Raw genomic sequence first — 113,885 nt, 5'->3', positions numbered from 1 at the left:
AACCAGAAAATCGCGGCCACCTGGAGCCCGTTGGGTACCGACATGAACTTCGGCGAAATCACCCGCCAGTTCGCCGGTTACCTGCAGACCAAGCCTAACTTCAACTTGAAACTGTCCAGCGAAGTGCAGGACATCACCAAGAACGAAGACGGCACCTGGCGCGTCAGCTACAAAAACCTGAAAGACGGCACCAAGACCGAAACCGACGCCAAGTTCGTGTTCATCGGCGCGGGCGGCGGTGCACTGCACCTGCTGCAAAAGTCGGGCATTCCTGAAGCCAAGGAATACGCTGGCTTCCCGGTAGGCGGCTCGTTCCTGGTGACCGATAACCCGGCCATCGCCGAGCAGCACCTGGCCAAGGCCTACGGTAAAGCCTCGGTTGGCGCACCTCCGATGTCGGTTCCGCACCTGGACACCCGTGTTCTGGACGGCAAGCGCGTTATCCTGTTTGGCCCATTCGCGACCTTCAGCACCAAGTTCCTCAAAGAAGGCTCGTACCTGGACCTGCTGACCAGCACCACCACCCACAACATCTGGCCTATGACCAAGGTCGGCATCAAGGAATACCCGCTGGTCGAGTACCTTGCTGGCCAACTGATGCTGTCGGATGAAGACCGTCTTAACGCGCTGAAGGAATACTTCCCGAACGCCAAAGCCGAAGACTGGCGCCTGTGGCAAGCCGGCCAACGCGTGCAAATCATCAAGCGTGATGAAGCCGCCGGCGGCGTGCTGAAACTGGGTACCGAAATCGTTGCTGCACAAGACGGCTCCATCGCCGGCCTGCTAGGCGCATCGCCAGGCGCGTCGACCGCTGCTCCGATCATGCTGAGCGTGCTGCAGAAAGTCTTCAAAGACAAAGTCGCGACCCCAGAATGGCAAGCCAAGCTGCACCAGATCGTTCCAAGCTACGGCACCCAGCTGAACAGCGATCCAGCCAAAGTGGCTGCAGAGTGGGCTTACACCGCCAAGATCCTCGAACTGCCGACACCTCCAGTGATCGGTCAGGCTGCTGCTCCGGCTGCACCTGCGGCTGAAAAAGCTGAAGCTCCGAAGGAAAACGCTGCACGTGACATGGCTCTGTAACCAGACGCCTGACACACAAAGCCCACTGAACCGGCGACGGTCAGTGGGCTTTTTTGTGGCGAAAATCCTGTAGGTGCGGAGTCAGGATCTGGTTTTTGCCAAGTAGGCACCGAGGCGCTGGCCCATTTGTTCACCCAAGGCTTGCAGGCCGCTGAGGGGACGCACCATCACCTCGAATTCGACGATCTTGCCTCGCTCATCAAAGCGAATCATGTCGATGCCTTTGAGCTCCTTCGAACCTATCTTGGCACTGAACTCCAGAATCACATTCAGCCCATCAGCGGTCGAAAGCTCACGGTGATATCTGAAATCCTCAAACACTTCGAACACCGTGTTGAGAATCATCGAAACCACCGGGGCGCCCGGATAAGGCGTGTGTGCCATGGGCGAGCGGAACACGGCGTTGGCATCAAGCAGCGCGGGCAGGGCGCTCAAGTCGCCGGTACGGATCATTTCGTGCCAGCGGTTCAGGGATTCGGCGACATTGGGCCGCAGGTTCAGGTCAGTCATTTGCACCTCTGGATTTTTGTTGTTCTTCGACTCTAGATCAAAGCGCTGTCAGGGCAAACTTAATGTCGCTACTGAATATCACCCTACAGATCAGATTTCATCTGATACGCTTTTTTCGTTTCAATCTGCCTCTGTCATCGGTTCAGATGCAGGATCAAAATGCCGCGGCAGTTCGGTCACTCACGACAAACCTTCATTCCGAAGTGTCCAGTGCACCGCAAGCTCAGCATTGAGGAGAGCAACATGAACAAAATGGCGATTTTCCTGGGTGGCTTCCTGACACTGACCATTCTGATTGGACTGCTCGCGACGATTTCTCCGGTCTGAGATACGGCCACAAGATGATGTCCGGGGTGTGCCGCGCGAATCGTGTTTAAATGCCGCGCCTTCACACCTCGAAATGGACGTCACCCATGGCCGAACAACGGATCCGCGCCCTCGCGCTTTGCGTTTTTCATCACAATGGCAAAATTCTGGTCAACGAGTTTCGTGACCCGGTCAGCCAGCAGACCTGCTTTCGTCCCATCGGCGGCGGTATCGAATTCGGCGAAACCAGCGCCGAAACCATCGTGCGCGAAGTGCAAGAGGAGTTGGGTCTGTCCATGACGGACGTGCGCCTGCTCGGCACACTGGAAAGCCTGTTCATCTACAACGGCAAACCCGGACACGAGATTGTCCAGGTCTACGACGCCAGGTTTGCCGACTCCGGCGTGTACGCGCAGGCACAGATCATTGGCCATGAAAGCGACGGCGCACCCTTTACCGCGCGCTGGCATGACCACTCAAGCTTCAGCGAGCAGGCGCCTCTGGTGCCGAAGGGTCTGGGTGATTTGCTCAAGCGCGCCGGATTGCTCGATTGACTTAGCAGCGACCTCCTTTAAGAACAACGACGCATGGTCTCAACGATTTCGTGCGTACTCGACAAGATCCCTGGGATAAACCATGTGATCGACCCTGCTGTCATCAATGCCGTACAAAAACGCGATGGCCGCGGCTTCAAACGCCCAGTAACCGACATAACTTCCTTCGTCGCCGTCCAGGTGAGAGTCGTACCAGGGCGCGTGGGTGAAGGCGCCATACCATTGCTCGCAATAGGTCGCCAACAAGTCGGCAGCCTCTTGCCTGTCATCCGCGTAAATCGCCTGTATCAACGGGGTGTAGACGTCGTGAAACCACTCATCGATGTCTTCTCTGTCCTCGACTACCTTGCACAGCAAGTCTTCGTAAAGCGCGTCCTGCCCCTTGTAGCCGGAATTGTCGATAAGACGGATAAAGCGCTTTAAGAGGTCGGTTCGATGCAGTAGTACGCACAGGCTGACTACCTGAATGCACTCCTCATATTGATCAAGCCAGGTATCGATGGCCAGAGGCGAGATATCGACTATCTGTTCACTGATTGCCAGTTTTTGCTGGCGCACTTCGTATAGCGAGATCAACTCTTCGAGAAGGGGTTGCAGCGCAACGAATTCGACACCCGCGGTGTAGGAGATCAACAGCTTTTTAAAGGCCACGCTTCTGAAATGGCTCGCTCGCAGAGAGGCTTCCTGTTCGGCAGAGTCTGACTCAAAGGTGTGGTGCTCCCAGAACTCTCTGGTCTCTACGCTGTAGGCCAGAAAGTCCTTGTATCGGAAGTCGCTGAGAAACTGTTTGTTCTTGTTCATCAGTGTTCACATGTTGCTGAGCGCCGCGCGTATTGGACCAGATCCCTGGGATAAACCATGTGATCGATCCTGCTGTCATCAATGCCGTACAAAAACGCGATGGCAGCGGCTTCAAACGCCCAATAACCGACATAACAGCCTTCTTCACCCTGCAAGTGCGTGTCGTGCCACGGGGCGTGTTCAAAGGCGCCGTACCATCCTTCGCAGTACTGTTGCAGCCGGGACGACGCCTCTTCGGGCGTATCGACGTAAACCGCTTGAATAAGGGGCGTATAGACGTCGTGGTACCACTCATCAATATCGTGACGGTCAGGCAGCACCTTCTTCAGCAGATCTTCATAGAGCGTGTCGTCACCGGCGTAACCCGCCTGGTCGATCAGTTTGACGAAACGCGCGAGCAAATCATGGCGGTGCAGGAGAACGCACAGTCCCATCACTTGAACCGCTTCTTCGTATTGATCGGGCCAGTCATCGATGGCCAGCGGAGAGATCGTTGGTGATTGCTCGTAGTCAGCGAGCGTTTGCTGGCGCACTTCGTACTTGTCGAGCAGGTCTTCAAGCAGGGGAATCAGACACTCGACGGGCGCACCAGCGGTGTAGGTTACGATCAACCTGTCAAGTGCGAGGGTCTGAAAGTAGCTGGCACGCAGCGACGCTTCCTCAGCATCTGTGTCGGATTTGAATCGGTGGATCTTGAAGAACTCGATGACTTCATCATGTTCTTTGAGAAAGTGCTCGTACTGGTTTTTACCGAGGAATTCCTGGCGTCGTTTCATTGTTGTCGCGTCCCTTGCGTCCCGTGGAAAAGCGGCGGGATGGTGCAGCAATCCAGACGCTGGATCAAGGATTCAAACGCGGGATCAGTGCCCCTAGTCGTTTTGCGTGGCCGGGCCTTTGCGGCGCTCAGCACCGTCCGGATTGCCAACGTCCAGCAACCTTCTTTCCACCAATACGTTTTCCAGCGCCTGACGCTCGACCGGCGCCATTTGGTGCTCGCGTTTTTTCAGCTCCAGCAGGATAGGGCTGGACCAGGTGCGATAGGTCTGTTCGATGTTGCGGCGGGACGTCATCAGTCTCTCCTTGATGAAGAGCCCGGTGTTGCGGGCAGGGGCTCAATCCGATGAGGTATTAACCTTAGTCGACAAACCGGGAAGCCGCTAATGCCCAGGACTTTGTGGGAGCTGGCAAGCCAGCTCCCACAGGGTTACTCATCGAATGGGGATCAGTCGTCGACCTTCATCATTTCCTGCACACCTTCCCACGCTTCGGCACGCATGCGCTCGATGTCCAGGCCGGGTATCACGCCGTTATCCACGACGACCCGACCGCCGACCAGACTGTATTTCACCGTGATCGGTTCGCCCGCCACCACCGGGGCGACGGCGCTGTCGTGGAATCCGTAGAACCGTGGATGGTCGAGGCTGTAGATCACCAGATCGGCCGCCTGGCCTACTTCCAGCGTGCCGACGGCGCCGAGTCCCAATACCTGCGCGCCACCCGCCGAACCCCAATGGATCACATCTTCCGCGGTAGTCGCCGAGGCGCCTTGTTCGGCGCGGTGGATCAGCCACGCGGTGTTGGCTTCGCCGACCATGCTCCCGGATTCGTTGGAGGCCACGCCGTCGACGCCGAGGGAAATCGGCACGCCGGCCTCGTACATTTGCGGCACAGGCGCGACGCCGCTGCCCAAGCGTGCATTGCTCACCGGGCAGTGGGCGATGCCGGTGCCGGTCTGGGCGAGCATGCGGATTTCACTCGGTTGCAAATGCACGGCGTGGGCGAACCAGACGTCAGGGCCGAGCCATTCGTGTTCGGCGACGAACTCCACCGGCAGGCAGTTGTACTTTTCCCGGCAGAAATTCACGTAGTTTTGCGTTTCGGACAAGTGCGTGTGCAGGCGCAAGCCGAGGCCGCGCGCGGTATGAGCGAGTTCGCGCAGCAGGGTGGGCGGCAGCGAGAAGGTTGGCGTGGTCGGCGCGACCACGACGCGGCGCAGCGCATCCGGGGTGTCCTGGTGATACCGCGATTTCAGCCGCTCGATATCGCCGACCATCTGCTCGAGGCTTTCCGGTTGTAGTGCGGTTTTCGAGAAGCCCGGATGCGCGCTCGCCGACTCCAGCGCACCACCCCGGCAGAGTACGAAGCGCAGGCCGAACTCGTCGGCCAGATCGAACAGCAAATCGCCGGTCTCGGTGCTGCCGTGGGCGTGGTAGAGGTAGTGGTGATCGGCGCAAGTCGTCACGCCGGACAGCAACAACTCGACCATGCCCAGCCGTGCGGCGATCCGCGCCAATTGTGGCGTGAAGCGATTAAGACGTGGGTAAGGCACGCTCGCCAGCCAGCCTTGCAGGTCCTGATTCAGACCTTCGGGCACGGCTTTGAGCAGGTTTTGGAACAGGTGATGGTGGGTGTTGATCCAGCCCGGGTAGACCACGCTGTTGCGCGCATCGAGCACCCGCTCACCGGGTTGCGGTTCCAGGTGGGCGGCCATTGCGGCGATGCGCCCGTTGACCACGCGGATGTCTACGGCACCCGCTCGGGCACGCGGGCCGCGCAGGCCGGTCATCACCGCGACCGGGTTTTTGATCAGGATGTTTTGCAGTTGCGTCATGGCAGGCTCCAGTTCAGAGAATGTGCGAGGCGGATTTGCTGGCGGTGGTTTCCGGCACGCTGACGCCATTCAGCGCGGCGTTGAGCAGTACCGACACCAGGCAGGCGATGACCACGCTGCTGTGCAGAAACGGCTGCGACCACTCGGGTAATTGTTTGAACAGGGTCGGCGCGAGCACCGGCACCAGTGCGGCGGCGATGGTGAAACCGACGATCAGCACGTTGTAGCGATTGCGCTCGTAATCGACCTTGGCGAGGGTCTGAATTCCCGCCGCCGCGACCACGCCGAACATGGCGATCCCGGCGCCGCCCAGTGCGGCAGTCGGCATCGAGGCGATGATCGCCCCGGCCTTCGGCACCAGGGCAATCGAGCACATCAGCAAGCCGCTGACCGCGACCACCCAGCGGCTGCGCACGCCGGTCAGGATCACCAGGCCGACGTTTTCCATGAAGGCAATAAACGGGAACGCGGCGAACATTCCGGCGATGGTGCTGGCCAGACCATTGGCGCGCAGGCCGTTGATCACCTGTTTGTCTTCCACCGGTTTTTCGACGATGTCGCCGATGGCCACGAACAAGCCCATCGATTCGACCATCTGCACGATCATCACCACCACCATGGTCGCGATGGGGATCAGGCTGAAGGTCGGCAATCCGAAATAGAACGGGTAGGGCACGGTCAGCCACGGCGCTTCTTCGACGCTGTGAAAACTGCCCATACCCAAGCCGTACGCCAGACCGGCGCCGATCAGCATGCCGATCAGCACCGCCATATTGCGCAACAAAGGACTGCCATAACGGTTGACCAGCAGAATGGTCAGCAACACCACCACCGCCACGCCGAGAAACGCCGGGGCGCCGAAGTTGCTGGCGTTGCGACCGCCTCCGACCCATTCATAAGCAATCGGGAACAGTTGCAAGCCGATCACGGTGACGATGCAACCGGTGACCACGGGCGGGAAGAATCGCCGCAATCGGCCCACGAACGGCGCCATCAGCATGGTGAAAATCCCGGCACCGATCACCGCCCCGCAGACCCCGGCAAATCCCACCTCCGGGTTGCTGCCGATGGCGATCACAGGTCCCACGCTGCTGAAGGCCACGCCTTGCAGAATCGGCAGGCGTACGCCGAATTTCCAGAAGCCGACGGTTTGCAGGATGGTGGCAATGCCGGAACAGAACAGTGTTGTGCTGATCAGCACCACCGTGTCGGCGTGGGACATTTTCAAGGCACTGGCGACAATCAACGGCACGGCGATGGCGCCGATGTATGAGACGGCCATGTGTTGCAGGCCGAGGGTGAGCATTTGTCGCACCGGCAAAATCCGGTCGACGGGGTGCACGGCGGAGGAAGGAGTGGCTGACGACATGGGGAAACACCTCTGGCTGTTTTTATGCGGTTGAGAGGGGTATTCGTCTGATGCCTTTGGATCCGGGAACACTGCAGATCTTTTGCTGGAATGAGGTCATCTGTTCAGAGGAGAACCTGTGGCGAGGGGATTTATCCCCGATCGGCTGCGCAGCAGTCGCAAATCCAGCGAATGCGGTTTGTCTGATAAACCGCGAGTTCAGGTTTTGGGGGCGCTTCGCACCCCATCGGGGATAAATCCCCTCGCCACAAATTAACTGCCTCCCCACAGATAAGTTGCCTCAGCACAGGACCTCAACACAGGGTTTACTCCACAGATTTCAGTGTCATTGGGCATCAGTCATTCGTGCCCGGAACCGCCATCCACCGGCTCCGATGCCTTGTTCAGCCTGCCAGGCAGGCGGCAAAGCCCTGGTTCAGGGCCGCGCGATCCAGGTCGCGGCCGATGAATACGATCTTGCTTGAGCGCGGCTCACTGCCCCACGCGGTCGAGGCGCGGAACTCAACCAGGCTGTGCACGCCTTGCAGCACGTAGCGCTGGTCTTCGTTGGCCACCGCCAACACGCCTTTCATGCGGTAGAGGTTGTCGGCCTGGGATGAACGCAGTTCGCTGATCCAGCGGTGGAACGCCATCAGGTTGACCGCGCCGTCCACGGCGATGCCCACCGATGACACGCTTGGGTCGTGTTGGTGATCCTGCTCTTCAATAGAGTGCTCTGCGTGATGGTCATGGCCATGCTGATCGTGATCGTGCTGGTCCGCGCCGATTTCCATCAGTTTTTGCGTGCACTCGAAGGCGCCGATTCCGAGGATCTTGCTCAGGTCGATTTGCGCATGGGTCGAGGTCACCAGATCCGCTGTGGCGTTCAAGCCCCGGATCTTGCCGCGCAGGGCTTCCACCTCGTCGCTGCTGACCAGATCGACCTTGTTGATGACGATGCGGTCGGCGCAAACAATCTGATCCACCGCCTGATTGTCGACGCCGTCCAGTTGCAGGTCCTCCAGATGCTGGGCGATATGTTTGGCGTCGACCATGGTCACGATGGCGTCGAGTTCGACTTCCTCGGCAATCGGGTCATTGATGAAAAAGCTCTGTGCCACCGGGTACGGGTCTGCCAGGCCGCTGGTTTCGATGAGGATGTGATCAAGGCGTACCGGGCGCGCCACCAGTTCGCGGACAATGCGCACCAGGTCCTCGCGAACCTCGGCGGTGCAGCACACGCAGCCATTGACCATCTCGTAGATTTCTTCTGTTTCGGAGCTGAGCACCAGATCACCGTCGATGCCGACCTCGCCGAATTCATTCTCGATCACGGCGATCTTGCGCCCGTGGTTTTCCTTGAGGATGTAGTTGAGCAGGGTAGTTTTACCGGCACCGAGGAAACCGGTGAGGATGGTCACGGGGATTCTGGTGTTCGGGGTTGGGGCGTTGAAGGGAGTATTCATTTGAGGCTCCTTGATGATTTACCGGTGCACGATGAAATGAGTGATGACGCTTTCTGTGGGAGCTGGCTTGCCAGCGATGGCGGTGTGTCATTCACCAGTGATGCCGACTGACCTATTGCTATCGCTGGCAAGCCAGCTCCCACAGGGGCCGGGGTTTTCTCTCCAGCGTGTGGCGACGCCCGCATCCAGGCCGAACAGGTCGAGCACGCGGCCGAGGCTGTGGTCGACCATCTGCGCAAGGCTTTCCGGGCGGGCGTAGAAGGCCGGCACCGGCGGTGCGATGATTCCGCCCATTTCGGTGACGGCGGTCATGTTGCGCAGGTGGGCGAGGGTCAACGGGGTTTCGCGGGCCATCAACACCAGGGTGCGGCGCTCCTTGAGGGTGACGTCGGCGGCGCGGCCGATCAGTCCCGATGAGGTGCCCGTGGCAATCTCCGCCAGCGTCCGCATCGAGCACGGCGCCACGACCATGCCCAGACAGCGGAACGAACCGCTGGCTATCCCGGCGGCGACGTCGTCGGCGCGGTGGTAGTGGCTGGCCAGCGCGGTGACGTCGGCGAGTTTGTAGTCGGTTTCGTGAGCCATGGTCAGCAGCGCGGCGCGGCTGATGATCAGGTGGCTTTCGATGTTCAGCTCATTGAGCAATTGCAGCAGGCGCACGCCGTAGATGAAGCCGGACGCGCCGCTGATGCCGACCACCATCCGTTGGCGGTTCACGATTCAAGACCCCTGAGCAACACCCGGGCGCGTTCGAGGACATCCTGATCGAGCTGCGCCTTGATCCCGTCAAAAGCCGAACCGCGTGTGGCGTCCAGGCCCATGCGTGAGGTGGTGCCGTTGACCGAGGACGACGGATCCAGCGGGCTGCCGGGCAAACCGTCGATGGTGAAAATATCAAGGTGCGGCTGGAAGTGCGTGGCCAGTGCCCACAACACCTGGCTGTCATCGCTGATGTCGATATCGCTGTCCACCGCGATCACGGTTTTCAGGTACGGGTCCCAGCCGAGCAGCGCCAGCATGATCTGCCGCGCCTCGCCGTCGCGGCTCTGATCCAGCGCCACGTAGCAATGAAAATGCGTGCCGGAGTTCGGGTAATGCACGGCGGTGACGGCGGGGAAGCGGGCCTTGAGCTTCTCGCTCATTTCCGCTTCACGGGGCAGACGGGCGAGAGTCAGGTGTTCGGCGTAACGGCCACCCATCACGTCCACCAGCCACGCATCTTTGCGCCGCAGCAGAGTGTCGACACGCAGCACGTTGTTGGTCGAACGATCCGAGGAGTAACCGCTGAACTCACCGAACGGACCTTCCTCGGCATACGCCGCCGGGTCAATTGCACCTTCGAGCACAAACTCGGCGTAAGCCGGGACACCGATGCCGTAGCGTGGAGTTTTCACCAGCTCCAGCGGCGCGCCGAACAGTCCGCCCGCCACTGCCCGTTCATCACTGCCGTAGGGCAAACGCGCTGCAGCGGCAAGCATGAACAGTGGGTGCGCACCCACCACCATCGCCACGCGCAATTCTTCGCCGCGTTCGCGGGCGGTCTGCAGCATCCGCCACAGGTGGCCGCGCGAGTGCAGGCTGGTGGCGAGGGCCTGACGGGCATGGCGCATTGAGCGGTGGTAGCTCATGTTGGCGATGCCGGTGAGCGGGTCTTCGGCAATGATGATCGCGTTGGTGATGTAAGGCCCCCGGTCACTGTCGAAATGCTTGAGCATCGGCAGCAGCGCCAGGTCCAGCGCCTCGCCTTCGAACACTTCATCGAGGATCGGGCCGGTGTCCACATAACGTGGCGGGATCGGCTGGTTGGCGCGGCTCTGGAAGGTTTCGTGCAGTTGCGCCGGGGTGACGCCGAACAGTCGGGCGATGCGAGTGCGGGAGGCGAACAGGTTGGTCGCCACCGGCACTTTCAGGTCGCCGACGTTTTCGCAGATCAGCAGCGGATCGCGGCCCTGAGCGGCGAGGGCATCGACCAGGGCGGTGACGTCCTGATCGGCGGAAATCGGTTGGGTGATGGTCAGCACATCGTCCGGAAACTCACGACGATAGGCGTCGATGAAAGCGTGAAAGTCTTGGGAATCGCCGAGCGTCGAACGGGTCATGGTTTCACCTCGTAAAAAGCAGGCACGCAGGGGTGAGAGGGCGTTCGATCGAGCAGCCGTTGGCCTGCCGGTCGAGGGAGCGCCGGGTCATCTTCGTGCCTGTAAAGTCGCTGTGTTGCCCACATGAAACACTGGAGATCCCCTGTGGCGAGGGCCTTTGTGGCGAGGGGATTTATCCCCGATGGGCTGCGAAGCAGTCCTAAAACCCTTACACGTGGTCTGTCTGATACAACGCGGTTGCAGGTTTTGGGGCCGCTTCGCAGCCCATCGGGGATGAATCCCCTCACCACAGGGTTACCTCGTGTCCTAGGGATCTGCGTTAACTAGAGGTACGTAGTGGTCAGGCGAATATCCGCCTCGACCAGATCCTTCGGCGGTGGTGTCGGTTCGATCCCGCACAACCGGGCGATGTTGTTGCCCAGGTAGTCCTCGAGATGATCCTCATCAATCCCCAATCCCTGCGGTGCCGGCGAGCACAACACCTCCAGTTCGCGCAGCCACATGCCCGGTTCGTTCGGTGGTGAGTCGGTGCCGAAGACGATCTTGTTGCGCGGCAGTTCCTTGGCAAACTCGACGATCCGCGACTGGAAGCACCAGCCCGATTCGCAGTACACGTTGGGCGTGTCCATGGCCATCCAGAACGCTTCGAACGAGTAGTTGCCGCCGGTCTGGATACCGAAGTGGCCGATGATGAAATTGACCATCGGGAATTCGCGGATGATCGGGTAGAACATCGTTGGAATCGTATACGGGCCGTCGCCGGTGTGGATCAGCACGACGATGTTGTATTTGGCGCAAACCTTCATCGCCGGACGCAGCCAGTCGAGTGCGCGATCCGGCCGGTAGCCGTGCATGTTGGCGTGCAGCTTGAGCATCTTGAAGCCGTATTCCTTGATGTGGAATTCCAGCTCCGCCGCACCGTTTTCCGGTCCCCAGCGCGGGTTGAAGTTGAAGTTGCCGATGAAGCGGTCCGGGTATTTCACGCAGAGTTCGGCGATGTACGACATGTAGTCGCGCACGCCCTCGCGGCCGCGGCGGTTGCCGTCGCGATAACCGGTGTTGCCCGGCGGTGGCTGGATGAAGCCCATGTCGATGCGGCGCGGTTTGCCGTTGATCATGTACGGGCCGTCCATCAGCTTGAGCATGCGCTCGCCGGTGAACGGTTCGCCGGTGTGGCGCCAGGCCTCGTCGACCAGGTTGGTGGGGTGCAGATGGGTGTCGATGATCATCGGTTCAGCTCCTGGCCAGTTGGGTGGTGACGGGGCGCTTGAGTTGCGCCTCTGCTTCGGAAACGGAACGCGGCGGCGGGGTCGGTTCGAGGCCGATCATCCGCGCGGTGTTGTTGCCCAGATAGTCTTCAAGGGTGTCCTCGTCGAGGTTCAGGCCTTGTGGCGGCTCGTGGCAGAGCACTTCGAGCAGGCGCAGCCACATGCCTGGCTCGTTCGGCGGGGTGTCGGTGCCAAAGAGGATCTTGTGCGTCGGCAAGACCTTGGCGAATTCGACGATGCGCGATTGCAGGCACCAGCCGGACTCGCAGTAGACGTTGGGCAACTCCATCGCCCATTGCATCGGTTCGAACACGTAGACACCGCCGGTCTGCACGCCGAAGTGGGCCATGATGAAATTGACGTTGGGGAATTCCTTGATCATCGGCACCCATTCCGACGGGATGCTGTACGGCCCGTCGCCGGTGTGCAGCTTGACCGGGATGCCCAGTTCGGCGCATTTCTCAAAGCATGGACGCACCCAGTCGAGCGCACGATCAGGCCGGTAGGCGTGCATGTTGGCCTGCATCTGGACCATACCGAAGCCGTGCTCCTTGACGTAGCGCTCGATCGCCTCGACGCCGTTCTGCACACCGCAGCGCGGGTTGTAGACGAAGCAGCCGATGAAACGGTCCGGGTAGGTCTGGACCATTTTCAGGGTGTAGGCCATGTAGGCGTCGATGGATTCGCGGCCCGAGAGTTCGCCGTCGGTCCAGGTGTAAATCGTGTTGCCTTGCGGCGGCTGGATGAAGGCTTTGTCGATGCGGCGAGGCTTGCCGTTGACCATGTACGGGCCATCCATCATCTCCAGCAGACGCTCGCCGGTGAACGGATCACCGTCATGCCTCCAGGCGAGGTCCACCAGATCGGTGGGATAGCAGCTGATATCGATGATCATTGAAGTCGATCTCCTGATAGCGGGGAAGGGAGCTTTGCGGCTCTCGGCATCCACGTCCCGGGCAATCGGCCATTTCTATGCGCTGGACACGCGCATTCCCTCGCCTGTTTGCATCCGGCCCGGGTGGGTGGCTGCTGGGGGCGAGTATTGGAAAGGGGGGAGCGGTTCGTACAATATTAATTGGGCGTGGTGGTGATATGCGTTCGATATGGTTTTGCGGTGATGGGGCTGACCTCATCGCTGGCAAGCCAGCTCCCACAATGATCGAGGTGTTAATCCGATCTGCGGCGCAACACAGCAACTGTGGGAGCTGGCTTGCCAGCGATGGCGTCAGGATTGTGTACGCTGGGCCAATTGTTTGATCACTTCAACCACCGGCGCCACCCGCTCAGCCTGCCCATGCGGCCACACCGCATACAGGTTGTAATGCGCCGCAATCTGCGCCTCGTTCAACGCTACCAGCCGCCCATTGCGCAACGCATCGGCGGCCAGTAATCCCCGCACCAGTCCAGCGCCGACACCCGCCTCGGCAGCCGCAATCAAATTCGCCGCATTATCAAAAACCACCCGCGCCGGCGGCTCCACGGGCGGCATGCCCGCCGCATCCAGCCACGGAATCCACGACCGCCGCGTATACCCCAACAACGGCAATTGGAGGATCTGCGCCGGGCTCAACGGCACCTGCAACCCATGCCGTTCCAGCAAAGCAGGCGAAGCCACTGCCAACACCCGATCCCCGCAAATCTGCGTCATCTCGCAGTCGTCCCAATCGCCATAGCCATAACGCAACGCCAGATCGACCCGCTCGAATGTGCTGCGATCACTGCGCGGCATCGACAGCAGCGTCACCTCGTAATCCGGCAACCCATCGAGCAACTGCGGCAAACGCGGATTGAGCCAGCTCTGCGCCAGTTCGCTATCGACATCCAGCGTCAGGCGTTGCGCCACGCTGCGGTTTTTCACCGAGGACAAGGCCCGATCAATCTGCGCCAGACCATCCGACAACACGCTGGCAAACAACTGCCCGGCATCCGTGAGATTGCTGCCGCCGCCTTCACGCACGAACAGCGGCTGACCAATGAAGTCTTCCAGTGCGCGGATCTGCTGGCTGATCGCGCTGTGGGTCAGATCGAGCTTGCGGGCGGCACTGGAAAAACTGCCGCTGCGCGCAGCGTGAATGAACGCACTCATGGACTGCACCGACGGGTATCGCTTGTACATGTTGTTAGTCCTGCTTACACCGGTTGGCAGAAATCGTCGCTGGCCGCGTGTTGCCAAGGCTCCCACTATTCGGTCACCAGGCCCGCACAAAGACGGGCCGCTCTTTTGGAGCCTGACAATGATTGCATTCACGGTTAACGGCGAACGACGCGAGCTGGATGAGGCGTCCCCCTCCATGCCCTTGTTATGGGTCCTGCGTGATCAACTGAAACTTACCGGCACCAAATTCGGCTGCGGCATGGGCCTGTGCGGTGCCTGCACCGTGCATCTGGACGGTGTCGCGGTACGTTCCTGCCAATTGCCGCTGGCCGCCGTCGCGGGCCACAGCATTACCACCATCGAAGGCCTGTCACTGACAGAAACTCATCCGCTGCAACTGGCCTGGGTCGCCGAAGATGTGCCGCAATGCGGCTACTGTCAATCCGGTCAGATCATGTCCGCGGCTGCGTTGCTCAACACTGGGGCGGCGGTGACTGACGATTCGATCCGCAACGCGATGTCCGGCAATATCTGCCGCTGCGGCACTTACGGGCGGATCAACAAGGCGATCAAACGCGCGGCGAATACGCCGAAGGAGGCGTGATGCGCCTGCTCGACGACACTTTGATCGAACCGTCACGCCGAGTGTTTCTCAAACAGGCGGCGACGGTGGCTTCGGGGCTGGCGATTGCCCTGTATTTACCGTCCGGCGCAGCCGCCACTGACTCGAAGGCACCCGCGCCGGCCAGCGAATTCGAGCCCAACGCCTGGGTGCGGATCTTCCCCGACGGCACGGTGAAACTGGTGGTGCACAAGCACGATTCCGGCACGGGCACGCAAACGGCGCTGGCCGCTTGCGTGGCTGAAGAACTGGACGTCAACCCGATGACCGTGCAGGTGATCACCCCGGAAGATCCGTTCTTCGACACCTACATTCACCCGATCTGGAAAGTCTTCTCCACCGGCGGCAGCACCAGCGTCTCGCTGGAATACGACCGTTTGCGCATGGCTGGGGCCACGGCGCGAGCGCTGTTGATCACGGCGGCTGCCCAGCAGTGGAAAGTCAGCCCTGACAGCTGCACCACCGAAGAAGGCCGAGTCGTCCATCCATCGAGCAGACGCAGCCTCGGCTACGGCGAACTGGTCGGCGTGGCGGCGCATTTGCCGGCGCCGGAGCAGGTCACGTTGAAGGATCCGGCGCACTTCAAGTACATCGGCAAGCTGCGTCACAAGCGCGATGCAGCAGCCAAGGTCTGTGGGCGTTTCAAGTACAGCATTGACGTGCAATTGCCGGGGATGCTGGTGGCGGTGATTCAGCGTGCGCCGGTGGTTGGTGCGAAGGTGATCAGCGTGGATTCGGCGGCAGCGTTGCAGGTGCCGGGTGTGCGCAAGGTGATCGCGATACCGGGGCGGCCGGATGTGCTTGGCGGCAATCTGGAAGGCGTCGCGGTGCTGGCGGACACGTTCTGGGCCGCGCAACAGGGGCGCAACGTGCTGGCGATTCAGTGGAGCGATTCAGCGCTGGCCGGGTTCGACAGCGAACAGTTGGCCAGCGCTCAAGCCAAAGCCATCGGCGATCCGAAAATACAAACCGTCAAAGCCATGACCCACGGCGATGTCTCCGGGCAATGGCCGAGTGCTGCAAAGCTGATCGAAGCCGATTACACCATGCCTTACAAGGTGCAAAACCCGCTGGAGCCGATCTGTATCACCGCGCAGGTCAAGGATCAGGCGATCACTTACTGGGGCGGCGTGCAGGTGCCGTCGTCAGCACTGGAAGCGGCGCAAACCGTGTGCGGCATCGACAAGGCCGGGGTCACCATCAACGAGTTGGTGTCCGGCGGCAGTTTCGGTGCGCGAGAGGCCAAGTACTGGTTGTTCGAAGTCGCGTATCTGGCGCAACAGACCGGTGTGCCGGTGAAACTGCTCAACAGCCGCGAAGACGAAATGCATGCGTTATTCAATCACCCGGCCACCCTGCATCGGGTCAAAGGCGCGCTGGATGCGCAGGGCAAACTGACCGCGCTGCAATTGCATGCCGTGTCGCCGGCTTCGCCGGAGCAGTGGGAGCCGGGTTATTTCGAACGCCCGGATCGCATGGATTACAGCACCACCGAAGCGATCACCGCGTGGGACTTTGCCTATCGCCCGCCACACCTGGACCTGAACTGGGTCAAGCACGAAAGCAACGTGCCCAGTGGCTGGTATCGCTCGGTGAGCTTTATTCCCAACGTGTTTGCTGTGGAAAGTTTCATGGATGAACTGGCCCATGCGGCGGGCACCGATCCGTTGGCGTTCCGGCTGGCCAACATGCAGGAACGGCCACGGCATGTGGCGGTGCTCAAGCAGGCTGCCGAGCGTGCCGGATGGGGCCAGCCGTTGCCGCCGGGCACGGCGCTGGGCATCGCCACGAATCAGGGTTACACCAGTTTTATCGCAGTGGTGGCGCGGGTTGCGACCGTCGATGGCAAGGCGAAAGTCGAAAAGCTCACCTGCGTGGTCGATTGCGGGTTGGCGGTGTCGCCGGGCGGGGTCGAAGAGCAGATCTATGGCGGCCTGATGTGGGGCCTCGGCCACGCGTTGTTCGATCGGCTCGACATCAAGCAGGGGCGGGTGGTGCAGAGCAACTTTCACGACTATCGCGTCACGCGCATGTCCGATATGCCCGCCACCGACATCGTCGTATTGGACGGTGAGCCGAGCAAACCCGGCGGTGTCGGCGAACTGGGCAGCCCTTCGGTGGCGCCGGCCATTGCCAACGCGTTGTTTGCGCTGACCGGCGTGCGGCAGCGCTCGACCCCGCTGAGTCTGGGGTAAGCCGCCATGGACCTGCGCTTGTTGCGTTACTTCATGGCGCTGGCCGATGAGCTGCACTTCGGCCGCGCCGCCGAACGCCTGCACATCTGCCAGCCGCCGTTGAGTCAGCAGATCCGTTTGCTCGAAGAGGAACTTGGCACGCCGCTGTTCGAACGCAGTCATCATCGGGTCGAGCTGACAGCGGCGGGGCAGATGCTCAAGGAGCAGGCGCCGCTGGTCTTCGAGCAGCTAGAGCGGGCGCTGGACCTGACCCGGCAGACCGGGCGCGGGCAGCTCGGTGAGCTGGAAATCGGCATGATCAGCTCGGTGATGGTCGGCGTGCTGCCCAAGGCTCTGCACCTGTTTCGCCAGCGCTATCCGCAGGTCAACTGGCGCCTGCACGAAATGACCCCGGCGGCGCAGGTCAAGGCGTTGAAGGAAAAACGCATTGATGCCTGCGTGTTCCGCGTCGGCTATGACGATCCGCAGTTGCGCAATGAATTGCTGATCTACGAGCCGATCCATGTGGTGATGCCGGCGGATCATCCGTTGGCCTGTCGCGCGGTGCTGGCCCCGGCGGATCTGGCGCAGGAGCCGTTCGTGGCGCTGGAGTTGAAGCAGTCGCGGTTTGCCAATTTTCTATATCAGTGCTGCATTCAGGCCGGGTTCACTCCGCAAATCCGTCAGCAGGTGATCGAGGTGCAGACCTTGCTCAGTCTGGTACGCGCCGGGTTTGGCGTGGCGCTGTTGCCGGCCTCCATCGAGCAATTGGCGCCGGCGGGGCTGGTGTTCAAGTCGCTGACCCCGGCGCTGCCGGAAGTGCCGCTGTATGCCACTTATCGCGCGGACGATGCTTCCCCAGTCCTCAAACTCTTCCTCGACACGTTGCGTGAGCTGAAGCGGGCGGAGTGACAGTCATACTTCTTTTGGAGGTGCCGGCCTCATCGCGGGCAAGCCCGCTCCCACAGGTTCCGTGGTGTTCTGAAGATTGGTGTCACACCAAAATCCCTGTGGGAGCGGGCTTGCCCGCGATGAGGCCGATAAAGTCAGCATCCATGCTACTGGCGCACCATTTCAGTCACTTCGCACGATCAGCGGCAGCTGCGGTCGTAACCTTCACATGTGCGTATCACTTGTGGAGATCCAATGAGCCAGGAAGTCCTGACCCGCGAAACCAATCGTCGCCAGTTGCAGCAAATCATTGCCGGGCTGTCCGACGGAGTGATCCTGCTCGAGCTGGATCAAAGCATTCTCTGGGCCAACGAAGCCGCGCTGGCCATGCACGGTGTCAGCCGGATCGGCGAGCTGGGCGCGAACGCCGAGGAGTATGCCAAGCGTTTCAGCCTGCGCTATCGCAACAACCACATGGTGCCCGCCGAGAATTACCCGATCAGTCGCGTGGCGCGCTGTGAAGTTTTCAGCGACGTGCTGATCGAGCTGTTCGCTGCGGATGACCCGGAGCGTGTCTGGGTGCACAGCGTGCGCAGCATGGTGCTGACTGACCGTGAAGGCCAGCCGGAGTCGCTGGTGCTGATCATGAGCGACGTCACCGACTGGGCCAACGCCGAGCAGCGCTTCGAGAAAACCTTCAACGCCAACCCGGCGCCGGCGGTGATCTGCCGGCTCAGCGATTTGCGTTACATCAAGGTCAATCCGGGGTTTCTCGAGATGACCGGCTATACCCGCGACCAGGTCATCGGCACCTCGGCCTATGAAATCGACATCCTCGAACAGGCTGAGCACAAGGATCTGGCCATTCAACGCCTGAAAGATGTCGCGACCATTCCGCAGATGCAGGCCGAGCTGCGCTTGTCTGATGGCAGTACCAAGCAGGTGATCGTCGCCGGGCAGCCGCTGCTGCTCAACGATGAGCAGTGCATGCTGTTTTCCTTCGTCGACATGGAGCTGCGGCGCAGGGCTGAAGTGGCGCTGCGCCAGAGCGAAGAGCGCTTCGCCAAGGCCTTCCGTCTGACGCCGGTACCGATCCTGATTTGCAGCGCTGACGAGCAGCAGGTGATTGATGTCAATCAGGCATTCCTCGATACCCTGGCCTATGCCAGCGATGACGTGGTCGGCAAAACCGTGACGCAACTGGACTTTATCGACGACGAGGGCGCCCGCACCCGGTTGCTGACGGCCCTGGCGAAGAACGGACGGATCGACCGGGTCGATGTGCGGCTGCGCAAGAAAGATACGGATCTGCTGGAGTGCGCGGTGTCCGCCGACACGGTCAATATTCAGGACATGTCTTGTTATCTGCTGGTGTTGATGGACATCACCGAGCGCAAGCGTACCGAGCTTGAGCTGGTGGCGGCGATCGAAGAGGTGATGAAGGACGCCTCGTGGTTCAGTCGTACGCTGATCGAAAAACTGGCCAATGTGAAGAAGGTCAATTCGCCGCAGCTGCCGAGTGTGTCGTTCACTGATCTGACGGCGCGTGAACGCGATGTACTTGGGCTGATCTGCGAAGGGCTGGCGGACAAGGAGATTGCGGCGCGGTTGAAACTGGCGCCGAATACCGTGCGTAATCATGTGGCGACGGTGTATTCGAAGCTGGATGTGCATAGCCGCAGCGAGGCGATTGTCTGGGCGCGGGAGCGTGGGTTGTTTTCTGGTGAGTGGCGGGCCAAGGGTCAGCGTTAGGGTGCAAATGCACTAGTTCAGCCGGTGCAAATTCGGGTGTCGGCGGGCGGGGGCTGTTCTTAGTCTGTTGGGGTGCGATACGAGCCTTTTATGGCTTGGGATCGTGTCCCTTCGAGTAGTTAAAGGAACGGCCTCAATGATGAATCTTGCGCAGTTGCGCGCCCGGCTTGAGCACAGTTTTTCGCCGTTGGCTTGCGAGTGTTCGGTAGATGGGGATCATTCGCTGACGGTGAAGCTTTATCACGCGGTGTCCGGGCAGGTGGATCTGGTGATCAGTGGGTTGAAGCTGGATGCGTTGCGTACGCCGGAGTCGGTGGACGCGTTGATTGATGAGTTGCGGTATGAGTTGCAGAGTAATTCTTTGCGTTCGTTCAGTGATATTGACTTGGCTTAGGTCCCCTGTGGGAGCTGGCTTGCCAGCGATAACGGCGGGGTGGGCGTCGATGGTTTTGCTGATGAGTGCATATCCGATGCTGCGGTAACGGCTGCTTAGGGTTCCGCCCTTACGGCGGGTCACTTTTTCCAGACGCCGAAAAAGTAACCAAAAAGGCTTTACCCTGACGTACGGCCCTCGCTGTGGCTCGGGTTCCTTCGCTCCGGGGTTCATCCGGGGCATCGCCTCCGGTTTGCTTCGCTGCACCTCCTCTCGATGTCCTCCCCGGATGAACCCCTCCACTCAGCCTTCCGACGGGCGCTTTAGATCAAGAGCGGTACTCGAGCTAACGCTCATTGTGTTGAGTGGGGCGGCATGCGCCGCGTTTTGGGTGTATTCATTTCTTTGTGGGAGCTGGCTTGCCAGCGATGGCGGCCTTTAGGCCGACCTGTTTCTGGTGGGTGAATCGGGTTTCAAACTGTGGGAGGGGGCTTGCTCGCGAAGGCTGCCTGAGAGCCGACCTGTTTCTGCCGGTTGTACTCAACCCTTGTGGGAGCTGGCTTGCCAGCGATGGCGGTCTGACAGCCGACCAATCTCTGGCTGGTGAACTTGGTTCAAATTGTGGGAGGGGGTTGCTCCCGAAGGCTGCCTGAGAGCCAATCTGTTTTTGTCGGTTGTACTCCATCCCCGGTAGGAGCTGGCTTGCCAGCGATGGCGGTCGGTATGGCGAAGCTGGCGTGAATCATTTTTCCTTCAAATCCGGCGCAAAATCGACAGCCCTGGCTTCTTGATGTGGCCGGTTTACTGGCGCTTGCGGGGCTGTCGGCTATAAAGAATGAGTGGTCAGGTCTTCCGTGGTCGGTTCGGTCGCGGGAGTTTGTCTCTCATTTTCGCGGGTCATCCTATGAACAATCTTGGGAAACGCGTGTGTTCGCCATTGTCGTTGGCTTTTTCCGTGGCGCTGTTGGCCGGTTGTGCCAGTCCTCCGCCTCCGCCCCCTGTAACGCCGCCTCCACCGCCGGAACGTACTTGCCAGGTCATCGAAAACACTGAGGTGTCGGGTGACATGTACGTCGACGAACAAGTCACTCGTCACACCACGACTACCCGTTGCGTCACTCAATAACGCCGGCGGGGCGCAGGTCTCGGGTTGAGCGGATTGTGCTGGTGGCCGATCTGCTCGGCACGGCGGTGTTTGCTGTGGAAGGGGCCATTGCGGCGATGCGCAGTCAGCTCGACTTGCTCGGGGTGATGGTGATTGCGTTTATCGTCGCGCTCGGTGGTGGGGTGACGCGTGATTTGCTGATTGGCGCCACGCCGCCGAACGCGGTGGCCGATTGGCGTTATCCGGCGTTGGCATTTTTCATGGGTGGACTGGCATTCGTGTTCCATGAACAGGTGCTGGGCTGGTCCGGGTCCACGCTGATCGTGCTCGATGCGGCGGGGCTGGCGCTGTTTGCCGTGGCGGGGGCGCAGAAGGCGTTGAATTTCGGCATTACGCCGTTTGTAGCCATGCTGATGGGTACGATTACCGGCGTCGGCGGTGGGGTGTTTCGCGACATTGTGCTGGCGCGGATACCGGTGGTGTTGCAGGCGGATTTGTATGCCAGTTCGGCGTTTACCGGTGCGGCGGTGTTGATCATCTCGCGGCGCTGCGGTGTGCCGCCGGTCGCAGCGGCGTTGCTGGCAGGCGCAGCGTGTTTGCTGCTGCGCCTGTTGTCCGTGCATTTCGGCTGGCAGTTGCCGAAGGTCATTGACGCCTGAGTGTCAGACTTCCTCGATGCGCACCCAACGCTGCTCGCGCGCGGCGAGGCGAATCGCCGTGGCCAGACGCTCGACGGCCCAGGCCTGTTCGAAATCGGTGCCGCCCTGGTGGCTGCCGGCCAACGCCATCAGCACGTCATGCACCTCTAGCGTCTTCAGTTCGTTGTAGCCCAATTGATGACCCGGGGCAGGACTGAACGCGGCATAACCCGGCAGGTCGGGGCCGGCGAGCAGGCGCTGGAAGCCGTCCTGTCCGGCGCGGAACAGGCGCAGTTCGTTCAAACGCTCTTGATCGAAAGTCAGGGTGCCGCGCGTGCCGCTGATTTCAAAGCTCAGGTGATTTTTGTAGCCGTGTTTGAGCCAACTGCTGCTGAACGTACCTCGGGCGCCATTGGCGAAACGCAGCAGCGCGTGGACTTGATCGTCGACGTTGATCGGTTTTTGCGTGGTGCCGGCGCGGCGTTGGGTGTGGACGGTGTGAGTGTCGGCGCAAACCGCTGTGACTTCGCCGACCAGATAGCGCGCCATTGATAGCAAGTGACTGCCGAGGTCCGCCAATGCACCGCCGGCATGCGCCGGGTCGCAGCGCCATGACCACGGCGAGTCGGGATCGGCCATGAAGTCTTCACTGAACTCACCCTGAAAGCTGATGATCTCGCCGAGTTCGCCGTCGCGAATCAAGTCATGCGCCAGCGTGATCATCGGGTTGTGTTGATAGTTGTAGCCGACACGCGTGACCACTCCGGCGTCTCTGGCCGCCTGACGCATGGCGCTGGCTTGTTCGAGGTTCACCGCGAGGGGTTTTTCGCAGTACACCGCTTTGCCGGCAGCCAAGGCGGCCATGGCCATCGGGTAGTGCAGGTGATTGGGGGTGGTGATGGCGACCAGATTGACCTTGGGGTCATCGATCAATTGTTGCCAGTCGCTGTGATGGGCGGCAAAGCCCCAGGCATCGGCACAGTGGCGGGCGCGCTGTGGAACGGCGTCGGCGAGGGCGGCGAGGGAGAGTTTGAACGGCAGTTCGAACACTGCATTGACATTGCGAAACGCCAATGCATGGGCACGGCCCATGAAACCTGTGCCGATGAGACCGATACCGAGTTCGCGCATAGCCGTATTCCTTGGATTTTTATTTTCAGGAAGGCTATTTATGGAATAAAAATTCTCTATATGCAAATTCTAGAATAAATATTCAACCCGTGTAGGCGCTGCCGAGGCTGCTCCTACATGGGTTGGATGCGATCAGGACAGGAAGCCGCCGTCCACATTCAGCGCAACGCCAGTGGTGTAGCTCGACGCGTCACTGGCCAGATACAACACCGCTCCGGCCATTTCGCTCGGATCGGCCACGCGCTTGAGCGGGATCTGCGTCAGTGCCTGCTTGAGAATTGCATCGTTTTTCACCAGCGCCGAAGCGAATTTGGTGTCGGTCAGGCCCGGCAGCAGGGCGTTGCAGCGGATGCCGAACTGCGCGCATTCCTTGGCGAAGACTTTGGTCATGTTGATCACCGCAGCCTTGGTCACCGAGTAGATGCCCTGGAAGATCCCCGGCGAAATACCGTTGATCGACGCGACGTTGATGATGCTGCCACCGCCGTTCTCGCGCATCAGCTTGCCGGCTTCCACGGACATGAAGAAGTAGCCGCGAATGTTCACATCGACAGTCTTCTGGAACGCGCCGAGGTCAGTGTCGAGCACATTGCAGAACTGCGGGTTGGTCGCGGCGTTGTTGACCAGAATGTCGAGGCGGCCGAACTGTTCCTTGATCCCGGCGAACACCTGGCTGATCTGTTCCATTTCGCCGATGTGGCAGGCTACGGCGGTGGCCTTGCCGCCAGCGGCGATGATTGCATCGGCGACGTGCTGGCAGCCTTCGAGTTTGCGGCTCGAAACAATCACATGGGCACCTTGCTGGGCCAGCAGTTTGGCGATGGCTTCACCGATGCCACGGCTGGCGCCGGAGACGAAAGCGATCTTGCCGTCGAGGTCGAACAACTGAGTCTTGGACATGGGGGTTCCTTGGTGTGGGCCGTCAGAGGCTCGATTTTGCAATGACCTGCAAGCTCATCTGCTCCAGCAGTTTGTTCATGTGAATGAACTGCGCGAAGCGTTTATCCTGGGTCTGGCCGTGATAGAAGCGGTAGTAGATCTGCTGCACGATGCCGGCCAGACGGAACAGGCCGTAGGTGTAGTAGAAGTCGAAATTGTCGATCTGGATGCCGGAGCGCTCGGCGTAGTAATCGACGAACTCGCGGCGGGTCAGCATGCCCGGCGCGTGGCTCGGCTGGCGGCGCATCAGTTGCACGGGCGCCGGGTCGCCGGCCTCGATCCAGTAGGCGAGGGTGTTGCCCAGGTCCATCAGCGGATCGCCGAGGGTGGTCAGTTCCCAGTCGAGCACGCCGATGATCTGCATCGGGTTGTGCGGGTCGAGGATGACGTTGTCGAAGCGGTAGTCGTTGTGGACGATGCTGGAGGTCGGGTGGTCGGCCGGCATCTTGTCGTTGAGCCACGCCTTGACCGCTTCCCAGTGCGGCGCATCCGGGGTCAGGGCTTTTTCGTAGCGCTCGCTCCAGCCTTTGATCTGGCGGGCGACGTAGCCTTCAGGCTTGCCCAGATCACCGAGGCCACAGGCCTTGTAGTCGACCCGGTGCAGTTCGACGAAACGGTCGATGAAGCTTTTGCACAGCGCTTCGGTTTTTGCCGAATCCAGGCCCAATTCCGGCGGCAGTTCCGAGCGCAGGATGATGCCGTTGACCCGCTCCATCACATAGAACTCGGCGCCGATCACCGATTCGTCGGTGCAATGCAAGTAGGCTTTCGGGCAATACGGAAAGCCATCGCGCAGTTGATTGAGAATGCGGAATTCGCGGCCCATGTCGTGGGCGGATTTGGCTTTGTGGCCGAACGGCGGGCGGCGCAGGACGAATTCCTGCTCCGGGTATTCCAGCAGGTAAGTCAGGTTCGACGCACCGCCGGGAAACTGGCTGATCACAGGTAAGCCGCTCAGGCCCGGAATGTGCGCTTTGAGGTACGGATCGATCAGGCTGGCATCGAGTTCTTCGCCAGAGCGGATACGGGTGGACTGGTCAGTAAGCGCCATGCTTATCCCTTCTGCTTATTTTGGAGGCCAGACATCATTGGCTAATCTAATGGCGCGCTCGGGCAGCCACAAGCGCGGGTCGGTCTTATAGGTTAGCGTGTTGCACGATAATCACCTTTGGGAATGTGCGCGGCGGGCCGTGGGCGACTAAGGTTTAGCGGGTATGCCGTGTCCACGCAGGAGTCGTGAAATGGGCTGTCCGCAAGTTTGTGCCACCGCCACATTGCAATGCAGCTTCGGCGCCGCCCCGGCGATGCTCAACGTGCTGCCGGTCAACCGCACGCTGACCGGCGGGATGCCGGCGGCGAACATCATGGATCACATTCCGCTGGTTAATATCCTGCCGTTCGGCGTGTGCATGAGCATGGCCAACCCGATGGTCGCCGCAGCCACTGCGGCAGCGCTGGGCGTGTTGACGCCGATGCCGTGCATTCCGGCGACGGCCACGCCGTGGATTCCCGGCGGCGCGCCGACGCTGCTGCTTGGCGGGATGCCGGCGATCGACGCCAACAGCACGTTGATGTGTAACTGGGCGGGGGTGATCAAGATTGTGGTGCCGGGGCAGATGCAGATGCTCATTCCCTGAGCCATGTATTTGGCACGACATCAGCCCCCTCACCCCAGCCCTCTCCCGGGGGAGAGGGAGCCGAACGAAGTGTCTTACGTTCTACATCGACCTGATCGACCGAGTCGATTATGGATTCACAGCAAATCTTTCACGTCGGTGTAATTCGTCAATATTCCCGGATCGGTTCCCTCTCCCTCCGGGAGAGGGCTAGGGTGAGGGGCTTTTTTCAAGCCTGCTGCGGATCCGCCCACCGGCGGAACCACCAACGCACCCGCGAAATCGGTTTGCCATCCGCGCCCAACGGCCGCCCATCCTCGGCAAAACCTTGCTCTGGCTCCAGCAACTGGCCATTCACATAGCGCGCCTCCACCGCCGTTTTCCCGTTCGGATGAAAGCGCTGATAGCGCCCCTCACGCACGCCATCGCGATAAAACTCCGCCTCCGCCACTTGCCCATCCGCGAAGTAATTGAACGCCTCGCCATGCAACAACCCGCGCCGGTACGTTGCCTTGCGCTGCAAAAAACCTTCAGGAGCAAAAAAACTCGCGACGCCTTGCATCTTGTCGCGCACAAACGGCATCTGCGCCGAGACTTTGCCGTTGGGGTGATAGAGCAGCGACATGCCCTGCAACTCCCCCTGGCTGTAATTCAGATCGGCCTGTTTGCGCCCGTCATCCTTGATCTGCAAGGCACCGTCGAGTTGACCATCCTGCAAACGGCCCTTCATCTGTTTGTCATCTTGCTGCAAATCCAGCGGTGTGATTGCCATGCCTGCTCCTTGTCAGTTGACCTGCACGAGGCCGCCCTTGATGGTCAGCATGCCGCCGCCATCGACGGTCTGCGAGGCCGCGCCCTTGTTGGTCAGGCTGATACCGGCGTCGTTGGTCAGCGTGGTGCCAGCCTTGTTGTCCAGTGAAGTCCCGGCCTGATTGGTCAAGGCAGTTCCGGCCTTGTGGGTGATCGAAGTGCTGGCCGAGGTCGCCAGATCGGCGCCGCTCTTGATCGTGAAACTGCCGCCGCTTTGCAGGGTGAGGGTGCCGCTGACCTTGATCGTCAGGTTGCCGTCCACCGTCAGGCTGTAATCGCCGGTGACCTTGTCGGTGTAATTGCCGCCGGTGCTGTGGTTCTGATCGGCGCCAACCTTCACCGTGCGGCTGTCCTTCACATCGAGGCTGTCGCTGCCGGTCTGGATGGTGACGCTGCGTTTGCCTTTCTCCAGGGTCACGGTCTCGTCGCCATCCTTGACCGTGCGAGTGCGGGCATTTTGCACGGTGAGGGTTTCGTCATGGCCGACCGTGGCGGTCGTGTCGTTGAGCACGTTGATCTTCAGGTCTTTCTGCGCCTGCAAGAACACCTCTTCAGCGTCCTTCTTGTCCTCGAAACGCAACTCGTTGAAACCACCGCCACCCTTTGACGACTGGGTCTTGATCCCCGACTGCGTCTGATTGGCCGGCAGCGCATAGGGCAGGGCGTTGTCACCGTTATAGACGCAACCGGTCACCAGCGGCCGATCTGGATCTCCGTCGATAAACGTCACGATGACTTCCTGACCGATGCGCGGAATGAACTGCATGCCGAACCCCTTGCCACTCCACGGCAGCACCACGCGCACCCAGCAGGAACTGGTTTCATCGTTCTTGCCGTCGCGATCCCACGGGAACTGCAACTTGATCCGCCCGTATTCGTCGGTCCAGATTTCCTCACCGGACTTGCCCACCACAATCGCGGTTTGCGGGTGCATGCGCGGTTTGGGGGTGGTGCGTGGCGGGCGGAACGGAGTGGCTTTGGGGATTGCTTCGAAGCGGTTGCGATAGCTTTCGTGGCTGGCGTCATGGGTCACCCGCGTCACCACCCAATCGATGTTCAGGCTCGCATCGTCATGGCCGGCGAGGGTGAACCAATGCCCGGGAATCAACCAGCGACAGTCACTCTCGCCGACAAAGCGTTTTTCCTCACTGCGCAAACCGTCGACGCGTCGCTTGGTCAACGTATCGCCGCGTGCCTTGGCGTTGTAACCGCCGGGATGCTCATAGATCGAACGCGGCCCGGCCACCGCTTCGGCCTGGCCATACAGCGATGTGGTCGGCGTAGTGAATTCGTAATCCGTCGCCCGATATACCCCGGCGACTGCCTGCAAACAGACTTGTCCGGAGCGGATTCCGTGCAGTTCACGTTCGCCCAATCCTTGCCCCAGATAACTGACTTTCGGCCCGTTGGGGATCGGCACGAAAGCGTCGTTGCTGTCGCCGAGCACTAGCGTGTGTTTGCCGTCCTCGTGGGTGAAGAACCAAAAGATTCCTTCCTCTTCCAGCAGTCGCGAGACGAAGGCGAAATCGCTTTCGCCATACTGCACACAGTATTCACGCGGGGTGTAGCTGCCGGTCAGCGAGAGTTTGAAATCGGTGAAGCCGTGGGCCTTGAAGATCGTCGTGACGATGTCCGAGGTGGCGAGGTTCTGGAATACGCGGTTGTTGCTGGCGAGGGTCAGCCACCAGAGCCAGGGTCTAAGCACAAGCTGATAGCGTTCGGCAGTTGAGTCGGCCGGGAGCTGGCGGATCTCGGCGACCAGCGCGTCGAACGGGCGCAACTGCGCGTCGTTGTGCAGGGTAGTGGTGACGTGAGTGGCGATGGCGCTGCTCAGGGTGAGAGTTGCACCGTCGTTGAGATTGTTAAGAATTTGCGTGCCCAGCATGTTCAGTGCTTCATCGCCGGACAGTGACTCAGGGAATAACGCTGACAGCGAAGTCGCGGTGAGGGAGAGACTGGTGTTGCTGTCGGTGGAACGTGGCATGGGGTGGTCTCAATGGCTAAAACATTGAACTGCCGTCAACGGGGGCGGGGCCGAGCGACGGTGATACCGAGGCACCAGTCGATACCGGAGCCAGTAATGGAGGGGAACCCGAGGATGTCGAGGGAGAAGACGGCACAACACCATAGGTAAAAAATACCGGGAAATGATCACTTCTTACGGACATGCCCAGGCAGATTTTCTGGATGACGGTTGTGCGGTGCCTGACTGACTCTCCCGATACAACGGTGTTAGCACTGCCTTCGCAAACGGCGCTCCATTTCTCCAGTTCATGTACATAGGCATAGTCCAACAAGCTTAACTGTGCTGTTGGATGCCGAGGTTTTGCATCGATGGCATGGTTCCATTTGTATTCTTCTTCAAAATATTTTTTTGGCGTGAGATTAAGGAAGTGGCCAAACTCCTGCATGTCTCTTAATTCTCTGCTGGAGGAACTCACGTCATCACTCAGGATGCTGACATGTGTATACCCCGCACCTGTTGGCGTGAGTTTCTGCATTTTCATTATTGCGTCAGGCTTGCCATCAGTGGGTACGTTCAAATCGCCACCAAAAAAAACCAGTTTGACCCTCATGCCCTGAATGTAATTTATTGCGTTGACGATATTTCCCAGTGCCACGCAGGACGCGTTTGCATGATAGAAGCCATAACATAAATCGGTAGTTTTATGGTGAATAAGTAATGCTCCACGTTGCTCTTTGTCATCCAGTGGAACATGTTCTGAAATGTCGGTAAATTCACTGGCAATCGCGTTCTTTACAAAAACGATTGAACCCAATGTCGTGATTTTGTTTTTTGCGCTCTCGGGCTGAAGGATGCTTACTGGACTGTAATGTGCAGTCAGGTCCCTCACTAATTGGGTGTTGGCTGCGCCCGATTTACCTGTTTCGAACAAGGCGAAGATATCGGGCTTTCTTTGCTCAAGGTAATAAACCAGAAAGGCAAGTTTTTCTCTGTAAGCCTCGGATAGCGTCGAATTCTGTTCGTCGAAGTGTTGCGCGTTCCAAGTCATTATCGTGAGCGGCATTTTGATTTCTCACTTCGTTTTGTCAACTCGACGCACAGGTTGTGTATGCCGGCCTGCTGCGATTCTGAATTCCAATTGGCTCATTTATGGTGTCTCATTTGTAATGGGCAGTGGGTTGGCCACTTCCTGCAGGTTGGCAGCGGCGTTATCGATCAAACTGATAAACTTGGAGTTTTCAGGGTCTGGAAAGTAATAGCGGTGTAAATTGGGCACCGGCTGAGGGGTTGTTATCAACCGTGCCAGAAAACCAAAGCTAGAAGTAGGTCTGGATGAGAAGCCGAACAAATAAGAAGAACAGAAAGCGAAGAACTGGGAGTTGTTTATTTTCAAGAAAAGAATAGTAGCAGCCACAACTGACGGCATCGAGATGTGCACCTCTGCGACGACGACCTCTTCAAATGCGTTTCTTTGGTGGCTGTTACCTTTTTCGCAGTATGAGTTAAAATCGATGCTGGCAATTCTGGTTGTGCCCGGTAAGGGGGCAACGAGGCATTTACCGTTATTGTCATGCGTAAACAGCAAGCCATTATTAGCCTTGTCTACGCGCGCGACACAACCGCAAAAACCTCCTGATATTACGACTGTACCTATCGGCGCATCATAGGGGACCAGGCAGGAACCCGTTCCAAGGGTGCCATTGGTGGACTCGCCATTTGCATAATGAAAAACATACCAAGGACGGGTGCTGACAGCTCCTTTCGCCTTAATCATTATTCCATTACCTTCGGGGACGCTGATTTCTATTCCTCTAGGGACACTGACTTGCCCGTTGAGGCAAGTAGTTGCGTTGGGTGAAACATCGTCGGTGTCTTGGGTCAGTAAAATGGCTTTGCTTTTCAACAGGCTGTGAATGTTGGGGATGTTGAAATTTGTCGACAGCAAGGCATTCAGATGATTGAGCGCATTTGCCAGTTCTGTTTCTTTAGTGTCGGTGTGCGTATTTAACATAGTTCATCCTTGATTTTATTTGCACAGAACTGGAGGTGTCGTTTCTGTTACTCCAGCACCCACTCCGCCAACTTCCCCGTCACCTGCGTCATCAACACATTCTCGACATCCCGAGCACCCGCCGCGCTGCACTTGGCGAGCACTGCTTTAACGATTCCTGAATCAAACTCGAACTGTTTGCCGGTTGCAGCCTTGTATCGGCCGCGCAGTTTTTCCAACTTGGCGAGCACAATCCCTTCCAGCGTCGCTTCATCCAGCGGTCGATACGCGACCACGGTCATGCGCGCCAGAAACGCTGGGCGGAAGGCTTGCAGGAGGACTTTGTGCAGGGCCTCGTTGAAGGCTTCCGAGCCGAGTTGCGCCACGGGCGTATCCAGTAAAAGCTCCGCGCCGACGTTACTGGTGGCGAGCATCACGGTGTTCTTGAAATCCACCACCAATCCGGTGCCGTCCTCCATCAAGCCTTTATCGAAGACGTTGTAGAACGCCTCCAGCACATCCGGATGCGCCTTCTCGATTTCGTCCAGTAGCACCACCGAGTAGGGCTTGCGGCGGACGGCTTCGGTCAGTACGCCACCGCTGCCGTAACCGACATAACCGGGCGGCGCGCCTTTGAGTTGGCTGACGGTGTGGGCTTCCTGATATTCCGAAAGGTTGATGCTGATCAGATTGCGTTCGCCGCCATACAAGGCGTCGGCCAGGGCATAGGCGGTTTCGGTTTTGCCGACGCCAGTGGGGCCGACCAAGAGAAATACACCGACTGGCTTCTGCGGGTCGGTCAGCCCGGCGCGGTAGGCCTGCAAGCGCTGAGCGATGGTGTTGAGCGCGGTGCTCTGGCCCATCACTCGCTGGCCCATGCGTGTGCCGAGGGTGCGCACGGCGTGGGCTTCGTCGGCGAGCATCTTGCCGACGGGGATGCCGGTCCAGCCTGCGATGACAGCGGCGACGGTTTTGCTGTCGACCTGTTCCGGCACCAGCGGATCGTCCTGGCGAATCGCATCCAGTCCAGCCTCAAGGCGCAGTAGTTCGGCGGCGAGATGATCGATGCGACTGTCGGTGGCTTCATCGGGTTTATCACTGTCGGCGCGCTCGCTCAACGCCAGTAACTCGCGACGGGTTTCGAGCAGCTCGCGCACGGCGACACGCTCTTCACCCCAACGGGTTTCCAATTCGCGAATCGCTTGCACGTTGCTGGTCGATTCGCTTTCCAGCAGGGTAATTCGCTCACGGTGATCAAGCCCTGTGGCCTGTTCACGGCGCAGGCGTTCGACTTCATCCTTGAGGCTGTTCTGCCGATGGCGCAGGCTTTCCAGCGGAGGCGGTACGTCGTGCTGGCCGAGGGCGACCCGGGCGCACGCGGTGTCGAGGACGCTGATGGCTTTGTCCGGCAACTGGCGGCCGGAAATGTAGCGGTGCGAAAGCTTCACCGCTTCATGGATCGCCGCGTCGAGCACTTGCACGCCGTGGTGCTGTTCGAGTTTGGCAGCCACCCCGCGCAGCATTTCCACGGCGGTGATTTCATCCGGTTCTTCGACCTGGACCAGTTGAAAACGACGGGCGAGGGCCGGATCTTTCTCGAAGTATTTTTTGTATTCCATCCAGGTGGTCGCGGCGAGGGTGCGCAGTTCGCCCCGGGCCAGCGCCGGTTTGAGCAGGTTGGCTGCATCGCTGCCACCTTCGGCGCCACCGGCGCCAATCAGGGTGTGGGCTTCGTCGATGAACAGGATGATCGGTTTGTCGGCGCTGCGTACTGCGTCGATTACGCCTTTCAAACGCTGTTCGAACTCGCCTTTGACCCCGGCACCGGCCTGCAGCAAGCCGAGGTCAAGCACGCGCAAGCTGACTTCCTGCAACGACGGCGGCACGTCGCCGGCGGCGATGCGCAGGGCCAGACCTTCGACCACGGCGGTTTTGCCGACGCCAGGGGCGCCAACCAGAATCGGGTTGTTCTGGCGGCGGCGAAGCAGGATATCGATGCACTGACGGATTTCGCCATCGCGGCCAACGATCGGATCAATGCGCCCGGCATGGGCGTCGGCAGTCAGATCCTGGGTGTATTGGTCGAGAACCGAATCCTGTCGCGGTGCCGGACCTTTAGACGTGGCGGTTCGCGCACCGACGTGTTCGCGAGAGTTTTCCGTCCACTCCAGCAGATTCGCGCGCAGGGCCTCTTTGGGAATTCGCAGCAACGACGAAGCGCTGTTGAGCAACAGACTGCGGCGCTCGTCACGGTCGATCAACGCCAGCAACAACAGCCCGGAACGGATACTGTCGAGCCCCAGCACACTGGCCTGCACCACCGCATCTTCGAGCAAGCCCAACGTGTGCGACGACAGCGCCGGCGTGCGCGTACTGCCTGCCTTGAACAGATCCAGAGCCTTGTTGATCTCCACCGTCAGCGCATCGCGTTCCAGGCCGAAACGCGGCAGCAAAAAGGCAAAATCGCCACCCTCGATGTCGAGCAGTTCCAGCAACAAGTGCTCGATCTCGACAAAGTGATGCCCGCGTTGCAAACAGCGTTGCGCGGCGCGTTCGAGGGCACGGCGGTTGTCCGGATTGAGGCGTCCGATCAGGCTGGCCAGTTCCATTTCAGGTGATCTCCAGCTGACGAAGACGGGTTTCGATGCGTTGCACAGCGAGGCTGGCCTGACGTTGCAGGCCGCCATTCCAGCTCAGCAGGGCGGGGGCCTGACGGCCGAGTTTCATTGGCCCGGCACCGCGCACCAGCAGCACCAGTTTGACGTCCAGATCCGGACCGAAATACAGCGCTGCAAGGCTCGCCAGTGCCGGGTGCGCTTCGCCGTCCGGCAGAAAACGTCCGGCCTGCGTCGAGGACAGTGGCCCGAGTGTCAGGCGAATACCTGCGTGTTCATCCCAGACGCGCTTGCCGGCAACGGCCGTGCGTCCGAGTTGCAGATTGCGCCCGCCAGCCTTCATCAGGCTGCGGCTGGCCAAGGGAATCTCGCGCCAGGCACCTTCGTAAGCACTGAGTTCGACCGGCACTTCAAACTGCTCACGCACGATCGCTGCGAACCCGGCCAGCGAGCGGCGGCCATCGGCAAACAGCGCCGTACACGCGAGCACCGCGCAGTCAGGAATCGCCTGGCGTTCCTGCAAGGATTTGGGCAACAACCCGGTTAGCGCGCGCAGTTGCGCCTGCACTGGCGAGGCGCCCGGCGTGACAAAACCCAAGGCGATACGGTGCTTGCGCATCACCTTGTAAAGCAGGCTGAGCAGTCGATGCTGGAACAGATCGAGGAACTCGGCCGGCGCATGATCCTTCGCTCGCGCGCGCTGTTGCAGCCATTCCTGATAGGCGTAGGGCAGCGGGCCGTCGGGACCGCCCAGACCGAAGATCGGCGTGTCGAGGGTCAGTGGTTCGCCCGGCGCTTCCTGCAGGTTCTCAATCTGGCTGGTCGGAAACACAGGCGTCAGCGGCCCGCGCAGTTTCAACGCTTCCGCTTGTGGCGAGGTGCCGCTGCCGAGGGATTCGGCTTGCGGTTGTTCGCGCTCCAGCAACAGCAACGCCTGCAACAACTCGAACGCCTGCGGATCGCGGCGCAGACGCTGGCTCAGGGTCAGAGCGACAGGGGCATGCCGGCTTGCGGTTGCCATGCCTTGACCTCCTTGTCGGCCTGCATCAATACCGTGCGCACAAAGCGATTGGCCGTGGCGTACACCGAAAAGAATTGCGCCAGCACCGCCGAAAACAGCACCGCGCTGCTGCCGACAAAGTGCTGCGGATCAAGCTGCAGTTGCACCTCCAGCCCATTGCGCCAACCGCGCCAGGCATCGACGCCGACATGGCCGATTACCCGTTCGCAACTGATGCTCAGCAAGCCGTCTATCTGGCGTAAAGCGCTGGCTTCATCGCGCAGGTTGTGCAGATGCAGAATCTCTTTCAGTGCATCGAGCGCCTGCGGGCCTTCGACCAGCGATAGATGATTGAGGGTCAGTTGCGACACCAGCCTCCAGCGCGAATCACCGTCCAGGCGCGGCAAACTTTGTGGGCTCGGTGGATTGCGCAGACGTGCCCAAGCCACCGGGCCGGGACGCTCAAACCCTAGCGGCGTACCGGCGGGCAGACTTTGCGCCAGGTGACGATTGGTGCACAGCAACTCAGCGGTCAGGCTGTAATCGGGCAGATCGGTCTGTGGCTCGAAACGGGTGTCGACCATGTTCACCAACAGATCGCTGCCGAGCCGGTTCGGGGTCATGCCGCTGACCCGTCGGGCATGCCAGTAACGCTGTTGATCACCGCCGCTGTGCTGGCTGCCGTAATAGGCCGGCAGCCGTTGCACGCCGGCGCCGGAACTGGCGCGCATGCCGCGAATGCTGTGAATCTCGACGCTGTTTTCGCGGTGGCTGTCAGCGATCAAACGGTACTCGCTGCGGGTGCCGTCAGGGCGCAGCGGTTCGGACGTACGCGGGAACAGATTGATGACGGGCGCGCAGCCGAGAACGATATCGCTCGCCTGCAAATGCAGGCGACTGCTCGGCGCGCGATCAAAAACGATGTACAGATACAACGTCTGACTGTCGCTGGCTGCACCGCCCAGCGGCAGATCGAAGAAGTGGAATTTCTCAGGGCATGCGAAGTACTCGGCGAGCAGGCGCATGCCGGGATGTACACCGTCTTCGTCGGGCAGCAGGACCTCGTCGTCGGCAAAACCGACGATGTCAGGCAGTCCCTTCAGTACCGTGGGAACGCTGCCCGGCGACCCGGCCAGCACCTGCACCGCATGCGCACCGAGCAAGTCATACAGGCTGGCGTTGATCACCGGCGAGGCCGCGAGATGAATGCGCAACCGGTCGATAGCCAGTTCCGACCATTGGCTCTCACCCAGGCAACGCAAACTCAGGCGCAACGCCGAACGCGCCTGCGCGACAGCGGTCAGTGCCTGTGCTTCATCGCTGCCAAGCAACAGGGCTTCGGTCACTTCGATCGGCCACAAACGTACGGCGGCACTGGTGCGAAAGTGGATGCTTTCGCCTTTGCTGGTGGTGACAAACAACGGAGTGTCGCGGGGCAGGGGATAGCCGCCGTCGAGCTTGCCTTTGCTCGGGTCCGGCTCGAAATGGACGATGGCGCACGACGGCAACGGGCGCATGGCCAAGGGATAAAGCTGTTCGAGCAGCGCATCGCTGAACTCGGCGTAGTCGTCATCCAGTCGCCGTTGCAGACGCGCGGCCAGCAGCGCAAAACCTTCCAGCAAACGTTCGACATGCGGGTCGGGACATTCGCCGGGTGACAGTTCCAGGCGTCGGGCGACTTTCGGATAACGCTCGGCGAACTGACTCCCGGCATGCCTGAGCCACGTCAGCTCACGTTGGTAGTAATCGAGCAGTTGCGGGTCAATCGAGTCGCTCATGACGTACCTCCAGCCCTTCGCCGCCGGGTTCGATGACGAACGCCACTGGCCAATGCTGCAAGCCGCTGCGCAGTTCGCCCAACAAGCGAATGCTCAACCGTTGCGGGTGGTCGGGCAGGGGATTGACCTCAACCTCGCCTAACAACAGGCGAGGTTCGAAATGGGTGATTGCTTCGCGGATGTCTCGCGCCAGTCGCCGGCGGTCATCGCTGCGCTGCTGTTGCAGGGCGCTCCAGTCGGCGATGCCGTAATCGATCACGCTGGGTGGTGTGGTGAAGGTGCGCGAGCCACGGCGGGTGTTGAACAGGCGCGCCAACTCGGCAAGCACCGAGTCGAGCAGATCCTGCTGGTCGAACGCCTGCACGGCATCGTCCTCGCTCCAGGCAAGGCGTTCGAACAGTGGCGGGAGAATCCCGGTGCCGGCCATGGCTTATGCGCCCGGTCAGCCGGCCTTGTTCGCCGCCAGGTCCCACACGGTGCCCGCCGTGCCTTCCTTGGTGCCGTCGTCCTTTTGCGCGGTGAGTTCCCATTTGATCTTGGTGAAGTTCAGCGACAGGGTTTCCACCGGTTTGCCGCCCGTACCACCGCTGACGCTGACGTTGGACAGCACCACGTTGTTGAGGGTGTAGATGATGAAGGGCATCAGTTGCCCGCTGCCTTCAGCGGCGTTGCGGCCAATGGTGATTTTGGCTTCAGGGATCGGTTTGCCCGCGCAGCAATAGCTGTTAAGCGTGGGGGTGGAGCTGTCGACAAATTTGGTCAGGGTGAATTCGCCGATATGCGGTTTGCCGGAAGTGCGCTCCGAGTTGCTGACGTCGTTGGTCACCTGCATCGCGACGTTGTGGCTGTAGGACATGACTTCGATCTTGTCCGTATAACCCTCGAGCAGGCTGTCGCCTTTGATGTCGCCGCCGAGGTCGAGAATGATTGCATCCATCGCTTGAAACTCCTGAAGAAAATCACGTTAGGCAAATTGGGCTGAGCACTGAACCTGTGGCGAGGGGATTTATCCCCGATGGGTTGCGAAGCAGCCCCAAAAAATCAAGGGCCGCTGCGCGCCCCATCGGGGATAAATCCCCTCACCACAGGTGTTTCAATGGTCTTGAGAGACTGGCTCCCCCACCACAGGGAGGCATTCACTCAAAAATTGCAGCGATCAGGCCGCAACCGGTGGCGGCAACGTCGCCACCAGACGAATCGACGCCGTCAACTCCTCAAGCTGAAAGTGCGGCCGCAGAAACACCGTCGCCCGATACGCACCGGGCTTGCCGGCCACTTCGGTGACATCCACCCGCGCTTCCCGCAACGGGTACTGCGCCTTGATTTCCTGCGGGGCGTTGTCGTTGATCAGCACGTAGTCGGCGATCCAGTTGTTGAGGTAGGTCTGCACGTTGTCGCGGGTCATGAAACTGCCGACCTTGTCGCGCATGATCACCTTCAGGTAATGGGCGAAACGCGAGGCCGCGAGCACGTACGGCAACATCGCCGAGATCCGTGCGTTGGCATTGGCCTCGTTGGTGTTGTAGACCTTGGCCTTGTTGGTGCTCTGGCCGCCGAAGAACACCGCCACGTCGCTGTTTTTCTTGTGGCACAGGGCGATGAAGCCGAGGTCGTTGAGTTCCTTCTCGCGACGGTCGGTGATCGCCACTTCGGTCGGGCATTTCAGCGACAGGTCGCCGGAGCTGGTGCGGAACGTGTGCGCCGGCAAACCTTCGACCGCGCCGCCGCCTTCAGCGCCACGAATCGCCGCGCACCAGCCATATTTGGCAAAGGCTTCGGTGATGCGTTGCGACAAGGCCCACGCGGCGTTGCCCCACAGGTATTTACTGTGGTCGGTGCCGTTGACGTCTTCGACATAGTTGATGCCTTCCACCGGCGCAGTGTCAGGGCCATAAGGCAGGCGCAGAAGGAAGTGCGGCAGCACCAAAGACACATAGCGCGAATCTTCGCTTTCGCGGAACGAGCGCCACTTGATCAGCTCCTGGCTCTCGAAGACTTTCGACAGATCACGCGGTACTGCCAGCTCGGTGAAGCTGGTCATGTCGAACAGGCGAGGGCTGGCGGCGGCAATGAACGGCGCGTGCGCTGCGGCGGCTACGTTCGACAGTTTTTCCAGCAGGCCGATGTCCTGCGGATGCCGGCCGAAGGTGTAGTCGCCGACCAGCAAGCTGAACGGGTGGCCACCGAAGGTGCCGTATTCCTCTTCGTAGATTTTCTTGAACAGTGCGCTCTGGTCGAATTCGACGGCTTTTTCCAGGTCGTTCTGCAGCTCTTTCTGGGTGACGTTGAGCAGGCGCAGTTTCAGCCGGGTACTGGTTTCGGTGTTCTGCACCAGCATGTGCAGGCCGCGCCACGAGGCTTCGAGTTTTTGCAGGTCGGGGTGATGCAACACCTCGTTGAGCTGGGCGCTGATCAGTTCGTCGATCTGGCTGATGCGGTCGTTGATCATCGCCACGGTGTCCTTGTCGATGGCCATGCCTTCGTCAAGAACCTGGGTGGCGAACTCAGCGAGCATGTCGCGGGCGTAATCCTGCTGACTGTCATCGTGGGCCATGCGGCCCTCGGCGATGATCCGGTCGAGCAGGGATAAAGTTTCGGCTGCAGCATTTTCGCTGGCTTGATTCTGGGCGGCGGCGGGCATGGTGAGTTCTCCCCTCGATTAAGTGGACGATCAGGCTTGCGGTTCGGCCGGCGCCTCGGCATCAGCTGCCGGGGTAGCGGTGTCCGGGCGGGCCGATTTGATTTCCTGCAGGCCTTCGGTGTTGGCGATGACATCGCGCAGCAGCTTGTCCAGGTCATCGTTGCCGTCGAGTTTGGTCAGCAGATCGCGCAGACGCTGGCGGGCCTCGAACAAACGGCGCAGCGGCGTGACTTGCTCCACTACCTTGACCGGGTCGAAGTCGTCGATGTGTTTGAAGTTGAGTTCGATATTGAGCTTGCTGTCGTCGCCGCTGAGGGTGTTGTTGACTTGCAGCGTGGCGCGCGGGCCGATCGAGGCGAGTACCTCGTTGAAGTTGTCGCGGTCGATTTCGGTGAAACGTCGTTCAGTCAGTTTTGCCAATGGCTCGAGCGGTTTACCGGAGAGGTCGGCGAGGATCCCGACCACCAGCGGCAATTCCTTTTTCTCGATGGCGTTGCCGATTTCGACGTCGTAGGTGATTTGCACTCGGGGCGGACGCACCCGGTCGAGCTTGTGTTGAGTACTTTCTGCCATGACGGCGGACTCCGATGCGATGAGCGGGCGCAATGCATCGGGGTGGCCCGTTCATCGCTTTCCCTTGCTGGACCGTAGGTTAGAAAGGGAGGCAGATGACCTGTCGTTCCTTTGACAAACCTTCCTCATTCGGCTGTAGGAACCGAACTACCCAAGACGCTAGAACAGGTCTATAAAAATGCAAGGAAAAACATTTTTGGACAGATTCGGGAAAAGGAAAATTCATTTTGTGTAGACGACTTTTTCTAACGTGGGTGTTGGCACTGCTGGCGGGCTGTTCTTTCTTCGGGCCGAAAGTCGACCTCGACAGCCTGACCCTCGACGTCGCGCCCAAGGCCAATGACGACACACCGATTGCCGTGGATTTCATTGCGGTCAACGACCCCGATCTGCTCAAGCAGTTGTCCGGCATCAGCGCCAGTCAGTGGTTTGCCGAGCGCGAGCAGTACCAGCGCGACTATCGTCAGTTGATGAGCGTATGGGGACTGGAGCTGGTGCCGGGGCAATTCATCGACCGCCAACCCTTCCCGCTGGGGGGCAAGAAGGCCTCTGGACTTTTAGTCTTCGCCAGCTATAACACTCCCGGAGCGCACCGATTGCGCCTCGATGATCAGAGTGAGGCCTGGCTCAAATTCGACAGTCGTGAAATGAGTCTGGTCAGCCAGAAAAACTGAAACACACCGCTCGCCGCCGGCTGGCGGCAGGGTCGAAAGGAGTCGTATGAGTCTGCTACCTGACGCGGTTTGCTGGCACGAAGGCATGCAATTGCTGCCGCAGCATTTTCAGTTGCAAGGGCTGCGAGCCGAAGCGCTCGGTGCGCATCTGGCGCAGGCGTGTAATCCATGGTTCTGGGGCGTCAGCCACATGGAGTTCGACCCGTCGGCGCTGAGCGCCGGCGTGGTGCGAATGTTGTCGCTGCAAGGGACGATGCCCGACGGTTTGCCGGTGGATTTGCAGGCGGGTGTCGGGCCGACGCTGGAACTGGATGTCAGTGCCGCAATCAACGCCACCGACGATGCCACTGTCACCGTGTATCTGGCGATCAGCCCGATGTGGCGTGCCGGGCAATTGCTGCCGCTCAAGGGCCGCTTGCAGTCGGTGGTCGGCGAGGCGTTGCCGGATCTCACCAGCGGTGAATTCCCCGAATCGATCACCGTGTGGCGACCCAATCCACGCCTGTGTACGCAACTGAACAAAGCCGATTCAATCTGCCTGCCGCTGCTGAAAATCCGCAAGGAGGGCGGCGGCTTTCTGCCGTTGGCATACACGCCGCCAGCGCCGGTCCTGTTGCCGGAATCTGTGCTCGGACGCCGCATCGCCGGGCTCTGTGCACGGGCGCGGGAAAAATGTCTGTTTCTCGGTGGCCGTTTGCGGCAGGCGCAACAGGCTGGCAACCAGGACGATGCCTTGGAAATCCGCCGCCAGTTGACCGCGTTGTGGGCGCGGCTGCCGGAAGTCGAAGGCACGCTGAACAGTCGCATCGCGCACCCGCAAACCTTGTATGTGCATTTGCTTGGCCTCGCCGGCGCATGGTCGGCGCTCGATCCGTTGGCCGGCGTCCCGGCGTTCGCACCACTGGATTTTCTTGAGCTGCAGCGCGGTTACGACGCCGTGCTGCAATGGCTGGAAACCACCCTCGAACTGATCCGCGCCGGCTATCGCAGCCTGCCGTTCGAGCGCGGTGAACAGAGCTTTTCCATTCAATTGCCGGACGAGCAACCGAGCCAGCGTCTGGTCGTTGGTCTGCGCATGCCCAATGGTGCCAGCGAGCAAGCGGCGATCGACTGGTTGCGCGGCGCGATCATCGCCTCGGCACCGCACATTGCGTTGCTCAGTCGCCAGCGCATGAGCGGCCTGGCCCATCAGGCCATGAGCCGCAGCGAGCAGGTGGCCTATAGCGTCGGCGAAGACACGCGACTGTTTGTGATCACGGCCGAGGGCGCCTGGTTCGACGCGCAACTGCCGCTGATGATCGCCGCCCCCGCTGCAAAGCTGACCAGCAGTCCGTGGCAAGTGGTGCTGTTTGTCGCGCAGAACAGTGAAAGTGCCTGATCACACAAGGAACGCCGTATGTCGCAAGGAAGTGCCGCAAGCCTGGGGTTGCAAGACGCACCGTTGAGCAGCGCGTTCCGCCAGACATGGCAGCAATGGCAACAGGACTGGGTGCAATTGCCCAAGGACAGCGAAGACGAAGCGGTGCTGGTCGAGACCGTGGTCGAGTTGTCCACTCAGGCTTCGCAACGCTTGTGGCGCACTGCGTATTCGCGGGTCGGCGACTCGGCGACCGAGCAGGTCAAGGCACTGGTATATGCCTTCGTCGCCCTGGTCGACGAAACCCTGTTGTTTGCGCCATGGCCGGGGCAGGCGGCATGGCAGGACAAACCACTGGAGTCGCGTCTGTATTCCAGCCGGCAGGCCGGCGAGCAAGTGCCGGCGGCGATTCAAACCCTGCTCGATGAACAGCAACCGACCGCCCGCGATCTCGCCAACGTGTATTTGCAGTGCCTGATTCTCGGTTTCCACGGGCGTCTGCGCGGCGAGCACAGTCAGGCGCAACTGGAGAAATGGCGGTTGGCGCTGTTCAACTTTGCCTGGCAGGACGAGGCCTCTTATGAAGGTGTCAGCCAGCGACTGGTGCAGCCCTCGCTGGTCACACCGTTGCAGTTGCCGGTACGTACAGCGCTGCCGGACGGTTTTCGTCTGGCGTTGGGGATTCTGGCGATGGTGCTGGTGTTGACCGGGCTCGGTCAGTTTCTCTGGCGTGACATTCGTTCTGAGTTGGAACCGGTATTGCAAATGACCGATTCGGTGACGCCCGCGGAGCAAGACTCATGAGCACCCTGACGATTGTCGCGTGGGTCTTCGCGTTACTGTTGTTGCTGGTCATCATCGCCGTGGCAGTGTGGTGGCTGCGCACCCAGAGCGGCGCGGCGATCCGCAGTTTTTATGCCTCGGTGCGGCACATGGAGCAGGAGCAGGGCAGTCGCGACCGCTATCAGATGCCGTGGCTATTGATGCTCGGCGACGAAACCCAGGGCACGCAACTGGTCAGCGAATGGCGTTTGCAGCCGACCGACAAACCGGCGTGGTTCGGCCGCTGGTGGTCGGACCCCGAAGGCGCGGTGCTGGTGGTGCCGCAGGCGTTGTTCCTGCCGGACGACGGCATGCATTTGCAGCGCGGCGGCTGGTGGCGGCTGCTCGGTCTGATCTTGCGTTTGCGCAGTAAACGGCCGCTGGACGGGGTGATCTGGACAGTGCCGGTGAGTCGCCTGAGCAATCTCGAACAAGCCGCCAGCCTCGGTCTGGCGGCGCGCCGGCGCTTTATCGATCTGCTGCAACGCTTCGGTTTGAGCGTGCCGGTGTACGTGATCATCACCGGCCTGGAAGAGTTGCCGGGATTTCAGGAACTGATCAGTGCCTTACCCGACGAGGCCCGCGAACGCACTTTGGGCTGGTCGTCGCCCTACGCGCGTGACGCCGTGTGGCAAGGGCAGTGGAGCGATCAGGCGCAGGATCGAATCCACCGCGCCGTGGCCGAAGCGGTGATCGAGGTCGGCACCTTGTCCGGCCATTTGAGCGCGGATCTGTATGCGCTGCCGGAGCGTCTGGAAACCCTGCGCCGTGGTTTGCAGAGCGTGCTGGAGCCGGTGTTTCAGGGTAATGCACAGGGCGAAGCGCCGTGTTTTCGCGGCGTGTATTTCACTGCCAGTCAGGCGTCGAAAGATGCCAGAGATGGTTTTTCCGCCGACGACAGCGGCTTGCAACAAAGCGTGTTCGTGCGCCAGTTGTGGCGCCAGCGGCTGGTCGGCGAGCGCGGTCTGGCCCAAGGTGTGCCGCGCCTGCTGCGTTTGCGTCAGCGCTGGCAGCGGATCACCGCTGGGGTCGCACTGGTAGTGGGCGTGGTCTGGGCGGTGGCGATGCTGTGGGTGTGGAATCAGTCGGTCAAGGATGCCCATGAACTGGCGCGGCTGATGCAGAGTGCGCAGAAGAGCTACGTGGCGGTCACCGATGACGCGCATCGGGTCGAGCCGACTCGGCGCAATGTGCAGAGTTTCTGGCGGGTGCTGGAGCGCGCCCCGCACTGGCACTACATTTCGCTGGCGTTTCCGACCTCATGGTTTTCCTCGGTGGATGTGAAAATCGAACGGGCACTCTTCAAGTCTGCTCAGCGCCAGATGGTCCAGCCGTTGCACCAATTGCTGGTCGCCGAGCTTACGAAAATCAAGGCGATCCGCAGTACCGATCGGCGCACCAGTGTGGAAAGTGAGGACCCGGCGCAGTGGCAGAATTATCAAAAGGCTACGGATCTGGTAGATCGGGCGTTGCGTCTGGAGCAGCAGAATCAATTGTTTGCCGAGGTGCAGAACAGTCAGCGGGCGCCGCTGGACGATCTCGTGCAACTGAGCAATAGCGCGCTGTCACTGAATCTCAATGCGGCGACCGTGCCGCATTCCGCGTACTACAACCGTTTGCTGGCGGCGGGGGATGGCGGTGATGTGCAAGCGCTGGATCTGAGCGTCGAGCGCCCGTTGGTCACCAGTAACTTCAACGGGCTGATGCAGCGCTGGCTTGATCAGTATTTTCTTGCCGAGAACTTCGTCAGCAAGGCCGGCTACCTCAAATTGCATCTGGAACGACTCGAGGCTGGCAGCGGCAACAGCCTCAATGAGCTGGAAGACTTGCGTGCGTTGATCGATGACCTGCAAGCGGCGGTTGCCCTGACCAACTCGACGTGGAGTCGCGGCAAGGGCCAGGAACTGGTGCCGGGTTATCGTGAGTTCCTCGACAAGGTGCGCAAAAGCACCTTGCTCGGTCCGGTCGTTGAGCAGCAACTCGATCAGCAGGCTGGCAAGTTGCAGCAGAGTTTCCGTGATCAGTGGATCGCCCAGGTTGGTTCACGCGGCAATCTGTTGATCCAGCAAGGCAGCGGGCAACTGGCGTTGCAGGAACACGTGGTCAAGCTCAACAACGCCGTGCAGGCGCTGTTCAAACGCGACTTTGTGTCGGTGGCCATGCGCGCCAATCAAAACAACGTCAACCTGCAAGGCCAGACCGTGGATGGCGATGATCTCAATACCTCGCTGAATTACTTCACCGGTTATAAAAGCTATGTCGCCGAAGAGTTGCCACGCATCCCGCCGGCCTATCGCGAGGCATTGCTGCAAACGGCTGAAGCCGCCGCCGCTCAGGCAATGTGGTTAAGCCTCAAGGATCACAACGATCAGACTCATCCGTACGCGGTGTTCAATGTTCAGGCCGAGCAGGCCATGGCCTTGCAAAAGGCCTTCGTCGAGGTGCATCGCAATGATCTGGCCGCGCGTCTGCAAGGTGCGTTGAACCGGCGGGCAATGGCGCAGGTTGTCAGTGGCCTCGATGAAATCACCGCGCAACCGCTGTTCGCGGGGCGTACTGAAATCAGCCAGTGGGACGGCTCGAAAAACCTCGGCCTGCAACTGTACGGTGCCACTGATGTGCAGGACTTGAAACTGAGCCTCAAGCAGCAGTTCAACACCATGCTCGGCATCACCGAGCGACGCCAGTCGGCGTTGCAGTGGCTGATGACCCAACAAGGCAATCTGTCGGCGCTGGATTACGAGCGCGTGACGCAGTTCAGCGCGCTCAATGACGAACTGCTCAAGTACAAGGATGCCAACCCAGCCAGTTCGCCGGCACAGATCGAGCAACTGGTCAGCCGCGATTTCATCGACATGGACACCGCGTCCTGCGTGCAGGTCTTGCAAACCGCCAATCTGGTGGGCGGGCGCGGAACGCTGGCGATGCGCGCGGTGGAACTGCAACAGGCGGCGATGCAGCGCTGCCAGTTCTTGCAACAGCAACAGGCGGCAGCGGCGTGGAATGAACTGGCCAACTATTTCAATCAATACCTGGCCGATCGTTTTCCGTTTGCCAACGGCGTGCAGGCGCAAGATGCCGACCCGGCGCGGGTTCAGCATTTCCTCGAAATCATCGATAAACGACTGCCTGTGGCGCAAGCCGGACTGGTGCTCAGCCAGACCCCGGAACGCCTAGCGGCGGAAGATTTTCTCAATCGCTTGAAACAGGCCAGCATTTGGCTGACGCCGCTGTTCGTGCGCGACAAGAGCGGCATCCTCGGCGTCGAACTGGACGTGCGCTGGCGCACTGATCGCGATGATGAGAAGGGCGCCGATCAGGTGATTGCCTGGGGCTTGCTCGCCGGCAGTCAACAGATCAACTATCCGGTCCCGGCCGAGCAACCGAATCTGCGCTGGATGGTCGGCCAGCCCATCCGCCTGACCCTGCGCTGGGCGCGTAACGGCAAGGAGCGGCCGGTCAACGACCCGTTGCAACCGAACCTGGTGGTGCGTGATCTGGAGGCCGGTTGGGAGTACGGCGGGCCGTGGTCGCTGTTGCGCCTGATGCGCGCGCATTTCTCGGTACAGCGCCAGCCGAGCATGGATTACACCGAGTTTCCGCTGACGTTGCGTTTGCCCGTGACGGCGTCCAGCGACAGTGTCACCAGTGACTTCACGCGGATGTTCGTGCGCCTCTCGCTGATGAGCCAGGGCTCGAAACTACCGTTGTCGATTGCACCATTGCCGACCCGTGCGCCGCGCTCGCCGTTTCAGGTGACCGGCACCACGGCTGCGCTTGAAGCCCAAAAGGAAAATCTGTGAGCCTGCCATCGACCACGTTGCCGGATCTGATTGATCAGTTGCTCGCGCCGATCAGCGCGGACGCGCCGTGCGGCGTCGACTTGCGCTATGAACGTGAGTTCGACCAGTTGCGCGACCTGCGCCGCGAGGACGACGCCAGCCTGCCGACCGGAGTCTGGCAGTCGACACTCAAGCGGGCGAACTGGCCGGACGTCGAGAAACTCGCCATCACGCTATTGCTGGAACGCAGCAAGGACCTGATGCTCAGCGCCTGGCTCGGCGAGGCGTGGCTGCATCTGCAAGCGCTGGACGGCTTGCCCGGCAGCCTGGCGCTGATCGCCGGTTTGTGTGAGCGTTTTCCCGAGCAACTGCATCCGCAGGCAGAAGACGGCGACCAATCGTGGCGGGTGATTCCGCTGGAATGGCTGGTGCGTCGCTACAGTGAAGTGCTGCTCACGCGGGTGCCGCTGTTCGGCAGCCGCAACAGCGATTTTGAGGCTTACACCCTGGAAGTCTGGCGGCGCTTGCAGGTTCACCAGGTGCAGACCAACGACAGCAAAAACGCCAAGACCCTGGCGGAAACCGCGCGCAACGAACAGAAGAAACTCAACGAGCAGATCCGCGCCACGCCGCTGGCGTTCTGGCTGCGTACTCAGGGCAATCTGCTGCTGAGCCTGCAACACCTGCAACGGCTCGATAGCTGGAGCGATGCCTATCTGGGCGATCAGGCCCCGGGGCTGCACCCTTTGCAGGACACCATTGAAGCGCTGCTGACCCTGGTTCAGGAGTTTATCGCCATGCACCCACAACAACCGGCGCCGCCACCGCCGTTGGTCGAAGCGCCCGTGGTGGTCGCGCAATCAGACGAATCCGCGCCGCTCGCGCAGGCCTTTCGTGAGCCGGCCAGTCGCGAAGAGGCATACCGGCAATTGCTGCTGATCGCCGAATACCTCGCGCGCACCGAACCTCACAGTCCGGTGCCCTATCTGATCCGGCGCGGAGTCGAGTGGGGCAACAAGCCGCTGAGCGAATTGCTCGGCGAGTTGATCAGCGCCGACGCTGAATCGCGGCGCCTGTGGACGTTGCTTGGGGTGCTTTAGTGTACGCGCTGGTTGTTGACCCTCGGCGGCAACTGAATCGGCGTGAGCACCGGTTGCCCGGAAAAGAACGCCACGAGATTTTTTCCCACCAGTTCCACGGTGCCTTGGGTGGCTTCCGGTGACAGGCCGGCGACGTGGGGCGTGAGCAGCACGTTGGCCAAGGTTTTCAGCGCGTCCGGCACTTGCGGCTCATGATCGAAGACATCCAGCGCCGCGCCGGCAATGCGCCGTTGTTCGAGTGCGGTGATCAAGTCCGCCGTGGCGATCACACTGGCCCGGGCGATATTGACGATGAACCCTTTCGGACCCAGCGCATCGAGCACTGCACGCGTCACCAGATGCTGCGTGCCGATCCCGCCCGGCGTGGCGACGATGAGAAAGTCCGACGCCCGCGCCAGTTCGGTCGGCGTCGAGCAGAACGCGTAAGACACCTCACTGCGCACCTGACGGCTGTGATAGCTGATGTCCATATCGAAACCGAGGTTGGCGCGCTTGGCAATCGCCAGGCCCACCGCACCGAGGCCGAGAATACCCAGGCGCTTGCCGGCGAGTGACGGACGCATGATTTTCGGCCATTCGCCACGGCGCACGGCGGCGTCACAGCGCGGAATATCACGCACCAGCGCCAGCAGCATGGCCATCGCATGGTCAGCCACCGACGAGGCGTTGACCCCGGCGCCGTTGGTCACGGTGATCCCGCGATCACTGGCGGCTTGCAGATCGACCTGCTCGTAACCGGCGCCGATCACCGTGATGATTTTCAGCGCGGGCAGGGCGGCGATTTCGTCGGAGGTCAGGCCCAGCGGGCCCCGGGTCAGCACCGCGTCGATGCGCGGGCCGTGGGTGGCGATGGCTTGCGCACGTTCGGCAGGGGTGGGGGCGAGGATCAGGTGAAAGCCCTGATGCTCGAGAATCGGCAAGTAATCATTGATGGTTTCAACCAGTACCAGAACGGTTGCGGGCATTGCGCGGCTCCTTTGATCGTCGGCGGTTCGGTCGCGAAAGTCGTTGCAGAGTGCTGATTCCAGAGCGGTTTGGCAATGGCCGAGCGCTGCCCCGTTCCAGCCAGTGTAGGAGCTGAAACGGGGAGCGCGCGGGCGCTTCGTCAGAAGGTCACGTCGGCGCTGTTGATCAACCGGGCGAACGCGCCGCCGAGGGTTGCGTTGTGGTGGTCAATGATGGCTTTGGCGGTCAACGCCAGAGTGTCCATGCAGGTGTGGGCGTCAGCCACCAGCAGCGGTTTGAAGCCCAGATCGGCAGCGGCGCGGCAGGTGCTGTCGATGCAGAACTGAGTCTTCATGCCAACGAGGTACAGATCTTTGATGTCTCCATGGCTGAGCTGCTGCGCAAGGTCCGTGTCGTGGAAGGCGTTGGGTCGGGACTTGTCGAACAGGTGATCGACTTCTGCGTCCAGTTCAAGCGTTGGCAACAATTGCCAGAAGGGGCTGCCCGCAGCAATCGGCGAGCCTTCTAGGCCGGTGTGTCGTACGGCGAAGACGGGCACGTGGTGTTGGCGCGCCTTTGCAATCAACTGCCGGATGTTGGCGAGAATGCGTTCGCCGTCGTGGGGTTTTTCCGGGCCGTGGAACAGACCGACCTGCATATCGATGATCAACAGTGCTGCAGACATGTGTTTCTCCTTGAGTGACAAAAGCAGCCGCACGGACGGGAGAAACAACAAGGCCCCGTCCATTGCTGGCGGGGCCCTGGGTTTGCTGCGCTGGTCTTACCCCAGGCACAAACACCACGACCCGCCGGTGGCGGTCGTGGTGGTGCGGGTGAGTTGCAGCGTGCGAAGGTTCATGGGGCTGATCATGCTGGCGGCGTCCACGGGCTGTCAACTGGCGTATTGGGCGATGCCGTTGCCAAACGACCAGTTCTCCTTTTTCACTTCCACCAGATTGATGAACACGTCTTCGAGGCGAACGCCCAGTTGCGTGTTCAGGCTTTGTGCGATGGTCTGGTACAGGGCTTTTTTCTGCTCCAGCGTTCGACCTTCGTTGAGGGTGATCTGGATGATCACCAGTTGGTCGCTGCGCTGGATGCCCAGATATTGCGGGTCGAAGATGAAATGTTCGCCGTCGTGTTCGTTGAGGATCTGGAAGTTATCGTGCTCCGGCACATTGATTGTGCTGCGCATGGCAGCGTAGATCTGCTCGCCGACGCGCTTGGCGAAGGTGGGATCGGTGCGTTTTTTGAGTTCGACGCGAACGAGCGGCATGAATGGAAACTCCGGGGAGGCAGGGGATTCATTCACGCTAGACCATTTGGGCCGGATTGGAAGACTCGGGTGTTCGATCGGACGCCTTCGCTGGCAAGCCAGCTCCCACAGGTCACGCGCTGCTCAAACTATCGTGACCAGATTCCAAATTCCTGTGGGAGCGGGCTTGCCCGCGATAGGGCAGGCAGCCTTCACACAGCACACTTGCTTGCCTGCAATCTGTCAGAAGACTCGTTGATTTTGTGACGGATAAAAGCGAAACGGCGCTGGTGATTGCACAGCACGTGGGGCTGGCGGAGCTGGCGGTGAATCAGTGCTCGACAAATGGGGGCCGACGGAATAAGCCTGGCTTGCGCCGGGGCGATTAGCCCTCCGCAATCTCTATGGCGATGTTGTATGAGTCGGCCTACCTGACTCCCGGATATTGCCTACAAAACCGCCGGATTCATCCGCTATCTGGCACGGGATGAATAGGAAATCATGAGGGTACAAAGTAGCCCCGGCAGCCACTGCCCACAGCCAAGGAAGGCGCATGCTTCAGAACGATCGGGAACAGCTGGAACTCGAAAGGCTAATGAATGAAACACGGAAACTTGTGGCAGAAAGGCAAAAGCTTCTGGCGGAGGCAAAAAAGCTAACGAGGGAGACAAGCTTATATCCGCTTGCAGTGTTAGGTGGAGTGGTGACCGCTGTCACGGCAGTAGCGGGTGTTTTTTTCAAATTTTGAGCAGGCGCCTCACAACAATCAGATCCATGACTCAAACAGGAATCAGCATGAACACATTTGACCGTAAGGCCATGATGGAGCGATCAGACCGAGAGCACGATGAATGGGCTGAAAAAGTGCGTCTCAAGAACAAGGGCGATATGTATCCAATCTGGGGCATGCTGGCTTTCGGAATCTTTTGCATGTCAATGGGATTCATCCTGGCTCGATCAATCTGATCAAAATTTTTTATCCCGCTCGGCATTGGAGCTTGCCGGAAAACGACATGAAGCGTATCTGATGCCGACAGCCATTTTCCCAAAAACGACACCCCACTGATCTGCTCCGCACAACCATTCCTCAGCTAAGTCTTTGCTTCTGCTCATTTATCGCGGAGAATCGCGCCCCTGTTTCGGCCGGAGCATGTCTGTCGGTTTTTTCCGACGCGTCCTGACCGAGTGGCAAGTGACCGGAATGCGGAGATCCGACCGGATGAATGATCAGGCCAAAAGCGTCGACCAACGCTTTGATGCAGCAGCACCCGCTGAACTTTCGAGCTGGAATCGCCAGGACACCACCTGGATGTTGGGACTGTTCGGGACGGCCATCGGCGCCGGTACCCTGTTTTTGCCGATCAACGCAGGGCTGGGTGGCTTTTGGCCGCTGGTGATCCTCGCGCTGCTGGCCTTCCCTATGACGTTCTTCGCACACCGTGGCCTGACCCGTTTTGTGCTGTCCGGTCGCGAAGGCGCTGACATCACCGACGTGGTCGAGGAGCATTTCGGCATCAAGGCCGGTGCGCTGATCACCTTGCTGTACTTCTTCGCGATCTTCCCGATCCTGCTGATCTACAGCGTCGGCCTGACCAACACGGTCGCCAGTTTCCTCGAACATCAATTGCATATCATGCCGCCACCGCGCATCTGGCTGTCGTTGGTGCTGATCCTCGGCCTGCTGGCCGTGGTGCGTTGCGGCGAGCAGGCGATCGTCAAGGCGATGAGCCTGATGGTGTACCCGTTCATCGTTGCGCTGTTGTTCCTCGCCGTGTACCTGATTCCGCACTGGAACGGCGGCATCCTCGCCACCGCTTCGCAAGTGCCGGCGCCATCGGCGTTGCTGCACACGATGTGGCTGGCGATTCCGGTGATGGTGTTCTCGTTCAACCACTCGCCAATCATCTCGGCGTTTGCGGTGGATCAGAAGCGTCGTTACGGCGTTAACGCCGACCAGCGCAGCTCGCAGATCCTCTGCCGTGCCCACCTGTTGATGGTGGTGATGGTGCTGTTCTTCGTCTTCAGTTGCGTGCTGACCCTGTCGCCGGAACAACTGGCTGAAGCCAAGGCGCAGAACCTGTCGATCCTGTCGTACCTGGCCAACCACTTCAACAATCCGACTATTGAGTTCGCGGCGCCGTTGATTGCGTTCGTGGCGATCTCCAAGTCGTTCCTCGGTCACTACATCGGTGCCAGCGAAGGCCTGAAGGGCTTGATCATCAAAAGCGGCAAGCGTCCGGGCGCAAAGGCTCTGGATCGCATTGTGGCGGCGTTCATGCTGGTGATCTGCTGGATCGTCGCAACCTGGAACCCGAGCATTCTGGGCATGATCGAGGCCGTTGGTGGTCCGGTGATCGCGGCGATCCTGTTCCTGATGCCGATGTACGCGATTCGTAAAGTGCCAGCGATGGCGCGCTATCGCGGCAAGGCGTCGAACGTGTTCGTGACCGCAGTAGGTCTGGTGGCAATTTCGGCGGTGATTTATTCGCTGACGGCGTAAGCCAAAGCCTCGAAGACTCAGCTACAGTGGCCGCTGTGCGTGATGCGCACAGCGGTTTTTTTTCGTCTGGAGACAGTGGATTGTCGAGCGCCCCACAACCTGTTGAATCACCCAATCGCTGGCGGGATGTACTCGCCGGTCTGTCGATTGCCGGGCTGTTGCTGCCCGAAGCCGTAGCCTACTCGACCATCGCCGCGCTGGCGCCGCAGGCCGGGGTGATCGCCCTGTTTGCCGGGTTGCTCTGTTACGGGCTGTTCGGTACCAGTCGTTTTGCCATTGTTTCGGCGACGTCATCCTCCGCGGCCGTACTGGCGGCGGCCACGGCAACGCTGGCCAATGGTGATCCGCAATTGCGCGCGACGCTGGCGGTCGGTCTGGTATTGGTCACGGGCGCGCTGTTTGTGCTGGCCGGGATCTTTCGTCTGGGCAGCGTCACGGCGTTCATTGCCAAACCGGTGTTGCGCGGGTTTGCCTTCGGCCTGGCGCTGACGATCATTCTCAAGCAGGTCGCCAGTGTGGTCGGCGTGCACCTGATCGACGCCAATCTGGTGCGCTTCGCCCCGCAATTACTTGAACAGTTGCCGCAATGGAACTGGCCGGCGGCGGCTGTGGCGGCAGTGGCACTGATGCTGTTGGCGGCGTTTTCGCGGTTGCCACGATTGCCCGGTGGTTTGCTGGTAGTGGTGATCGGCATCGCCGCCGGCCAATGGCTGAACCTGTCGGCGTACGGTGTGAAGATGATCGGCATGATCGACCTCAGCCTGGAAGTCCCCAACCTGCCGGTGCTGCCGTTCGCCGACTGGCTGCGGTTAGGGGAGGTGGGCTTTGCGCTGGTGATGATTCTGTACGCGGAGTCTTACGGCTCGATCAGTTCGTACGCGCTCAAACATGGTGACCGCGTGACGTCCAATCGCGATTTGCTGGCGCTGGGGGCGTCAAACCTGTTGTCCGGGTTGTTCCATGGCATGCCGGCGGGAGCGGGTTATTCGGCGACGTCGGCAAATGAAGCGGCGGGCGCCACTTCACGTTGGGCCGGCGGGGTGGCGGCGTTGGTGGTGCTGATCATCGTGCTGACCGTGTTGCCGTGGATCGCTTTGACCCCTGAACCGGTTTTGGCGGCGATTGTCATGCACGCGTTGGGGCGCGGTTTGAGTCTGCAGCCATTGGGGCGTTACTTCGTCTGGCGTCGCGACCGTGTGCTGGTGTTGTGCGCAGTGGCGGCGGTGCTGGTGCTCGGTGTACTCGACGGTTTGCTGGTGGCGGTGGCGATCAGTGTCTTGCTGATGCTCAAACAAATGTCGTCGGCGGATATTCAGGTGCTGGGGCGAATTGATGGCGGGCATGACTTTGTCGATCAACAGCGCCATCCGACGGCAACCAGCGAGCCGGGGGTGTTGATCGTCCGGCCGGGCGAGGCGTTGTTCTTCGCCAATGTCGAGCGGATCCTCGGCGCGGCGTTACGCTTGACTCGGCATTCGGATGCGCCTGTGCACACAGTGATTTTGAGTCTGGAGGAAACTCCGGATCTGGATGGCACCAGCATCGAGGCGATGCAGGAATTCTTTTTGCGGGTGCGTCAGGAAGGCAAGCGATTGATTCTGGCGCGACTCAAGCATGGGGCGTTGGTGGTGCTGGAGGCGTTGCCGGAGGTGCAGGCCAACGGCGTGATCCTCAGTGGCTTGAGCGTTGATGGCGCTGTGCAGAAAGCCCTCAAGCTCAACACTTGAACAGGTTGAATGAACTGGCCCCATCGCTGGCAAGCCAGCTCCCACAGGGATTGGGGTGAACCTCAGCACAGCTCACCTGTGGGAGCTGGCTTGCCAGCGATGAGGCCGGGACAGGCACTGACTATTCAACAGGCATAAAAAAACGCCGCTCATCTCACGATGGGCGGCGTTTTTCAGTGCGTTGCAGCGTTAGGCTTGAACGACCGGGATGTTGGCGTTCGCAGCAGCTTCACGGAACTCGGCGATCTGGTCGAAGGACAGGTAGCGGTAGATATCGGCCGCCATGCTGTCGATCTTGCCAGCGTATTCCATGTACTCCTCGACGGTCGGCAGGCGACCCAGGATCGAAGCAACGGACGCCAGCTCGGCCGAAGCCAGGTAGACGTTCGCGCCGTCGCCCAGACGGTTCGGGAAGTTACGGGTCGAAGTCGAGACCACGGTGCTGTTTGGCTCAACGCGTGCCTGGTTACCCATGCACAGCGAGCAGCCTGGCATTTCCATGCGTGCGCCGGCCTTGCCGTAGATGCCGTAGTAGCCTTCTTCGGTCAGTTGGTGAGCGTCCATTTTGGTCGGCGGCGACAGCCACAGACGGGTTGGCAGCTGACCCTTGACCTGATCCAGCAGTTTACCGGCAGCGCGGAAGTGACCGATGTTGGTCATGCACGAACCGATGAACACTTCGTCGATCTTCTCGCCAGCCACGCTGGACAGCAGACGGGCATCGTCCGGATCGTTCGGCGCGCACAGTACAGGCTCGCTGATGTCGGCCAGATCGATTTCGATGACTTCGGCGTATTCGGCGTCGGCATCGGCTTCCATCAGTTCCGGGTTGGCAACCCAGGCTTCCATCGCTTGAGCACGACGTTCCAGGGTACGCGCATCGCCGTAACCTTCACCGATCATCCAGCGCAGCAGGGTGATGTTGGAGTTCAGGTACTCGGTGATCGACTCTTTCGACAGCTTGATGGTGCAACCGGCAGCCGAACGTTCGGCCGAGGCGTCGGACAGTTCGAACGCCTGTTCCAGGGTCAGACCTTCCAGACCTTCGATTTCCAGGATGCGGCCGGAGAAGGCGTTTTTCTTGCCTTTCTTCTCGACGGTCAGCAGACCGTTCTGGATGGCGAAGTAAGGAATGGCATGAACCAGGTCACGCAGGGTGATGCCAGGTTTCATTTTGCCTTTGAAGCGCACCAGGATCGATTCCGGCATGTCCAGCGGCATTACGCCAGTGGCCGCAGCAAACGCGACCAGACCGGAACCGGCCGGGAACGAGATGCCCATCGGGAAACGGGTGTGCGAGTCACCACCGGTACCGACGGTGTCTGGCAGCAGCATGCGGTTCAGCCACGAGTGGATGATGCCGTCGCCCGGACGCAGGGAAACACCGCCGCGGGTCATGATGAAGTCAGGCAGGGTGTGGTGGGTGGTCACGTCGATCGGCTTTGGATAGGCCGCGGTGTGGCAGAACGACTGCATCACCAGATCAGCGGAGAAGCCCAGGCACGCCAGGTCTTTCAGTTCGTCACGGGTCATTGGACCGGTGGTGTCCTGAGAACCTACGGTGGTCATCTTCGGTTCGCAGTAGGTGCCAGGACGAACGCCCTGGCCTTCTGCCAGACCGCAAGCCTTGCCGACCATTTTCTGCGCCAGGGTGAAACCCTTGATGCTTTCAGCCGGAGCTTCAGGCTTCTTGAACAGATCGAATGCTGGCAGACCCAGTTCGGCGCGAGCCTTCTCGGTCAGGCCACGGCCGATGATCAGCGGGATACGGCCGCCGGCACGGACTTCGTCCAACAGCACAGGGGTCTTCATTTCGAAGGTGGTGATGACTTCGTCGGTACCGTGCTTGCAGACTTTGCCAGCGTGCGGGTACAGGTCGATTACATCGCCCATGTTCATGTTGGTAACGTCGAACTCGATTGGCAGTGCGCCGGCATCTTCCATGGTGTTGTAGAAGATCGGAGCGATTTTGCTGCCGAAGCAGAAACCGCCAGCGCGCTTGTTCGGCACGTAAGGAATGTCGTCGCCGAAGAACCACAGTACCGAGTTGGTCGCGGATTTACGCGAGGAACCGGTACCGACGACGTCACCGACGTAGGCGATCGGGAAGCCCTGACCGCGCATTTCTTCGATCTGCTTCATCGGGCCGGTCTTGCCTTGCTCGTCCGGAACGATGCCGTCACGGGCCATTTTCAGCATGGCCAGGGCGTGCAGCGGGATGTCAGGACGCGACCAGGCATCCGGGGCAGGGGACAGGTCGTCGGTGTTGGTTTCGCCGGTTACCTTGAATACGCGCAGGCTGATTTTGTCTTCCAGCACCGGGCGCTTCTTGAACCACTCGCCGTCAGCCCAGGATTGCAGCACGGCCTTGGCGTGAACGTTGCCGTTCTTGGCTTTTTCAGCGACGTCGTGGAAGGCGTCGAACATCAGCAGGGTGTGCTTGAGTTCTTCGGCGGCCACTGGCGCCAGTTCGGCGTCGTCCAGCAGCTCGACCAGGGTCACGATGTTGTAGCCGCCCTGCATGGTGCCGAGCAGTTCTACAGCGCGCTTTTTGTCCAGCAGAGGGGAGGAAACTTCGCCTTTGGCCAGAGCCGACAGGAAACCGGCTTTGACGTAAGCGGCTTCGTCCACTCCTGGTGGTACGCGATTGGTGATCAGGTCAACGAGGAAAGCTTCTTCGCCAGCCGGAGGATTCTTCAGCAGCTCGACCAGGCCTGCAGTTTGTTCGGCGTTAAGCGGCTGGGGAACGATACCCAGTGCTGCGCGCTCTTCGATATGTTTGCGGTAGGCTTCAAGCACAGTTATTACCCTCATCAGTGGTCCCAAATGGCTGTCCGGGACGCTCGTCGCGAAATGCTCGTACTCATGCGCTGCACGGCGTTGTGGGCCGTTTAGCCAGAATTACCGAACATTCCTTACAGAAGCTGCTTTCAAAGTTTTACGCCTGCAGAACGGGGAGCTGATGAGGGTTGGCGTAGAGCTTTTCCCCGCTGGAAAAACCCTTCGCCAACACCGCTCTGAAGGAACGACTGTGCTCGTGACGCTTTGAAAACAGCTTCTAACGGACATTGGCGCCTTAAAAGGCTGGCTGATTCTACGGCAAAAAAAATTTAAAGGTAAGTCGCGCTCTATTGGACTTTGGTGGCGTTGTGCGGGGCCTGCTAAAAGTCTGCCCGAGCGCTTGCCCCTGACGTTTGAGGGGTGATCAATGCCCGACAAAGGGCTAACATGCCGGCCTGTTCCGCGTTTCAGTGTTTTGCCAATTTATGCCCAATCAGACCATCAAGACCCCCTGCGTCGGCCTCTGCTCCACTGTTTACGGAGATCTGGTGTGCCGTGGCTGCAAGCGTTTCCATCACGAAGTGATCAATTGGAATGGTTACAACGAGGAGGAAAAGCGTGCGGTGTGGTTGCGGCTGGAGCAATTGCTGTCACAAGTGATGGCAAGCAAGGTCGAGATCTTTGATTCGGCGCGCCTGCGCCAACAGCTTGAACAGCGCAAGATCCGCTTTGTGCCGCATCAGTCGGAATATTGCTGGGCCTATCAGCTGATTGCCCGAGGGGCGCGGGTGATCATTAATCTGGAAGCCTACGGGATGGTCTTGCTGCCGGAATTTCGCGACTGGAACCTGCCGGAATTGCGCGATGCCATTGATCGGGAATTCTTCCTGCTGTCGGAAGCGCACTATCAGCGCTACATCGCCCCCGGCTTCCTGAAAGACGCCTTCGGCGCCTAGAAGCTTCGCGAGCAGGGCGCCCACAGTGATCGGAATTGAATGCAGATACTGTAGGCGCAAACAGATCCTGTGGGAGCTGGCTTGCCAGCGATGAGGTCGGTACATCCAATATCAATGTTGACTGACCCACCGCTATCGCTGGCAAGCCAGCTCCCACAGTGATTGCGGTGCATTTTGAATCACACAAGAACCTGTGGGAGTCTGGCTTGCCAGCGATGACGGCCGCATCAGCGCCGTAATTCTCAGTGTTTCACCGCCAGCTCTACCAGATGATCCTCAACCTCCTGCGGCTTGAGCACCAGCACATCACTTTCCAACGCATCCAGCACCACTTCAGCGGTGTTGCCGATCAACGCCCCAGACAATCCCGAGCGCGCCACTGTGCCGATCACGGTCACCGCCGCCTGCAGCTTGTGCGCCATGAACGGAATCAATACATCCGCCGGACCTTCCTCGATGTGCAGGTGCGCGTCATCCACGTCGAATTCGGCCTGAAATGCCCGGCATTGCTCGCGATAACGTGCTTCGATGGTTTCACTCAGTTGCAAGGTAGGGTCGGCGGCGGAGAGCATCGGTGACGGATGGGCGCTGATCACATGCAAATGCCCTTTGGCCAGACTGGCAATGTCATAGCCGTGATCGATGATCGTCGTGTGCAAATGCCGGTGCTCACCGTCGACATTGCCGACGTCGACCGCCGCCAGAATCACCTTGTCCTTCCACGAGCCAGCGGTTTTCACCAAAAGTACCGGAGTAGGGCAGTGGCGCAGCAATTTCCAGTCCGCCGGGGTCAGCAGGGCTTTTTTCAGCGAACTGTCGGGGAAGTGCTGCTTGATCACCAGCCCGCAACCCTCGGCCTGCTGCACGTCGATGATGGTTTCGTGCAGGCTCTCGTTCCACGCCTGTTCGGTGGTCGCGCTGTAGCCGTCGGCCAGCAGCGCGGCCTTGAGCACGCTGAGCATGGCGGCGTGATCGTGCTTCTTGTCGCACACCAGCAGGTGCAAATGGGCCTGGGTCACGCCAGCGATCAACTTGGCGCGCTTGAGCGCCAGGCTTTCCGAATGTTCGGGTTCGATGACCACCAGAATGCTGCGAATGGCTTGCATGAGCGGAGTCTCCAGCAAAGAAAAGGCACGGCGTTGCACAACTATAGTTGCTGCTCGAACAGCTGCGACTTGATGCATATCAACGCCAGCCGCTGGTGGTCTGCGGGCAGGCCGGTATAATCGGCGCCCTTCGCTCGAACACCTTTACCGTGAGCCCCATGATCCTTCCCGAAATCCACGAATTCCTTGGCTGCCGCACCCCCGACGCCTGGGTTCAGGCGGCACTGGCCGATCAGGAAACCCTGCTGATCGACCACAAGAACTGCGAGTTCAAGGCTGCCAGCACCGCGCTGAGCCTGATAGCCAAGTACCACTCCCACGTTGACCTGATCAATATGATGTCGCGTCTGGCCCGGGAAGAACTGGTGCACCACGAACAAGTCATGCGCATCATGAAACGCCGCAAGATCGAGCTGCGCCAGTTGCATGCCGGGCGCTACGCGTCAGGCCTGCGCAAAGTGGTTCGCAGCCACGAGCCGGTGAAACTGGTGGATACGCTGGTGGTGGGGGCGTTTATCGAGGCGCGCAGTTGCGAGCGGTTCGAAGCACTGGTGCCGCATCTGGACGAAGATCTCGGCAAGTTCTACTTCGGTTTGCTGAAAAGCGAGGCGCGGCACTTTCAGGGCTATCTGAAACTGGCCTACCAATACGGGGACGCCAAAGACATCGCCCAGGTGATCGACAGAGTTCGCACCACCGAGCAGGACTTGATCGAGTCCCCGGACGAGGAGTTCCGCTTCCACAGCGGCGTGCCTGCCTGAGATTGTTAAAAACTCTTAAGAGTATGAAACATCACCGAAAACCGGCCCCCGTGGCCGGTTTTTGCTGCCTGCGATAAACGCCTCGCCCGCGAATGCCGCCATAATGTCGCCCACTTCACAGATGGTTGGCAGATGGTCGTTATGGATAACCTGGGTTTTGGCAAAGTCCTGCTGGTGGAAGACGATGAACGCCTTGCCGCGTTGATCGCGCACTTCCTCGAACAACACGGCTACGAGGTGCGCACGGTGCATCGCGGGGATCTGGCCGTGGCCGCTTTTCTGGAGTTCAAACCCAAAGTCGTGGTGCTCGACCTGATGTTGCCGGGGCAGAGTGGCCTGCACGTGTGTCGGGAGATTCGTAGCGTGTCAGACACGCCGATCGTGATTCTGACCGCCAAGGAAGACGACCTCGACCATATTCTCGGCTTGGAGTCCGGTGCCGATGACTACGTGATCAAACCGATCAAACCGCCGGTGTTGCTGGCCCGGTTGCGCGCCTTGCAGCGGCGGCAGGTGCCGGACAGTGGCGTGGTCAGTTTTCTTGAGTTCGGCCAGTTGAGCATCGACCGCAGTTGCCGTGAAGTGCGCCTGGCGGGCGAGATCATCGAAATGACCACCATGGAATTCGAGTTGCTGTGGCTGCTGGCCAGTGCCGCCGGCAATACGCTGTCGCGCGATGACATCCTCAACCGCATGCGCGGCATTGCCTTCGATGGCCTGAACCGCAGCGTCGACGTGTACATCAGCAAGTTGCGCAACAAACTCAAGGACAATCCTCGCGAGCCGGTGTGCATCAAGACCGTGTGGGGCAAGGGTTATCTGTTCAATCCGTTTGCGTGGGAGTTGTAGATGCTGCGGTTATTCCTCGGGCTGTTTCTGGTGATGACGGTGGGGCTGGTGTTGGCCCTGCAAACCGTCGAACACACCTTCAACGCGTTGCTCGACAATCAGATGCAGGCCTACAACCGCGAAGCGGTGCGCGGTCAGGCGTGGTCGCTGGTGGATCATTTGCGCGGGCGTCAGGGCACGGATCGCGAGCAGCAACTGGAAACCTTGCGCCCGCATTACGGGCTGACACTGAAACTGGTCGAGGCCGATCAACTGGCCCTGAATGCCGAGGAAAAAGCCCAGCTGATGCAGAATCTTCTGGTGATCCGCGACAACTACACGCAGTTCATCAGCAACATCGACGGCGGTTCTCAGGTGCTCAGCATCAAGCTGCCGCCGGAGCCGAGTCTGATGCCGTTCTATATCTCGGCGGCTTACGGGATGCTCGCGGTACTGATCGGTATCGTCCTGTTTTTCTGGGTGCGCCCGCACTGGCGTGATCTGGAAAAACTGCGCCTGGCCGCCGAGCGTTTTGGCGATAACGATCTGTCGGCGCGTATCCAGTTGTCGAAACGTTCGAACATCCGCGACCTGGCCGAGCACTTCAACCTGATGGCGGCGCGCATCGAGAGTCTGATCGCCAATCAGCGCGAACTGACCAACGCGGTCTCTCATGAACTGCGTACGCCGATTGCGCGGCTGTCGTTCGAACTTGATCAGCTCAAGCAACAATCTGACCCGAGTCAGAATCGCGAATTGATCGCCGACATGTACGCCGACCTTGGCGAACTGGAAGAAATGGTCTCGGAGTTGCTGACTTACGCCAGTCTTGAGCGCGGTGCGACGGTGATCAAACGTGAAAATATTCAGGCGGGCAATTGGCTCGATAGCGTGGTTGGTAGTGTGGCGCTGGAGGCGGAGGCGGCGGGGGTACAGTTGTCGATCGGCGATTGCCGGCTCGAAACGGTACGCATCGAACCAAGGTTCATGGCCCGTGCGGTGATCAATTTGCTGCGCAATGCGATTCGTTATGCCGAGCAACGAGTGGAAGTCACGCTGGTGCGCAATGGCGATTACTACGAGGTGCAGGTCAATGACGATGGGCCTGGCGTGCCGGTGCACGGGCGGGAGAAGATTTTCGAACCGTTCTCGCGCCTGGATGCGAGCCGCGACCGGCGCACTGGTGGGTTCGGATTGGGGCTGGCCTTGGTGCGACGGGTGTCGCAGTCCCATGGCGGGCAAGTGGAGGTCGGTGATTCGCCTTGGGGTGGGGCGTCGTTTCGGATGACCTGGGCGCATCTGGATTGACTTGTGTTGGCATGGCCGACGCCATCGCTGGCAAGCCAGCTCCCACAGGTTTTGTGGTGTAACTGCTTTCCCGAAAACACCGCAAAACCATGTGGGAGCTGGCTTGCCAGCGATGAGGCCATCAGTCCCACCGCACACTCAGAAGGCGTACTCAACCTGCCCAGCCAATACCCACAGGTGTGACTACTTGCCCGACAACCCCGCAAAACCCTGTGGGAGCTGGCTTGCCAGCGATGAGGCCATCAGTCCCACCGCACACTCAGAAGGTGTACTCAACCTGCCCAGCCAATGAAGTCTGCAACCGCCTCTCGACAATCGGGCTGTCTGCTGCTTCATGGCTCAGGTACTGCACCGCCAGCACTGACGACACGCTCCAGCGCTCATCAATCGGCAATGTCCAGGTCAAGTCCGCGCCGCGACTGATTAATCCGGCTTTCGGTTCATAAGCCCGGTACTGACTGCGCGAAGCCTGTGCCGTGTTCACGCCATACCAGGTGCGCAGGTAATCGCTATCGCCGAACTGGCTGTTCAGCCCGCCGATCACCTTGCCAAAACGGCCTTCATACAATGGAAGGTTGATGCTCAGTTTCAGGCGATTCCACGATGAGCCGGTGTCGTGGTCATCGTCGTCCTTTTCCAGCGCATGCTCGAAACTCGCGCCGAGAATGATCGGCCCCATGTGATAGCGGCCGTCCACATCCAGCACCGGGCGCGACTTGATCGAGCCCATGCCGTTCAGTTCGTCGGAACCCTTGAACCCGGTCTTGCGATCCTTGCGCACATCGCTGGCGCCGACGTAAACGCTGAGACCGAAATCCTCTTCGTCAAAGCCCCAGCCCAGCCCTCGGTTGCTGTCGAGAAAGAAACCCTGCGGACTGACCACTTCGACAGCCACCAGCGGCGCCGTCACCCGCTCATCGCTGCCGCTGTAGCGCGGAGCATTGACCGCGCCCGCGCGCAGGGTGGTGTGCCAGTCTTCGGCGCGCAGCGAACCGTCGGGCACCAGCAGGCAAAGGGAAGTCAGAGACAACGAAAACGTGCGAAACGACATCAGCATGGGGCACCCGAGGAGAATGTGGATGCGCCCATGCTAGGCGGGTGGCGAGCGGCAATCTTTGGCAGCTTTGTCGGGAAACTGTCAAAGACTGTTAAGCCGCGATCAGAAGTCCCATTTGGTGGTGAGCATCAGGTTGCGCGGCTCGCCGTAGAACGTTGTGTCGAAGTTGCCCAGCCCGGTCAGGTAGCGTTTGTCGAAGACGTTGTTGGCGTTGACGGTGAAGCTCAAGTGCTCGTCGTACTGATAACGCGTCATCAGGTCGACGAGGGTGTAGCCGCCTTGTTTGATGCTTGTGTAATCGCCGGCCGGCGCGCTGTAGATCTTGCCGTAAAACGCGCTCTGCCAGCTCACGCCGCCGCCGACGGTGACTTTGTCGAGCATGCCCGGCAGGCGATAGGTGGTGAAGGTGCGCACGGTGTGTTCAGGCTTGGTGGTCGACAGCGGATAACCGTAGATGCGCTGTTCATCGGCGTCACGGGTGCGCGCATAGGTATAGCCGGCGGAGACATTCCAGCCGTCGGCCAGTTCGCCGGCCAGTTCCAGTTCGACACCTTTGGTGGTGGCGCCGTCGATGGCTTTGTAGATGCCTTCGTTGGTCACTGCGTTGGTGCCGATCGATTCGGCGACGCCATCCTGCTCGATGCGGAAGAACGCCAGGCTGGCATTCAGGCGACCGTCGAAGTACGCCGCTTTCAGGCCCGCTTCGTAGCTATCGCCCTCGACCGGCGCGAGGGTCGAACCGTTGCTGTCCTTGTAGGTCTGCGGCTGGTAGATGCTGGTGTAACTGGCGTACAGCGAGTAGGTGTCGTCGAGGTCATAAATCACCCCGGCGTAAGGCGTGACAACGCCGTGTTCCTTGTAACTGGCGTGAGTGTCGTCGAGACCGGCGCCCGGGTTGTAGCGGTAGTCTTCGTTGTACTTGAAGGTGCTCAAGCGGCTGCCGAGGATCACCGAAAGATCGTCGGTCGGGTGCAGACGCGTGGCCAGGTACACACCGTTCTGGCTCTGGGTGCGCTCGTATTTGCCGTTCTTCGGGAAGTCCTGTTTCGGCAGATTACCGTCCCAGTCGTAGATGCTGCCCGGCACTTGCGAGAAGGCGCTGGTGTCGTAGGTCGCACCGGTCTGGCGCGAGTGCGAGGTCATCACGCCGGCAATCAGCTCATGCTCGCGACCGCCCAAGGTGAACGGTCCGGAGACGTTGACGTCGGCGGTGTTCTGCACGCGATGGCCTTCCCAGCGTCCCCAGTACAGGAACATGCCTTCGCCGCTGGCACGATTCGGGTTGCCGCCGCTGGCCGAGGCCAGGCGCGTGTCGTGATCGGTGGTTTTCTGATCGAGCGTGACCTTGAACTTCCAGTCATTGGCCAGCGCCTGTTCGAGCGAGGCGAAGTAGGTGATGTTGTCGAAGTCGCGACGGCTCCAGTCCGCGGCGGAGTTGAAGTGACGCGGGAAATCGGTGCGCCCGCCATCGGCGAAGTACACCGGGTTACCGGTCCACGAACTGCCGCGTGGGGTGGTGCTGGACTTGTCGACGCCGAAGGTCAGCAGGGTGTCGTCGCTGAGGTCGGCTTCGAGGATGCCGTAGAACAGGTCTTTGCGCTGGCTGTAGTGATCGAGGTAGGAATTCTTGTCCGAATACGCACCGATGAAGCGCCCGCGCACATTGCCGGAATCGGTCAGCGAACCGGAGATATCACCGACGGTGCGGTAGGCGTCCCACGAGCCGATGGTGCCGCTGATCGAGGCTTTGAATTCCTTGGTGGGTTTCTTGCGGATCAGGTTGACGGTGGCCGATGGGTCGCCGGAGCCGGTCATCAGGCCGGTTGCGCCTTTGATGATTTCGATACGGTCGATGCTTGCTGCGTCGTCGCCGTTGTTGGGGTTTTCACCGTAGACGCCGTCGTAGGGAATGTTGATGCCGTCGTATTGGAAGTTGGTGATGGCCAGACCGCGTGCGGAGAACTCGGTGCGGTCGCTGTCGTATTTTTGCGTCGAAATGCCGGGGGTGTTGCGCAGTGCATCGCCGACGCTCTGCACGCCGCGATCATCCATTTGCTGGCGGGTGATCACCGTCACCGATTGCGGGGTTTCGCGGATCGACAGCGGCAGGCCGGTGGCCGAAGACATCGCGCCGGTGGTGTAGGAGCGTGTGTCTTCGGTGGTGGCGCCGAGGCCCTGGGCGGAAATATTGGTCGCGCCCAACTGCAAAGCCTGGTCGTTTTTTGCCGGCGTTTCAGCCGCGTGGGAAGAAAGGCTCAGCAGAGCGGCCGCAAGCGGGCACAAGGCAAAACGAAAACGGACGTGCGACATGGAGATCCCTTTGCATCGAATCGATCGGTAGTTGAAGTGCTTCTGAGGGGTTAACCGAACGAGTGCGGGAAAAGGGAACTGCAAAGCGCTAAAAGTTGGCAAATAACCTGTGGGAGCTGGCTTGCCAGCGATGACGGCCACCTATTCAACATTAATGTTGACTGTTCCACCGCTATCACTGGCAAGCCAGCTCCCACAGGGGGCGAGGAATGCTGAAGATTATCTATCGGGTCAAACCGAGGCGTTCGTGCCATTGCGCGATGGATTCTTCGGGATAGACCTCGAACTGTTGATCCCCGGGCTTGGCCTCGACTTCGACCCATGGTGCTTTTGAACCGAGCATCAAATGGGTGTATTCCGGTGGCACCGGCAACGGCGTGTCGATGGCCGAGGCGAACGGGTGGATCAGTTCCGGCCACTCCGGGCTGAACAGCCATAGACCACTGCCGCACAACGAGCAGAAATGCCGCTCGGCGGTGCTGCGATGAGCGCGTTTTTCGCCTTCGTACTTCATGCGCGCGTGGTAGATGCTGATGTGTTTGCGTCCGCGCACTTTGAGGTTGCTCGCGTCGCCGCCGAGGTTGATCGCATAGCCGCCACCGCCCTGAGTCTTTCGGCAGATCGAGCAGTAGCAGCGTTGATAAGGGTAGGGGTGGGCGCTGATGAGGCTGAACGAAACCGCGCCGCAATGGCAGGAGCCTTCGAGGTGCATGGGTGCTCTCCGTTAGCAGGGGTGTGCGTTTGAGCCTAGAGCATTTTGCGCGACGCCTGCCGGTGTGATGCGACAGGCGCCGGCAGCGTCTAGCCCCAGTGTCCCCGCAATCCCATGGGGCGAGACTTCGGAACCCGGCATGCAAGCGCTGTTGAACGAGATCCTTGACGCTGTCCGGCCCCTGATCGGGCAGGGCAAAGTGGCTGACTACATTCCCGCCCTCGGCACCGTGCCGGCCAATCAGCTGGGCATCGCCGTGTACGGCAACGACGGTGAGATGTACTGCGCGGGCGACGCCGAGACACCGTTCTCGGTGCAGAGTATTTCCAAGGTGTTCAGCCTGGTGCAGGCCATCGAGCATTCCGGCGAGGCGATCTGGGAACGCCTCGGTCATGAACCGTCCGGTCAGCCGTTCAACTCGCTGGTGCAACTGGAATTCGAGCGCGGACGCCCGCGTAATCCCTTTATCAATGCCGGCGCGCTGGTGATCTGCGACATCAACCAGTCGCGCTTTGCCGCGCCAACCCTGTCGATGCGCGATTTCGTCCGGCGCCTGTCGGGTAACCCGCAGATCATGATCGACGGCAAAGTCGCCGATTCCGAATACCAGCACCGCGCGCGCAACGCGGCGATGGCTTACCTGATGCAATCCTTCGGTAACTTTCACAACGATGTCGAATCGGTGCTGCGCAGTTATTTCAGCCACTGCGCGCTGCGCATGAACTGCATCGATCTGGCCCGGGCGTTCTGTTTCCTGGCCAATGACGGTTACTGCAAACACAGCGGCGAGCAGATCCTCACGCGCCGCCAGACCCAGCAAGTCAACTCGATCATGGCCACCAGTGGCCTGTACGACGAGGCGGGCAACTTCGCTTATCGCGTCGGTCTGCCGGGCAAGAGTGGCGTCGGCGGCGGCATCGTCGCAGTGGTGCCGGGGCAGTTCACGGTGTGCGTGTGGTCGCCGGAGTTGAACGCTGCGGGGAACTCACTGGCGGGGATGGCGGCGCTGGAGATGCTCAGTTCGCGGATTGGCTGGTCAGTGTTCTGATCTGAAACCCAATCCCTGTAGGAGTGAGCCTGCTCGCGATAGCGTAGTGTCAGTCAACAGCTGTGTATCTGATCCACCGCTATCGCGAGCAGGCTCACTCCTACAAGGGGTTTTGTGTTGCCTGGGAGGAGGGTGTTCCTATACATTTTCCGGCCGCCCTCTGCATGGTGAATCCGCTTCATGTCTCTTGCGCTCGAACGTCTAGTCGCTGGCACGCCGATCCCTTTCGCTGGTAACCGCGTGACCGTGGTCAGCCCCGAACTGGCGGCGCGCTTTCAGCCCGGTGACCACCTGTTGGTGGAGCAGGTGAGCGGCGAGCTGTTGCTGATTCCAGTGGCGGATCAACAAGCGGCGTCCGTGGCCATCGAGCGCGCCGCTGCGGCGTTTACCGCGTTATCGGCGGTGTCCGACGAGGCGATCAGTCAGTTCTTCGATCTGTTTGCGCAGCGTCTGGAAACGCCCGATTGCTGGGCGCAGATCGCCGCCGCCAACCTCGCCGATATCGAGCGGGCCAAGGCGCGCGGACGCTCCACCACGCGTCTGCTCGCCGATGAGCGCATGCGCGGCGACATGATCGCCGGCCTGCGCGCGTGGCGTGATGCACCCGCCACACGCGGCAAAGTCATCAGCAGCGTTGAACACGATGGCTGGAAGGTCGAGCAAGTGGTGTCGCCGCTGGGCATCGTCGCGTTTGTCTTCGAAGGTCGCCCGAACGTATTTGCCGACGCGGCCGGCGTTTTGCGCACTGGCAACACGGCGGTGCTGCGGATTGGCAGCGATGCGTTGGGCACCGCGCAAGCCATCGTCAAGCATGCGCTGAACCCGGCGTTGGCGGCGGCCGGTTTGCCGGCGGGTGCGGTGTCGCTGGTCGAAAGCGTCAATCACGCGGCCGGTTGGGCGATGTTCGCTGATCGGCGCCTGTCGTTGGCGGTGGCCCGTGGATCGGGGCGCGCGGTCAGTCAGTTGGGCAGCATCGCTCAGCAGGCTGGGACGGCGGTCAGCCTGCATGGCACCGGTGGGGCGTGGTTGATTGCTGATCGTGATGCCGACGCCAAACGCTTTGCCGCGGTGGTGCGCAACTCACTGGATCGCAAGGTCTGCAACACATTGAACGTCTGCCTGATTCAGCGCGACCGCGCTGCAGAATTGCTGCCGCTGTTCCTCGATGCGCTGAAGCAGGCCGGCAGCGCACGCGGGCAGGGCTGCAAATTGCACATCGTTGAAGGCAGTCAAAGTTACCTGCCGAGCGAGTGGCAGAACGCAACAGTCGAGGTCTACCGCGCCGAGGGTTATCAGACCGAAGCACTGGCCGAGCCACTGGCGGAATCTGACCTTGGCCGTGAGTGGGAATGGGAAGAGACCCCGGAAGTCAGTCTGATGATCGTCGACGATCTGGATCAGGCGATTGCGCTGTTCAACCGCTACAGCCCGCAATTCACCGTGTCGCTGATCAGCGAAGATGCGCAGGTTCAGGAACGCTTCTACAACGCGGTCAACGCGCCGTTCGTGGGCAATGGCATTACCCGCTGGGTCGACGGACAGTACGCGCTGAACAAGCCGGAGCTGGGGCTTTCGAACTGGGAGAGCGGGCGGTTGTTTGCGCGCAGTGCGATTCTGTCTGGCGATGGCGTGTTCACGGTACGCAGCCGCATGAGCCAGATCGACCTCACCGTAAAACGCTGAAAATGCCTCATCCTGGTTGATCCACACCGGTCCTGTGGCGAGGGGATTTATCCCCGATGGCGCGCGCAGCGGCCCCAAGAGATTGGGCCTGCTGCGCAGTCCATCGGGGATAAATCCCCTCGCCACAAGTTCTTTTTCACCTCAGCGGATTTGTATCAGGCGGCTGCGCTGGTGTTTGCCTGAATGGCGCACGTCGTCGGTTGCTCGGCCAGCGACACAAAAGTGCGGCGATCCGAAGACAGCGCATCGATCGAGCCAGTCTCGATGTCGTACACCCAGCCATGCAGGTTCAGCAGGCCTTTTTCCTGGGCCAGGCGCACGCTCGGGTGGGTCTGGATGTTCGCCAGTTGCGCGATCACGTTTTCACGCACCATCGAACTCAGTTTCGCCGCGTCATTGGCATGCGGCCGTGCTTCATTCACCACTTTTGCCGATTCGGCATGCTGCAGCCAGCCGCTGACGGCCGGCAGGTGATCCATGCATTTGCACTGGGCAATCGCGGTCATTGCGCCACAGTCCGAATGGCCGCAGATCACGATGTCGGCCACACCCAGTACCGCCACAGCATATTCCACCGTCGCCGAAACACCGCCCGGATGCGGGCTATAGGACGGCACGATATTGCCGGCGTTGCGGATCACAAACAGTTCGCCGGGTTCTTGCTGGGTCAGCAGTTCCGGCACCACACGGCTGTCGGAACAGGTAATGAACAAGGTGCCAGGCTGCTGGGTGGTCGCCAGATGCTTGAACAGTTCGGTGCGTTGCGGGAACGCTTCGTTCTGGAATTTCAGGAAGCCATCAATCAGGTTTTTCATGGTGTTGTCCTCTCAGTTCGAGCAACCGCTGCCGAATTCGCTGAATTGCAGAATGTGTTTGCCGCCCTGGCTGTCCAGGTAAGTCATTTCTACCGGCACCACGCCACAGACGTCGGCAACCGGGGTAATGCTCAGCACTTGCGCAACGTCCAGTTGCATGCCGTAGCGGTAAGCGACGGCCTCATCAGCGGCAAATGCGTGGGCGCAAAAGCCGCCGAGCAGGGCCAGGGTCAACAGAATTTTTTGCATGGGGCAGCCTCCAGACGCAGGTGGTGACGATGTGCAATTGGGGTTTGGATGGCCCGCACGCGAGGTGCGGGCCGGGATGGATCAGAACGGACGCAGTGGCAGGAACTTGCCGTCGAGGGTGACCACGGCGCGGGAGCCGCCTTCCGGGTCTTCGACTTTCTTGATGTCCAGTTTGAAGTTGATCGCGCTGATGATGCCGTCGCCGAATTGCTCGTGAACCAGCGCCTTGAGGGTGGTGCCGTAGATCTGGATCATCTCGTGGAAACGGTAGATGGTCGGGTCGGTCGGCACACCGCTGAGGCTGCCACGCAGCGGGATGATTTGCAGGGCGGCGACGTCGGCGGCGTCCAGCTCAAGCTTGTCGCCGACCACTTCGGCGGCGTTTGCCGGCAGCGGGTGTTGGCCGAGCAGGGCGGCGGTGACGAAGGCCAGGCTGAGGCCGGTGTCGTCAGCGAGAGCCTGCCACGACAGATCTTTGCGTGCCTTGGCATCGAGAATGCGGGTGGTCAGGGCCAGGCTGGTGTCGTTGTAGGCGTGGGACTGTTGCATGGTGTCACTCCTTTCAGGGGTTGGCTTGCTGTGTGGGATTCATCTTCTGCCGATTGATCCATAGCGTCCAAGACCCATATACAATGCTGCGCATAAGTCCTGCCTATAGATGGTGATCCCCATGCTGTTGCGACATTTGCGTTATCTGCTGGCCGTTGCCGATCACGGCGGCTTCACCCGTGCGGCCGAGGCGTTGCATGTGTCGCAGCCGACCTTGTCGCAACAGATTCGCCAATTGGAGGAAACCCTGGGAGTAAACCTGTTTGATCGCACCTCGCGCACGGTCAAGCCGACCGATGCCGGCGAGGCTTATATCGAATGCGCGCGGCGGGTGCTGGTGGAGCTGGAGGCGGGCAAGCGGGCGTTGCATGACGTGAAGGATTTGTCCCGGGGCACCTTGCGTCTGGCGATGACGCCAACGTTTATGGCGTATCTGGTCGGGCCGCTGGTGCGCGATTATGTTGAGCGCTTTCCGGGGATTCACCTGGAGATCTTCGAGTTGTCGATGGACGACATCGAGGCGGGACTGGCGGATGACTCGCTGGACATTGCGATCGCCTTCACACCGGTGCGCAATCCGGACATCGAGTGCATTCCGGCGTTTGTCGAGACATTGGCGGTAATGGTCGGGCGCGAGCATCCGTTGTACGACAGCACGTCAGTGTTGATGCCGGAACACCTGGCGCAGCTGGATTTCGCTTTGCTGGCACCGGACTTCATTACGCGGTTATCGGTGGATGAATATTTCCGTCAGCATGGAATTACGCCGCAGGTGCGCATAGAGGTGAACTCGGTCAGTACGTTGCTGGAGGTGGTGCGGTGTTCGCCGATGGCGACGATGTTGCCGGAAGCGATCGCGACAGAGGATCGGGCGTTGCGCCGGTTGCGGGTCGAGAGTGAGGCGCCGCAGCGTGGGGCGGCGTTGTTGCGGCGGCGCAATAATTACCACAGTGCGGCGGCGGTGGCGTTTGTGGATTTGGTGTTGGGCATTGAGAGCCCCTCACCCTGACCCTCTCCCAGAGGGAGAGGGGACTGACCGAGGTGTTTGTGCGATTTACGACGACCTGAAAGTTTTGAGCCGAACTAAAATTTGAACGCAGCGCAAATCGGCTCCCTCTCCCTCGGGAGAGGGCTGGGGTGAGGGGCTACAATTCCACTCACGCCAAACAATGCAAGCGAACAAAAAAAGGCCTGCTTCCTTTAAGGAAGCAGGCCTTTCAATTATTTAATTACTAACTCAGCAGAACCGATCAATCACCCGTACTTCGTTTTTATTCTGCATCGAGTCCCACGCCTGTTTCAGCGTCTGCAGCACATTACCGATGAAGTCTTTATCGGCTGCGGCTTTCTTGCCGACATAACCGTGGCCGCGACGGTACATTTTCAGGCGGGCCAGCAGATTCTGGTTGTTGCGGTCGAATTCTTCTTCACCCGCATGAGGCGCCAGGCAGTCGATATGCACCTGACCCGACTTGCTGATCCACAGAATATGGCTGTCGTGGCTGTCTTTTTGCGCAGCGAACATACGAGCCAGTTCTTCGATAGTAGGTTGATTGTTCAGATTCATGATGTTGCCCCTTGACCAGTCTGGTGATCTTTCAAAGTTGATTCGCTAATACAGGTAGCCCATCGGTTAGTTGATCCCTGGCACCGAAACCAGGACGTCAGCGGTCGCCCGTGATAAGTACGGGGTCATGCGTCTGTTGCATGTAGTCGTGTTGAATAACTGCTACGCAATAGCGTCACAACGAGGAGAAGCAGCGAAAACCGGGAGGCTCCTTGACGACATTTTCAGTGTCGACCACAAGCGTCTTGAGAATTTTCGCCAGCGCTTCTCGTCCTTGTACTGGACGTTCGGGCCAGGTCAGTTTCTTCAATCTGCCTTGTGGGCAGCGTGTATCCGGAAAAAACAACTCGGCGGTCAGACGAGTTTGCTCAAGCGTGTTACCAAATGTTCCCGATCGGGGAACGTCTTCATCATGCAAAAGCAAAACGACGCCGTCAACGGTTTTGTAGTGATTATTTTTGAGCACTACATATTGTCGGACAAAGCAGTTCTGGAATGAGAAAGGATCCGTTCAGGCAACGGAAAAGGGCGCGCACAGAACGTAGAAGGTGCACGGATAACCGTCCACTTCACGCTGCTGCTGAGTGAATTCGCTGCCGCTCAATGCAGGGATCAGCCCGGCCCAGAAGCGCTGTGCAGGCCGGTTGGCGTCGATATGGAAAATTTGCCACTGACCGGGGATTTTGCTCAAGAGGGCAGAGACGACAAACTGCGCGACGCCTTGGCCACGAAAGCGCCGCGTGAGGAAGAAGTAGCCGATGTTGTGCTTGGCGCCGGCGATGTGGGTTGTGTCGTCTACGGTGACGAAACCGGCGAGTTCGCCGTCGACGCGAATCAGGAAGGGTCTGGTTGCCGGATGGCGCCAGTAATCGTCCTTGGGCTGGATGCTGAAGAAACCATGCTCGGCCAGCTTCAGGGGCAGCCATTGGCTGAAGTCGTACATGTAGAACTGCATCAGGTTTTCGATAATTTGCAGTTCATCGCGTTGGGCGGGGTGCAGTTCGATGGTGGGCATTTGGATCAACTCCGGCAAAGGCATCACATCAGTGTGGACTCAAGACCCTTTGTCACAGGATACGTCGTCGCTACCTGGCGGTGCGTTTGGTTGTGCCGGTAGTTTTGCTGCGGGTGGATTTGCGCTTTTTCTTCCACGGTGCAGCCGCTTTGTCGGCAGGCGGTGGGCCGCTGATGGTCAGGCTCAGGCCGGAGCAGCGGGTCACTTGTTTGCTCATCCACGCCGCCTGTTTGGTAACGAACTCTTCCAGACTCATCTCGCCGCTCTGCACCATGTCCAGTGCCTGTTCCCAGATCGCCGTGGTGCCCGGGTCGGCGATTGCACGGGGCACGGCGTCGATCAGGCTGAAAGCAGCAGGCGTGGCGGCGAGCGCCTTGCCGTTTTTCACCAGATAGCCGCGATCCAGCAAACCCTGAATGATCGACGCACGGGTGGCTTCGGTGCCGATGCCGGTGGTGTCCTTGAGTTTCTGTTTGAGCAGTGGATCCTCGACCAGTTTGGCGACGTTCTTCATCGCCTTGATCAGATCACCCTCGGTGTAGGGTTTAGGCGGCTGCGTCCACAAATCCTTGAGCTTCACCCCGGCGACGGCGCACTCGATGCCCTGGCTCAGTGTCGGCAATGTTTGTGGCGCTGGAGCCTCACGCCCCTTGGCGGGGGCGAGAGCCTCGGGCAAGGCGCGTTTCCAGCCCGGTTCAATGATCTGCTTGCCGACCGCGCGCAGGGCTTCACCGGCGCAATCGAAATCGGCCTGGGTGCGATCGTATTCGTGGTTGGGCAGAAACTGCGCCAGATAACGCGCGCGGATCAATGTGTAAACCGCACGGTGCTTGCCGCTCAGGCGCTCAAGGTTTTTCGCGGCGGCGGTGGGGATGATGCCGTGGTGCGCGCTGACCTTGGCGTCGTTCCATGCCCGGGAACGGCGCTGCGGGTCAAGAAAACCGTTCAACGCCTCAAGGCTTGGGTCGGCCTGCCGCAGCGCCGCGAGAATCCCCGGTGCCTCGCTGTGCTGACTCAGGGGCAGAAAACCGCAATCGCTGCGCGGATAGGTGACAACTTTGTAGGTTTCATAAAGCGCCTGGGCGATGTCGAGGGTTTCCTGCGCGCCGAGGCCGAGCTTCTTCGAACACACTTCCTGCAAAGTGCCGAGGTCAAAGGGCAGGGGCGCCACTTCGCGCATCCGCTCGGTTCGCAGTTTCACTACTCGCGCACTGGCGGCACTGCTGATGGCCGCTGCCGCTTGTTGCGCCAGTGCCTGATTCAGGCAGCGCTCCTGATCGTCACAAGCATCCGAAGGCGCCCGCCACTGCGCGGTAAACGGCGTCCCTGCGTGCAGCAATTCCACATCGATCGCCCAAAATGGCACCGGCACGAAATCGGCGATGCTGCGATCACGATCCACCACCAGGCGCAATGTCGGCGTCTGTACCCGACCGACCGGCAACACACCTTGATAACCCGACTGCCGGCCGAGAAGGGTGAACAGGCGACTCATGTTCATGCCGATCAGCCAGTCCGCACGGGAGCGGCCAAGTGCCGAGTGATACAGGCTGAAGGTCTCTGCGCCCGGTTTCAGTGCCGCGAGCGCTTTGCGGATCGACGCCTCGTCGAGCGCCGATAACCACAACCGGCGGATCGGCCCGCGATAGCGGCAGTGCTCGACCAGTTCCCGGGCGATCATCTCGCCCTCACGGTCGGCGTCGGTGGCGATGATCAGTTCGCTGGCCTCGCCAAGCAGGCGTTTCACCGCTTTGTACTGGCTGGCAGTGCGCGGCTTGACGGTCATTTTCCATTTGTCCGGAATGATCGGCAGATCCGCCAGCACCCAGCGCTTATAGCGGGCGTCGTAGGCATCTGGCGGTGCAGTTTCCAGCAGGTGGCCGATGCACCAGGTCACCGTGACGTCCGTTCCCAGCCAGCAGCCGTCGCCGCGACGTCTGGCGCCGAGCACGGCCGCAATGTCTTTGGCCTGGGAAGGTTTTTCACAGAGGTACAGCCGCATAACCACCATCGTCGATCAATGTCCGCAGAGGTGCACAGAATGGCCGGAGTTGGCGCCACGGGCAACTTTTATCTGTATGGATATACAGATAAAAAGAGTTGCGGGAAATGACGGGTAATTCGGGGGCACCGCACAGCACTATTGAGAAATTGATTAGTACCCGGTTTGCAGCTGTGTCAGGTTTTTTGGCGATTCACAAACGCGAGTGACAGGACGATCTCGCCAGGAGATCGCCGTGGTCTGTCGACACTGACTACTCAGAAACAAGGAAGTCCACCATGGCTCAAGCCAAAGCGAAAACCAGCAGCGCCTACGATGAAATCAACACCTTCAGCCACTTGTATGACCGTGGTGTCGGGCTGGTCAATGGCAAACCGTCGTTTACCGCCGATCAGGCCGCTGACGAAATCCTGCGCAAGAACCTGGCGTGGGGCGACAAGAATGCTGACGGCAAAATCGACCTCAGCTACACCTTCCTGACCGAGAAACCCGCGAACTACAACCCGAAACTCGGCAACTTCAGCGAGTTCAGCGCCCTGCAAAAGGCGCAAGCCGTGTTGGCCATGCAATCCTGGGCCGATGTGGCCAAGGTCACGTTCACTGAAGGCAAGGGCGGCGACGGCCACATGACCTTCGGCAACTACGACGTGAGCACGGGCGGCGCTGCGTTTGCTTACCTGCCGAGTGGCGGCAGCTACGACGGTCAGTCGTGGTATCTGATCAACGATCAATATCAGGTCAACAAAACCCCTGGCACCAACAACTACGGGCGCCAGACCCTGACCCACGAAATCGGTCACACCCTCGGCCTGTCACACCCGGGCGCCTACAACGCCGGCAATGGCAGTCCGACCTACGCGGACGCCAAGTATGCCGAAGACACCCGTGGCTACAGCCTGATGAGCTACTGGAGCGAAGCCAACACCGACCAGAACTTCAGCAAGGATGGCAGCGGTGCGTACGCGTCGGCGCCGTTGCTGGACGATATTGTTGCGGTGCAGAAACTCTACGGCGCCAACTATGAGACTCGCGCCGATAACACCACCTACGGTTTCGGTTCCAACGCCGGGCGCGATTTCTACAGCGCCACGTCGGCGTCGTCGAAACTGGTGTTCTCGGTGTGGGACGGTGGCGGTGATGACACCCTGAATTTCTCCGGTTTCACCCAGAACCAGAAGATCAACCTCAATGAAGGCTCGTTCTCCGATGTCGGCGGCCTGGTTGGCAACGTTTCCATTGCTTACGGTGTGACCGTGGAAAATGCGGTGGGCGGTTCGGGCAATGACCTGCTGATCGGCAATTCGGCGATCAACCATCTGTTCGGCGGTGCCGGCAACGACATCCTTTACGGCGGTGGCGGCGCGGATGTGCTGTGGGGCGGCGAGGGTGCAGACACTTTCGTGTTCGGCGCGGCCAGCGACTCGACCAACAACCAGCCGGACTGGATCATGGATTTCAAAAGCGGCCTGGACAAGATCGACCTGTCGGGCATTGCCGAGTTTGCAACGGGTGCGGCTACGCTGAACTTCGTCAGTAACTTCACTGGCCATGCTGGCGATGCGATCCTGACGTACTACGCGCAGCACGGTCAGACCGGGCTGCTGGTCGACCTGACGGGGCAGGGGCAGGTTGATTTTGCCGTGGGTGTGGTGGGGCAGGCGGTGGCGACAGACATTGTTGCGTGATTTGCTGACTCTGTAGATTCAGGGCATGCATGCCTCCTGTGGCGAGGGAGCTTGCTCCCGCTCGGCGGCGAAGCCGTCGCAAAATCGAAATTCGCGTTATACCTGACACACCGCGATTGTTGATTTTGGGGCCGCTTCGCAGCCCAGCGGGAGCAAGCTCCCTCGCCACAGTTCGTTCATGTCCTTGGAGAAACCCATGAAAAGCTCCGGCCCCAGCCCCGTCATCTCCCTCGAAGAACTCCCAGGTTGTCTGTTGGTGAAGTTCCACGGCATTCAGGTTGCCGCCTCTTCCCACGTACTGGTGCTCAACGAGGCCAACTACCCGCCGGTGTACTACGTCCCTCGCGAAGACATCGACGAAAAATATTTCGCCCGTACCGACCACACCAGTTATTGCCCATACAAGGGCGATGCCAACTACTTCAGTCTGCAGATACCGGGGCATGAGGGTGCGAATGCGGTGTGGACTTACGAGAATCCGAAAGTGTCGGTGACAGCGATCCGTGATTACGTGGCGTTTTATCCGGATCAGGTGAAGTTTGAGGTGATCAAGGCTGAAACTTGAAGGAAACAGCCCGCCACTGCGTGAGCGGTGGCGGGCCTGGGGTTATTTGCCTTTACGCTTGGCGGCGGGTTTGGCTTTGGTCGTTGTCGCTTTGCGGGTGCGATTGGTGTGCTTGACCACAGGCGGCGGTGGCGCGGCAACCCATTGTGCCTGAGCAGGGGCCGGCAGGGTTGATTGCGAGGCCGCCAGCGATTGATCGAGCTGCTGGAATGACGCCAGTGCATTGGCTTTGGCTTCGCTCAGGACGGCCGCGAGTTTTGGCGTAAGCAGCGAATCCATCTTCTTCTCGAAGACAGCGGCCATGCGTTTGTAGGCAAGGGCATTGAGGTGCAGTTCGTTGATCCAGTCTTCGTCTTTGATCAGGTCGCGCAAATCCAGGTAGTGGACATCTGTATTGCTATCGGCGACGGATTTGAGCATGTCATTGAACTGGTCGATGAAGTCCGCGACGATCTTGCGTTGTATCTGCGGGTCCATGATGTTCTTGCGCGTCAGAGACGGGCGAATCCACGGCCCGATGAATCGATAGTTACCGAAATTGACCACGCCTTTTCCCGTGGGAATGGCGCGGCCGTAACCGTGGAAAATGATTTTGGTTTTGGGGCTGACGGCTTTGACACGCTTGATCATGTCTTCGTAACTGCCGCGAAACACCCGGTCGATGGTGTCGTTGACGTAATTGGTGCGCAGCAAGGACGGGGGCGAGGAATCAGCGTGGTTCAGGAAAGACGCAAACTCATCGCCGGCGATGTCATTGCCACCGGCGGAGAACAGAAAAAACGCCGGTTTGGTGCTTTTGATTTCAGCCAGCACATCGGCCAACTCCACCGGTTTGCGTGTCCACGAGCCTTCCTTGATCTCTGTGCCGTACACCATGTTTTCCAAGGTGTCGCCGCCTGTGGCGAAGCTCTTGATCTTGTAACCGGACGTCAATTTCAGCCACTTGATGATGTCCACGCCGGGCAAATAGTCGAACCAGGAGTCACCCTGTGCCACGACGTCCACGCCATTGGAACCGAAGAAAAATCCTGCAGCGGCACCCGGTGCCACTTTTTGTGCCGGCTGATCGTGTTGCCAGATCGCCAGATTGATTTTCGCTAATGCATCTTCACTTTCGTAGTTCATGTCGGCAGTCCTTTTTTATCGGATAAAACGCACGGGAACCGACAGTTCGCGGGTTCCTGTCATTGAGTCCGAACGACGTCTTGAAGGTGCTGCTACGTCCAGACTTTTCAGCACTTCGGCGGCGCGACAGGTGCCGTGGGGTCAACGCCAGATTTGCAGGCTGATCGCGCCATGGTTGTTGAAATACATTGGCCTTACATCGTTGGCGAAACACCTGAGTTGACCGGATGTCGTTGCCACCCAGCCGACCGGCCAGCGCAGGCCATCACCGATGGCGAAGAGGCTCTGTGGATTCTTATCGATCGAGCCGATCAGTGTGAACCACGTGGCGTCTTGCGCCTTGCAACGCAGTAAACGCTCGAACGGCTTGAGATGTGCCACCGCTGCACCATTGGGATCGTGTATCTGTCGCCAGTCGAGCCAGACACCACTGGCGCGGAAAAAATAGCGTTCGCCGGCGATCAACATGACCGGTGTCGGGCACCAGGGATCGTTCGCCTGGATGTCGACGGTATGCAACAGTTCTTGAGCGCCCAGAGGCGCGATCCGGGTGGCTGGCACGTGATTCTCCAGACTCAGTAATTGAGGTCGATCAGCGGCTGATGCAGAGCCTCATCGGGGCCGAGCTTGAGGATCGTCTTCAAGGTTCTCGTCATGGCGGTCAAGTCATTGTCAAAGCCACCGTGGGACGTATCGGCCTTGATGTTCGGCCCGTAGGTCATTTTCGCATCGTTATAGATGTGCAGAGTCTTTGCGAAGCTGGCGGCGAGGCCGTTGCCCGTGGCGGCGAAGCCTGAAGGAATATTGTTGTTCCAGTAGAAGTTGTTCCATTGCAGCGTCATGTCCTGAGCGGCAATGTTCCATTCGCAAGCATCGGGCTTGCTGAAGTCCAGGTACGCGCCGTCGAGACTTTTGGCCATGCCCAGCAGCGGCATGCGCTGCAACTCTTCATAGGAACGGGAGACGAGATAAAGCAATGACTTGTTGTAAACACGAATGACGTTATCGGCCTGTTCGCGTTTGTCGGACATGATGTGCAAATGGAAGTTTTCGCGCTCAAGGCCGCCGTTTTCGATGACTTTGCGATAAGTGCGATTGGCGAAGTCGAGCGTGCAGGCCGGTGCCAGCAGCGTCGAAGTGGCAATGGGCAAGCCCCGTGCCCAGAGCAATTGAATCAGATGACCATTGATCAGCGAGCCTGCCGAGTGGCCAATCAAGTGCAATTCGACGCGAGTGGCGCCCAGATCCCCTACCAGTTTTTTCAGATTGTCGGCCATTTCCAGCAAGCCGCGTGGGGTGAAGCTCGCGATTGAGGCGGCTTCCGCGTTTTGTTTCATCTGGCTCCATTGGTCGCCGCCGAGTTTTTTCGTGACCATTTCCACTGTGCGGTCGAGTCCCTCAACGGCTTTGTCCTTGATCACTTTCAAGATGTCGCCAAACCCCCCGGACTCTGGAAACAAGCCGGGGAAGGTGTCTTTGATGATATCTGCCAGGGTTTCCAGAATCCCGGTGCGCCAAGTGACAAAGAGCGGATAAATCCCGTTCTCGAGGAAATAGGGCGCCATCGCACAAATGCGGCTGATGGAGTCCTTTTCCGAATTGATTCCCCCGTGGGAAAACACAGCGATGCGCAGCACCTTCGGCTTTTGCGCGGCTGGCAGGTTGTCATACCAGGCCTTGGGCGCCTGGCGAACAATCCGTGCCACGCCCGCACGAACGTTTTCAACATCGGTCAGGCGCGGGCCGATGCTGCCATTGTTTTCCATGACCACGGTCAGCCCGTAAGCCTGATCCGTGGTCAATGCCGGTGGACCCTTGCGATCCGGTTGGCGCGAGTCGGCGGACAGCAGAGAGACCCCATCGCGTTTGGCGCTCGATTGCGGCAAGGCATTGCGAAATACTGATTGCTCATCACTTTGGTTTTTGGAAGGTTTTGCATTACGTGAAGCCGCACCGTGCTTGATCGGCACCCCCAGTGCGACGGCCCAGGCGTCAGTGCCGTTGGCCAGCCAGTCTTCGTACGTCAGGATCGCGAAACCCGAGAATCCCCATTGAGTGGACCAGGAGTTCTGTACGATGAAACCTTCATGGGTGTAGCCGATCAAGGCAAATGCATGTCCACCTTTGGCTTTTGGCTTCCATCTGATGACAGGCAATTGCGCGGTACTTTGAAAGGCCTTGGCTTCACCCTTGGAGCTGATCGCCCAGCCTTCATGCACCGTGGCTGAAACGTAAAGTGCGCCGGTTTCATACAGCGCTGCCATCATGGCGGTGATGTCGTCCTTTTCGACCCGGTAATAGACGCCCAAGGGGCGCGTCACCGCATCTTCAGCCCAATTGGCGGCAGGGGCCTCGAATGCCGGCACGCTGCCGTCGGGGGCAACGGAGTAAGGCCACAGGCTTTTTTCGCAGACGCCGTGTTTGTGCCAGCCCTTCAAGGCTCCGCGACAACTGGAACCCGAATAGTCTTCGCCAGGCCATTCGTCATACAGTTTGGCCAGGTGGTAGAGCTGACGTGGGCTGGTTTGCACCGATTCAGCGTCCCGCCGCCACAACAGATAGTTGATGACCGCTGAGAGACCGAACCCGGTGCAGGCGCCTTCTTTTCCCTGAAAGAGCACCATTTGCCTATTCAGGTAATCGGCCAGTTTTTCGGTGACGTCCTTGTCCGATGGGAAAGATGCCGGCAGTGATTGCACACGGGCGGTGAAGATCCGGTCACGGAGGTCGAGGCGGTCCGGCCGGGCGTCGAGCGTAATGGTGGAATCGGGCAAGGAAAAACGTGTAGCAGGCATGGGAGTGTCCTCAATCCAAGAGGCATGATCCCCCACGTCACGAACGCTTTTCTGCGTCGCAGGGCTTTTGTGTGTGGTTTATCGTAGACGAGATTTTGCCAATGCAAAGGGCATAGCGAGAGAAGTTTTTGCCGGCATTGGGGACGCTGGCGGTGTCGGCGGCATCTGACTGTTTCAGTGGTGAGAGAGCCAGCCTCTCACCACTGAATTCAATGTCCGATCAGGGGTTCAGTTCTTGTCCAGATCGATATTCTTCGTCTCACGCAAACAGATCATTCCCACCACCAGGCTCACCCCGGTAATCAACACCGGGTACCACAGCCCATAGAAAATATCCCCGGTGTACACCACCAGCGCAAACGACACGGTCGGCAGAAAACCGCCAAACCAGCCGTTGCCAATGTGGTACGGCAGGGACATCGAGGTGTAGCGAATACGCGTCGGGAACAGCTCGACCATCAGTGCGGCCAGCGGGCCGTAGCACATGGCGGAGATGATGATCAGCGCCACAATCAGCGCGACGATCATCGGCTTGTTGATCTGCTGCAAATCGGCCTGTTGCGGGTAGCCGGCGAGGGTGATCGCGCCGCGCAAGGCCGCTTCGTCGAAGCCGTCGAGTTTCACATCGCCCACGCTGACTTGCACAGCGCTGCCGGCCGGCGCGGCGGCGCTGGAGTAGGGCAGGCCTTGCTTGACCAGGAAGGTTTTGACCTTGTCGCATGGGCTGTCGAATTTGGCTTTGCCCACCGGGTCGAACTGGAACGTGCAGGTGGCCGGGTCCGCCAGCACGGTGATCGGTGCCTGACGGCTGGCCTGATCGATCGCCGGGTTGGCGTAATGCGCCAGGGATTTGAAGATCGGGAAGTACAGCGCCGTCGCCAGCAACAGGCCGAGCATCAGCACCGGTTTGCGTCCGACCTTGTCCGACAGCCAGCCGAAGAAAATGAAGAACGGCGCACCGATCACCACGCTGATGATCAACAACGTGTTGGCCACCGCCGGGTCCATTTTCAGGAACTGGGTGAGGAAGAACAGCACATAGAACTGCGCTGCGTAGAAGGTCACCGCTTGCCCGGCGTTGATGCTGAACAGGGCGATCAGCACCACTTTGAGGTTTTCCCATTTGCCGAAGGATTCGCGGATCGGCGCCTTCGAGGTTTTGCCTTCCTCTTTCATCTTCAGATACGCCGGCGATTCGTGCAGGCTCAGGCGAATCCAGGTGGAAATGCCCAGCAGCACAATCGACAGCAGGAACGGAATCCGCCAGCCCCACACTTCAAATTGGTCGCCAGTAAAGTAACGGCAACCGAGCACCACCAGCAGCGACAGCAGCAGGCCGAGGGTCGCGGTGGACTGAATCCAGCTGGTGTGGAAGCCGCGCTTGCCGATCAGCGCGTGTTCCGCCACATAAGTCGCGGCACCGCCGTATTCACCGCCGAGGGCCAGGCCCTGAAGCATGCGCAACACCACCAAAATGATTGGTGCGGCGATGCCGATGCTGGCGTAAGTCGGCAACAGGCCGACGCAGAACGTCGCCACGCCCATCAGGATTATCGTTGCGAGAAAGGTGTATTTACGCCCGATCATGTCCCCCAACCGACCGAACACCAGTGCCCCGAACGGCCGCACGATAAAGCCTGCGGCGAACGCCATCAGCGCAAAGATGAACGCCGTGGTGTCGTTGACCCCGGCGAAAAACTGCTTGCTGATCACCGCGGCAAGGGCGCCGTAGAGGAAGAAGTCATACCACTCGAACACTGTGCCCAGTGATGAAGCGAAGATGACTTTGCGTGTATCCGGGCTGGTATCCGTGCTGCGCACGGCGTCCAGCGGCTGAGCGTGTTCTGACATATCGGTATCCCTCACAGTGATTGTTTTTGTTGTTCCACTGGTGTTGCGTGTCCGGGTGATGCGCGATGCCTTTGGTCTGTCGTAAAAACCTGTGGGAGCGGGCTTGCCCGCGATTGCGGTGGATCAGCCAACTTCGATGTTGAATGTCATACCGTCATCGCGGGCAAGCCCGCTCCCACATTGGGACTGTGTACAGGTCCAGCCAGGATCAGTTGCGCCGCTTTTTCGGCAATCATCAGCGTAGGCGAGCAGGTGTTGCCCGAGGTGATGCGCGGCATGATCGAGGCGTCGGCGATGCGCAGCCCGGGGACCCCGTGCACACGCAACTGCGCATCGACCACCGCGTCGACGTCGTTGCCCATGCGACAGGTGCCGACCGGGTGAAAAATCGTCGTGCCGATCCTTGCCGCCGCTTCATGCAGTTGCGCTTCACTTTGCAGGTTGGCACCGGGCAGATACTCCACCGGTTTGAACGCGTGCAGGGCCGGCGCGCTGACAATGCGGCGGGTCAGACGGATTGCATCGGCGGCCACGCGCAGGTCTTCGGGATGGCTTAAATAGTTGGGCTGAATCAGCGGCGCTGCTTGCGGATCCGCCGAGCGGATTTCGATGCGACCCCGGCTCTTCGGACGCAGATCGCACACCGAAGCGGTGAACGCCGGAAAGCTGTGCAACGGCTCGCCAAAACGCTCCAGCGACAACGGTTGCACGTGGTATTCCAGATTGGCGGAAGTCTGCTCCGGTCCGGAGCGGGCAAACGCACCCAACTGACTCGGCGCCATCGACAACGGCCCGCTGCGGTCGTACAGATAACGCAGGCCCATGCCCATCTTGCCCCACACACTGCCGGCAATCTGGTTGAGGGTGCGGGCGTTTTCCAGTTTGTAGATCAGTCGCAGTTGCAGGTGATCCTGCAGATTGCCGCCGACCCCCGACAGTTCATGAATCACGCCGATACCGAGGCGTTCCAGCAGCGGACGCGGGCCAATTCCCGAGCGCTGCAAAATGCTCGGCGAGCCGACAGAACCGGCGCACAACACAATCTCCTTGCGCGCCTTGAAGCGTTTCACCTGGCCTTCGTGGCGGGCGCTGACTTTCGATGCGCGACCGTCCTCCAGCAGCACGCGATCCACCTCAACCCCGGTCAACACCGTCAGATTGGCGCGATTGCGCACGGGTTTGAGAAACGCCTTCGCCGCGTTCCAGCGCACGCCGGCCTTCTGGTTGACCTGAAAGTAGCCGCAACCTTCGTTGTCGCCCTGATTGAAGTCGTCGATGCTGGCGATGCCGCTCTGTTCGGCCGCACTGCGAAACGCGTCCAGAATCGGCCACGACAAACGCTGTTGCTCGACCCGCCACTCGCCCTTGGCGCCGTGAAATTCGGCGGCGCCGGCAAAGTGGTTTTCGCTTTGTTTGAACAAGGGCAGAACATCGTTCCAGGTCCAGCCCGGATTGCCCTCGGCTGCCCAGCCGTCGTAGTCGCCAGCCTGGCCGCGCATGTAGATCATGCCGTTGATGGAGGAACAGCCACCGAGCACTTTGCCGCGCGGATAGCTCAGGGCGCGACCTTGCAGGCCGGGTTGCGCTTCGGTCTTGAAGCACCAGTCGGTGCGCGGGTTGCCGATGCAGAACAGATAGCCGACGGGGATGTGAATCCACGCATAGTTGTCGCGTCCGCCGGCTTCGAGCAGCAACACGCGCTGCTGCGGATCGGCCGACAATCGATTGGCCAGCAGGCACCCGGCAGGGCCGGCGCCGACCACGATGTAATCGTATTCATCAAGGGAAGTCTGCATTCCCTGACCTCGCTTTTTGTTTTTATTGTCGGACACTCTAGTTGTTAGCTTTCGTCAAAAGAATGTTAGTTTTTGCGCAGCCGCTGTGCGTTTTTAAACAGCCTTGATTGACCATAGCTGACTAGGACATCCCATGTTCGACTGGAACGACCTGCGGTTTTTTCTCGAACTGCAACGCAGCGGTCGCCTGCTCACCGCCGCCCGCCGCCTGAACACCACTCACGCCACCGTCGCCCGCCACATCGAGGCCATCGAAAAAAGCCTCGGCACCGCGCTGTTCGTCCAGCACGCCCAAGGCTACGAAATGACCCCGGCGGGGGAGGCGCTGCTCAAACACGCCGAAGCCATGGAAAACGTCGCGCTGCTGGCCCAGGAAGAAATCACTCAATCCACCGCCCCACTGGGCAAGATCCGCGTCGGCGTGACTGAAGGGCTCGGCGTCAAATTTCTCGCCAGCCGCATGATCGGCCTGTTTGAACGCTATCCGGGGCTGGAAGTGGAACTGGTCGCGGTGCCGCGTTTTGTCAGCATTCTCAACCGCGAGGCGGAGATCAGCATTCATCTGGAACGTCCGGCGGCGGACATGCTGGTCACGCGCAAACTCACGGACTACCGCTTGGCGCTCTACGCCAGCCAAAGGTATCTCGACAACGCACCACCGCTGCGTAGCCGCGAAGACCTCGGGCGGCATGCGTGGATCGGCTATGTCGATGATCTGCTGTTCAGCCAGGAACTGATGTTCCTCAACAGCTTCTGCCGCAGCCCTCGCGTTGTGTTTCACAGCACCAGCGTCATCGCCCAGCAGGAAGCGGCACGCTCGGGATTGGGCATTGCGGTGTTGCCTTGCTACATGGCCGCCTCTGACCCGGATCTGGTCGCGCTGCTGCCGGATGAAAGCATCGAGCGCAGTTACTGGATCAGTACCCGGCGCGAGTTGCACAAGTCGGTGCGGCTGCGGGTGGTCTGGGATTATGTCGTTGGCCTGTGCGAAGCAGAGCAGGGGCTGTTACGCGGGTAGTGCTAGCTGCATCAAAACCTGTGGGAGCGGGCTTGCCCGCGATGACGGACTGACATCTAACATCTGCATCGACTGATCCTCCGCTATCGCTGGCAAGCCAGCTCCCACAGGGTTCTTCGGTGTCGGGCAAATCCGGACTTGAATAATATATGGATATCCGTATATTCGGCGGTCCATATGTACGGTGCGCCCCTGATGATCACGCCCCCCGAAGTCTTCAAAAGCCTGGCCGACGAAACCCGCGTCCGCGCCACCCTGCTGATCGCCGATCAAGGCGAACTCTGTGTCTGCGAGCTGATGTGCGCCCTCGACGACAGCCAACCGAAAATCAGCCGTCACCTCGCGCAACTGCGCAGCAATGGCTTGCTGTTGGATCGTCGTCAGGGTCAGTGGGTTTATTACCGGCTCAATCCGGAGCTGCCGGACTGGGTTCACCAGATCCTGCAGGTGACGTCGAAGGCCAACGCCGACTGGCTCAAGGACAACGCTTCGCGCCTGCGGCACATGGATAGCCGTCCCGTCCGCGAAGCTGCGTGCTGCTGAACCCCAACTGCCAGGAATTTTCCAATGCGAGTCTTGTTCATGTGCACGGCCAACAGTTGCCGCAGCATTCTTTCCGAAGCCATGTTCAATCACTTGGCGCGCCCGGGATTCGAGGCGGTGAGCTCCGGAAGTTTCCCCAAAGGCCAGGTGCTGCCGCGCAGTCTTGCCACGCTGCAACAGGCCGGTATCTCTACCGATGGCTTATACAGCAAGGGCAATGACGCCTTTGAAAACAACCCGCCCGACATTGTCATTACCGTGTGCGACAAGGCCGCCGGTGAGAGCTGTCCCGTGTACTTCGGCCCGGCCCTCAAATCCCATTGGGGGCTGGAAGATCCGTCCGCTGTGATCGGCGACGATGTCACGGTGGATGCGGCGTTCCGTGCCACGCTGGCAATCATCGAGCGCCGCTGTGCAACCTTTCTCGGCCTTCCTTTCAAAACGCTCAGTCGTGCTGAGCTCCAGCGTGAGCTGGATCGTATCGGCTCACTCTAAGCCGGAGGACATATGTCAGAACATCTGCCCAATCTTGACCCCAGCCTGTTCGAAGGCTTGAAAACCTCAACTTCGGGTGAGCACAAACCGCGCATTCTGTTGCTCTACGGATCAACTCGCGAACGCTCATTCAGCCGCTTGTTGGTGGAAGAGGCCGCACGGCTGCTGGAGCATTTCGGCGCCGAGACGCGCATCTTCAATCCATCCGGTCTGCCATTGCCTGACGATGTCCCCGTCGACCACCCGAAAGTGCAGGAACTGCGCGATCTGGTGCTGTGGTCGGAAGGCCAGGTCTGGTGTTCGCCGGAGCGTCACGGGGCGATGTCGGCGGTGTTCAAGGCGCAGATCGACTGGATTCCGCTGGAGCTTGGCGCGGTTCGCCCGACCCAGGGCAAAACCCTGGCGGTGATGCAGGTGTGTGGCGGCTCGCAGTCCTTCAACGTGGTCAATCAACTGCGCGTGCTGGGCCGCTGGATGCGCATGTTCACCATCCCCAACCAGTCTTCGGTACCGAAGGCTTACATGGAATTCGACGACGCCGGGCGGATGAAACCGTCGCCGTTCTACGACCGTGTCGTCGATGTGATGGAAGAACTGGTGAAGTTCACCGTGCTGCTGCGCGACCGTCAGGAGTTTCTGGTCGATCGCTATTCGGAGCGCAAGGAAAGCGCCGAGCAACTGATGGCGCGGGTCAATCAGCGGTCGATTTGAAGCTGCAGTTACGCGTTTCAGCTAGGGCGGTGGCTCGCGGGTGCTGCGCTGCGCCGAAGGGCGCGGCCCTCCGTCAGGGATCGACAACGTCGCCCGCAATCCGCCCTCGGCGCGATTGATCAGCGTAATCCGCCCACCCAAGCGCGTTGCGATGGTGTTGACGATGGTCAGCCCCAATCCCGCCCCCTGCACGTTGCCACGGCTGTAGAACCGTTCAAACAACCGTGCCCGATCCGCCTCATCAATGCCCGGCCCCTGGTCTTCGACGCTCAAATGGCAGAAGCCATCGGCTTGCCTCAGCGTCACGGTGATCACACCGTGCTCCGGGGAAAAGTTCGCAGCGTTGGTCATCAGGTTGTTCAGGGCAATGTCGATGGCGGCAACACTGGCCATGACGTGGAACGGTTCGGCACTGTCTTCGAAGGCCAGTTCCAGACGCTTGCTCAGCAGCCACGGCGTCAGTTGCACGAGGCTGTTGCGCACGGTGTCGCTGAGATCGATACGTTGCAGCGGCGGCGGATCGGATTTGGGTTCCAGACGCGCCATGGTCAGTAACTGGTTGACGAGGCGGCTGGTACGGTCGACGCCAGCGATCAGAAAAGCCAGCGAGTCGCGGCGCTCCTGCTCGGTACCGGCCTCCAGCAGGTTTTGCGCATGCACCCGCAACACCGCCAGCGGGGTGCGCATTTCGTGGGCGGCGTCGGCGATGAAGCGGCGTTCGCGACCGAGCACTTCCTGGATCTGCGCGAGCATTCGGTTGAGCGCGGCCTGCATAGGTTCAAGTTCGCTGGGTAACGGTGTCAGTTGTAACGGCTCCAGTGATCCACTGTGACGCGCGCGCAGGGTCGCGGCCATGTTCGCCAGTGGCTTGAGCCCCCAGCCAATGGCGAGCCAGACCATCGCCGCCAGCATCAGACTGCCCAACACGTTCGGCCACAGCGTGTGGCGAACGATGCGGTCAACCAGATCGGCGCGCACATCGTCACGCTCGCCGACCCAGATGCGCAGGCCGTTCTGTTTGTCTTCCAGCAGAAATGCGCGCCATTGCCGACCTTTCAAATCCACCACGTCACTGAAGCCGGGCAGGGTGGGCGGGGCGGTGAAGGAGGGCGCACTGGCGGTGTGTACCAACACTTCGCCTTTGGGATTCCACACCTGAAAGGCGATTTTGCTTTCGTAAGGATGGCCATCCACCCGTGGCTTGGCTTCGCCGAGGGCCTGATTGAACGCCTGATACAACTGCGTGTGCTCGGTACTCGCCATCGGCATGCGCATCACGCCTTGCAGCAGTCGGGCGTTCTGCGCCAGTTGCGCATCGTAGACTTCGGCAATTTCATGGTTGCTGTCATGCAGGTTGAACGTACTGAGCACTGCCAGACCGGCCAGCAACAGGCCGATGATCAGCGTCAGCGTGCGACGGCGTATCGAGGTCATCGGCGCTCCTCCACCAGATAACCCACGCCACGGATGGTACGGATCAGGTCAGTGCTGAACTTCTTGCGCAGGTGATGGATGTGCACTTCCAGGGTGTTGCTTTCCGCCTCTTCGTTCCAGCCGTAGAGCAACTGGATCAGTTGATCGCGAGTCATCACCCGGCCCGGTGGCGAGAGCAATTCATGCAACAGCTGATACTCCTTGGGCGTCAGCGCCACGGGCTGGCCCTGATAACTGACCTGCTGGGTGCCGGGGTTGAGGCTGATGCCGGCGTGCTCGATCAGCGCCTGAGCGCGTCCGGCACTGCGCCGCAACAGGGCGCGCAAACGCGCTTTGAGTTCGGCCAGATCGAACGGTTTGACCAGATAGTCATCGGCGCCGGCATCCAGCCCGGCGATGCGGTCTTCGGTGGCATCGCGGGCGGTGAGGATCAGCACCGGCAGATTCGAACCGCTGTCGCGCAGACGCCGCAGCACATCGAGGCCATCCATGCGTGGCAGACCGAGATCGAGCACCGCTACGTCGAAGGTTTCACTGAGCAGCGCATGCAGCGCGCTGCTACCGTCCCTGAGCCAATCGACGGTGTAGCCTTCGCGCCCCAATGCCTGATGAATGCCTTCACCGAGCGCCACATCATCCTCAATCAGTAGTAAACGCACACGGACTCCTGTCAGTCGAGTTTCTTGTTGACGTCCACCAGCAGGGCGGCGATTTCTTTGCGGCGCCCGGCGTCGGCACTCTCGCGGCCAGGGCGCGGTGCCGCTTGCAGGGCTTTTTGCAGCGCCTGTTTGGCTTCAGCGTAGCGTTTTTCACGGTAGAGGTGATCGCCCCAGAAGTACAGGCTGTCGATGCCGGCGGGATTGAGTTGCAATGCCTGTTTGAGCAGTTGCTCGGCTTTGTCGCTGTCACCGAAACCGATTGGCCAGCCCGGTACCCGGTCATACAGCGCGGCGAGGCTGGTGTAGGCCGAGCCTTGCAGGGCTTTGGGATCGAGGGTCAGGGATTTTTCCAGATCAGCCTTGGCTTCCTTTGCTTTGCCCAAGGCACCGAGCCCGCCCTCGGCACCTGCCCAACTGCTGGTGACGATGCCTTTCCATATCCAGGCTTCAGCCACGTTCGGGCGTTGCGTGGTGAAGGCGTTGGTATCGGCAGACAGTTGTTCAAACGCGGCGGCGCGCTGTTTTTCCGCCACTTCATATTGGATGTGCGCCCAGTTCTGCTGAATGCCGCTCAAGCGCTGCTGATCAGCCGCATCCAGCGCCCAGACGCTTTGACTGAGGGCACCGAGCAGCAGGCATGCGAAGACTTTTTTCATGGCTTGGGGGTCTCGTTGTCGGTTTTTTCGCTGAGGCGGCGGATCAGCGGCAACTGCTTGCGCAGACCACGATCAACCAGGTGTGGAAGCAGATTGTTGAGGCGCACGAAGAAACGTTCTGGCCAGCCCAGATACAGATCGCGACGGTCGCCGGCAATTGCGTGAATCACCGCCGAGGCCACGGTTTGCGGGTCATCGACGTTGGATTTCAAGGCATCGTTCAAGGCTTGCGCAGCGGCGCTGTTCATCGACGTGCGTGTAGCGCGGGGCGCGACATAGAGCACGCTGACGCGGGTGTCGGCCAACTCTCGACGCAGTGCTTCGGAAAACCCGCGCAGGGCAAATTTGGTCGCGCAGTAGCTGGCGTAACCGGGGTAGCCGATCGAGCCATAGGTCGAGCCGACGTTGACCACCATGGCGCTGTCGGCCTGCTTGAGCAGGGGCAGCAGCAGTTTGGTCAGGCAGATCGGCGCACTGATGTTCACCGCGAGCATCGCGTTGATGTCGCTGTCATCGAGCTGTTCGAGCATGGCGAAGTGATTGACCCCGGCCGCGTTGATCAGCAGGTTGATGCCGCCGATGGCTTCGGCGGCGGCCAGCACCTTGCGCCGGTCGCTGAGGAAGGTCAGGTCGGCGGCGACCCAGCACAGATTTTGCGGATAACGCTCCAGCAGCGGCAGCAGCGCCTCCTGATGCCGGGCCACGGCCAATACCTGGGCGCCGGCAACGCACAAGGCACTGGCGATGGCCATGCCGATGCCGCCACTGGCGCCAGTCAAGACAACACGCGCATCACGCAGCTGCATGTTGAGCCTCCGCGTCACGCGGCAAGCCACGGAACATGTCGGTGTACAGGCGATAGACGACTTTCGAGGCATGAATGACCGCCGCCTGATCTTGCGGGTCTTCCAGCCTGTTCATCAGTCGGCGGTAGGTCTGCATGTGCTCGATGTCCAGCGAGCCATGGGAACTCAAATAGCTGAACGCCGTTTCCGGCAGCGCCAGACGCTCACGAATGCTGCCCGCTGCATGGGTGGCCAAGGCAATGCTGGTGCCTTCAAGCACGTTGACCATACCGAACAGGCCTACCGGATTGCCCCGGGCGATCAGGTCGTAGAGGAAGCTGACCATCAACTCGATCGACAGCGACGGCTGACCATCGCGCACGGCGTCGCGGTCACCACCGCACGCGGCGATATCGTTCAACACCCACTGCTCATGGCCGTATTCGTCTTCGATGTACTCGCACACCGCTTTGCGCAACCACTCCAGACGTGTCGGCAAGCGCGCGCCGCAAGCCATCATCAACGGCACCGTGTGGCGCACGTGGTAATAGGCCTGAGCGAGAAATGCCCGATAGCTCTCAAGACTGACCTTGCCTTCCAGTGCATCAAGAATGATCGGCAGGTTGAACAACTCGTGGCGCTCCTGCTGTGTGGCTTCTTGCAGGGTGTCGAAAAAATTCATGATGCGGATTCCTCGGAGACGGCCGATGGGGTCAGTTGATCGTGGTATTGCGCGACGATGGCGTCGCGGCGCGGGCGGCCATTGGCGGTGAGCAGGCCATTGGCGGCGGTGAAGGGCTGCGGTAGACGTGTCCAGCGATGCACCTGGGCGTAATCGGGCAAGGCTTCGTTGGCTTCGGCGACGGCGGCGGCCAGCTCCGCGTCGCTGCAGTCGGCGCGGTGCGGCCAGAGCAGGGCATGGTTGTGCGGCATCGCCTCGCCGTAGACGAACGCCTGAGCGATGTGGCGGCGCTGGGTCAGCTCGGACTCGACCCATTCCGGGTTGACGTTACGCCCGAAACTGGTGACGAACTGATGCTTCTTGCGACCCTTGAGATAGAGAAAACCTTCGGGATCGAACTCGCCCAGATCGCCGCTCGGCCACCACTCTTCGGCGTAGGGCGCATCGCCCAGATAACCCAGCAGCGGTGAGCCCTTGATCAGCACTTCGCCGTCCTCGGCCAGCCGCACCTCAACGTGCGGCAGAGGTCGGCCGACACTCCCCGGACGCCGTGCACCGGGCCGATTGAGGCAGACCACCGAGGCGCACTCGGACAAGCCATAACCTTCATACACCGGCAGGCCGACCCGTTGCGCGCGGTGCAGCAGATCTTCGGAGACCCGTGCGCCACCGACCGCGGCGAAGCGCAGATTTTGTGGGTCGAAGGCTTTCTGTTCGGCGGCGCTGACCAGCATCAGTAACAGCTGCGGCACCAGAATCAGACTCTCCGGCGCGCGGCTGGCCAGATAGCCGAGCAGGCGTGGAATGTCGACACCGCTGGCGCCCTGAATGCCGAGGGTTCTCTGGCTCGGCAGACTCAGCTTCGCACCGGCATAAAGCGCCGCATAACAACCGAGGTTTTCCAGCAGAATCGCCAGCGGCAACAGCGCCAGGTGATGTTGCGGAGCGGTCGGTTCGCTGGCCTGGTGCAACTCACGTGCAACCCGCAACAAGCTGTCGGCACTCAGGCATACCCCTTTGGGCGTACCGGTGGTGCCAGAGGTGAAGGTCAGCTTCGCGGTGCCGGCGGGCATGCGCCTCGGCCCGGCAAACGACCGGCACCAGAACTCGCCGTTTTTGACGTAGCCGCCGGCAAGCAATTCGGCCTCCAGCTCCGGCTCGGCGATCACTCGTTCGGCCTGACTCTGCGCCAGACAATGCGCGCGTTGCGCCGGGCTGAAAAACGGCGGCAGCGTCACACAGGTCAGGCCTTCGAACAGCACGGCCAAATCCCAGAGCATCGCGTCGACCCCGTTATCCAGCGCCAGTGCGACCACTTGCACGTGTTCATCACGCAAGCGCTCCTGGCGATACATGACCTCGGCGTACAGAGTGGTGTAATCGATTTTCAGCGTGTCGCCCAATAGGGCAGTGGTGTTGTCATTGCGCCCGGCATGGCTGCGCAAGGTTTCCTGAAAGCGTTGCAGTTCAAGCGACATGGAAAGCTCCTTCAATCGAAGTCGGCAATCCCAGCCGGTTAAACAGTCCGATATTGCGCAAATGGATAAACCCGGCGCGAATGTTGCCGACGTGAACCCAAGGTTTGCTTTCGTAATAACTGCCCCAATGTTGACGCTCGTCACCCAGTCGCTCCGGGTCGGCGGCGCACAATGTCACCGGTTTCAGACCTAAACGATGGAAGCTGTTGACCAACCCGATATTGCCGGTAAACGTCACCCATTCCAGACCGCCCATGGCCAGCAAATAGGTGATAGCGATGATGCTCAGACGCGCACTGCCGGTGTCGTTTGCCGCGAGGTTGCCGACCTCGACAATGGCTGTGCGATCCACCGCGCGATCTGCTGCCGCGCTGATCAGCGGCTCGATCGGCTCATCCAGATAGCGCTCCAGAAACAACGGCTCCAGATGCGCGCGGCGCACACCGGCCACCGCACACAGTTCACCGTCGCTGTTGTGCATGCCGAACAGTTCGGGCATGAAGTGGCGGATATCCGCGCCGTGAGCTTTGCGAAAGCGTTGCTGGATAAACGCCTCGAACGACGTTCGATGGGCGTCGTCCGGCAAGGCATGGGTCAGCGTCATCTGCGGCGTTTCGGTCTGGCCGAAATGCAGGGGCAGGGGGATGTTCCAGTCGAAATCGGGCATGGGCAGAACGCCTCCCTCATGGATTTGAGCGAAGTATCCGAGCCATTTCTTAACGAAGTCTGAAGGTGAAAAAAGGTTAATCTGCCGGCCGATCTTCAGACTGTCTTAAGACTCGCCGGGCAGGGTGACACCGTCGGTCAGCCCGGCCAAAGGAACGTGACCGTCGACGCCATCGACCGTCACTCACGACAATCACGAGGCGCTACTTATGACCCGCGACAATGCCGCAAGCCGTTATGGAAAACTCTCGATCACGATGCACTGGCTGATGCTGGTGCTGTTCGTAGGTGTTTACGCCTGCGTTGAAATCAAAGGCTACATGCCCAAGGGCAGCGAAGCGCGCGGTCTGCTGATGGGCTTTCACGGCCTGTTCGGTGCGAGCATCTTCGCCCTGGTGTGGGTCCGCCTCATCGGCCGCCTGACCCCGCGCCCACCGATCACCCCCAAACCCCCGACGTGGCAGGTCGGCATTGCGCACCTGGTGCAACTGGGCCTTTACGGCCTGATGATCGCCACCCCGATCCTCGCCTGGCTGATGCTCGCCGCCGGCGACAAACCGTTCCCATACTTCGGCTTCCACGTACCGGCCCCGGTCGCCATCGACCCTGACTTCGCCAAACGCCTGAAGTACTGGCACGAACTGATCGGCAGCACCGGTTACTGGCTGATCGGCCTGCACGCGGTGGCGGGGTTATTCCACCACTATTGGGTGCGCGACAACACGCTGGTGCGCATCCTGCCCGGTCGCTCGGGCAACCGCTGAACCGCTAAAAGTGCAGGCGGGCTACCACAGGGGGCGTCGGTTCAGCGGACGAACGTTGCACAAACCTTCTAGCCGCACGAGGTCAACTGTGGGTTACTAGCCCCAGCCCACCACTCTGTAGCAAGCCATGAGCAACTGGATCAACCTCACCCACGACCGGGAAACCGGCATTGAAACCCTGCATGCGCATTTCGCCGGGCACGCGCACGCGTACGATCCGCACTGGCACGAAACCTACCTGATCGGTTTCACCGAGCAAGGCGTGCAGCGCTTCAACAGCCGCCGGGCGCGGCATGACAGCACGCCGGGCAAGGTCTTCATGCTCGAACCCGGCGACATCCACGACGGTGATGCGCCGAGTCCCGACGGTTTCACCTATCGCATGCTCTACCTGCAACCCACGTGGCTGGAACAGGCGCTGGACGGTTTGCACCTGGGCCGTTTCGGCAGCGGTTTGCCGGGTATCGGCAGCGTGCTCAACGACGATCCAGAACTGGCCCGCGCAACCCTGTTTGCCTTCAATGCGCTGCATCAGCAGGATGTGCGCATGGTGCGGGACGTCGCGCTGGATTCTTTCCTGGAACGCCTCGCCAGCCATTTGTACCGACGGCCGCAACCCACAACGGCAACCCGCGCACCCTTGATCGCCCGACAAGCCCGGGATTACCTGATGGCCTATCACGAACAGGACATCAGTCTGCAAAGCCTGGCAGAGGTCTGCGGCACCGACCGCTTCCGCCTGACCCGTGCGTTCAAGGCTACCTATGGTTTGGCGCCGCATGCCTGGCTGATCCAGTTGCGCCTCAGTCGTGGCCGACAGATGCTCGCCGCCGGTGTGCAACCGGTGGACGTCGCCAGCAGACTTGGTTTCTCTGACCAAAGCCATTTGGGCCGCTGGTTTGTGCGCGCCTATGGCATCACCCCGGGCGCCTATCAACAGCGCGCCACAGGCATCATCCGCCGCTGAACAAACGTTCAAGACCGCCGCACACCGCAACCGCCACAGTAGGCCCTGACTTCCTAAAGGGCCGTGCCATGCTTGCATTCATTCTCTTCGCCTTCGTCGCCTCCATCACCCCGGGCCCGACCAACCTGATCGTCCTCAGCACCAGCGCCCGGCGCGGTTGGCGACCGTGTTTGCCGATCATTCTGGGCGCCGGCGTGGGTGCCGCTTCGCTTGTCTGGGTCGCCGGAGCGGGGGCCAGCACGTTGATGCTGCCCGGTGTGCGTCCGATCATCAGCGGGCTCGGACTGTGCTGGATGCTGTGGCTGGCATGGCAGATCTTTACGGCACCGATCACCGACATCAATGCCGCCGCCGGGGAGGAAAAGGCTGAAATGGGCCTGATCGGCGCTGCACTGTTGCAATGGGTCAACCCTAAATCCTGGTTCATGGCGATTGCCGTGATCAGCGTGTTCACCGCGCAAGGGCAGGGGCTGAATGCGCTGTGTCTGGTGTTCTTCGTGGTATCGCTGCCCTGCCTCGCGATCTGGGCGCTGCTCGGCCGAGGGGCGGCGAGATGGCTGAGTAACCCGGCGCAGCTGCGCTGGCTGAACCGGACCCTCGCCGTGCTATTGGTGGTCTCATCCGCGACTGCGATCCTGCACAGCTGATCTTTGATCGCACGCAAAACCCCTGTAGGAGTGAGCCTGCTCGCGATAGCGGTGGTTCAGTCAATATTGATACCAACTGAACAGACGCCATCGCGAGCAGGCTCACTCCTACAGGGTTTTGTGCAAAGTTTGAGTAATCGAAGCTTCAGCTTTTGAGCAGGCCTGCCGATCAAGTCAGCACGATTTCAATGGAAGCAGTCATGAACAAGGTTGTCACTTTACTCGCGCTTACGGCACTCATCTCCGGGTGCAAAACCCTTGGCGAACCCCAGCTCCAATCCTCAAAGAATCAGCTCCCCGACGCTCGTTGTGTGTCCATCTACAAACAACCATCGATCAGCGCCAGAGAAGTCGAGGAAATTCGTTATCTCAGCACTCAGTACGTCAACTGCGCAGTGGTGCTCGGCTTGATGTACGAGCATGGTCACGGCGTAGCGCAGGACTTTCCCAAGGCCAGAGGTCTTTACGAGTCGATGGTCGGCAGAGACCCCAGCGTCTATAGCCGACTGGGCGCCATGGCCGAAAACGGCGTGGGCGGGCCCGTCGATCTGGTGGCTGCCCGGGACTTCTATCAGCGCTCGGTGGTAAATCCCGGCCATGCCGACGCGGAGTTCAAAGTGGCCGAGTTCCTCGAGTTCGGCAAGGGTGGCCCGCAGGATCTGCAAGGCGCGCTGAAGTATTACCTCAGCAGTGCCAATGGCGTCGACGGCGCCTTGAGTGGCCTGCAACGTCTGCGCTCCCGAGGCGTAACGATGACCACCGCGCAACAAGCGCGCTACAACGAAATCTTTGAAAGCGACGTGCGCTATCGTTTGAGAAACAGGGCACTGGCCATCGAAGAAACCTTGAAGAAAGAGCGAATGACCGCGCGCGACAGCCAACCGGTGACGGTGCAACTGGAAGGCATCCCCGGTGTGCCGGTGCCGACGATCTCACTGGTGCAAAGCTCCGGGAATAGCGCTGTCGACCAAAAGGTATTGCAGGGCTACGCTGATTACCGATTCCCTGCCGAGCCAATCCTGCCGCCGGAGCAGAAAACCTACTGGATCAGGTCCACCGTCATGACCGACGGCAAGACTGATCTGCAGAGAATGGCAGAACTCATTTCGAAGTAAGCGAACAACCCGGGCCACTTGCCGGATTTGCCTCTCGCGTCCACTCTATGGCTTGCCGACAAGGAGCGTCCGCCGACCCTCCGTCGCGATCCCAGGGAGCTTGCAGCATGAGCGAAGACAACAAAGTAAAAGGCCCGGCGTCGTACTTCCCCTCCATCGAAAAGAAGTACGGCCAGCCCATCGACCACTGGCTGAACCTGCTCGCCAGCATCACCGACAAGAAACACATGGAACTGGTGGCGTGGCTCAAGGACGAACACGGCATGGGCCACGGCCATGCCAACGCACTGGTCGCGCATCATCTGGCAGCCAGCAAAAAGTGAGGGCAGGGCAGCGATGAACTTCACCCACCGACCCCTGCTCGCCGAAGACGTCAAAACCGTCTGCAGCTTTCCCCAAGGCGAACAAGAGCTGTTTTTCATGTTCCCGAAAGCGCACTTTCCGTTGACGGAAGAACAACTGCACACAGCGATCAGCCAACGTTTCGACTCGAGCATTTTCGAGGCGGATGGATCAGTCGTCGGCTTCGCCAATTTCTACCGCGCCGAACACAACGGCATCTGCTGCATCGGCAATGTCATCGTCGCGCCAAGTGCCCGTGGCAAAGGCGTGGCCCGATACATCATCGAAACCATGACCGCACTGGGCTTCGAAAAGTATCAGGCCAACGAAGTGCAACTCTCCTGCTTCAACGAAAACACCGCCGGATTATTGCTCTACCCGAAACTCGGCTTCGTCCCGTTCGCCATCGAAGAACGCCCCGCGCCGGGTGGCAGGCGATCAGCGCTGATTCACATGACCCGCCACAAAACCTGAGCAACCCGCGAAACCTGTGGGAGCCGGGCTTGCCCGCGATGGCGTCCGTCCAGCCAGAAATGACCTAGGGTCTGGCCCGCCCCCTGTAGGAGTGAGCCTGCTCGCGATGGCGCCCGCCGAAACAACCTGTGTTTCCGAGAATCTTCCAACAAGGTTTTGATCATGTCTGCCACCAAATCCCGCCTGATATACCGGCAACCGCAACTCGCCGACCTACCCGCCGTTTTCGCCATTTTCGGCGACCCGCAGACCAACCTGTTCAACCCTGCCGGGCCCATGACCGACCTCGCCCAGGCTGAGGCGTTGCTTGAGCGCTGGATCAAGCACTGGGCTACCCACGGCTATGGCTGGTGGACCATCAGCAGCGCCCAATCCCCTGACCATATACTCGGATTCGCCGGCATCGCGACGCATGACTATTTGGGGAAATCGGTGATCAACCTCGGCTATCGCTTCGCCGTCGAAGCCTGGGGCCACGGCTACGCAACAGAAGCGGGGCAAGCCGCGTTGACCCACGCCTTCGACCACCTCGGATTACCCGAAGTGTTCGGCCTGGTCAGGCCTGATCACGCCGCGTCGATAAAGGTGCTGGAGAAAATCGGCCTGCGCCGCTTCGGACTGCTCGACGACGTGCCGGGCAAAGCCCCTAGCCTGGTGTTTCGAATCCAGCGCAACCCCGCCTGAACAAGGCCGGTGATTCGAAACGCATACCGCCCGTAGGAATGAGCCTACCCAGCCGCTACCAGCCCCCAGCCAACCACATCCCTGTGGGAGCGGGCTTGCCCGCGAAGACGTCAGCCCACTCACCACCTCACTCACTGAAAGCAATAAACAGCAAACACCACCGATGTTTAAAGGAAGCCTCCCGTAACCACCTGCGCCCTACATCGTCTTGCGCCATCGCCTACGACTACGCCAGAATCCGCCGGCTTGTGCGTCTAGGTCGCGGGTTCTATCGTTTGTCGGTCACTGAAAAACAGTGATCGGGTTTGGTAGCCCGCCATAACTAGTCGCATCGCGCACCGTTCGCAGACCCTGTCGGGTCACTGCTCAATGGTGGCCATGCGCAGGACACCTTCGGGTGTGCCGGGTCCTAGTTACCGGTCTACCAACCCGCGTATGGCCGCCACCTTCGTTTGGTAGCGAATGTGAAGGCTCCTTTTATCAACTAGGAGTTTCACCATGTTCAAAGTAACGCCGAACCCGCCACAAACCGACCCCGCATCCCCGTACGAATCCCCCGACTCCAAGAAATTCCACGAAGCCGCCGAACGCGCCCTCGACCACTACCTCAAGCCCTCCGACCAAATAATGGCCAGCACCAACGAGCCCGAACCCATGTACCTCGCCAACCCGAAGTACGACACGGAATCGCTCCTGGCCAACGCCAGCGAAACCCTCGGTTCGGCCAGCGAAATGCTCCTCAACTTCGCCGCCACGCTCGACAACTCCCACCGCAAAACCGCACTGGGCATCGCCCAAGTCGTGATGCTCGGCGAACTCGCGGTAAACCGGGCACTCGACAACGTCGAACTACCGAAATAGAAATTAGAGCTCTCTGCAGCGATCGCCTTTGCTCTTCGCTGCAGAGAGCTATCCAGATACGCCGTATTTCAATCAGTGATGTTTCAGATGTTGTTTCAAACAGGCGTGTATTACATGGCTTGTCATGAGCCGATCTGCCGCGCTAGCGTTGGTATCTACTTATAGAGCGAGCTTTTTTCGAATGCCATTACATGAATGCCCGCACACATTTGAAGCGTTAGCCACAACGGTACTGCCCGGCCACATGTGCAGAATGAAAAGCGCTCTGGCTGATCCGCGAGAGATGGAGGCATTTTCAGTTCCGAGAGTTGGCACGAAATCGCTGCTAAAACAGCTCGATCTGGCACATGACTTTTCGGGTTGCTATGTGCTGATCGACAACGGGGTGCCTATCTACGTGGGTATTTCCAGAAGTGTGGTCAGTCGGCTTCGTCAGCACGTCTTCGGTAAAACACATTTCGACGCCAGCCTGGCTTTTCGAATAGCGATGGCTAAGCATCCAGATCGAACGATCTCCAAGCTGACGCGCGCGAAGGCAATGGATGACGCCTTATTCGGTACCTCATTCATAGAGGCCCAATCCTATTTAAAGACACTCCAGGTGGCAGCAATTGCCATCGAAAATGCGCTTGAGCTTTACGTTTTTGAACCCTACTGCGCGCTAGCCCTTGATACGCACCAGTGGAATTCTTTTGAGACGCATTGAATCTCAGTGTCTAACACCTCTACTGGCCTATAAACAAGAAACGATGCGTTTGTTTAATGCGCGTCGTACGTTGCTGGTCATGCCCTACAATTCCTTGCGCCATCGCCTACGACTACGCCAGAATCCGCCGGCTTGTGCGTCTAGGTCGCGGGTTCTATCGTTTGTCGGTCACTGAAAAACAGTGATCGGGTTTGGTAGCCCGGTGTTAGATGTACAGCTCCACCATCGCCGAAATTTCTTCGTTTCGGATTTATGGTGGTCATGTACAGGGCGTCCTAGGGCGCGCCGGATCCTAACACCCGGTCTACCAACCTGTGCATGGCCGCCACCCTTCGTTTGGTAGCGAAAGGGTGAAGCCTCCTCAAGTGTGTTAGGAGCTTCATCTATGTTCAAAGTAACGCCGAACCCGCCACAAACCGACCCCGCATCCCCGTACGAATCCCCCGACTCCAAGAAATTCCACGAAGCCGCCGAACGCGCCCTCGACCATTACCTCAAACCTTCCGACCAAATCATGGCCAGCATCAACGAGCCGGAACCCATGTACCTCGCCAACCCGAAGTACGACACCGAATCCCTCCTGGCCAACGCCAGCGAAACCCTCGGCTCGGCCAGCGAAATGCTCCTCAACTTCGCCGCCATGCTCGACACCTCCCGTCGCAAAACCGCACTGGGCATCGCCCAAGTCGTGATGCTCGGCGAACTCGCCGTAAACCGAGCGCTGGATAACGTCGAAATCCCCAAATAGCCCCCCAACATGACGAGGGGCAACCCTCGTCAAACCCGATTTCCCCCACGCGCTAGCAAAGGGCCACGCCTTGCGCCCCTGATCCTCGACTGTCACCCTTTCGGCCGTTCAAGGATCAGAACAAGGAATCAAGGATTGAGTGGCTACGTTCCCAACCCCCCGAAAAACCATCGCTACGCCGAAGCCGAACCCGTCGACATCCACGCCCAGCGCTGGGCGGAATACGAAAAGCACAGCAAAGAACCCGCGCCCGCGCCTGAGAAAATCGGCATCGCGTTGAGGATTGGCGTGTTCTTTGATGGCACTGGGAATAATGCGAATAACACAGCGGCTGGATTGTTGTGTGGTGCGCAGCATCCGATTGCGCCGGAGGATATTCCGGCTAGCTGTCAGCCCTATATGGGGGATACGGATAGCAGCTATGGCGCAGGACTTACAAATGTAGCGAAACTACATCTGTTGTATAAGGAAGCTAAAGATGGTGAAGGAGGAGGCTCCGTCACGCGAGTGTCGGGCTCTATTTACATGGACGGTATCGGTACTCAAAGTGATAAAAAAGACAGTGTGCTAGGTGCTGGATTGGGACGGGGTGATACGGGAGTAGCTGGCCGCGTACAGGCTTCATTTACGCAAATCAGACAAATTGTTGAAGACACCCTGAAAGAAAATCCTAACAGCGAAATTGCGTCTCTGACGTTTGATACGTTTGGGTTCAGCCGTGGTGCTGCAGCCGCCCGACACTTCGCAAATGAAGTGGTGCGAGGCAAGCAAGGGCCTCTGGGAAATTTGCTGAACAGCAGCGCCCGAGATTTCAACCGTAACTTTGATAGCCAGTTTGGACGCGGCATACGAATGGGGTTTATTGGCCTGTTCGATACAGTGCCCTCCATCGCCGGTTTCACTAATTTTGGACGCGTGAAAAGCTCCATCGCCCCGGGTGTGAAGCTTTACCTGGACCGCCAGTACTTCACAGATGTTGTCCATCTTGTAGCCCGAGATGAATGCCGTGCCAATTTCGCGCTGAGTCGGGTAAAACCTGCACATCCGGAATATACCTTTCCGGGTGTTCATTCAGATATCGGCGGTAGCTATCTCGATGAAGTCGAGGAGTGCGTACTGATCAGCCCGATGCAAACACTCGCGGTACCTCTTTACACCGATGTCTCAACCACGTCGATCTATCAGGATGCTGCGCGAATCAGACGCCAGTGGATCGCTAACGGATGGCCTGCTCAATGGCTGGAAATTGTTACTCCCGCGTCTTTCGAGCTCCCACAGGAGCATCAAGACATACTTTCACCCAAACAGAAACGCGTGTACGCCGCTCTGCAACTCAAGCGGCCGGTTAGCGGCAAGCTCTCAAGAGTCTATTTGAGAGTCATGTATCAACTGGCAAAGGAAAAGGGCGTTCCGCTCATCGAAATCCCCGAAGGTGAGGAGCACTCGGTTCCCCTAGAACTCCAGCCGCTGTGTGATCGATTTGTTTCCGGTGACTACCGCATCACTGTTGAGGAAGACGCGCTGCTTAAACTGAAATATATCCATACCTCTGCGAACTGGAACCATCCACTCGGGAGAAGGGACGGCAGCGGCATTGAAGCGGTGTATATAAACGCCCCTACGGAAGACGCAATCCGCGTGCAGCATCCACATGTACCAGATTGGAATTTTTGGTAATGAAAGTAATTATTGCGCTGGGCTTTCTCCTTCTGGCAGGTTGCCAAACCGCAAACCATGAAACAGGTGAAAACGACCCAAAATATCCTTGGTGGGAATTAGTGTTCGTTGAACCGAACTATATGAAAGTCTGGGTAGAAAACAGCTCCGTTCAAGATATCAATAACAGAGTGTTTTTCAGAGCAGGGAAGAGCACGGCTGCGAGCGGCGAACCCGACATCAGAACCGAGTCTGCCCGTGGTTGGGGGACCGTGGGGGGAACAGGGAAACCTGTGACTGGCGCTGAGCTTCCCAAACAAATCTTCGTTCGTTGGCAATCCATCACAGAGCAAAAAACCTACGCGGGCTTCATTGAAATTCCAGCAGAGGCGAGGCAATTGATGGTGACGTCCACACACCAGCGTTGCCCGGAAACACCGGAAAAACCAGCTCGGTTCATGGCGTCACTTTACGTGGGGCTCGCACCGGGAGGCGTACTTCAAGCCTGGGTCCGTGATTCATGTCGGAATCCGATAATGATTGCTCGGGGGCAAGCCAAGATTGAACCACTAGGCCCGGAACAGGGCAAACACGGTGGTCGCTACGCCTATCCGGTCAGTGAAAAGGCGAAGCAATACATCGATAAATACGGGATTCCGTATGGAAGTTGGTAGGCGCTGGGTGAGGAAATCAACAATCGTCCTGTTGGGCGCTTTACTGTTGATGGGCTGCCAGACCGGAGGATCCGAAAGTGGAGAAAATGACCCTAAGTCTCCTTGGTGGCAGCTAGGATTCGTTGAACCGCGTTACATGAAAATCTGGGTAGAAGACAGCTCAGTTCTGGATATCAAGAACATGATGTTTTTCAGAGTCGGCGGAAAGTCTGCCCCCGGAGGCGAACCAGAAGATGGGACAGAGTCTGCCCGGGGTTGGGGTACCGTCGGAGGTTCTGGAGTTCCGGTTACTGGCGCCGATCTTCCAAGAATGATCTTCGTACGTTGGCAGTCCATATCAGAGCAAAAAACCTATAAAGGCTTCATAGAAATTCCAGAAGAAGCGAGGCAGTTGATGGTGAAATCAACACACCAACGCTGCCCGGAAACTCCAGAAAGAACCGCCCGATACATGGCGACATTGTATGTGGGGCTAGCTCCCGGCGGTGTGCTCCAAGCTTGGGTCAGAGACTCGTGCCACCGCCCAGTAAAAGTTGCCCATGCCCAAGGCGAGATCGAACCGCTCGGCCCGCAGCAGGGCAAGCACGGTGATCGATACGCCTATCCAGTGAGTGAAAAGGCCAAGCTCTATATCGAGAAATACGGCATTCCATATGGAAGTTGGTAGCCGTGACACCTGCCTGAATGGAAGTTTTGGTAATGAAAATTCTTGTAACCTTGCTGGGCGCGCTAATCATGGCTGGCTGCCAACCTGCTGATCCTCTGTCAGCCAAAAACGATCCCAAATCTGACTCGTGGGAGCTCGCGTTCACCGAGCCCTATTACATGAAGGTATGGGTTGAAGATAGCGCCGTCGAAGACATAAACGGCAAGTTGTTCAGACGCACCGGGGGAGGCACAGCCGCAGGTGGGGAGCCAGAAAACGGTAAAGAATCCGCACGAGGCTGGCACGCTGTGGGCGGTGCCTCAAAAGCGGTGATTGGTGCTGATCTACCCAAGCGCATTTATGTACGTTGGCAATCCATTGTTGAACCGCAGACGTATAAGGTTTGGGTCGACGTGCCTGAAGATGCGAGGCAGTTGATGGTGAAATCAGTGAATCAGCGGTGCCCTGAAACGCCGGAAGAGCAAGCCGTTTACAGCGCATCTATTTACTTGGGTTTGGCTCCAGGAGGCGTTGTTCAGATTTTTGTTCGGGACTCGTGCCATCGCCCCATCAAAGTGGGTAAGGCCCAAGCCGAGATCGAACCGTTAGGCCCTAGTCAGGGCAAGAATCAAGGACGTTACGCATACCCGGTTAGTGAAAAATCCAAGCGCTATATCGAAAAGTTCGGCATCCCTTACGGAAGCTGGTAAGCAGTGGACCAATGTAGCTAAGCATCACGCCGCCATTCGTCGAAAGGAGCCTTTCGTGAATGGCGACTATTGGCCGATTGCTGTGGGTCCCGAATAGCCGCTTCTGGCCGATGGCGGCCGCTCAGGAACGAACGCATTTGGGCAAAAGCGGACTGATTTATTTCTAAGGTCTGTTTTCAAGACGAATGAAAATAAACCCGTCCCCCTTTTTTGCGGCGTATGTGAAAACGTCTGCTCAGGCCTGGCTGATATCCAGCAATCGAGGCATGGTAATCGCCAGATAATCCTTCGTATCGAGCACCATCGACGCATCCAGCCGCCCCGCGTTGAAGGCTATTTCAGCGTAGCCAGTGGTCAATGCCGGATCGACTATCAATTGAATCCGCTCATCGAAAACAAAGGGAGGGATGGCGCCGATCCTGCACCCGGTCAGTTCCATGGCGGTTTCGGCCTTTACCAGTTCGGCTTTTTTCCCGCCCAGGGCCGCTCCGACTTTCTTCATGTCCAGCTTCTGGTCGCCCGGCAGGATCACCAGTGCATAGGGTCCGGCCTGACCCTTGAGGGAGCAAAGCATGGCCTTCGCGCCTTGGCCGGGCTCGGTGCCACGGATTTCGGCGACGCGCGCCGACTGGCCCTCGGCATCGTGCATCATCACCCGGTAGGAGGCTGAGCGGGCATCGAGTAGTGCCACGAGGCGATCGAACATGGGATGCATGTAGTTTTCCTCTGGTTTACAGGAACAGGTCGTAGGACAGTTTGCTGATCAGAATCACCAGCAACACCAGGAAGAGAGCCCGGACAAAGGGCACGCCTTTATGAACCGCCAGCCAGGTGCCGGTGAGCGCGCCCAGGATGTTGAATGCCGCCATGGGGATTGCGATCAGGTAGAGCACGTTACCCGTCGGAATGAAGAACATCAGTGCCGCTACGTTGGTCGCGATGTTCACCAGCTTGGCCGATGCCGAGGCATGGAGAAAGTCGAAGGCGAAGCAGCGGATAAACAGGAAGATCAGGAAGCTGCCAGTGCCGGGACCGAACAGACCATCGTAGAAACCGATGGCACCGCCGATGACGATCGCCAGCAGTTTTTCCTTGGTACCGATGCGCATGGGTTTGTGCAGGGCGCCGAAATCCTTTTTCCAGAAGGTGTAGATCGCCATCAGTACAATCAACACCAGCACCGCCGGCCGGATCATCGACTGGGGTACGAACGACACCGTGGCGGCTCCGAAGAAGGCCATGACAAAAGCCGCGCAGGCGGCGGGGATCACAAGCCCCCAGTCGATCACCACCTTGCGCACGAAGGACCGGGCCGCGAATGCGGTGCCGCAGGCGGCCGCGACCTTATTGGTACCCAGCAGCGCCGCCGGTTGAGCGGTGGGTAGCACGTTGAACAGCGCGGGAATCTGGATCAGTCCGCCGCCGCCCACCGCCGCATCGATCAGGCCGGCGGCGAAGGCGAACACGCATAGGATGACAATATCGACCATGAATCAGGCTCTGACTATATAGGGTTGATGAGGGTTCAGCGGCACCACGCGTGCCGGATCATTGACCCCGAAGACGCGCAACATCCAGCGATCACGGCCGTCGTAGCGGGGTGTAAAACCATCTCGGGCATGCAGGGTTTGCTGGTTCTTGAAGATCAGCATGTCGCCTGGTTGCAGCAATATGTGGTGCACGACATCGGAATGATTGGCGGCGGCGGCGAACAGTTGGAGGGCAAACTGCGCATTGGCGCAGGTCGTTTCGACACTCGCTTTGTTGTAGCGGCAATACAGGCCATCGGTTGCGCTTCTGTACAGCAAGGGGACGTTTTCCAGCACATTCCCCTGTTTGCCGAAGGAGGCCGGCCGGCGAACGGTGAATTTCGGCCGTGACAATTCTTCTTCGACCCAGGTCGGCAGAATGGCCAGCACCTCGTCAATGGCGACGATGCGCGTCGGTACGTCGAGCTCGCAGCGCAGGCCGGTCAGGGACAGGTACTCCGGACAGGCCGACAACTGCGAGACGGGTTCGCAGGTCAAAGGCAGGTGAGGGTTGTCGACATGCATGTCCAGATCCGCGCGCGAGCCATAGGAGCTCTTTTCGGTCTCTCGCTTTTGCTTGGGCGAAACGTGACGGAACACGGTGTCGCTGCTTTCACCCTCGTACGCCAGTGGACGGGTTTGCAGCGTTTGCAGCACGGACAAAATAGCCCCGGCCAGCGTCGACAGGTTCTCGATACCCGGCTCCAGGTCATAGGGCGTGGCGGGCAGTTGCGGGTCCAGCGGCAACCCCCTGACGATCATCGCCACTTCACGGGACTTTGGAAAATTGCGTAGCTGCTGGATTTTCTCGGTGCACAGGACACTTTCCAGCAACTGCCCCAGGACCGGCATGTGGCAGATACCCGAGGCGCTATCGGTCACGTCCAGCGATGCCAGACCGGCCTGAAGTGTGCGTTGTTCTTCGAGCGACAGATGAATTTGCGGTATCTCCCGTCGAATCGACGTCACTGATTTTTTTTCCAGCCATTCATGAATGACTTCATCAACACAAGCTGCGACTTTCCCGATTTCTTTATCCAGCTTCGACACGTCCTTGCGCTCCTGTTTGCCCAATCCTTGTGGGTTAAACGAGAAGGTTAACGGAAGGGACTTTTTTGTGTTGCAATGCCGCGTTGTGAAAAATGCAATGAGGTGGAGAGTGGCATTGAATATGTTGGGGGAACTTGAAGCCTTCGCGACCGTGGCTCGCAAGCGCAGCTTCGTCGCCGCGGCACGGACTCTGGGGCGCTCCCCCAGCGCACTGACCCGCGCCGTTCAAGCCCTGGAGGAAAGTGTGGGGCTCAAGTTGTTCAATCGCTCGTCCAATGCCGTGAGCTTGACCGAAGCGGGTGAATGCTTATTGCACCACGCGTACAAAATGCTCGATCTGCAACGTGAGGTGGATGAAGACCTCTCCGGTCTCAGCGGTCTGGCCTCCGGCTGGATCCGTTTTTCCGCCCCCGAGATTCTCGGAAACGGGGTATTGCCCCGGTTGATCGCGCAGTACTGTGAGCGTTATCCAGACGTAAACATCGATGTGATTTTCACCGATGAGATCATCGACCCGGCCAAGAGCAAGCTGGACTTCTCGATTCGCGGCGCGTTTCCACAATCCAGCGAATTGATCGGCTTTGCGCTCTGGAGTTACTCACGTTATCTGTATGCCAGCCCCGGCTACCTGGCGCGCCACGGCATACCCGACTCCATCGAGGCACTGGACTCGCATTCGCTGATCCTGCATACCGCGCCACGGATTCTCAAGGAGTGGAATTTTCGCAGTGAGCAGCAGGCCATCAGCTTTCGGGTTCATCCAAAATTTCGTTTCAGCTCCGGTCTGGCGGTATTCCAGGCAGCCCTGGCAGGTGTCGGGATCGCCCGCTTGGCGGACTGGATGGCGGAGCCCGAAGTGGAGGCGGGGCGCCTTCTGCGGGTTTGTCCTGAGTACAAACTCACCTCCAGCAGCGGTGAGAGCCCACAGATGCACGCGGTATACCCGGCCGGAAATTTACCGCTGCGGGTGAAGGCATTGATGGAGATGATCCGTGGCTTGGGTGAAAGCCTCGAATGTAAACGCGGCTCAGCACTGATATGAGGTTAGGGGGCGTTCAGCCCTGTCCGCTCACTATCGAGAGCACCCTGGGTTTTGATGTTTACCGGACGACGTCATGAGTGCTTGGCCGATTGTGGCCTTTTACGAACGGCTGTAAGCCAGTCATAAAAAGGCTGCTTTCGACCCAAAGTGGATATTGCAGAGATGAAATCACGCTTGTTTAAAAGCAACCTTAATCGCCGCACCAGCTTGACCGGCGAGCAAAGCAATCTCAGAGTTGATGACAACCTCGTTCCAAGACAATTTGGTTGCGACGCACACTATTAAATACAGCTCACAGTAGCGCCCGCCGAGTTCGGTTTTGACCCAGGCAAGGGTGCCCCCTGAGGTAGCCATCGTGACTGGGATAGAGATATACCTGCTTCCGTCCGTCACTCGCATGCCGCCACGACGACATTCGAAGTGAACGGCCAATCGTTCGTAGGTCTCAATGTCAACGCCATGCACGACGACGAAATAGCTTAGGCAATCATCTTGGCTCACTGTAGTAATCATACTTTTACAGCCTATCTCAAAGACCAAATCGCTATTGGTGTCATAGCAGATAAATTCCGCTTTTGAACCACTTCTGCCAGTGCAGACCGGCTGTATTGGGCCGTTTTCTCCCCTCTCGCGACGGGCAGAAGGCGACCCAAAGCTGCCCTTCGTGAAGGACAGCTAATGGCCGGTTGAGTCCACAATCCGAAGCGGACATCGGCGGGACATTCCGATTAGCTGAATTGACGCTCATACAGGGTGACGTGCTGAGGAAACAGCTCGCCATAGAGCGGATGTGGAATGCCGAAAATGTTCACTTCGATGCACGGTGGCGCGAGCTCTTCGGAGTAATCCAAGATGGCCAGACCCGCACATGGAATGACCAGACCCGCTTCGGTCTGAACAGAAAGATCCAGAACGGTCTGGTCGTGATGGTTCGTGGAGCACTGGTTCTGGATAGCTGCGTACCCATCGGCAGGTTCGAATTGGCCGAAAGCAACGCCCATCGGGGGATCTCCGTAATCGAGCGCCGAGTAGCCCACCAAAACCAATCCGCTATAAATTGAGAATCGCATCTTGAGATTGCCTGTTTGTGTCATGCATTAGACCCAAGCGCGGTATATCACTTGGCTGGTCCTTAAGCGAGGGTGAAGCAGTTGGGCGACCGCTTTTGGCCGATTGCTGCCTGTCATGACTGACCGAAATCCAATCCTCACGGCAGACAGCCCGGCCACTGGTTTCACGTGTCAGCTTGTTGAGCAGCCCAGTGCTTCATCTCTTCTGCAATGAAGTGATTCACCAGGTCGCTGTACATTTTCTCGATTGCATCCGGATTCAGTCCCTCCGCCTCTGCCCACTCGCGTCGAGTGACCAGCATGGCTTTGAACCGCTCTGGCGCACGAACTGAAGTCGCCGAGGTCTTGAACTTCGAGGCCGCGAGTACGTAGTGAAAGCGCTTGCCCAACAGCTGAATGACAGCCTGATCAAGGGCATCGATCTCGCGCCGGATTTCTTCCATGCCTGCACACGCTTCTGGCTGCAAATGATTGATGACTTCCATGTAGGGGGAACTCCGTTTGTTGAAAAAAAATATTGGGACTTCATCGTCCTGTTCCGACCGTTAGCAGTACTTCGTGAATAGCTGCTCCATATGTGCTGAAACTGGCCCGCCCTCGATTTCGCACCTGTTCAACCCTTTCCAGACCCACTAAATCTCTTTGTGGCGTCATCCCGCAATGATGTTAAACGCGGTAGCTGCCAACACCTCCCCATTAACCATCACTCTCACCCCATGCCCCCCAACAAAATGCTTGCGCGTCGTAAAATCCTTAATCACCTGGCGCCGTCCCACCACCACACTCCCAAACCCCGCCAATACCACCGTCTTCAACTTAAATACCTTGGCCGAAACCCCGCCATTCGCCTTCACATAGTCAATCGCATAATCAATCACCAGCCGCTGCTCTTCCGCCACCGTCGACTTCAACACAAATGACAACGTAATCGCTTCCCCCAGCCTCACCACCGCCGGCTCAACTTTCACATCAAGCAACTCGACCTCAGGCTTCCGCCCAGCCCCAATCACCGTCAACGCCCGCAAATCCCCCTGTTTAATCAAACTCCGCAGCGCATGTTTCGCGATCCACGCCGTGTGTTTGTTCTCCAGCGACCAACCTTCAATCGTGTCCAGTACCCACTCCGGATGCACCTTCGTCACGTCATTCAAATGATTCGCCACGGATTTGCGTACGTACAAACTTTCATCCGCCTTCAACCGATCCAGTATCCCTGCCGCCAATTGCGGATCAGCCTGCACCGGCTCCAAGCGGAACGACCACGGCAGGCGAGGGCGGCTGCCTTCGCTGGCGAGTCTTCGGACGTGGTGGTTTTCGTCTAGGGTCCAGTCGTGCATCAGTTCCAGCGAGCGTTCGAGGTCGCTGCGCAGGAAGTGGCGGATGGCGAATTCGGAGGAGCCGAAGGTGGTGAAGTACTTCAGGGCTTGCATCGAGGTGTCGAAGGCGTGGGCGCCGTAGCTGGCGACGTAGTGCGGCAGGCACATGCTGACGAATCCGCTGTTGAGCCTTGGCGCGAGTTCGCGCAGCACGTCGAGGGAATCTTCGTAGTCCAGCGGCAGCACGGCGTGCAGGCTTTCGCTGACGCGGGCCATGCGTTGCATCACGGATAAATCAGCGAGGCCTTCATTGGCGTGTTTGAGAAATGCCTTGGCCTTGAACGCCGGGTACACGGCGCTCATTTCTGTGGCGATGTGTTGCAGGCGTTCGGCGTTGAAGATTTCCTTGAGCGCGGGTGCGGCGGTTTCGGTCGCGCTCATGGTCAGGTCATCGGTGTGCTGACGAACGCTTCAAGCGTTTCGGCGTAGGCAGTGTATTGGGCGATACGCGGGTAGCGCGCCACATCGATCTGATCGGGAACGACGAGGTCGGTAAAGCTCCAGGCGACGGCGAGGCTGATGCCGGCCTGGGTCAGGGTGCCGTCGGTGGGCAGGCCGGTCTTTTCCAGTTCATGTTCGAGTGCGGTGAACGCGGCGGCGAGTTGGCCTTCGACGCGTTCGACCCACGGCTGATACTGGATGTCGGCCGGGCGCAGGTTGCGTTCGTAATACAGTTGCACGGCTTTTTCGCAAGCGGCGAGGCTGAGGCCGATCAGGCGCAGGGCGTGCGCGCGCTGGCTCAGCTCTTTGGGCAGGAGGCTTTTGCCGGAGGCGGCTTCGAGGTAGTCGAGGATGAGCGTCGAGTCCATGAGGACGACGCCGTCGTCGAGGATCAGCGTCGGCACCTTGACCACCGGGTTGATCTGCTGGAATTGCTCGAAGTGGCGGAACACCGAGACCGACTCGTGTTCGAGGTCGATCCCCAGGCGTTTGGCGGAGATCGCCACGCGGCGCACGTATGGGGAGTCCAGCATGCCGATCAGTTTCATGACGCGTTCCTTCAAGTCGAACCGGGGGAAGGCATAACCTAGCCGAGCTTGAAGGAATTGTCAGTCCTCGAATCCAACCTGTTCGTGAATCTCGTCCACCTTCAGCTCCAGCCGATACGCGACGGCGATAAACAACGCCTGACATAAACACAACGTCGCGCTCAACGAGCGGAAGGCGAACGAGCTGCCTTCGTTGACCAGCAGCACGGTGTTGGCGCGTTTCGCCAGCGGCGAGAGGTTGCTGTCGGTGAGGATCAGGGTTTTCGCCTGATGGTGTTGGGCGATGCGCAGGCAGTGTTGGGTTTCCTTGGCGTACGGGGTGAAGCTGATCGCGATGACGAGGTCGTTGGCGCGCACGCTGCGCATCTGTTCGCGGTAGCTGCCGCCGAGGCCGGAGACCAGGTGGATGCGTTTGTTGGTGTGTTGCAGGTTGTAGACGAGGTAGTCGGCGACCGCGAAGGAGCGGCGCACGCCGACCACGTAGATGTTGTCGGCGTTGACCACTAGATCGACGGCTTTTTCAAACGCCGCGTCGTCGAGTTCCTGGCCCAGGCGTTCGATGCCGGAGAGGGTGGCATCGACGCATTCACGGGCGAGGTCGCCGGCGCTGGCCTTCTGCGACTTGTTGGCGATCATGCTGCGGATGCGTTGCTGGTAGTTCTGCACCGGCGTGGCTTTGTGCGTGTAGGCCTCGCGGAACAGCGCCTGCATTTCGCTGAAACCGCTGAAACCGAAGCGCTGCGAGAAGCGCACGATGGCCGACGGGTGCACTTCGCACTCGCGGGCGATGTCGCTGATGCGGTCGACCATGATCCGGTCGCTCTGCTGGCTCATGTAGCTGGCGATGCGTTTGAGCTGGCGCGGCAGGGCTTCGTATTCTTCGGTGATCAGCTGCAGCAGACGCTCGGCATTGATCGGGGGGCTGGCGAGGTCGCTGTCGGTGGGGCGCTCGTCGGTAGCCGGCTGATCGGTGCGGGACATAAAAAATCCTTCTGGCTTGTTCTTATAGGCCTGGGGTGATGCGCGGCAGGCCATGACAATAGGTTGGCTGTGCGCAGTCTACAGGGTAGGCCCTAATAAAATCTTGGCTTGCACGGTTGGCGGTCGATGCTGAATCGATGCACCGCGTCTGGAGCGCCCGTACGAAAGTGTATTGGAAAAAATATTCCACGTAAAAAATAATTAGAATAAATATTGATTATTGCTGGCGGAGCGTTTTAGTCTGCGTCCACTCAATGTGTTTTCTTCGACGTATCGACGAAAACCACGGCTGATAAAAATAACAGGAGCCAGCATGGGCCAGACTCGTTTTGCCAGTGGGCGTCAATTGGATCTGATTTGCCTCGGGCGCCTTGGCGTCGACCTCTATGCGCAGCAGGTCGGGGCGCGGCTTGAGGACGTTTCCAGCTTCGCCAAATACCTCGGCGGCTCGTCGGCCAACATTGCCTTCGGCACAGCGCGGTTGGGCTTGAAGTCGGCGATGTTGAGCAGGGTCGGCGACGATCATATGGGGCGTTTTCTGGTCGAGTCGCTGGCTCGCGAAGGTTGTGATGTCAGCGCGATCAAGGTCGATTCCGAGCGCCTGACTGCGATGGTCCTGCTCGGTCTCAAGGACCGCGAAACCTTTCCCCTGGTGTTCTACCGCGAGAACTGCGCCGACATGGCGTTGCGCGCCGAGGACATCAACGAGGCGTTTATTGCTTCCAGCAAGGCGCTGCTGATCACCGGCACGCATTTCTCCACCGAGTCCGTCTACAAGGCGAGCATTCAGGCGCTGGATTACGCCGAAAAACATAACGTCAGACGTGTGCTCGATATCGACTATCGCCCGGTGCTCTGGGGACTGGCCGGCAAGGCCGATGGCGAGACGCGGTTTGTCGCTGACCGCAATGTCAGCCAGCACGTGCAGTCGATCCTGCCGCGTTTCGATCTGATCGTCGGCACTGAAGAAGAGTTTTTGATTGCCGGTGGCGCTGAGGATCTGCTCACCGCGCTGCGCAATGTGCGGCGCTTGAGCAACGCGACGCTGGTGGTGAAGCTCGGGCCGCAGGGTTGCACGGTGATTCACGGGGTGATTCCGGTGCGGCTTGAGGATGGCGCGATCTATCCCGGCGTGCGCGTCGAAGTGCTGAATGTGCTCGGCGCTGGTGATGCCTTTATGTCGGGGTTTCTCAGTGGCTGGATCGAGGACGCCACGGATGAGCGTTGCTGCCAGTTGGCCAATGCCTGCGGCGGGCTGGTGGTGTCGCGCCATGCTTGCGCCCCGGCGATGCCGACCCGCGCCGAACTCGACTATCTGTTCAACAGCCCGGTGCCGATCACCCGGCCGGATCGGGACGAGACGTTGCAGCGCTTGCATCAGGTCAGCGTGCCGCGCAAACAGTGGAAACCGCTGTTCATTTTTGCCTTCGATCATCGCTGGCAGTTGGTCGAGCTGGCGCAGAAGGGTGGGCGCGATCTCGCCAGCATCAGCGCTTTGAAGCAACTGTTCATACAAGCGGTGGAGCGCGTTGAAGCTGATCTGCGCGAGCAGGGTGTCGAGGCGGATGTCGGGTTGCTGGCGGATCAGCGTTTCGGTCAGGACTCGCTCAACAGCGCCACCGGTCGCGGCTGGTGGGTGGCGCGGCCGGTCGAAGTGCAGAACTCGCGGCCACTGGCGTTCGAACATGGGCGTTCGATTGGCAGCAATCTGATTGCCTGGCCACAGGAGCAAATCATCAAGTGCCTGGTGCAATTTCATCCTGATGACGAGCCGATGTTGCGGCTGGAGCAGGAGGCGCAGCTCAAGGGTTTGTACCAGGCCTCGCAGGTCAGCGGGCATGAATTGCTGCTGGAGGTTGTGCCGCCGAAGGATCTGCCGTCGGCCCATCCGGACGTGCTCTATCGCGCCTTGAAGCGCCTGTACAACCTCGGCATCTACCCGGCGTGGTGGAAGATCGAAGCGCAGAGCGCCGAAGAATGGCAGCAACTGGATGCACTGATTGAAGAGCGCGATCCGTATTGCCGTGGCGTGGTGCTGCTGGGGCTGAATGCGCCGGCAGCGGCGTTGGCCGAGGGCTTTCAGCAGGCCAGCGGCAGCCGCACGTGCCGAGGGTTTGCGGTGGGGCGGACGATTTTTCAGGAGCCGAGCCGGGCGTGGATGGCCGGCGAGATCGATGATGAATCGCTGATCCGCCAGGTGCAGGGCACGTTTGTCGAACTGATCGAAGCCTGGCGCAAGGCGCGTG

The 113,885-nt window shown here is 59.6% G+C and carries 110 protein-coding genes (1 of these 110 only partly in view); 48 read left to right on the top strand and 62 right to left on the bottom strand.

Annotated features, from left to right (window positions below; genetic code table 11):
* Positions 1-1,083, top strand: the 3' portion of a protein-coding gene (gene mqo / locus AC3WMT_RS08470) for a malate dehydrogenase (quinone) (protein WP_103303302.1). 564 nt of this gene lie to the left of the window's left edge; 1,083 of the gene's 1,647 nt are visible here — the last part of the coding sequence; the start codon falls outside the window, past its left edge; the stop codon is at positions 1,081-1,083.
* Positions 1,084-1,164: 81 nt separating this feature from the next.
* On the opposite strand, the gene AC3WMT_RS08465 is transcribed toward mqo, so the two are convergent.
* Positions 1,165-1,593, bottom strand: coding sequence for a nuclear transport factor 2 family protein (locus AC3WMT_RS08465; protein ID WP_103303303.1), 429 nt, complete (start codon positions 1,591-1,593; stop codon positions 1,165-1,167).
* Between the two features lie 159 nt (positions 1,594-1,752).
* Here AC3WMT_RS08465 and AC3WMT_RS08460 point away from each other — a divergent pair, with 159 nt between their 5' ends.
* Positions 1,753-1,920, top strand: coding sequence for a hypothetical protein (locus tag AC3WMT_RS08460; protein WP_177431377.1), 168 nt, complete (start codon positions 1,753-1,755; stop codon positions 1,918-1,920).
* Between the two features lie 86 nt (positions 1,921-2,006).
* Positions 2,007-2,453: an NUDIX hydrolase gene (locus AC3WMT_RS08455; RefSeq protein WP_103303304.1), complete on the top strand. Its 447-nt coding sequence runs from the start codon at positions 2,007-2,009 to the stop codon at positions 2,451-2,453.
* A 39-nt stretch (positions 2,454-2,492) separates the two neighbouring features.
* Here the strand turns inward: AC3WMT_RS08455 and AC3WMT_RS08450 are convergent, their stop codons facing one another.
* The 11 genes from AC3WMT_RS08450 to AC3WMT_RS08400 all read right to left on the bottom strand — a co-directional run bounded on the left by AC3WMT_RS08450 (position 2,493) and on the right by AC3WMT_RS08400 (position 14,162).
* Positions 2,493-3,254 (bottom strand): PoNe immunity protein domain-containing protein, encoded by a 762-nt coding sequence (locus AC3WMT_RS08450; RefSeq protein WP_103303305.1) that lies wholly within the window; start codon positions 3,252-3,254, stop codon positions 2,493-2,495.
* Positions 3,254-4,030, bottom strand: coding sequence for a PoNe immunity protein domain-containing protein (locus tag AC3WMT_RS08445; protein ID WP_103303306.1), 777 nt, complete (start codon positions 4,028-4,030; stop codon positions 3,254-3,256). Before AC3WMT_RS08445 ends, AC3WMT_RS08450 begins: the two co-directional genes overlap by 1 nt.
* A 93-nt stretch (positions 4,031-4,123) precedes the next feature.
* Positions 4,124-4,324 carry a hypothetical protein gene (locus tag AC3WMT_RS08440; protein ID WP_103303307.1) on the bottom strand — a complete coding sequence of 67 codons (201 nt, stop codon included), beginning with the start codon at positions 4,322-4,324 and terminating at the stop codon, positions 4,124-4,126.
* 152 nt (positions 4,325-4,476) lie between these two features.
* The gene (locus AC3WMT_RS08435; RefSeq protein WP_103303308.1) at positions 4,477-5,865 is read right to left on the bottom strand and encodes an amidohydrolase family protein; all 1,389 of its coding nucleotides are present in this window, start codon (positions 5,863-5,865) and stop codon (positions 4,477-4,479) included.
* Between the two features lie 13 nt (positions 5,866-5,878).
* A complete protein-coding gene (locus AC3WMT_RS08430; protein WP_103303309.1) occupies positions 5,879-7,234 on the bottom strand; it encodes a nucleobase:cation symporter-2 family protein in 1,356 nt (451 codons plus the stop codon).
* A 383-nt stretch (positions 7,235-7,617) separates the two neighbouring features.
* The gene (locus tag AC3WMT_RS08425; RefSeq protein ID WP_103303310.1) at positions 7,618-8,679 is read right to left on the bottom strand and encodes a CobW family GTP-binding protein; all 1,062 of its coding nucleotides are present in this window, start codon (positions 8,677-8,679) and stop codon (positions 7,618-7,620) included.
* An 87-nt stretch (positions 8,680-8,766) separates the two neighbouring features.
* Complete coding sequence (locus AC3WMT_RS08420; protein ID WP_177431383.1) at positions 8,767-9,381, bottom strand: UbiX family flavin prenyltransferase; 615 nt, start codon at positions 9,379-9,381, stop codon at positions 8,767-8,769.
* Positions 9,382-9,392: 11 nt separating this feature from the next.
* Complete coding sequence (locus AC3WMT_RS08415) at positions 9,393-10,778, bottom strand: UbiD family decarboxylase (RefSeq protein WP_103303312.1); 1,386 nt, start codon at positions 10,776-10,778, stop codon at positions 9,393-9,395.
* 323 nt (positions 10,779-11,101) lie between these two features.
* A complete protein-coding gene (locus AC3WMT_RS08410; RefSeq protein ID WP_103303313.1) occupies positions 11,102-12,007 on the bottom strand; it encodes an amidohydrolase family protein in 906 nt (301 codons plus the stop codon).
* A gap of 4 nt (positions 12,008-12,011) precedes the next feature.
* Positions 12,012-12,941 (bottom strand): amidohydrolase family protein, encoded by a 930-nt coding sequence (locus AC3WMT_RS08405; RefSeq protein WP_103303314.1) that lies wholly within the window; start codon positions 12,939-12,941, stop codon positions 12,012-12,014.
* A gap of 330 nt (positions 12,942-13,271) precedes the next feature.
* Complete coding sequence (locus tag AC3WMT_RS08400) at positions 13,272-14,162, bottom strand: LysR substrate-binding domain-containing protein (RefSeq protein ID WP_103303315.1); 891 nt, start codon at positions 14,160-14,162, stop codon at positions 13,272-13,274.
* A 118-nt stretch (positions 14,163-14,280) separates the two neighbouring features.
* Here AC3WMT_RS08400 and AC3WMT_RS08395 point away from each other — a divergent pair, with 118 nt between their 5' ends.
* From AC3WMT_RS08395 to AC3WMT_RS08370, 6 genes are all read left to right on the top strand, one after another.
* Positions 14,281-14,745 carry a (2Fe-2S)-binding protein gene (locus tag AC3WMT_RS08395; protein WP_103303316.1) on the top strand — a complete coding sequence of 155 codons (465 nt, stop codon included), beginning with the start codon at positions 14,281-14,283 and terminating at the stop codon, positions 14,743-14,745.
* Entirely contained in the window at positions 14,745-16,958 is a 2,214-nt protein-coding gene (locus tag AC3WMT_RS08390; RefSeq protein WP_103303317.1) for a xanthine dehydrogenase family protein molybdopterin-binding subunit, read from the top strand. Before AC3WMT_RS08395 ends, AC3WMT_RS08390 begins: the two co-directional genes overlap by 1 nt.
* 6 nt (positions 16,959-16,964) lie before the next feature.
* A complete protein-coding gene (locus tag AC3WMT_RS08385) occupies positions 16,965-17,849 on the top strand; it encodes a LysR substrate-binding domain-containing protein (RefSeq protein WP_103303318.1) in 885 nt (294 codons plus the stop codon).
* Between the two features lie 234 nt (positions 17,850-18,083).
* On the top strand, positions 18,084-19,580 hold the full coding sequence (locus AC3WMT_RS08380) for a helix-turn-helix transcriptional regulator (protein ID WP_103303319.1): 1,497 nt from the start codon (positions 18,084-18,086) through the stop codon (positions 19,578-19,580).
* A gap of 136 nt (positions 19,581-19,716) precedes the next feature.
* Positions 19,717-19,974, top strand: a complete 258-nt coding sequence (locus tag AC3WMT_RS08375; protein ID WP_103303320.1) for a DUF1652 domain-containing protein — start codon at positions 19,717-19,719, stop codon at positions 19,972-19,974.
* A gap of 1,146 nt (positions 19,975-21,120) precedes the next feature.
* Entirely contained in the window at positions 21,121-21,717 is a 597-nt protein-coding gene (locus tag AC3WMT_RS08370) for a trimeric intracellular cation channel family protein (RefSeq protein WP_256583511.1), read from the top strand.
* 3 nt (positions 21,718-21,720) lie between these two features.
* Here AC3WMT_RS08370 and AC3WMT_RS08365 read toward each other — a convergent pair whose 3' ends face one another.
* The 3 genes from AC3WMT_RS08365 to AC3WMT_RS08355 form a co-directional block, all read right to left on the bottom strand.
* On the bottom strand, positions 21,721-22,827 hold the full coding sequence (locus tag AC3WMT_RS08365) for a Gfo/Idh/MocA family protein (RefSeq protein ID WP_103303322.1): 1,107 nt from the start codon (positions 22,825-22,827) through the stop codon (positions 21,721-21,723).
* A 132-nt stretch (positions 22,828-22,959) separates the two neighbouring features.
* The gene (locus tag AC3WMT_RS08360) at positions 22,960-23,727 is read right to left on the bottom strand and encodes an SDR family oxidoreductase (protein ID WP_041480848.1); all 768 of its coding nucleotides are present in this window, start codon (positions 23,725-23,727) and stop codon (positions 22,960-22,962) included.
* A 22-nt stretch (positions 23,728-23,749) separates the two neighbouring features.
* Positions 23,750-24,817, bottom strand: a complete 1,068-nt coding sequence (locus tag AC3WMT_RS08355) for a phosphotransferase family protein (protein ID WP_103303323.1) — start codon at positions 24,815-24,817, stop codon at positions 23,750-23,752.
* Positions 24,818-25,007: 190 nt separating this feature from the next.
* On the opposite strand from AC3WMT_RS08355, the gene AC3WMT_RS08350 reads away from it, so the two are divergent.
* On the top strand, positions 25,008-25,403 hold the full coding sequence (locus AC3WMT_RS08350; RefSeq protein ID WP_103303324.1) for a DUF4280 domain-containing protein: 396 nt from the start codon (positions 25,008-25,010) through the stop codon (positions 25,401-25,403).
* A 208-nt stretch (positions 25,404-25,611) separates the two neighbouring features.
* Here the strand turns inward: AC3WMT_RS08350 and AC3WMT_RS08345 are convergent, their stop codons facing one another.
* The 11 genes from AC3WMT_RS08345 to tssB form a co-directional block, all read right to left on the bottom strand.
* A complete protein-coding gene (locus AC3WMT_RS08345; protein WP_103303325.1) occupies positions 25,612-26,154 on the bottom strand; it encodes a toxin-antitoxin system YwqK family antitoxin in 543 nt (180 codons plus the stop codon).
* A gap of 12 nt (positions 26,155-26,166) precedes the next feature.
* Positions 26,167-28,176 (bottom strand): type VI secretion system Vgr family protein, encoded by a 2,010-nt coding sequence (locus AC3WMT_RS08340; RefSeq protein ID WP_103303326.1) that lies wholly within the window; start codon positions 28,174-28,176, stop codon positions 26,167-26,169.
* A 16-nt stretch (positions 28,177-28,192) separates the two neighbouring features.
* Complete coding sequence (locus tag AC3WMT_RS08335) at positions 28,193-29,221, bottom strand: endonuclease/exonuclease/phosphatase family protein (protein ID WP_103303327.1); 1,029 nt, start codon at positions 29,219-29,221, stop codon at positions 28,193-28,195.
* An 84-nt stretch (positions 29,222-29,305) separates the two neighbouring features.
* Positions 29,306-30,169 carry a hypothetical protein gene (locus AC3WMT_RS08330; protein ID WP_103303328.1) on the bottom strand — a complete coding sequence of 288 codons (864 nt, stop codon included), beginning with the start codon at positions 30,167-30,169 and terminating at the stop codon, positions 29,306-29,308.
* A 47-nt stretch (positions 30,170-30,216) separates the two neighbouring features.
* The gene (tssH, locus tag AC3WMT_RS08325) at positions 30,217-32,757 is read right to left on the bottom strand and encodes a type VI secretion system ATPase TssH (protein WP_103303329.1); all 2,541 of its coding nucleotides are present in this window, start codon (positions 32,755-32,757) and stop codon (positions 30,217-30,219) included.
* A 1-nt stretch (position 32,758) separates the two neighbouring features.
* On the bottom strand, positions 32,759-33,784 hold the full coding sequence (gene tssG, locus AC3WMT_RS08320) for a type VI secretion system baseplate subunit TssG (RefSeq protein ID WP_103303330.1): 1,026 nt from the start codon (positions 33,782-33,784) through the stop codon (positions 32,759-32,761).
* The gene (tssF, locus tag AC3WMT_RS08315; RefSeq protein WP_103303331.1) at positions 33,748-35,541 is read right to left on the bottom strand and encodes a type VI secretion system baseplate subunit TssF; all 1,794 of its coding nucleotides are present in this window, start codon (positions 35,539-35,541) and stop codon (positions 33,748-33,750) included. The genes tssG and tssF overlap by 37 nt, the downstream gene beginning before the upstream one ends.
* Positions 35,525-35,968 carry a type VI secretion system baseplate subunit TssE gene (gene tssE, locus AC3WMT_RS08310; RefSeq protein WP_103303332.1) on the bottom strand — a complete coding sequence of 148 codons (444 nt, stop codon included), beginning with the start codon at positions 35,966-35,968 and terminating at the stop codon, positions 35,525-35,527. Before tssE ends, tssF begins: the two co-directional genes overlap by 17 nt.
* Before the next feature lie 15 nt (positions 35,969-35,983).
* The gene (locus AC3WMT_RS08305; RefSeq protein ID WP_103303333.1) at positions 35,984-36,478 is read right to left on the bottom strand and encodes an Hcp family type VI secretion system effector; all 495 of its coding nucleotides are present in this window, start codon (positions 36,476-36,478) and stop codon (positions 35,984-35,986) included.
* A 219-nt stretch (positions 36,479-36,697) separates the two neighbouring features.
* Positions 36,698-38,182, bottom strand: coding sequence for a type VI secretion system contractile sheath large subunit (gene tssC / locus AC3WMT_RS08300; RefSeq protein WP_103303334.1), 1,485 nt, complete (start codon positions 38,180-38,182; stop codon positions 36,698-36,700).
* Positions 38,183-38,212: 30 nt separating this feature from the next.
* Positions 38,213-38,755 carry a type VI secretion system contractile sheath small subunit gene (gene tssB / locus AC3WMT_RS08295; RefSeq protein ID WP_064117633.1) on the bottom strand — a complete coding sequence of 181 codons (543 nt, stop codon included), beginning with the start codon at positions 38,753-38,755 and terminating at the stop codon, positions 38,213-38,215.
* 227 nt (positions 38,756-38,982) lie between these two features.
* Between tssB and AC3WMT_RS08290 the strand changes: the two genes are divergently transcribed.
* The 5 genes from AC3WMT_RS08290 to tssA are packed head-to-tail and all read left to right on the top strand — an operon-like array spanning position 38,983 to position 46,490.
* Entirely contained in the window at positions 38,983-39,429 is a 447-nt protein-coding gene (locus AC3WMT_RS08290) for a type VI secretion protein (RefSeq protein ID WP_103303335.1), read from the top strand.
* Positions 39,430-39,475: 46 nt separating this feature from the next.
* The gene (tssK, locus tag AC3WMT_RS08285) at positions 39,476-40,807 is read left to right on the top strand and encodes a type VI secretion system baseplate subunit TssK (RefSeq protein ID WP_103303336.1); all 1,332 of its coding nucleotides are present in this window, start codon (positions 39,476-39,478) and stop codon (positions 40,805-40,807) included.
* A gap of 18 nt (positions 40,808-40,825) precedes the next feature.
* A complete protein-coding gene (locus AC3WMT_RS08280) occupies positions 40,826-41,590 on the top strand; it encodes a DotU/TssL family secretion system protein (protein ID WP_103303337.1) in 765 nt (254 codons plus the stop codon).
* A complete protein-coding gene (locus tag AC3WMT_RS08275) occupies positions 41,587-45,411 on the top strand; it encodes a type VI secretion system protein (RefSeq protein WP_103303338.1) in 3,825 nt (1,274 codons plus the stop codon). Before AC3WMT_RS08280 ends, AC3WMT_RS08275 begins: the two co-directional genes overlap by 4 nt.
* Positions 45,408-46,490, top strand: a complete 1,083-nt coding sequence (gene tssA, locus AC3WMT_RS08270; RefSeq protein WP_103303339.1) for a type VI secretion system protein TssA — start codon at positions 45,408-45,410, stop codon at positions 46,488-46,490. Before AC3WMT_RS08275 ends, tssA begins: the two co-directional genes overlap by 4 nt.
* Here tssA and AC3WMT_RS08265 read toward each other — a convergent pair.
* The 3 genes from AC3WMT_RS08265 to AC3WMT_RS08255 form a co-directional block, all read right to left on the bottom strand.
* Positions 46,487-47,455: a 2-hydroxyacid dehydrogenase gene (locus tag AC3WMT_RS08265; protein WP_103303340.1), complete on the bottom strand. Its 969-nt coding sequence runs from the start codon at positions 47,453-47,455 to the stop codon at positions 46,487-46,489. The genes tssA and AC3WMT_RS08265 overlap by 4 nt on opposite strands.
* 140 nt (positions 47,456-47,595) lie before the next feature.
* Positions 47,596-48,120, bottom strand: a complete 525-nt coding sequence (locus AC3WMT_RS08260) for a cysteine hydrolase family protein (protein ID WP_103303341.1) — start codon at positions 48,118-48,120, stop codon at positions 47,596-47,598.
* Between the two features lie 207 nt (positions 48,121-48,327).
* Entirely contained in the window at positions 48,328-48,711 is a 384-nt protein-coding gene (locus tag AC3WMT_RS08255; RefSeq protein ID WP_103303342.1) for a tautomerase family protein, read from the bottom strand.
* A 532-nt stretch (positions 48,712-49,243) separates the two neighbouring features.
* Between AC3WMT_RS08255 and AC3WMT_RS08250 the strand changes: the two genes are divergently transcribed.
* The 4 genes from AC3WMT_RS08250 to AC3WMT_RS08235 all read left to right on the top strand — a co-directional run bounded on the left by AC3WMT_RS08250 (position 49,244) and on the right by AC3WMT_RS08235 (position 52,917).
* Positions 49,244-49,438, top strand: a complete 195-nt coding sequence (locus tag AC3WMT_RS08250) for a hypothetical protein (protein ID WP_103303343.1) — start codon at positions 49,244-49,246, stop codon at positions 49,436-49,438.
* Between the two features lie 47 nt (positions 49,439-49,485).
* Positions 49,486-49,656 carry a hypothetical protein gene (locus tag AC3WMT_RS08245; RefSeq protein ID WP_177431378.1) on the top strand — a complete coding sequence of 57 codons (171 nt, stop codon included), beginning with the start codon at positions 49,486-49,488 and terminating at the stop codon, positions 49,654-49,656.
* Between the two features lie 253 nt (positions 49,657-49,909).
* Positions 49,910-51,190, top strand: a complete 1,281-nt coding sequence (locus AC3WMT_RS08240; RefSeq protein ID WP_103303344.1) for a serine/threonine transporter — start codon at positions 49,910-49,912, stop codon at positions 51,188-51,190.
* An 80-nt stretch (positions 51,191-51,270) separates the two neighbouring features.
* Positions 51,271-52,917, top strand: coding sequence for a SulP family inorganic anion transporter (locus AC3WMT_RS08235; protein WP_103303345.1), 1,647 nt, complete (start codon positions 51,271-51,273; stop codon positions 52,915-52,917).
* A 189-nt stretch (positions 52,918-53,106) separates the two neighbouring features.
* Here the strand turns inward: AC3WMT_RS08235 and acnB are convergent, their stop codons facing one another.
* Positions 53,107-55,716: a bifunctional aconitate hydratase 2/2-methylisocitrate dehydratase gene (gene acnB / locus AC3WMT_RS08230; protein ID WP_103303346.1), complete on the bottom strand. Its 2,610-nt coding sequence runs from the start codon at positions 55,714-55,716 to the stop codon at positions 53,107-53,109.
* Positions 55,717-56,183: 467 nt separating this feature from the next.
* Between acnB and AC3WMT_RS08225 the strand changes: the two genes are divergently transcribed.
* Positions 56,184-56,654: a DUF1289 domain-containing protein gene (locus AC3WMT_RS08225; RefSeq protein ID WP_103303347.1), complete on the top strand. Its 471-nt coding sequence runs from the start codon at positions 56,184-56,186 to the stop codon at positions 56,652-56,654.
* 242 nt (positions 56,655-56,896) lie between these two features.
* Here AC3WMT_RS08225 and AC3WMT_RS08220 read toward each other — a convergent pair whose 3' ends face one another.
* A complete protein-coding gene (locus AC3WMT_RS08220) occupies positions 56,897-57,760 on the bottom strand; it encodes a universal stress protein (RefSeq protein ID WP_103303348.1) in 864 nt (287 codons plus the stop codon).
* 158 nt (positions 57,761-57,918) lie between these two features.
* On the opposite strand from AC3WMT_RS08220, the gene AC3WMT_RS08215 reads away from it, so the two are divergent.
* The 3 genes from AC3WMT_RS08215 to AC3WMT_RS08205 all read left to right on the top strand — a co-directional run bounded on the left by AC3WMT_RS08215 (position 57,919) and on the right by AC3WMT_RS08205 (position 60,657).
* The gene (locus tag AC3WMT_RS08215) at positions 57,919-58,521 is read left to right on the top strand and encodes a MiaE family protein (RefSeq protein WP_103303349.1); all 603 of its coding nucleotides are present in this window, start codon (positions 57,919-57,921) and stop codon (positions 58,519-58,521) included.
* Between the two features lie 141 nt (positions 58,522-58,662).
* Positions 58,663-59,370, top strand: a complete 708-nt coding sequence (locus AC3WMT_RS08210; protein WP_103303350.1) for a response regulator — start codon at positions 58,663-58,665, stop codon at positions 59,368-59,370.
* A complete protein-coding gene (locus AC3WMT_RS08205) occupies positions 59,371-60,657 on the top strand; it encodes an ATP-binding protein (RefSeq protein ID WP_103303351.1) in 1,287 nt (428 codons plus the stop codon). It abuts the gene before it with no gap.
* 259 nt (positions 60,658-60,916) lie between these two features.
* On the opposite strand, the gene AC3WMT_RS08200 is transcribed toward AC3WMT_RS08205, so the two are convergent.
* The 3 genes from AC3WMT_RS08200 to AC3WMT_RS08190 all read right to left on the bottom strand — a co-directional run bounded on the left by AC3WMT_RS08200 (position 60,917) and on the right by AC3WMT_RS08190 (position 64,736).
* Complete coding sequence (locus AC3WMT_RS08200) at positions 60,917-61,714, bottom strand: MipA/OmpV family protein (protein WP_103303352.1); 798 nt, start codon at positions 61,712-61,714, stop codon at positions 60,917-60,919.
* A 102-nt stretch (positions 61,715-61,816) separates the two neighbouring features.
* A complete protein-coding gene (locus AC3WMT_RS08195; RefSeq protein WP_103303353.1) occupies positions 61,817-64,024 on the bottom strand; it encodes a TonB-dependent siderophore receptor in 2,208 nt (735 codons plus the stop codon).
* A 223-nt stretch (positions 64,025-64,247) separates the two neighbouring features.
* Positions 64,248-64,736, bottom strand: a complete 489-nt coding sequence (locus AC3WMT_RS08190; RefSeq protein ID WP_103303354.1) for a GFA family protein — start codon at positions 64,734-64,736, stop codon at positions 64,248-64,250.
* 139 nt (positions 64,737-64,875) lie between these two features.
* Between AC3WMT_RS08190 and glsB the strand changes: the two genes are divergently transcribed.
* Together glsB and AC3WMT_RS08180 are read left to right on the top strand one after the other, a co-directional pair.
* A complete protein-coding gene (glsB, locus tag AC3WMT_RS08185; protein ID WP_103303355.1) occupies positions 64,876-65,784 on the top strand; it encodes a glutaminase B in 909 nt (302 codons plus the stop codon).
* A gap of 180 nt (positions 65,785-65,964) precedes the next feature.
* Complete coding sequence (locus AC3WMT_RS08180) at positions 65,965-67,467, top strand: aldehyde dehydrogenase family protein (protein ID WP_103303356.1); 1,503 nt, start codon at positions 65,965-65,967, stop codon at positions 67,465-67,467.
* Positions 67,468-67,622: 155 nt separating this feature from the next.
* Here the strand turns inward: AC3WMT_RS08180 and AC3WMT_RS08175 are convergent, their stop codons facing one another.
* From AC3WMT_RS08175 to cynS, 3 genes are all read right to left on the bottom strand, one after another.
* Positions 67,623-68,282 carry a carbonic anhydrase gene (locus AC3WMT_RS08175; RefSeq protein ID WP_103303357.1) on the bottom strand — a complete coding sequence of 220 codons (660 nt, stop codon included), beginning with the start codon at positions 68,280-68,282 and terminating at the stop codon, positions 67,623-67,625.
* 12 nt (positions 68,283-68,294) lie between these two features.
* Entirely contained in the window at positions 68,295-68,531 is a 237-nt protein-coding gene (locus AC3WMT_RS08170; RefSeq protein ID WP_103303358.1) for a DUF2790 domain-containing protein, read from the bottom strand.
* Between the two features lie 81 nt (positions 68,532-68,612).
* On the bottom strand, positions 68,613-69,080 hold the full coding sequence (cynS, locus tag AC3WMT_RS08165; protein ID WP_103303359.1) for a cyanase: 468 nt from the start codon (positions 69,078-69,080) through the stop codon (positions 68,613-68,615).
* 121 nt (positions 69,081-69,201) lie between these two features.
* Here cynS and cynR point away from each other — a divergent pair, with 121 nt between their 5' ends.
* Positions 69,202-70,089 (top strand): transcriptional regulator CynR, encoded by an 888-nt coding sequence (gene cynR / locus AC3WMT_RS08160; protein WP_103303360.1) that lies wholly within the window; start codon positions 69,202-69,204, stop codon positions 70,087-70,089.
* 228 nt (positions 70,090-70,317) lie between these two features.
* Here the strand turns inward: cynR and AC3WMT_RS08155 are convergent, their stop codons facing one another.
* The 4 genes from AC3WMT_RS08155 to AC3WMT_RS08140 form a co-directional block, all read right to left on the bottom strand.
* A complete protein-coding gene (locus AC3WMT_RS08155; protein WP_103303361.1) occupies positions 70,318-70,647 on the bottom strand; it encodes a hypothetical protein in 330 nt (109 codons plus the stop codon).
* Between the two features lie 175 nt (positions 70,648-70,822).
* Positions 70,823-71,113 (bottom strand): hypothetical protein, encoded by a 291-nt coding sequence (locus tag AC3WMT_RS08150; protein WP_158249168.1) that lies wholly within the window; start codon positions 71,111-71,113, stop codon positions 70,823-70,825.
* A 45-nt stretch (positions 71,114-71,158) separates the two neighbouring features.
* Complete coding sequence (locus tag AC3WMT_RS08145) at positions 71,159-71,662, bottom strand: GNAT family N-acetyltransferase (RefSeq protein WP_103303363.1); 504 nt, start codon at positions 71,660-71,662, stop codon at positions 71,159-71,161.
* Positions 71,663-71,732: 70 nt separating this feature from the next.
* Entirely contained in the window at positions 71,733-73,664 is a 1,932-nt protein-coding gene (locus AC3WMT_RS08140; RefSeq protein WP_103303571.1) for a DNA topoisomerase III, read from the bottom strand.
* 278 nt (positions 73,665-73,942) lie between these two features.
* Between AC3WMT_RS08140 and AC3WMT_RS08135 the strand changes: the two genes are divergently transcribed.
* Both AC3WMT_RS08135 and AC3WMT_RS08130 read left to right on the top strand, forming a co-directional pair.
* Entirely contained in the window at positions 73,943-75,349 is a 1,407-nt protein-coding gene (locus AC3WMT_RS08135; RefSeq protein ID WP_103303364.1) for a serralysin family metalloprotease, read from the top strand.
* A gap of 196 nt (positions 75,350-75,545) precedes the next feature.
* Positions 75,546-75,914, top strand: a complete 369-nt coding sequence (locus AC3WMT_RS08130) for a DUF427 domain-containing protein (protein WP_103303365.1) — start codon at positions 75,546-75,548, stop codon at positions 75,912-75,914.
* A 42-nt stretch (positions 75,915-75,956) separates the two neighbouring features.
* On the opposite strand, the gene AC3WMT_RS08125 is transcribed toward AC3WMT_RS08130, so the two are convergent.
* The 5 genes from AC3WMT_RS08125 to AC3WMT_RS08105 form a co-directional block, all read right to left on the bottom strand.
* Entirely contained in the window at positions 75,957-77,039 is a 1,083-nt protein-coding gene (locus tag AC3WMT_RS08125) for an SGNH/GDSL hydrolase family protein (RefSeq protein WP_103303366.1), read from the bottom strand.
* 141 nt (positions 77,040-77,180) lie between these two features.
* Positions 77,181-77,600 carry a hypothetical protein gene (locus AC3WMT_RS08120; protein WP_103303367.1) on the bottom strand — a complete coding sequence of 140 codons (420 nt, stop codon included), beginning with the start codon at positions 77,598-77,600 and terminating at the stop codon, positions 77,181-77,183.
* A 14-nt stretch (positions 77,601-77,614) separates the two neighbouring features.
* Positions 77,615-79,834: a C1 family peptidase gene (locus tag AC3WMT_RS08115; RefSeq protein WP_103303368.1), complete on the bottom strand. Its 2,220-nt coding sequence runs from the start codon at positions 79,832-79,834 to the stop codon at positions 77,615-77,617.
* A 228-nt stretch (positions 79,835-80,062) separates the two neighbouring features.
* Positions 80,063-81,685, bottom strand: coding sequence for an MFS transporter (locus AC3WMT_RS08110; protein ID WP_103303369.1), 1,623 nt, complete (start codon positions 81,683-81,685; stop codon positions 80,063-80,065).
* Between the two features lie 146 nt (positions 81,686-81,831).
* The gene (locus AC3WMT_RS08105; protein WP_103303370.1) at positions 81,832-83,481 is read right to left on the bottom strand and encodes a GMC family oxidoreductase; all 1,650 of its coding nucleotides are present in this window, start codon (positions 83,479-83,481) and stop codon (positions 81,832-81,834) included.
* 133 nt (positions 83,482-83,614) lie between these two features.
* Between AC3WMT_RS08105 and AC3WMT_RS08100 the strand changes: the two genes are divergently transcribed.
* The 4 genes from AC3WMT_RS08100 (at position 83,615) to arsH (ending at position 86,248) form a co-directional block, all read left to right on the top strand.
* Positions 83,615-84,499 carry a LysR family transcriptional regulator gene (locus AC3WMT_RS08100; protein WP_103303371.1) on the top strand — a complete coding sequence of 295 codons (885 nt, stop codon included), beginning with the start codon at positions 83,615-83,617 and terminating at the stop codon, positions 84,497-84,499.
* Positions 84,500-84,694: 195 nt separating this feature from the next.
* Positions 84,695-85,042 (top strand): metalloregulator ArsR/SmtB family transcription factor, encoded by a 348-nt coding sequence (locus AC3WMT_RS08095; protein WP_103303572.1) that lies wholly within the window; start codon positions 84,695-84,697, stop codon positions 85,040-85,042.
* A gap of 24 nt (positions 85,043-85,066) precedes the next feature.
* Positions 85,067-85,537 carry an arsenate reductase ArsC gene (locus AC3WMT_RS08090; RefSeq protein WP_103303372.1) on the top strand — a complete coding sequence of 157 codons (471 nt, stop codon included), beginning with the start codon at positions 85,067-85,069 and terminating at the stop codon, positions 85,535-85,537.
* A gap of 12 nt (positions 85,538-85,549) precedes the next feature.
* Positions 85,550-86,248 carry an arsenical resistance protein ArsH gene (arsH, locus tag AC3WMT_RS08085; protein ID WP_103303373.1) on the top strand — a complete coding sequence of 233 codons (699 nt, stop codon included), beginning with the start codon at positions 85,550-85,552 and terminating at the stop codon, positions 86,246-86,248.
* A gap of 21 nt (positions 86,249-86,269) precedes the next feature.
* Here the strand turns inward: arsH and AC3WMT_RS08080 are convergent, their stop codons facing one another.
* Genes AC3WMT_RS08080 through AC3WMT_RS08050 form a run of 7 tightly spaced genes read right to left on the bottom strand, consistent with a single transcriptional unit; the run spans position 86,270 to position 92,609 of the window.
* Complete coding sequence (locus tag AC3WMT_RS08080) at positions 86,270-87,682, bottom strand: ATP-binding protein (RefSeq protein WP_103303374.1); 1,413 nt, start codon at positions 87,680-87,682, stop codon at positions 86,270-86,272.
* Positions 87,679-88,341, bottom strand: a complete 663-nt coding sequence (locus tag AC3WMT_RS08075) for a response regulator (RefSeq protein ID WP_103303375.1) — start codon at positions 88,339-88,341, stop codon at positions 87,679-87,681. The genes AC3WMT_RS08080 and AC3WMT_RS08075 overlap by 4 nt, the downstream gene beginning before the upstream one ends.
* Positions 88,342-88,352: 11 nt before the next feature.
* On the bottom strand, positions 88,353-88,997 hold the full coding sequence (locus tag AC3WMT_RS08070; protein ID WP_103303376.1) for a tetratricopeptide repeat protein: 645 nt from the start codon (positions 88,995-88,997) through the stop codon (positions 88,353-88,355).
* On the bottom strand, positions 88,994-89,803 hold the full coding sequence (locus AC3WMT_RS08065; protein ID WP_103303377.1) for an SDR family oxidoreductase: 810 nt from the start codon (positions 89,801-89,803) through the stop codon (positions 88,994-88,996). Before AC3WMT_RS08065 ends, AC3WMT_RS08070 begins: the two co-directional genes overlap by 4 nt.
* The gene (locus AC3WMT_RS08060) at positions 89,790-90,464 is read right to left on the bottom strand and encodes an iron-containing redox enzyme family protein (protein ID WP_103303378.1); all 675 of its coding nucleotides are present in this window, start codon (positions 90,462-90,464) and stop codon (positions 89,790-89,792) included. Before AC3WMT_RS08060 ends, AC3WMT_RS08065 begins: the two co-directional genes overlap by 14 nt.
* Positions 90,461-91,942 (bottom strand): AMP-binding protein, encoded by a 1,482-nt coding sequence (locus tag AC3WMT_RS08055; RefSeq protein ID WP_103303379.1) that lies wholly within the window; start codon positions 91,940-91,942, stop codon positions 90,461-90,463. The genes AC3WMT_RS08060 and AC3WMT_RS08055 overlap by 4 nt, the downstream gene beginning before the upstream one ends.
* Positions 91,932-92,609, bottom strand: a complete 678-nt coding sequence (locus AC3WMT_RS08050) for a thermostable hemolysin (RefSeq protein WP_103303380.1) — start codon at positions 92,607-92,609, stop codon at positions 91,932-91,934. Before AC3WMT_RS08050 ends, AC3WMT_RS08055 begins: the two co-directional genes overlap by 11 nt.
* A 208-nt stretch (positions 92,610-92,817) precedes the next feature.
* Between AC3WMT_RS08050 and AC3WMT_RS08045 the strand changes: the two genes are divergently transcribed.
* The 14 genes from AC3WMT_RS08045 to AC3WMT_RS07980 all read left to right on the top strand — a co-directional run bounded on the left by AC3WMT_RS08045 (position 92,818) and on the right by AC3WMT_RS07980 (position 103,602).
* Entirely contained in the window at positions 92,818-93,372 is a 555-nt protein-coding gene (locus AC3WMT_RS08045) for a cytochrome b (protein ID WP_103303381.1), read from the top strand.
* A gap of 127 nt (positions 93,373-93,499) precedes the next feature.
* Complete coding sequence (locus tag AC3WMT_RS08040; protein ID WP_103303382.1) at positions 93,500-94,339, top strand: AraC family transcriptional regulator; 840 nt, start codon at positions 93,500-93,502, stop codon at positions 94,337-94,339.
* Positions 94,340-94,407: 68 nt separating this feature from the next.
* Positions 94,408-94,986: a LysE family translocator gene (locus AC3WMT_RS08035; protein ID WP_103303383.1), complete on the top strand. Its 579-nt coding sequence runs from the start codon at positions 94,408-94,410 to the stop codon at positions 94,984-94,986.
* Positions 94,987-95,297: 311 nt separating this feature from the next.
* Positions 95,298-96,101 carry a tetratricopeptide repeat protein gene (locus tag AC3WMT_RS08030; protein WP_256583512.1) on the top strand — a complete coding sequence of 268 codons (804 nt, stop codon included), beginning with the start codon at positions 95,298-95,300 and terminating at the stop codon, positions 96,099-96,101.
* A 107-nt stretch (positions 96,102-96,208) separates the two neighbouring features.
* A complete protein-coding gene (locus tag AC3WMT_RS08025; RefSeq protein ID WP_103303384.1) occupies positions 96,209-96,424 on the top strand; it encodes a DUF4287 domain-containing protein in 216 nt (71 codons plus the stop codon).
* A 13-nt stretch (positions 96,425-96,437) separates the two neighbouring features.
* Positions 96,438-96,917 (top strand): GNAT family N-acetyltransferase, encoded by a 480-nt coding sequence (locus tag AC3WMT_RS08020; RefSeq protein WP_103303385.1) that lies wholly within the window; start codon positions 96,438-96,440, stop codon positions 96,915-96,917.
* A 162-nt stretch (positions 96,918-97,079) separates the two neighbouring features.
* Entirely contained in the window at positions 97,080-97,601 is a 522-nt protein-coding gene (locus AC3WMT_RS08015) for a GNAT family N-acetyltransferase (protein ID WP_103303386.1), read from the top strand.
* A gap of 498 nt (positions 97,602-98,099) precedes the next feature.
* Positions 98,100-98,462: a DUF6124 family protein gene (locus AC3WMT_RS08010; RefSeq protein ID WP_103303387.1), complete on the top strand. Its 363-nt coding sequence runs from the start codon at positions 98,100-98,102 to the stop codon at positions 98,460-98,462.
* A gap of 253 nt (positions 98,463-98,715) precedes the next feature.
* The gene (locus tag AC3WMT_RS08005; protein ID WP_218276674.1) at positions 98,716-99,168 is read left to right on the top strand and encodes a GIY-YIG nuclease family protein; all 453 of its coding nucleotides are present in this window, start codon (positions 98,716-98,718) and stop codon (positions 99,166-99,168) included.
* A 385-nt stretch (positions 99,169-99,553) separates the two neighbouring features.
* Entirely contained in the window at positions 99,554-99,916 is a 363-nt protein-coding gene (locus tag AC3WMT_RS08000; RefSeq protein ID WP_103303389.1) for a DUF6124 family protein, read from the top strand.
* Between the two features lie 135 nt (positions 99,917-100,051).
* Positions 100,052-101,593 (top strand): phospholipase effector Tle1 domain-containing protein, encoded by a 1,542-nt coding sequence (locus tag AC3WMT_RS07995; protein ID WP_103303390.1) that lies wholly within the window; start codon positions 100,052-100,054, stop codon positions 101,591-101,593.
* Entirely contained in the window at positions 101,593-102,246 is a 654-nt protein-coding gene (locus AC3WMT_RS07990) for a DUF2931 family protein (RefSeq protein WP_103303391.1), read from the top strand. The genes AC3WMT_RS07995 and AC3WMT_RS07990 overlap by 1 nt, the downstream gene beginning before the upstream one ends.
* Complete coding sequence (locus AC3WMT_RS07985) at positions 102,233-102,913, top strand: DUF2931 family protein (protein ID WP_103303392.1); 681 nt, start codon at positions 102,233-102,235, stop codon at positions 102,911-102,913. Before AC3WMT_RS07990 ends, AC3WMT_RS07985 begins: the two co-directional genes overlap by 14 nt.
* A gap of 32 nt (positions 102,914-102,945) precedes the next feature.
* A complete protein-coding gene (locus AC3WMT_RS07980; protein ID WP_103303393.1) occupies positions 102,946-103,602 on the top strand; it encodes a DUF2931 family protein in 657 nt (218 codons plus the stop codon).
* 235 nt (positions 103,603-103,837) lie between these two features.
* On the opposite strand, the gene AC3WMT_RS07975 is transcribed toward AC3WMT_RS07980, so the two are convergent.
* From AC3WMT_RS07975 to AC3WMT_RS07965, 3 genes are read right to left on the bottom strand one after another with little or no spacing between them, the layout of a single operon-like run.
* Positions 103,838-104,317, bottom strand: a complete 480-nt coding sequence (locus AC3WMT_RS07975) for a YbaK/prolyl-tRNA synthetase associated domain-containing protein (protein WP_103303394.1) — start codon at positions 104,315-104,317, stop codon at positions 103,838-103,840.
* Between the two features lie 16 nt (positions 104,318-104,333).
* Complete coding sequence (locus AC3WMT_RS07970) at positions 104,334-105,092, bottom strand: sulfite exporter TauE/SafE family protein (RefSeq protein WP_103303395.1); 759 nt, start codon at positions 105,090-105,092, stop codon at positions 104,334-104,336.
* Between the two features lie 3 nt (positions 105,093-105,095).
* The gene (locus AC3WMT_RS07965) at positions 105,096-106,100 is read right to left on the bottom strand and encodes a TauD/TfdA family dioxygenase (protein WP_256583513.1); all 1,005 of its coding nucleotides are present in this window, start codon (positions 106,098-106,100) and stop codon (positions 105,096-105,098) included.
* 190 nt (positions 106,101-106,290) lie between these two features.
* Between AC3WMT_RS07965 and AC3WMT_RS07960 the strand changes: the two genes are divergently transcribed.
* Positions 106,291-107,223, top strand: a complete 933-nt coding sequence (locus AC3WMT_RS07960; RefSeq protein WP_103303397.1) for a LysR family transcriptional regulator — start codon at positions 106,291-106,293, stop codon at positions 107,221-107,223.
* A 168-nt stretch (positions 107,224-107,391) separates the two neighbouring features.
* On the opposite strand, the gene AC3WMT_RS07955 is transcribed toward AC3WMT_RS07960, so the two are convergent.
* From AC3WMT_RS07955 to AC3WMT_RS07930, 6 genes are all read right to left on the bottom strand, one after another.
* Positions 107,392-107,724 (bottom strand): hypothetical protein, encoded by a 333-nt coding sequence (locus tag AC3WMT_RS07955; RefSeq protein WP_146041227.1) that lies wholly within the window; start codon positions 107,722-107,724, stop codon positions 107,392-107,394.
* A gap of 227 nt (positions 107,725-107,951) precedes the next feature.
* On the bottom strand, positions 107,952-108,224 hold the full coding sequence (locus AC3WMT_RS07950) for a hypothetical protein (protein ID WP_033896791.1): 273 nt from the start codon (positions 108,222-108,224) through the stop codon (positions 107,952-107,954).
* Between the two features lie 233 nt (positions 108,225-108,457).
* The gene (locus tag AC3WMT_RS07945; protein WP_103303399.1) at positions 108,458-108,778 is read right to left on the bottom strand and encodes an isochorismate lyase; all 321 of its coding nucleotides are present in this window, start codon (positions 108,776-108,778) and stop codon (positions 108,458-108,460) included.
* A 165-nt stretch (positions 108,779-108,943) separates the two neighbouring features.
* Positions 108,944-110,050, bottom strand: coding sequence for a DNA alkylation repair protein (locus AC3WMT_RS07940; RefSeq protein ID WP_103303400.1), 1,107 nt, complete (start codon positions 110,048-110,050; stop codon positions 108,944-108,946).
* 2 nt (positions 110,051-110,052) lie between these two features.
* Positions 110,053-110,658, bottom strand: a complete 606-nt coding sequence (locus AC3WMT_RS07935; protein ID WP_103303401.1) for a glutathione S-transferase — start codon at positions 110,656-110,658, stop codon at positions 110,053-110,055.
* A 60-nt stretch (positions 110,659-110,718) separates the two neighbouring features.
* A complete protein-coding gene (locus tag AC3WMT_RS07930; protein ID WP_103303402.1) occupies positions 110,719-111,639 on the bottom strand; it encodes a MurR/RpiR family transcriptional regulator in 921 nt (306 codons plus the stop codon).
* 313 nt (positions 111,640-111,952) lie between these two features.
* Between AC3WMT_RS07930 and AC3WMT_RS07925 the strand changes: the two genes are divergently transcribed.
* On the top strand, positions 111,953-113,885 hold a 1,933-nt coding region (locus tag AC3WMT_RS07925; RefSeq protein ID WP_492577732.1), incomplete at its 3' end, for a bifunctional 5-dehydro-2-deoxygluconokinase/5-dehydro-2-deoxyphosphogluconate aldolase.

The sequence above is a fragment of the Pseudomonas sp. FW305-7 genome, assembly GCF_058786735.1.
Note: the sequence above shows the minus strand (reverse complement) of the source record. Positions and strands in the feature narration are given on the sequence as shown.

Coding starts and splice junctions, on each gene's coding strand:
- AC3WMT_RS08455 (WP_103303304.1), top strand. CDS start 2,007: ATGGCCGAACAACGGATCCGCGCCCTCGCGCTTTGCGTTTTTCATCAC.
- AC3WMT_RS08000 (WP_103303389.1), top strand. CDS start 99,554: ATGTTCAAAGTAACGCCGAACCCGCCACAAACCGACCCCGCATCCCCG.
- AC3WMT_RS08055 (WP_103303379.1), bottom strand. CDS start 91,942: ATGTCGCTTGAACTGCAACGCTTTCAGGAAACCTTGCGCAGCCATGCC.
- AC3WMT_RS07930 (WP_103303402.1), bottom strand. CDS start 111,639: ATGTCCCGCACCGATCAGCCGGCTACCGACGAGCGCCCCACCGACAGC.
- tssG (WP_103303330.1), bottom strand. CDS start 33,784: ATGGCAACCGCAAGCCGGCATGCCCCTGTCGCTCTGACCCTGAGCCAG.
- AC3WMT_RS08360 (WP_041480848.1), bottom strand. CDS start 23,727: ATGTCCAAGACTCAGTTGTTCGACCTCGACGGCAAGATCGCTTTCGTC.
- AC3WMT_RS08025 (WP_103303384.1), top strand. CDS start 96,209: ATGAGCGAAGACAACAAAGTAAAAGGCCCGGCGTCGTACTTCCCCTCC.
- AC3WMT_RS08445 (WP_103303306.1), bottom strand. CDS start 4,030: ATGAAACGACGCCAGGAATTCCTCGGTAAAAACCAGTACGAGCACTTT.
- AC3WMT_RS08200 (WP_103303352.1), bottom strand. CDS start 61,714: ATGCTGATGTCGTTTCGCACGTTTTCGTTGTCTCTGACTTCCCTTTGC.
- tssH (WP_103303329.1), bottom strand. CDS start 32,757: ATGGAACTGGCCAGCCTGATCGGACGCCTCAATCCGGACAACCGCCGT.
- AC3WMT_RS08380 (WP_103303319.1), top strand. CDS start 18,084: ATGAGCCAGGAAGTCCTGACCCGCGAAACCAATCGTCGCCAGTTGCAG.
- arsH (WP_103303373.1), top strand. CDS start 85,550: ATGTCAGAACATCTGCCCAATCTTGACCCCAGCCTGTTCGAAGGCTTG.
- AC3WMT_RS08070 (WP_103303376.1), bottom strand. CDS start 88,997: ATGAAAAAAGTCTTCGCATGCCTGCTGCTCGGTGCCCTCAGTCAAAGC.
- AC3WMT_RS08385 (WP_103303318.1), top strand. CDS start 16,965: ATGGACCTGCGCTTGTTGCGTTACTTCATGGCGCTGGCCGATGAGCTG.
- AC3WMT_RS08095 (WP_103303572.1), top strand. CDS start 84,695: ATGATCACGCCCCCCGAAGTCTTCAAAAGCCTGGCCGACGAAACCCGC.
- AC3WMT_RS08390 (WP_103303317.1), top strand. CDS start 14,745: ATGCGCCTGCTCGACGACACTTTGATCGAACCGTCACGCCGAGTGTTT.
- AC3WMT_RS08350 (WP_103303324.1), top strand. CDS start 25,008: ATGGGCTGTCCGCAAGTTTGTGCCACCGCCACATTGCAATGCAGCTTC.
- AC3WMT_RS08175 (WP_103303357.1), bottom strand. CDS start 68,282: ATGAAAAACCTGATTGATGGCTTCCTGAAATTCCAGAACGAAGCGTTC.
- AC3WMT_RS08345 (WP_103303325.1), bottom strand. CDS start 26,154: ATGGCAATCACACCGCTGGATTTGCAGCAAGATGACAAACAGATGAAG.
- tssK (WP_103303336.1), top strand. CDS start 39,476: ATGAGTCTGCTACCTGACGCGGTTTGCTGGCACGAAGGCATGCAATTG.
- AC3WMT_RS08020 (WP_103303385.1), top strand. CDS start 96,438: ATGAACTTCACCCACCGACCCCTGCTCGCCGAAGACGTCAAAACCGTC.
- AC3WMT_RS08425 (WP_103303310.1), bottom strand. CDS start 8,679: ATGAATACTCCCTTCAACGCCCCAACCCCGAACACCAGAATCCCCGTG.
- AC3WMT_RS08195 (WP_103303353.1), bottom strand. CDS start 64,024: ATGTCGCACGTCCGTTTTCGTTTTGCCTTGTGCCCGCTTGCGGCCGCT.
- AC3WMT_RS08420 (WP_177431383.1), bottom strand. CDS start 9,381: ATGGTGGTCGGCATCAGCGGCGCGTCCGGCTTCATCTACGGCGTGCGC.
- glsB (WP_103303355.1), top strand. CDS start 64,876: ATGCAAGCGCTGTTGAACGAGATCCTTGACGCTGTCCGGCCCCTGATC.
- AC3WMT_RS08305 (WP_103303333.1), bottom strand. CDS start 36,478: ATGGATGCAATCATTCTCGACCTCGGCGGCGACATCAAAGGCGACAGC.
- AC3WMT_RS08050 (WP_103303380.1), bottom strand. CDS start 92,609: ATGCCCGATTTCGACTGGAACATCCCCCTGCCCCTGCATTTCGGCCAG.
- AC3WMT_RS08415 (WP_103303312.1), bottom strand. CDS start 10,778: ATGACCCGTTCGACGCTCGGCGATTCCCAAGACTTTCACGCTTTCATC.
- AC3WMT_RS08280 (WP_103303337.1), top strand. CDS start 40,826: ATGTCGCAAGGAAGTGCCGCAAGCCTGGGGTTGCAAGACGCACCGTTG.
- AC3WMT_RS08400 (WP_103303315.1), bottom strand. CDS start 14,162: ATGTACAAGCGATACCCGTCGGTGCAGTCCATGAGTGCGTTCATTCAC.
- AC3WMT_RS08145 (WP_103303363.1), bottom strand. CDS start 71,662: ATGCCCACCATCGAACTGCACCCCGCCCAACGCGATGAACTGCAAATT.
- AC3WMT_RS08155 (WP_103303361.1), bottom strand. CDS start 70,647: ATGAATCTGAACAATCAACCTACTATCGAAGAACTGGCTCGTATGTTC.
- cynR (WP_103303360.1), top strand. CDS start 69,202: ATGCTGTTGCGACATTTGCGTTATCTGCTGGCCGTTGCCGATCACGGC.
- AC3WMT_RS08220 (WP_103303348.1), bottom strand. CDS start 57,760: ATGCAAGCCATTCGCAGCATTCTGGTGGTCATCGAACCCGAACATTCG.
- AC3WMT_RS07940 (WP_103303400.1), bottom strand. CDS start 110,050: ATGAGCGCGACCGAAACCGCCGCACCCGCGCTCAAGGAAATCTTCAAC.
- cynS (WP_103303359.1), bottom strand. CDS start 69,080: ATGCAACAGTCCCACGCCTACAACGACACCAGCCTGGCCCTGACCACC.
- AC3WMT_RS08395 (WP_103303316.1), top strand. CDS start 14,281: ATGATTGCATTCACGGTTAACGGCGAACGACGCGAGCTGGATGAGGCG.
- AC3WMT_RS08140 (WP_103303571.1), bottom strand. CDS start 73,664: ATGCGGCTGTACCTCTGTGAAAAACCTTCCCAGGCCAAAGACATTGCG.
- AC3WMT_RS08080 (WP_103303374.1), bottom strand. CDS start 87,682: ATGACCTCGATACGCCGTCGCACGCTGACGCTGATCATCGGCCTGTTG.
- AC3WMT_RS08375 (WP_103303320.1), top strand. CDS start 19,717: ATGATGAATCTTGCGCAGTTGCGCGCCCGGCTTGAGCACAGTTTTTCG.
- AC3WMT_RS07935 (WP_103303401.1), bottom strand. CDS start 110,658: ATGAAACTGATCGGCATGCTGGACTCCCCATACGTGCGCCGCGTGGCG.
- AC3WMT_RS08250 (WP_103303343.1), top strand. CDS start 49,244: ATGCTTCAGAACGATCGGGAACAGCTGGAACTCGAAAGGCTAATGAAT.
- AC3WMT_RS08125 (WP_103303366.1), bottom strand. CDS start 77,039: ATGAACTACGAAAGTGAAGATGCATTAGCGAAAATCAATCTGGCGATC.
- AC3WMT_RS08340 (WP_103303326.1), bottom strand. CDS start 28,176: ATGCCACGTTCCACCGACAGCAACACCAGTCTCTCCCTCACCGCGACT.
- AC3WMT_RS08130 (WP_103303365.1), top strand. CDS start 75,546: ATGAAAAGCTCCGGCCCCAGCCCCGTCATCTCCCTCGAAGAACTCCCA.
- AC3WMT_RS08205 (WP_103303351.1), top strand. CDS start 59,371: ATGCTGCGGTTATTCCTCGGGCTGTTTCTGGTGATGACGGTGGGGCTG.
- tssF (WP_103303331.1), bottom strand. CDS start 35,541: ATGAGCGACTCGATTGACCCGCAACTGCTCGATTACTACCAACGTGAG.
- AC3WMT_RS08090 (WP_103303372.1), top strand. CDS start 85,067: ATGCGAGTCTTGTTCATGTGCACGGCCAACAGTTGCCGCAGCATTCTT.
- AC3WMT_RS08190 (WP_103303354.1), bottom strand. CDS start 64,736: ATGCACCTCGAAGGCTCCTGCCATTGCGGCGCGGTTTCGTTCAGCCTC.
- AC3WMT_RS08065 (WP_103303377.1), bottom strand. CDS start 89,803: ATGCAGCTGCGTGATGCGCGTGTTGTCTTGACTGGCGCCAGTGGCGGC.
- AC3WMT_RS08365 (WP_103303322.1), bottom strand. CDS start 22,827: ATGCGCGAACTCGGTATCGGTCTCATCGGCACAGGTTTCATGGGCCGT.
- AC3WMT_RS08225 (WP_103303347.1), top strand. CDS start 56,184: ATGCCCAATCAGACCATCAAGACCCCCTGCGTCGGCCTCTGCTCCACT.
- AC3WMT_RS07950 (WP_033896791.1), bottom strand. CDS start 108,224: ATGGGCGTTGCTTTCGGCCAATTCGAACCTGCCGATGGGTACGCAGCT.
- AC3WMT_RS08275 (WP_103303338.1), top strand. CDS start 41,587: ATGAGCACCCTGACGATTGTCGCGTGGGTCTTCGCGTTACTGTTGTTG.
- AC3WMT_RS08260 (WP_103303341.1), bottom strand. CDS start 48,120: ATGTCTGCAGCACTGTTGATCATCGATATGCAGGTCGGTCTGTTCCAC.
- AC3WMT_RS07970 (WP_103303395.1), bottom strand. CDS start 105,092: ATGGTCGATATTGTCATCCTATGCGTGTTCGCCTTCGCCGCCGGCCTG.
- AC3WMT_RS08170 (WP_103303358.1), bottom strand. CDS start 68,531: ATGCAAAAAATTCTGTTGACCCTGGCCCTGCTCGGCGGCTTTTGCGCC.
- AC3WMT_RS08015 (WP_103303386.1), top strand. CDS start 97,080: ATGTCTGCCACCAAATCCCGCCTGATATACCGGCAACCGCAACTCGCC.
- AC3WMT_RS08005 (WP_218276674.1), top strand. CDS start 98,716: ATGAAAAGCGCTCTGGCTGATCCGCGAGAGATGGAGGCATTTTCAGTT.
- AC3WMT_RS07985 (WP_103303392.1), top strand. CDS start 102,233: ATGGAAGTTGGTAGGCGCTGGGTGAGGAAATCAACAATCGTCCTGTTG.
- tssB (WP_064117633.1), bottom strand. CDS start 38,755: ATGGCAGAAAGTACTCAACACAAGCTCGACCGGGTGCGTCCGCCCCGA.
- AC3WMT_RS08450 (WP_103303305.1), bottom strand. CDS start 3,254: ATGAACAAGAACAAACAGTTTCTCAGCGACTTCCGATACAAGGACTTT.
- AC3WMT_RS08440 (WP_103303307.1), bottom strand. CDS start 4,324: ATGACGTCCCGCCGCAACATCGAACAGACCTATCGCACCTGGTCCAGC.
- AC3WMT_RS08115 (WP_103303368.1), bottom strand. CDS start 79,834: ATGCCTGCTACACGTTTTTCCTTGCCCGATTCCACCATTACGCTCGAC.
- AC3WMT_RS08135 (WP_103303364.1), top strand. CDS start 73,943: ATGGCTCAAGCCAAAGCGAAAACCAGCAGCGCCTACGATGAAATCAAC.
- AC3WMT_RS08110 (WP_103303369.1), bottom strand. CDS start 81,685: ATGTCAGAACACGCTCAGCCGCTGGACGCCGTGCGCAGCACGGATACC.
- AC3WMT_RS08245 (WP_177431378.1), top strand. CDS start 49,486: ATGAACACATTTGACCGTAAGGCCATGATGGAGCGATCAGACCGAGAG.
- tssC (WP_103303334.1), bottom strand. CDS start 38,182: ATGCCCGCCGCCGCCCAGAATCAAGCCAGCGAAAATGCTGCAGCCGAA.
- AC3WMT_RS08100 (WP_103303371.1), top strand. CDS start 83,615: ATGTTCGACTGGAACGACCTGCGGTTTTTTCTCGAACTGCAACGCAGC.
- AC3WMT_RS08335 (WP_103303327.1), bottom strand. CDS start 29,221: ATGCCGCTCACGATAATGACTTGGAACGCGCAACACTTCGACGAACAG.
- AC3WMT_RS08410 (WP_103303313.1), bottom strand. CDS start 12,007: ATGATCATCGACACCCATCTGCACCCCACCAACCTGGTCGACGAGGCC.
- AC3WMT_RS08430 (WP_103303309.1), bottom strand. CDS start 7,234: ATGTCGTCAGCCACTCCTTCCTCCGCCGTGCACCCCGTCGACCGGATT.
- AC3WMT_RS07975 (WP_103303394.1), bottom strand. CDS start 104,317: ATGCATCCCATGTTCGATCGCCTCGTGGCACTACTCGATGCCCGCTCA.
- AC3WMT_RS07990 (WP_103303391.1), top strand. CDS start 101,593: ATGAAAGTAATTATTGCGCTGGGCTTTCTCCTTCTGGCAGGTTGCCAA.
- AC3WMT_RS08040 (WP_103303382.1), top strand. CDS start 93,500: ATGAGCAACTGGATCAACCTCACCCACGACCGGGAAACCGGCATTGAA.
- AC3WMT_RS07980 (WP_103303393.1), top strand. CDS start 102,946: ATGAAAATTCTTGTAACCTTGCTGGGCGCGCTAATCATGGCTGGCTGC.
- AC3WMT_RS08265 (WP_103303340.1), bottom strand. CDS start 47,455: ATGCCCGCAACCGTTCTGGTACTGGTTGAAACCATCAATGATTACTTG.
- AC3WMT_RS08435 (WP_103303308.1), bottom strand. CDS start 5,865: ATGACGCAACTGCAAAACATCCTGATCAAAAACCCGGTCGCGGTGATG.
- AC3WMT_RS08465 (WP_103303303.1), bottom strand. CDS start 1,593: ATGACTGACCTGAACCTGCGGCCCAATGTCGCCGAATCCCTGAACCGC.
- AC3WMT_RS08330 (WP_103303328.1), bottom strand. CDS start 30,169: ATGTTAAATACGCACACCGACACTAAAGAAACAGAACTGGCAAATGCG.
- tssE (WP_103303332.1), bottom strand. CDS start 35,968: ATGGCCGGCACCGGGATTCTCCCGCCACTGTTCGAACGCCTTGCCTGG.
- AC3WMT_RS07945 (WP_103303399.1), bottom strand. CDS start 108,778: ATGGAAGTCATCAATCATTTGCAGCCAGAAGCGTGTGCAGGCATGGAA.
- AC3WMT_RS08240 (WP_103303344.1), top strand. CDS start 49,910: ATGAATGATCAGGCCAAAAGCGTCGACCAACGCTTTGATGCAGCAGCA.
- AC3WMT_RS08355 (WP_103303323.1), bottom strand. CDS start 24,817: ATGGCGCTTACTGACCAGTCCACCCGTATCCGCTCTGGCGAAGAACTC.
- AC3WMT_RS08010 (WP_103303387.1), top strand. CDS start 98,100: ATGTTCAAAGTAACGCCGAACCCGCCACAAACCGACCCCGCATCCCCG.
- AC3WMT_RS08405 (WP_103303314.1), bottom strand. CDS start 12,941: ATGATCATCGATATCAGCTGCTATCCCACCGATCTGGTGGACCTCGCC.
- AC3WMT_RS08180 (WP_103303356.1), top strand. CDS start 65,965: ATGTCTCTTGCGCTCGAACGTCTAGTCGCTGGCACGCCGATCCCTTTC.
- AC3WMT_RS08060 (WP_103303378.1), bottom strand. CDS start 90,464: ATGAATTTTTTCGACACCCTGCAAGAAGCCACACAGCAGGAGCGCCAC.
- AC3WMT_RS08105 (WP_103303370.1), bottom strand. CDS start 83,481: ATGCAGACTTCCCTTGATGAATACGATTACATCGTGGTCGGCGCCGGC.
- AC3WMT_RS08255 (WP_103303342.1), bottom strand. CDS start 48,711: ATGCCGCTCGTTCGCGTCGAACTCAAAAAACGCACCGATCCCACCTTC.
- AC3WMT_RS08460 (WP_177431377.1), top strand. CDS start 1,753: ATGCCGCGGCAGTTCGGTCACTCACGACAAACCTTCATTCCGAAGTGT.
- AC3WMT_RS08035 (WP_103303383.1), top strand. CDS start 94,408: ATGCTTGCATTCATTCTCTTCGCCTTCGTCGCCTCCATCACCCCGGGC.
- AC3WMT_RS08215 (WP_103303349.1), top strand. CDS start 57,919: ATGATCCTTCCCGAAATCCACGAATTCCTTGGCTGCCGCACCCCCGAC.
- AC3WMT_RS08045 (WP_103303381.1), top strand. CDS start 92,818: ATGACCCGCGACAATGCCGCAAGCCGTTATGGAAAACTCTCGATCACG.
- AC3WMT_RS08210 (WP_103303350.1), top strand. CDS start 58,663: ATGGATAACCTGGGTTTTGGCAAAGTCCTGCTGGTGGAAGACGATGAA.